The sequence below is a fragment of the Nocardia sp. NPDC004260 genome (assembly GCF_053603155.1).
Genome location: NZ_JBSGEZ010000002.1, coordinates 1 through 113826 on the forward strand (window position 1 = coordinate 1; position 113826 = coordinate 113826).

A 113826-nucleotide genomic window follows, 5' to 3' on the forward strand; every position below is an offset into this window, starting at 1 on the left:
CCCCGCGCCGCCCCTGGCGCGGGGATCGCGGCGTTTCCGGCGGCCGGAACTCGTCCTGGTCGGGCGTCTGACCAGGCATCCCCGCGCTCACGAAAGCCAGGTGCGTGTCGGAGAGGTCACGGCAGGACGTTAGTGTGAGTGGACATCGGAATGATCCGCTGGAAAGTTGAGGAGCGATAACGTGACTGTCCGTGTAGGCATCAACGGCTTCGGTCGTATCGGACGTAACTTCTTCCGGGCGGTGGAGGCGCAGAAGGCGCTCGGCACCACCGACATCGAGATTGTCGCGGTCAACGACCTCACCGACAACGCGACCCTCGCGACCCTGCTCAAGTACGACTCGATCCTGGGCCGTCTGCCCCAGGACGTCTCGCTCGACGGCGACGACACCATCGTGGTGGGCGACCAGCGGATCAAGGCGCTGGCCATCAAGGAGGGCCCCGCCGCGCTGCCCTGGGGTGACCTGGGCGTCGACGTGGTCGTCGAGTCCACCGGCATCTTCACCGATGCCACCAAGGCCAAGGGCCACCTGGCCGCTGGCGCCAAGAAGGTGATCATCTCCGCGCCGGCCAAGGGCGAGGACATCACCATCGTCATGGGTGTCAACGACGACAAGTACGACGGCAGCCAGAACATCATCTCCAACGCCTCGTGCACCACCAACTGCCTCGGCCCGCTGGCCAAGGTGCTCAACGACGAGTTCGGCATCGAGCACGGCCTGATGACCACCATCCACGCCTACACCCAGGACCAGAACCTGCAGGACGGCCCGCACAGCGACCTGCGCCGCGCCCGCGCCGCCGCGCTGAACATCGTGCCCACCGGCACCGGCGCCGCCAAGGCCATCGGCCTGGTGCTGCCCGAGCTGCAGGGCAAGCTGGACGGCTACGCGCTGCGCGTCCCGGTGCCGACGGGCTCGGTCACCGACCTGACCGCCACCCTGCGCAAGTCGGCCTCGATCGAGGAGATCAACGCCGCCTACAAGGCCGCCGCCGAGGGCCCGCTGAAGGGCATCCTGAAGTACAACACCGACCCGATCGTCTCCAGCGACATCGTCACCGACCCGGCCTCCTCGATCTACGACGCGCCGCTGACCAAGGTGATCGACAACCAGGTCAAGGTCGTGTCCTGGTACGACAACGAGTGGGGCTATTCCAACCGTCTCGCCGATCTCATCGGCCTCGTCGGCAAGTCGCTCTGACGCGCATGGCTGTCAAGACACTCGCGGATCTGCTCGATGAGGGTGTCGAGGGCAGGGGCGTACTGGTGCGCTCCGATCTGAACGTGCCCCTCGACGACCAGGGACAGATCACCGACCCGGGCCGCATCATCGCCTCGGCGCCGACCATCAAGGCGCTCGCCGAAGCGGGCGCCAAGGTCGTCGTGACCGCGCACCTCGGCAGGCCGAAGGGCGGACCGGACCCGAAGCTGTCGCTGGCGCCGGTGGCCGCCAGGCTCGCCGAGGAGCTGGGCCGCAACGTGCAGCTCGCCGGTGACGTGGTGGGCCAGGACGCGCTCGCGCGGTCCGAAGGCCTCACCGACGGCGACGTGCTGCTGCTGGAGAACATCCGCTTCGACCCGCGCGAGACCAGCAAGGACGACGCCGACCGGGCCGAGCTGGCCGCGGCGCTGGTCGAGTTGGTCGGCGACGACGGCGCGTTCGTCTCCGACGGGTTCGGTGTGGTCCATCGCAAGCAGGCGTCGGTGTACGACGTCGCGCAGTCACTGCCGCACTACGCGGGCAAGCTGGTCGCGGCCGAGGTCGAGGTACTGGCCAAGCTGACCGAGACCCCGGATCGGCCGTACGCGGTCGTGCTCGGCGGATCCAAGGTCTCCGACAAACTGGCAGTCATCGAAGCGCTCGCGCCGAAGGTCGACACGCTCGTGATCGGCGGCGGCATGTGCTTCACCTTCCTTGCCGCACAGGGTCTTTCGGTAGGCGCCTCGCTGTTGCAGGAAGAGATGGTCGACACCTGCAAGCGGCTGCTCGAGCAGTACGCCGACGTCATCCACCTGCCGCGCGACATCGTGGTGGCCGACAAGTTCGCCGCGGACGCGGAGTCGAAGGTGGTGCCCGCGCACGAGATCCCGGACGGCTGGCTGGGCCTGGACATCGGCCCGGATTCGGTGGACCGCTTCTCGGCGCTGCTGACCGAGGCGCGGACCGTGTTCTGGAACGGGCCGATGGGCGTGTTCGAGTTCGAGAAGTTCGCCGCGGGCACCCGCGGGGTGGCCGAGGCGATCGTGACGGCCACCGGCAAGGGCGCGTTCACCGTGGTCGGCGGCGGCGACTCGGCCGCGGCCGTGCGGGCGCTCGGCCTGCCGGAGGACGGCTTCTCGCACATCTCCACCGGCGGCGGCGCGTCGCTGGAGTACCTGGAGGGCAAAGAGCTGCCCGGTATCGCGGTGTTGGAGGGCTGAGCATGGCACGCAAACCGCTCATCGCGGGCAACTGGAAGATGAACCTCAATCACCTCGAGGCCATCGCCCTGGTGCAGAAGATCGCATTCGCCTTGCCGGAGAAGTACTTCGACAAGGTGGACGTGGCGGTGCTCCCGCCGTTCACCGCCCTCCGCAGCGTGCAGACGCTGGTCGAAGGGGACAAGCTCCTGCTCACCTACGGTGGCCAGGACGTCTCGGTGCACGAGTCGGGCGCCTACACCGGAGAGATCAGCGCGAGCATGCTCGCCAAGCTGGGGTGCGCCTTCGTCGTGGTCGGGCACTCCGAACGGCGGCAGTACCACAACGAGGACGACGCCACGGTGCTGGCCAAGGCCAAGCAGGCGCTGAAGCACGGGATCACCCCGATCGTGTGCATCGGCGAGGGCTTGAACGTCCGCGAGGCGGGCACGCACGTCGAGTACAACCTCGAGCAACTGCGCGGTTCGCTGAAAGGCCTGACGGCGGAAGGGATCTCGAAGATCGTCATCGCCTACGAGCCGGTGTGGGCGATCGGCACCGGTAAGGTCGCCACCCCCGCCGACGCGCAAGAGGTCTGCGGCGCGATCCGCGGGGAACTCGAGAAGCTCGCCTCGCCGGAGGTCGCTGCGGGCGTCCGCGTGCTCTACGGCGGGTCGGTGAACGCCAAGAACGTCGGAGAACTGGTCGCGCAGAACGACATCGACGGCGCACTGGTCGGCGGCGCTTCGCTCAAGGGGGACGAATTCGCCACCCTCTCCGCCATCGCCGCGGGCGGCCCGCTGCCCTGATACGGCGCTACACGCGACAGCCCGGTATCGCCGCTCCCGCGATACCGGGCTGCTGCGCGTTTCCCAACGGTGAACCACCGACGCGGTCCGGCCGTGCGATGATGACGCAGCTCGATTCGCCAGTCGGACAAGGACTTCCGTGATGCCAAGCAAGCTGTACGCCGCACTCCCGGTCGCGCTCGCCGCGCTGGTCGCCCTCGCTGGTTGCTCCGGGGATACCTCGCATGACGATCACGCCCACCACGACGCGGCGTCGGCCACCGCCACGGCGGTGCAGCCGCAGCAGCAGGACGCCGGGCACCGCAGGCTGAACCAGCTCGTGGGGGAATGGAAGGGCGAGAAATCCACCTACATCGCGGGCGGCACGGCGGAGAACCCGATCAGAAGCGAGATCGCCTCGCGGTGGGAATGGATCGCTGAGACCGGCGGCAACTTCCTGCGGGAGGAAGCCGAGGGAACCTTCGGCGACAAGCCGTACTATCGGCTCGGTCTGCTCGGATTCGCACCGACGGATAACCGCTACGAGTGGACGACCGTCGACAGCGTCACGCCGATGACAATGAGTTACAAGGGCGCGAAGAACAGTGGCGGCGATACCGATATCGTCATGGCCGGGGAATTCACCGACCCCGGTGTGCTCGGCCCGCAGTTCGTCGGCAAGACCATCCCTATGCGCACGGTGATCCGGCCGGAGTCGGCCGATCGGGTGGTGATGGAGATCTACTTCGCGCCGCCCGGCGAGGCGGAGCGGGTCGCCGATCGCGTTGTACTCACGCGGAAGAAGTAGCGGGTACGTTCACTGCGCGTGCAGGACCAGTCCCGCGCCGTTGTCGTTGCGCACGGTCAGCGTGTCGGCGTCCACCGTGGCGGTGGTCTTGCCGTCCAGGGCTTTCAGAACGGCCTGCTCGACCTCCATCACCTCCGGCGAGCACATCATCTTCGTGGTGGCGATCCGGAAGGTGATCCGGGTGCCGGACACCTCGGCGCTGCCGGTCATGCGGTTGCATCCGGCGTTGCCGGAGACGCCGTCGTCCTCGGCGATGACGAGCGTGGGCTGCGCCTCGTCGAGGGCGCGTGCGCGGACCTGGCTGTTGTCGGTGATGAACGCGGTGACCAGCCACTGCGTGCCCTTGACCGGTTTGTCCGGCCGGGCGATCTTCTTGTCGAGCAAAGTCACGGTGCGGTCGGGGCTGTGCAGCGTGAGCCGGGTGTCGTCGAGCCGCCAGCTGGGCTCGGAATTCAGCAGCCCGCTCAGCCACTCGTCGGCGCCTTGCCGATCGTCCTCGCAAGCCATGAGGGTGGTGGCCAGGCCGGACACATGGAGGACGTGGTCGTCGAAGGAGACCGCGCCGGTGAACTTGTTGCAGCCTGCGTCAGCGGCGATGCGGTTGTCGGTGAAGCCGAGCGTCAGCGGACCGCCCCCGGGGATCGGAGTGCCCTGGACATCGGTCGAGAGGAAGGTGCGGCCCGCCGGGGTCGGTTCGTCGGCGCCCCGCTTCGGTTCGCCACTCGAGCACCCGGTGATCGCCCAAAGGGCGAGCAGGACGACGGGTCCCAGCCGCGCCAAGTGTGCCACCATGCGGCGATGCTACCGATGATGCGCCGTCGCACCCGGATTTCGACGGTCGCGGCGTCGATGACTCGCCGCCACGCCTCGTACTAGTATCTGTGCCGTGCACCGATGCTTCCCCATCACCCCGCCGCCCGCCTCCTGAGCGAGGTGTAGGTATCCAGCGCGCCACCGATCGGTGAGCGCGCTCTTCTCGGCATCGCTGTGCACCTCGCTTCCGCGACCCATCCCTTTTGTCGCAGGAGCGCGATCTTTCATGTCCTCATCTGTGTCCTCGGCCGGCCGTTCCGGGCTGGCCTATCTCGTCGGAGCCGGAATCCTGTGGGGCACCGGCGGTTTACTCGGCACGCTGTTGCACCGGGCCACCGGCCTGTCGCCTGTCGCGGTCGCCACCTGCCGCCTCGCCGTCGGCGGGCTGCTGCTGGTGGTGCTGCTCGCGGGAACGCGGCGGCCGTGGCCGCGAGATCCCCTGGCGTGGCGGCGGATCGGTGCGGTGGCCGGACTCTCGGCGGTTTTCCAGGGCGCCTATTTCGGCGCCGTGACGGCGTCGTCGGTGAGCCTCGCCACATTGCTCACGATCGGCATGTCGCCGGTGGTCGTCGCTGTGCTCGAGCACAGCACCGGAAGGCGTGCGGTGGATCGGCGCAGGGCGGCGACCATCGGCATCGCCCTCTGCGGACTGGCTCTGCTGGTCGGCGTGCCGACCGGCCACGCGGGCGCGGGCGGGTTGCTGGCGGGTGCGGCGCTCGCCTCGACGGCCGCGGCGGCGTTCGCGACGGTCACCGTGATCAACGCGGCGCCGGTCCCGGGCCTCGACGCGATGACCACCACGGGCTTCGGATTCACCGGAGGCGCGCTGTTGCTGGCTCCGCTCGCGGCTGCCAGCGGTGTGGCGTTCGACCTGACGCCTCGCAGCGTCGCGCTGGTGCTCCTGCTGGGGCTGGCACCGACCGCAGTGGCCTACACCCTGTACTTCCGCGGGCTCGCGGCGGCCGGTCCCGGGACCGCCGCGGTGCTCGCCCTGCTCGAGCCGCTGACGGGGGCGGTGCTGGCGGCGGTCGTCCTTGGCGAACGCCTCACCACGTCGGGACTGGCGGGTGCCGCCTTGCTGATCGCCGCGGTGCTGCTCGCGGCGACCCAGGCGCGACCGGCGGCGCAGGCAGCGGATGCGGCGTCGGGGCGGTGTCTGTCCCACGACTAAGCTTCGGCGAGTGACGACCGCCGCGACGCTCCCGATTTCCACGTGGGCGCCGCTGCGTTCTCCGATCTACCGGGCGCTGTGGGTGGCGCAATTGGTGTCGAACCTGGGCACCTGGATGCAGACCGTCGGCGCGCAGTGGATCATGGTCGACCAGCCCAATGCGGCGGCGCTGGTGTCGTTCGTGCAGACCGCGATCACGCTTCCGGTGATGCTGCTGGCAATTCCGTCCGGCGTGATCGCCGACCTGATGGATCGGCGCAGGCTGCTGCTCGGCGCGCAATCCACGATGGCGGTGCTGGCCACGGTCCTCGCGGTCTCGACCGCGACCGGGCACACCACGCCGGCGGTGCTGCTCACCTTGCTGTTCCTGCTCGGTTGCGGTCAGGCGCTGACCGCACCGGCCTGGCAGGCGATCCAGCCGGAACTGGTCCCGCGCGAGCAGATCCCGGCGGCGTCGGCGCTGGGGAGCATGAACATCAATATCGGAAGGGCGGTGGGTCCGGCGCTGGCCGGTGTGCTGGTGTCGCTGTCCGGGCCGACGCTGGTGTTCGGGCTGAACGCGGTGTCGTTCGTCGGCATCGTCGCGGTGCTGACGGTGTGGCGCCGCCCCGCGACCGATCGGCGCCTGCCCACCGAGCGTCCGCTGGCGGCTTTGCAGGCGGGCACCCGGTTCATCCGCGCGGCACCCGCCATTCGCCGGGTGCTGTTGCGCTCGATCCTGTTCATCGCACCCGCCAGCGCCGTGTGGGCGCTGCTGCCGGTGATCGCGCGGGATCAACTCGGGCTGTCGTCGTCCGGGTACGGCCTCATGCTCGGCGCCCTCGGCATCGGCGCGGTGCTGGGCGCCGCGGCGCTGTCGCGTTTGCGCGCGTGGCTGACCCCCACGCAACGGTTGACCACCGCCGCGATCCTGTTCGGACTGGCGAGCGCGGGCACCGCGCTGCTACACGTCGTGCCGCTGGTACTGCTGCTGCTGGTGTTCGCGGGCCTGGCCTGGCTGCTGGCGATGTCCACTATGAACTCGACCATGCAGCTACTGCTGCCGTCCTGGGTGCGTGCCCGAGGGCTGTCGGTGTATCTGCTGGTCTTCATGGGTGGGCAGGCGATCGGCTCGCTGGTCTGGGGCGTGGTCGCAGGCGCGATCGGCTCGGTGCCCGCGCTGCTGTGGGCCGCCGGGCTGCTGGCGTTCTGCGCGGTGAGCACGGTGTGGCTGCCCATCCGCAACGATCCCGAGTTGCTCGATCTCACCCCCTCGGCGTTCTGGCCGGAACCCGAGCTGGTGGTCGAACCCGATCCCGACGACGGTCCGGTGCTGATCCTGCGCGGCTACGACGTCCCGGAGGGGTGCGTCGAGGAATTCCTCGCCGCCATGGCCTTCGTGGGGCGGTCCCGGCAGCGCACCGGAGCGATGGAATGGCGCCTGTATCGCGACGTCGGGGTGATCGACCGCTATGTCGAGGCGTTCGTCGTGCGGTCCTGGGCCGAGCACATGCACCAGCACCAGGTCCGGCTCACCGCTCAGGACCAGCTGCGGGAAGAGGCGGTCGCGAAGTTCCGCGCCGACGAAGGGGAGCAGGTCACCCATCTGGTCGCGGTCGACCCGCGCTAGCGCCCGCCGAGTGCCTGATTCGGTGCCGTCGCATCGACCGCATACACTGTCCGGCATGCGGATGTTCCTGGATATCCTCCTGATCATCACCAGCGTGCTGCTGGTGCTGCTGGTGCTGCTGCACCGCGCCAAGGGTGGAGGTCTGTCCAGCCTGTTCGGCGGCGGCGTGCAGTCGAGCCTGTCCGGGTCCACCGTCGTGGAGAAGAACCTCGACCGCGTCACCATCTTCACCGGCCTCATCTGGCTGATCGCCATCCTCGGCATCGGCCTGGAGATCAAGTTCGCCTGATCCCGGTGTTCACTGCCCCCGCTGTGAGCGCCGCCGCGCCGAGCACCACCGCGGCGATGACGAACGCGGCGGAATAGCTCGTCCCCAGCACAGGGACCACCACCACGGGGCCGAGGATCTGTCCCGCGCCGTAACCGGCCGTCAGCGGCGCCGCGGCGCTATCGGTCAACTCGGCACCGACCCGCATCGCGAGCATGACGATGCCGGCGAACGTCCCGCCGAACAGGGCCGCCGCCGTCACCGCGGCCCAGAGTGCGCCGGACACGGCCGGGAGCACCGCCGATACGCACTGAGCCCCCAACGCGACGGGCAACAGCACTGCCGGAGATCAGCGCCGGGCGGCCACGCCCCGCAGCACGGTCGAGACCGAGGCCGCCGGGCCGACGACGATCCACATCGCCGAGCCGGCCACCGGCCCGCGTTCCGCGCTCACCGCCGCCACCGCGAAGGTTCCGATCACGATGTACCCGAGGCCTTCGAGGAAGTAGGCGACGAGCAGGGCGCGTGTACGTGGCGCGCCAGGCCGGTCCCGCCACGCTCGGTGCAGCGCTTTCTCGGGGTCCTCTGATCGCGGTCAGTCGACGCGATGAATGCGCCCGTCCATGTCGGTGAATCCGTAGTACTCGGCGAGATCCGCTACGGGCCATGGCAACCCGGTGCGGGAGCGACGCCCCAGGTCGGTGGCGAGTGCGACGACGGCGCGGCCGGTGAAGCGCGGCGTCTGCGCGTCGCCGAGATCGAAGGTGCCCTCGCCGGGCAGCGTGACCAGCCGCCTGCCGTCGGTGCCGGCCGGAACCAATTGCAGCAGTTCGGTGTCCACGATGCCGGGCCAGAGCGAGACCACGGTGACCTCGGTACCGGCGAGGTTGTGCGCCATGTCGGCGGTGAGCCGGTCCACGGCGGATTTCGCGACGCCGTAGACCGCGTTGTGCATGTACCGGCGCGCGCCCGGCGACGAGATATTGACGATCAGCCCGCCCGACTCGATCAACAGCGGGGCGGCGAAAAAGCTCGCCACGTAATGCGATCGGACGCCCACGTCGAACGACTCGTCCCATGCCGCAGGCGGGACCTCCCAGAACGGCTTGCCCAGCCAGCGGGCCGCGGCGGGGGAGTTGTAGACGTTGTTCACCAGCACGTCCAGCCTGCCGTGCTCGGTGCGGATCAACTCGAACAGCCGCTCCACCGCGTCGTCGTCGCGGTGGTCGCATACGAACGGGATGCCGCTCCCGCCCGCGGCATCGATTTCCGCGGCCGTGGCGTGTACGGTGCCGGGTAGCCGTCCCTGCGCCGCCGAGCGGCCGGTGACGAACACCGTCGCGCCCGTGGCGCCCAGCTCCAGTGCGATGCCCTTGCCGATGCCGCGGCTGGCGCCGGTGACCACCGCGACCTTGCCTTCGAGCCTTTCGGGTATTCCGCTCACGAAACCGGAACATTACCGTGAAACGATAACGTGTTCTAGGCTTTGGAGGCCCGAGTGGAGCTGACGCATCGGTTCGTGACGACCGGCGGGGTCCGTATGCACGTCGCCGAGCAGGGAACAGGACAGCCGGTGGTCTTCTGTCACGGCTTCCCGCACACCTGGTACATCTGGCACCGCCAGCTGCCCGCGATCGCGGCGGCCGGGTACCGCGCCATCGCGCCGGATCTGCGCGGTTACGGACAGACCGATGTCCCGGCCGATCCGCAGGAGTACACCAATCGCGCGGTCTGCGGTGATCTGCTCGCTCTGCTCGACGACATCGGCGCCGAGCAGGCGGTGTTCGTCGGCCTGGATTTCGGCGCGGCGCTGGTGTGGGAACTGGCGTTACGCGCGCCGGAGCGGGTGCGCGGAGTCATCGTCCTGAACAACCCGTTCTCGCCACGCCCGCCGCGCGCTCCGTCGCAGCTGTGGGCCAAGGCGGCGGCCCGGCACTTCCTGCACCTGCACTACTTCCAGACTCCAGGCCCGGCGGACGAGGAACTCGGTGCGCGTCCCCGGGAGTTCCTCGCCCGCGTGTACTACGCGCTGAGCGCCGACTATCACTACCTGGACACCTGGCGTTTCCCGGCCGAGGGCACCGGTTATCTCGACGTGCTGCCGGAGGCGCCCGCGCTGCCGTGGCGTTGGCTCGGCGCCGACGAGCTGGACATGCTGGCGCGGGATTTCGAACACACTAGATTCACCGGCGGATTGAACTGGTATCGCAACTTGGATCGCAACTGGGAGCTCACCGCCGACTACGCGGACGCGAAAGTCACTGCGCCCGCCTATTTCCTGTACGGCGACCGGGATCCCGACATGGAAGGTTTCAGCGGCCGTGATCCGCTGGCGACCATGCGCAGGCACGTCGCCGACCTGCGCGCGGTGACCGAGATAGGCGGCGCGGGCCACCTCGTGCAGTTGGAGCGGACCGAACAGGTGAACGCGTTGCTCACCACTCATCTCGCCCATCTGGCCGCGCATCCGGCCGGGCTTCCGGCCTGAGCCGAAACGCGTTCGAACTCAGCGGCGTTCGGTGTCGGTGGGCGCCGCTAATGTTCGGTGAATGAGTTATAGCCTGAGCATCTACGTCGTCGAGCTGGACCGGATCAAGGGCGCCATCGGGTGCGGGGACGACAAGCTCCGGCGGATGATCGGCGGCCGGTTCAAAGCCCAGCTCACCCATGACGACGACTGGTTCGCCGAGGAGATCGCGGCCGGTGCGCCCACCCGCTACGAGGCGGTGCGCGCCGTCGTCGACGGCGGCCCGTTCGACCCGGCCTACGGTTTCCAGTACGGCTACGCCTACCAGACGATCTGCCAGTTCTACGGCCGGTTCGTGGACAACCGCTACTTCTCGGCGTTCCGTGGCCGCTGGCTGGACCACGTCGACGACGGCTTGGCCACGCTCGGCATCAAAGCGGTCAGCGTCCGCGCGTTCATGTACCACTCGCTGCCGCCGTCGCTGCCGCAGCCCGACGAGTTGCCCGGCTACGGCGAGTGGACGCCGGAGCAGTGCGCGGAAGCGCTCGTGCAGTGGGAGTCCACCACGCCACCGCAGCGCGAGGAGGTCGACCACGAGGTACTCGCCGCCATCGAGTCCTGCGTCGAGTGGATCCGGGAGGCGCAGGCCCGTCCCGGCTGGGGCATCGCCGGGTTCTTCTACTGAGCCGCGGGCCTAGCGGTATTCCCCGGCCAGTTTCGGATAGTCCGACCACCGCGGCAGCGGCTGGTAGTCCAGGTAGGCGGTGAGCCGGTCGAGCAGATACTGCCAGCGGGGACCGATCGCGCCCGCGTCGGCGGGACACACGTGGCGGCGGGTCAGTTCCACCGTGGTGACCACGCCGACCTGGGTCATCCGGACTTCGAGCAGGCAACCGTCGATGTGCACGACCAGTTCGTGCGGCGACTGACAGTGGTCGACGCGCACCGCGACCGGGCCGGGGACGGGACCGTCGAACAGCTCGATGGTCAGGTTGCCGTTGCCGCCGGAGACGGCGCCGAGCCAGCGGGCGAGCTGGCCCCGTTCGGTGGCCGCCGACCACACGTCCAGCACGGGCTTGTGGAACGACCGCAAGTAGTGCAGGAGCACCAGGTCGCCGTCGGCCGTGTGCTCGTGCTCCGGTCGTACCTCGCCGAGCATGGACATCGTGGTCATCGCGTGTCCTTTCCGCTGCTGGTCACCTTCGTCCTCACTGTATTTCCACTATTCCCCGGCCGAATCGAATTCCGGGGAATGCCGGGCCTCGGCGCGCCGTGTCCGCGTGCCGGTCGGCTCGCTCAGCAGGCGGAGGGCCGCGGCTTCGATCCGGTCCTCATCGAGTAGCACCGTCGCGGCGGCCGGACCCAGCGGCACGAAACTGTCCTCGCTGGTCACGCGGCCGAGGCGGCCGTTGAAACCGGCGTCGAGCAGCGCGGTGCACACGGCCTCCGACACGCCACCACTGCGGCGAGTCTCGTCCGCGACGAGGACCCGCCCAGTCGCGCGCGCATGGCGCAGCAGATCGTCCACCGGCAGGGGGGCGAGCCAGCGCAGGTCGAGCACGCGCGCGTCGATTCCGTGCCGGGCCAAGCGCCGAGCCGCGCGCAGGCTCATCGGCACGCCGTTGGCGAAACTCACCAGGGTCAGGTCGGGGCCTTCGCCGTAGACGCGCGCACGGCCGATTTCGGCGTGCTCGGCCGCAGACAGGTGTGCCAGCCAGCCGTCGTCGCCGGGACGGTGCAGGTCGCGGGTGTGATACAGCGCGATGGGCTCGAGATACAGGCACACTCTGCCGTCCACGCGGGCCGCCGCCACGCACGTGCGCAGCATCGCCGCGGCGTCGTCGGCCCGGGCCGGGGAGGCGAGTACGACTCCGGGGATGTCGCGTAGCGCGGCCACCGAGTTGTCGTTGTGGAAATGGCCGCCGAAACCCTTCTGATAGGCGTATCCGGCGATCCGCACCACCATCGGATTCCGGTAGCGGCCGTCGGAGAAGAACGACAGCGTGGCCGCTTCGCCGCGGATCTGATCGGCGGCGTTGTGCAGGTAGGCGAGGTACTGGATCTCCGGAATCGGCACGAACCCGGCCAGCGCCGAGCCCAGCGCGGTACCGAGGACGCTCTGCTCGTCCAGCAGGGTGTCGAACACCCGGCGCGCGCCGAAGGTCTTCTGCAAACCCTTCGTCACGCCGTACACGCCACCCTTGCGGCCGACGTCCTCGCCGAAGACGAGCACGTCGCGATCGCGTGCCAGGAGGCTTGCGAGGGTGTCGTTGATCGCCTGCGCCAAGGTCATCGGCTCGGTATGCGCGGCGCCATTGCGGCGCCGCGGCGCACCGCGGTCCGCGATCGTGTCCTCGGTCTCCCCGTGTTCGCGCTCGTTGGGTGAGAGGGGTTCGGTCCGCAGCGCGTCGGCGCGCACGAGCGCAGGGCGAGCGGGAGCGATCGGCGTGATCACGGCCGCCGCCGAGGCGAGTTTCGGTTCCGCCGAGGCGAGTTCGGCGGCCGTGGCGACCCGGTGGCCGATGTCGGCATAGCGGTCGAGCACGCCGGTGGGTGTGGCCACTCCGGACTCGATCAGCAGCCGTGCGGTGGCCACGACCGGATCGCGGGCGAGATCGGCGGCGATCTCGGCGGGGCGGCGATAGGCGGTTTCGACATCGGATCCCGCGTGACCGAGCAGTCGCACGGTCCGCAGCCGCAGGAACGCGGGCGCGCGGCGGTCCCGCACCCACCGCGCCGCCGTGTTCGCGGTGCTCAGCGCGTCGAGGGCGGCGCAGCCGTCCGCGGCGAAGTAGGCCAGGCCCTGGCGGCTGCCGTAGGCCTGCTCGATCCAATCCGGTGGCGTGGGAACGCTGATCCCGATGCCGTTGTCCTCGCAGACGAACAGGATGGGCATGGCGATTCCCTGACCGGCGGTGTGGATCGCGGCATTGATCGCCCCGGCCGCGGTGGAGTGGTTGGCCGACGCGTCACCGAAGCTGCACACCACCACCGAGTCGGCGGGCCAAGGACCGGCGACACCGAGCCGGGCCGCGCGATCGATCGCGAACGCCAGCCCAACGGCGCGCGGAAAGTGCGAGGCGATCGTCGAGGTCTGCGGGATGACGTTGGCGGCGGCGCTGCCGAACACCTTGTGCCTGCCACCGGAAATCGGGTCCGCCGCCGCGGCCACCACCCCGAGCAGAACGTCCCGGATCGGGTCGAGCCCAGGCACGCGCCGGGCCCGATGCACGAAGAACGCCCCCGATCGGTAGTGCAGCAGGGCGGGATCGGTGACCCGCAGGGCCGCCGCCACAGCGGCATTGCCCTCGTGACCGGACGATCCGATGCTGTAATAACCGCGCCGGGCGCTGCCGAGGCGGCGTGCCGCGAGATCGAGATGCCTGCTCGTCGCCTGCGCTTCGAACAGCTCGAGGCACGCCGCACCGGTGATCGCGCCGCCGGGTGCGATCGGCTGGTCCGCCGGGCGGCCGGGGCGGGCGGCCAGTGCGGCGACGGCGGTGCGGAACCGCTCGTCGAGATCCACTGTCTGCTCGGTCATCGACCGATCATCTCGTAAACTCCGCCGCTCGGCGGCGTTATCCGGCGGTGTTCTTCCGGAAAACTAGGGGTCGCGATGTGCGAATTTACGAGATGAAGGAGTTGGTAGCGAGCGCTCAGCGCAGCGCGGACGCGGCCTCCTGATCGAGCAGCCAGGTGGTGGACTCCATACCAGTCGCTCCCGCCGCGGGCACGTCCACCGGGTCCGCGCCGCTGATGGCCGCGGCGACCGCTTCGGCCTTCGAGGCGCCGCCGACCACCAACACGACATGCCTGCTGCGGCGGATCGCGGGCAGGGTCAATGTCACCCGAACCGGCGGCGGCTTGGGCGAATTCGTCACGGCGACGACGAGGTCGTGGGATTCGCGCACCGCGTCGGTATCCGGGAACAGCGAATTCACGTGGCCCTCGCCGCCCATGCCGAGCAGGTGCAGATCGAACGCGCCGTGTTCGGCGAGGTGGGCGTGCACCGTCGCGAAGTACTCGGCGGCGGCCTCCACCGGGTCGGGGTACTCGCCGTCGGAGGCGGCCACCGGATGCACCCGCGCCGGATCCACCGGTACATGGTCGAACAGCGCCTGCCTGGCTTGCAGGTCGTTGCGCTCGGGGTCGTTCGCGGGCACGAAACGCTCGTCGCCCCAGAACACCTCGACTCGGGACCAGTCGATGTCGCCGGGCGACTTGCGCACCTGTTCGAGCAGGGCGATACCGGTCCCGCCGCCGGTCACCACCACCGACGCGGAGCCGCGCTCGGCCTGGGCGGCGACGACGACGGAGACGAAGCGGGCCGCGGCGGCGGCCACCAGCGACTCGGTGTCGAGATGCACCTCGACGGTGTCGCTGGGGAACGGCGAATCGGTGTGCTCACCCATAGATCACCTTCTCGATTCCGGCCAGCGCCTCGGCGTAGATCTCGTCGGCGTCCAGCCTGCGTAGGTCTTCGGCGAGGCAGTCGCGAGTCTCCCTGCGCGCCAGGGCGATTCGCTGCACCGGTTCGCCGGTGCGGGTCAGCGTCGCGGTGCGGCCGGTCTGCGGTCGTTCGATCGCGATGGAGACGGTGGGACGATGCAGTTCCACCCTCAGCGGGCCGGTGCGCCGGTGCACCGGACAGCCCAGCCGGGCGGCCAGCCAGCCGGCCAGAATGTCCAAGGCGGGTTCGTCGCGCAGCCCGGACACCGTCACCGAATCCACCGACTCGAACGGCGGCTCGTCCATGGCCGCCGCCAGCAGGGCCCGCCAGTACGTGATCCGGCTCCAGGCCAGATCGGTGTCGCCGCTGGCATACGACTGCAGCCGCCTCTTGATCGCGGCCTGGGGATCGGCAGCGAACGTGGCGTCGGTGATGCGGCGGCCCGCCAGACGGCCCACCGAATCCTTCGACGGGAACTCCGGCGCACCGCGCGGCCACCAGGCCACCACCGGGGTATCCGGCAGCAGGAACGGGATGACGACGCTGCTCTCGTGGTTGACCAGTTCACCTTGCAGCCGCAGGACGATGACCTCGGCCGCCCCCGCGTCGCCGCCCACCCGGATCTGCGCGTCCAGCCGGGTGGCGGCCTCCCGGTCGCCGCGCGCGAGCACCACCACACGACAGGGGTGCTCGCGGCTGGCCTCGTTCGCCGCTTCGATCGCGTGCTCGGCCTCGGAGCTGTCCAACGTGCACACCACCAGCGTGAGCACGCGGCCCATGGTGATCACGCCGTAGCTCTCGCGCAGCTGCACGATGCGCTTGGTGACCTCGCTGGTCTTGGTGTCGGGCATGTCGACGATCACGGGCGCCGCCATTCCCGCCCGGTGCGGGCGATCATCTCGTCCGCGGACGACGGGCCCCAGGTGCCCGCCTCGTACGGCTCCGGCCAGCCGTCGGCCGCCCAGTGGTCGAGCACCGGATCCAGGATGCGCCAGGACAATTCGACCTCCGCGTTCACCGGGAACAGCGACGGCTCCCCGAGCAGCATGTCGAGGATCAGGCGTTCGTAGGCCTCCGGCGAGGATTCGGTGAACGCCTCGCCGTAGCTGAAGTCCATGTTGACGTCGCGCACCTCCATGCTGGAGCCCGGCACCTTCGAGCCGAACCGGGTGGTGATGCCCTCGTCCGGCTGCACCCGGATGACCAGCGCGTTCTGCCCGAGTTCCTCGGTCATGGTCTGATCGAACGGAAGGTGCGGCGCCCGCTTGAAGATCACCGCGATCTCGGTGACCCTGCGGCCGAGCCGCTTTCCGGTGCGCAGGAAGAACGGAACACCGGCCCAGCGGCGGGTGTCGATCTCCAGCCGGATCGCGGCATAGGTCTCGGTCTTCGAATTCGGGTCGAAACCTTCTTCTTGCAACAGCCCGACCACGTGCTCGCTGCCCTGCCAGCCTTCGGTGTACTGGCCGCGCGCGGTGGTCTCGTCCAGCGGTTCGATGAGCTTGGTCGCCGAGAGCACCTTGATCTTCTCGGTCTGCAATTGCTTGGGCTCGAAGCTGATCGGCTCCTCCATGGCGGTGAGGGCCAGCAGTTGCAGCAGGTGGTTCTGGATCACGTCTCGCGCGGCGCCGATGCCGTCGTAGTAGCCCGCGCGTCCGCCGAGGCCGATGTCCTCGGCCATGGTGATCTGCACGTGATCGACGAAGTTGGCGTTCCAAATCGGCTCGTACAGCTGGTTGGCGAAGCGCAGCGCGAGGAGGTTCTGCACCGTCTCCTTGCCCAGGTAGTGGTCGATGCGGAAGACCCGCTCCTCGGGGAACACGCCGTTGACCAGTGCGTTGAGTTCTTGCGCGCTCTTCAGATCGTGCCCGAACGGCTTCTCGATCACCACTCGCCGCCAGGGCTTGCGCGCCGCGTCCGGCCCGGTGGTCTGGGCCAGGCCGTGCGCGCACAGCTGGTCGAGCACGATCGGGAACATGTTGGGCGGGATGGACAGATAGAACGCGTGATTGCCGCCGGTGCCGCGCTCCTTGTCCAGCGTGGTCAAGGTGTCGGCGAGCCGGTCGAAGGCCGCGTCGTCGTCGAAGGTCCCCTGGACGAACCGGATGCCCTCCAGGAGCTGATCCCAGACCTCTTGACGGAAGGGGGTACGCGCGTGCGCCTTGACCGCTTCCAGCACCACCTGCGCGAAGTCCTCGTCCGCGTAGTCGCGGCGCGCGAAACCGACCAGGCCGAAGGCCGGGGGCAGCAGCCCCCGGTTCGCCAGGTCGTAGATCGCCGGCATCAGCTTCTTGCGAGACAGGTCACCGGTGACGCCGAAGATGACCATGCTGCACGGCCCGGCGATGCGCGGAAGCCGTTTGTCCCGTTTGTCCCGCAGCGGGTTCTGCCATTCGACCGCGTCCGGCCGATCCGCGGGTGCTGCCCCGGCCATCGATCAGCCGTTCCCGGTCGACGCCGACTTCAGCTCGTCGGCGGTGGCGGAAAGCAGCTCCTCCCAGGACTTCTCGAACTTGTCCACGCCCTCGCGCTCGAGCACCTCGAACACGTCGTCGAGGTCGACGCCGACGGCGGTGAGTCGATCGAAGACGTCCTTGGCCTCTGCCGCCTTGCCGCTGACCGTGTCGCCGGAGACCACGCCGTGGTCGGCGAACGCCTGGAGCGTCTTCTCCGGCAGCGTGTTCACCGTGTTGGGGGCGACCAGTTCGGTGACGTACATCGTGTCGGGGTACTCCGGGTTCTTCACGCCGGTCGACGCCCACAGCGGACGCTGCCGATTCGCGCCCGAGGAGGCCAGGTTCAGGAACGTGGAGGTGTGCTTGCCACCGTCGAACACATCCTGGTACTCGGCGTAGGCGAGGCGGGCATTGGCGATACCCGCCTTGCCGCGCAGCGCGAGCGCCTCCTCGGTGCCGAGCGCCTCCAGTCGCTTGTCGATCTCGGTGTCCACGCGGGAGACGAAGAACGAGGCGACGGAGTGGATCCTGGCGGGGTCGTGACCGGCGATCTTGGCCTTCTTCACGCCTTCCAGGTAGGCGCCCATCACCGCGCGGTAGCGCTGCACCGAGAAGATCAGCGTGACGTTCACGCTGATGCCCTCGCCGATCACGGCCGCGATGGCGGGCAGGCCCTCCTCGGTGGCCGGGATCTTGATGAACAGATTGGGCCGGTCGACGATCTTCCACAGTTCGACCGCCTGCGCGACGGTCCGGTCGGTGTCGAACGCCAGGCGGGGGTCTACCTCGATGGAGACCCGGCCGTCCACGCCACCGGTCGCCTCGAAGACCGGAGCGAACACGTCGCAGGCCGCGCGGACGTCATCGGTGGTGATGGTGCGGATCGCGGCGTCGGCGTCGGCACCTTGCGCGGCAAGCTCTTTCAGCTGGCCGTCGTAGGCGTGGCCCTGGCTGAGCGCAGCCTGGAAGATCGTCGGGTTGGTGGTGACCCCGACGACGGACCGGGTCTCGATCAGCTCGAGCAGGTTGCCGGACTGGATCCGGTCCCTGGACAGATCGTCGAGCCATATGGACACTCCCGCCGCCGAGAGGGCGGCGAGATTCTCGTTCTGAGCCATGAGCGCTTATCCCTTCACGTTCTCGAGCGTGCGCTGCGCGGCGGCAACGACGGCTTCCGGAGTGAAGCCGAATTCGCGGAACAGGGTCTTGTAGTCGGCGGAGGCGCCGAAGTGCTCGATCGACACGATCTCGCCCGCGTCACCGGCGAACCGGTGCCACGGCATCGCGATACCGGCTTCGACGACCACGCGCGCGGCGATCGCGGGCGGAAGCACTTCGTCCCGGTAAGCCTTGTCCTGCGCGTCGAACCACTCCACGCACGGCATCGACACCACGCGGGTGGCGATGCCCTGCTCCTCCAGCGTAATGCGGGCGGCGACCGCGAGCTGGAGCTCCGAACCGGTGGCGATCAGGATCACTTGCGGTGCGCCCGTGGACGCCTCGGCCAGGATGTAGCCGCCCTTCTTCACGCCTTCGTAGCTGGTGCCTTCGAGAATCGGCAGGTCCTGGCGGGTCAGCGCCAGCCCGGACGGGCCGTCCTGGTGCGGCGGCTCGGACACCGAGAAGTGCGAGCTGTGCTCGCTGCTGTCGCGCTCCAGGATGGTGCGCCAGGCGTAGGTGGTCTCGTTGGCGTCACCCGGACGGACCACGTTGAGGCCCGGGATGGCGCGCAGCGCGGCGAGGTGCTCGATCGGCTGGTGTGTGGGGCCGTCCTCACCGAGACCGATGGAGTCGTGGGTCCAGACGTAGATCGCGGGCACGCGCATCAGCGCGGCCAGGCGGACCGCCGGGCGCATGTAGTCGCTGAACACCAGGAAGGTGCCGCCGTACGGACGGGTCGGGCCGTGCAGGGCGATGCCGTTGAGGATCGCGCCCATCGCGTGCTCGCGCACACCGAAGTGCAGGGTGCGGCCGTACGGATCGGCCTTCCACATGCCGGTGGAGATCGACTCCGGCCCGAAGCTGCGCTGGTCGGGCATGGTGGTGTTGTTGGACTCGGCCAGGTCGGCCGAACCGCCCCACAGCTCCGGCAGCACCGGCGCCAGCGCGGCGAGCACCTTGCCGGACGCCTTGCGGGTGGCCATACCCTTCGGATCCGGTTCGTAGCTGGGCAGATTCGCGGTCCAGTTCTCCGGCAGGCGCCGCGCGAAGAGGCGGTCGAACAGCGCCTTGTTCTCCGGGTTGGCCGCGGCCCACGCGTCGAACGACTGCTGCCACTGCTCGTGCGCCTTCCGGCCGCGCTCGATGGCCTTGCGGGTGTGCTCGATGACGGCCGGGTCCACGTCGAAGCTCTTGTCCGGGTCGAAGCCGAGGATCTTCTTGGTGGCGGCCACCTCGTCGGCGCCCAGCGCCGCGCCGTGGGCGGTGCCGGTGTTCATCTTGCTGGGGGCGGGGTAGCCGATGATGGTGCGCAGCACGATGATCGAGGGCTTGCCGGTCTCGGCCTTGGCGGCTTCCAGCGCGGCCTCGATGGCGACGACGTCCTCGCCGCCCTCGACCACCTGCACGTGCCAGCCGTAGGCCTCGTAGCGCTTGGCGACGTCCTCGGTGAACGCGATGGTCGTGTCGTCCTCGATGGAGATCTTGTTGTCGTCGTAGATCACCACGAGGTTGCCCAGCTGCTGGGTGCCCGCGAGCGACGACGCCTCGGAGCTGACGCCCTCCTCGAGGTCACCGTCGGAGGCGATGACGTAGATGAAGTGGTCGAACGGGCTCGTGCCCGGCGCGGCGGCGGGATCGAACAGGCCGCGCTCACGACGCGCCGCCATCGCCATGCCGACCGACGAGGCCAGGCCCTGGCCGAGCGGGCCGGTGGTGATCTCGACGCCGTCGGTGTGCCGGAATTCGGGGTGGCCCGGGGTGAGCGAGCCCCACTTGCGCAGGTTCTCGAGGTCGTCGAGTTCCAGGCCGTAACCCGCCAGGTACAGCTGGATGTATTGGGTCAGGCTGGAGTGACCGGCCGACAGCACGAACCGGTCCCGGCCGACCCAGCTCGGATCGCGCGGGTCGATGCGCATGGTCCGCTGGTACAGCGTGTACGCCAGCGGCGCCAGGCTCATCGCGGTACCGGGGTGGCCGTTTCCGGCGTTCTGCACCGCCTCGGCGGCCAGGACCCGGATGGTGTCGACAGCCTTGGTGTCCAGATCCGTCCAGTCGTCCGGGTGGTTCGGCTGAGTGAGGGCGCGGATGTCGTCTGTGATCGACACGACCGAGGTTCTCCTGACATTGGTTCGTCGACGGCGGGTGGGTTTCTGTGGCGATGATCGCGCGGCAGCACGGCGTGCTAATCGGGTATACCCACTTACCCTAGTTGTGCCCGGTGACCGGCACACCATTAACCCTGCGTTGGTTTCGCGGCGCCCGTTGCGCTGCGCGTTCGCAGGTGGTTTCGCACAGGCCACGACTGCGACGGCGGCGTGTTGGCGGCCTTGCACCAGGGGTGCCGGAACGGGTGGGCCGGGTGACTTCGGCGCTCGCGTCGCGCGCATGCCGGACGCGAGACGGGCCGGGAACGCCCTCGTAGGGCGCGTGTTCGGTGGGATGGGAAGTATTGAGCAAGCGACTGCTTTGTGGCACGCGCCGGTGCGGTGGCGAAAGTTGCCGCACCACGCGGTGCGAGGCATGCGGTGGGTTCGCCGGGTTCGGTGGGGTCGATGAATTTTTTTCCGCGGCGCGGAATCCACGCCGCGCGTCCGCGCGAGTCGAGGACGTGGACAGGGGAGGGCAAGCGGCTCCGAACCGGGTGGGGCGGACGAGCCGAACAAGCCGTCGCCCCCGTCACATTCCGGTCCTCTAGCGCGGGGGCGACGGGAGGGGCGAGCGCGGCGGGGGTCTACCATCCTTTGTAGTAGTAGTCGCGCCGCACCGGTCGGAAGGGGCGACGGGGCGGACGGAAGTCCGGCGCGGGCGCACCCGTACCACCGGGACGAGTGCACTGCTGGTCGATGCCGGATGCGATGCACAGCGTGCGAGGAGAGACAGTGCGGATTGGGCAACAGCCGGGTGGCGATGGTGCGCACGGCTCCTCCGCGACGGCGCTGGCCGACCGGTTCACGGGTCCCGGCCTACCGTCCCGGCTGATTCGACGGGTACTGGCCTACATCGCGCTGACCAAGCCCAGGGTCATCGAGCTGTTGCTCGTCGCCACGATTCCGACCATGCTGCTGGCCGACCGCGGCACCGTCGACATCCGCCTGATCCTCGCGACCCTGTTCGGCGGCTGGATGGGCGCGGCGAGCGCGAACACGCTCAACTGCGTCGCGGACGCCGACATCGACAAGGTCATGAAGCGCACCGCCAAGCGGCCGCTGGCCAGGGACGCGGTGCCGACCCGCAACGCGTTCGTGTTCGGCGTCGTGCTCGGGGTCGGCTCGTTCGCCTGGCTGTGGTGGCAGGCCAACCTGCTCAGCGGCGTGCTCGTCGTCGCCACGATCCTGTTCTACGTCTTCGTCTACACGCTGGGCCTCAAGCGCCGCACCTCGCAGAACGTGGTGTGGGGCGGCGCGGCGGGCTGCATGCCCGCGCTGGTGGGCTGGTCGGCGGTGACCGGCGGCATCGGCTGGCCCGCCATCGCGCTGTTCGGCGTCATCTTCTTCTGGACGCCGCCGCACACTTGGGCGCTGGCCATGCGCTACAAGGAGGACTACCGCGCGGCGGGCGTGCCGATGCTGCCGGTGGTGGCCACCGAGAAGACCGTCACCAAGCAGATCGTCGTCTACACCTGGCTGACCGTGCTCACCACGCTCGCCCTGGTGCCCGCCACCGGCGTGATCTACGCAGCCGTGGCGCTGGTGGCCGGAGCGTGGTTCCTGCTGATGGCGCACCAGTTGTACGCGGGCGTGCGGCGCGGCGAGTCGGTGAAGCCGCTGCGGCTGTTCCTCCAGTCGAACAACTACCTGGCCGTGGTGTTCTGCGGCCTCGCGGTGGACTCGGTGCTCGGCTGGGACACCGTCGGCAGCTTCTTCAGCTGAGCGCGCCGACGTAGCCGTCCGGGCGGACGAACACCCGGGTGCCCTCGGCCGCGGCGTAGGCCGCGTGGGCATGCCCGTCGACATCCACCACGTGCGGCCCGTCCACCTGCTCACCGGGACGCACCACCGCGTACGCGTGCGGCCCGGCTTCCGCTTGGGCGCCGAATGACAGCATCGTCGCGTGGGGCCCGCGGAACAGATCGAACAACCGGACGGGCCGTCCGTGCTCGTCTTTCACCGGCGCGTCCGGCGCCCGGTCGCCGACGGCGAACCAGCCGCGCTCGGCCGGGTCTCGATAGCTGATGTCCAGTTGCTGGGTCTCCGCTCCGCGCTCCATCGCGTCCTCGTCGCCGTCGACCAGTTTGTCCAGCAGTTCGGAGCTGAGCCCGAGCACCTTGGCGGCCACCGTTCTGCGCTCGGCCTCGTAGCTGTCCAGGAGCGTGTCGTCCCCGGCGAGCGCGGCGGCCAGCTTCCAGCCGAGGTTGTAGGCGTCCTGGATGCCGGTGTTCATGCCTTGGCCGCCGGTGGGCGGATGCGCGTGCGCGGCGTCGCCGGCCAGGAACACCCGGCCGTCGCGGAAGCGCTGCGCGAGGCGGATGTTCGGACGCCATACGGTCACCCAGGTCAGGTCGGTGAGGGTGACGTCGTCGCGTCCGCAATAGCGGTCCACGTATTCCTGGAGCAGCTCGAGGCTCGGCTCCGCGTCGCCGGTCAACGGGGCGGCGAATTGGAACTGACGCCCACCGGGCAGCGGGGACAACGCGATGCCCCGCATGGGCTCGTCGGCGGCGGCGAACCAGTAGCCGAACTCATGGTCGAGCGCGTCGGCGCGCACGTCGCCGAGCAGCATGCGCAGCGACTCGTCGGTGCTGCCCTCGAACGGGATGCCGAGTGTCTTGCGCACGGTGCTCTTGCCGCCGTCCGCGCCGATCAGGTAGGCGGCGCGCACGGTCTCCGGCGTGCCGTCGTGTTCCAGCGTCACGATGACACCGTCGTCGTCCTGTGTGAAGCCGGTCAGCGCGGTGCCCAGCTCCACGTGCACCCCGAACTCGGCGAGCCGCTCGCGCAGGATGGCCTCGGTGCGGGACTGGCCGAGCACCCACAGGTTCGGGTAGGGGACGGCGGGCGTCGGCTCGACCGGTTCGCTCATTCGGCGTTCGGTGACGAACTCGCCGCCCAGATGTACGCGCATCACCGGTGTCGGCATTCCCGTCGCCAGCACCGCGTCCAATACCCCCAGGTCATCGAACACTTCCAGGGTGCGCGGCTGGATGCCGTCGCCGCGCGAGCCCGCGAAGAACGTGGCCGCCTTGTCGACGATCCGGACCGGGATGTCCCGGCGAGCGAGATCGAGGGCGAGGGTGAGGCCGGTGGGTCCGGCGCCCGCGACGAGAACGACCTGTGCCATGACGTACTCCTGATGAATTGATATTCACTGAATGCATATTCAGTGTCATGCTTGGTACGTTGCCTTGTCAAGGAGGTGAGGTGGGTGTCGCTGAGTCGCAAGGAGAAGTCGGCCGAAACCGAGCAGGTGTTGAAGGCCGCCGCGCTGCGGTTGTTCGCCGAGCGCGGCTACCTGAACACCAAGATCACCGACATCACGACGGCCGCGGGACGGGCGGCCGGGTCGTTCTACAACCACTTCGCGAGCAAGGAAGAATTGCTCCAGGCGCTGCTGAGCGATCTGGCCGCGGCGGGGGACGAGCGCGCGGAAGGACCCGATCACAACCCGGATTTCAGCGACCCGGAGGCGGTGCGTTACCACGTCGCCGGGAATTGGACCTTCGCGCGGGAGCACGGGCCCGTGCTGCGCGCGGTGAATCAGGCGGCCCTGGTCAACGAGAAATTCGCGCAGATGGTCGCACGGTTCGGCAGACAACAGCGCGCGGACATCGCCGACCATGTCGAAGGATTCGCCGACCGGGGCCTGCGGCTGCCGAGCACGCCCGACGCCAGCCTGGCGATGATGTTCATGCTCACCCAGAGCCTGCTGGCCGCGGTGGAGGAGGGGAGCGTCGAGCTGACCGACGAACAGGCCGTGGAGGGCCTGACCCGTTTCATCTATCGCGGTCTCACCGGCCGCGACTACTGAGCGGGCGGTGGACGGCCCCTCGGACCGCCCACCGCTCGTGGCTCACGGAAGAAGGACGATGGAACCGGTGGTCTTGCGGCCTTCCAGGTCGCGGTGTGCCCGCTCGGCGTCGGCGAGCGGGTAGGTCGCGCCGATCCGGATGTTCAGCGTGCCTCGCGCGATGGCGTCGAAGACGTCACCCGCGCGCCAAGTGAGTTCGGCGCGGTCCCGGATGTAGTGCGCCAACGTGGGACGGGTGACGAAGAGCGAACCGGCCCCGCCCAGCCGTTGCAGGTCGAACGGCGGCACCGGACCGCTCGCGCCCCCGAAGAGGGCGAGCGTGCCCCGCACGCGCAGCGCGGCCAGGCTCGACTCGAAGGTCGCCGCGCCGACGCCGTCGTAGGCCGCCGCCACGCCGACGCCGTCGGTGAGCTCGCGCACCCGATCTGCCAGTCCGTCGCCGTAACGCAGCACCTCATCGGCTCCCGCCGCGCGCGACAGCGTCTCCTTCTCGTCGGAGGACACCGTCGTGATCACCCGGACGCCGCGCGCGTTGAGGAGCTGGGTCAGGATCAGCCCGACACCGCCCGCGCCCGCGTGCACGAGCACCGCCTCCCCTGGCTCGGGCCGGTAGATGGACTCGATGAGATAGTGCGCCGTCATGCCCTGCAACAGCGCCGACGCGGCTACGGGCGGATCGACGCCGTCCGGTACCCGGATGGCGACGGCGGCGGGCACCGCGACCTTCGGGGCGTAGCTGCCCGGGGCGGCGGCCCAGGCCACCCGGTCGCCGACCGCGAACGCCGTGACATCCGAGCCGACCTCGGCGACGACGCCGGTGCCCTCCGCGCCGGGAATGTAGGGGACGTCCTGCGGATAGCGCCCGGTACGGATGTAGGTATCGATGAAGTTGACGCCGATCGCCTGGGTGTCGACCAGGAGCTGGTCCGGGCCGATCCGCGGATCGGGCACCTCCACGTACTTCAGGACCTCGGGACCACCGTGTTCGGAAACCTGAATGGCGTGCATGAGATCCAGTTCTACACCCGAGCGGCGGGCACGCTGCCTACCGGTCGGTAAACTGCGTCCCATGAGTTCTGAAACCGCCACGGCGCCGCAGAAGCTGTCGGGCGCCCTCGTCGAGTCCGTCAAGGGGTTCGTCGCCGATCACGGACCTACCGCCACGGCAGTGCTCCAGCGGATCGGTCGCGCTGGTGTGCGGGTCACGCTGGTCGGTTCCGACGGTGTACTCGGTGACCGCGTGGTCCCGGACCTGGAGACGGCCAAGGAACTGGTCGCCACGATCGACGGTCTCACCGAGGCCGACGAATGGGATCGAGAGCTCACCTCGATCGTCACCCCGCGCAAGGGCCACTGGGCCAAGATGGCGGGCTGGGTCGCCAAGCAGGCCCGTTTCCCCAAGGCGCGCAACGAGAAGTGATCGTTGCGTAGCCGAGTGACGCTGCCCGGCCGGATCGGCGCGGCGCTCATCGCCGCGTGCGCGCTTCTCGTCGCGGCAGCGATTCCGGCGGCCGCGCAGCCGCCGGATACTCCGAACGCGCTGCGCGCCTGCACGCCCGGCGACTATCCGCCGTACTCGATCAGGGACGCTGCCGGCGACCACCGCGGTGTGGACGTCGATCTCGCGCGGGGTTTCGCCGCGCTGCTCGGCCGTCCGGTCGAATTCGTGCCCGTGACCTGGGCGACGCTGAAGACGGACTTCGCCGAGCGGAACTGCGATATCGCGGTCGGTGGCATCTCCGACCTGCCGTCGCGGCGCGCGTTCGCGGACTTCTCGATCACCTACGGGACCGATGGCAAGGCCCCGATCACCCATCGCGCGAACGGCACGGCGTACTCGACCATCGCGGAGATCAACCGTCCCGGCGTCCGGGTGATCGCCAATCGCGGTGGCACGAACGAAGAATTCGCGCGCAAGAACTTCCCCGACGCGCAGCTCACCTTGTGGCCGGACAATCTGACGATCTTCGGCGAGGTCGAGCAGGGCCGCGCCGACGTGTTCGTCACCGATTCGGTCGAAGGCCGCTACCGCGTCCGTCAGCATCCGGACCTGCAAGTGCTGCATCCCGAAGCGCCGTTCGACTCGTTCGGGAAAGTGCTGCTGGTGCGCAAGAACGATCCGGTGCTGGCGGCCTTGCTGGATGCCTACTTGACCACCCAGCTCGCGACCGGCACGGTGGACCGGTTGTTCGACCAGTGGATCGGACCGGGCGCTACCGTCCGCTGAGTGACATACCACCATCGGCCCGGACGCCTGGAGTCTCATCAAGGTGATGACCGGCCCCGTGGTCACCGGGCTCGGTACACAGTGCCGACCGTCAGGCGGCTGCCACCTTCCGGAGTGCCCGGTGCGCTGAATGCGACACCGGCGTCGGGCGATGAGAAGTGCCCCGGGTCAACGTGTTCGGCCATGCGCGATGCTCGGCGAGGAAACGAGTCGGATGACGGCGAAATCAGGCGGCTGAGGCCGTGGTCAGTTCGGGGCGGAGCGCTCGGCTCCATCCCGGCGCGGATGCTCAAGGAGCGCCTTCCACGCTGCCTGCCAAGGGAACAGGGGGAGGCGTGCTTCTCCGGTGCCCCGCTCATGCGGCTCGCCTTCGCCGATCACCATGGTGATGCCCCATTCGGACAGTTTGCGGATCCCCTCCTGGATCGCCGGAAAGCTGATCTGCGCGCGGTTCGAGTACGGCACCCCCACGATCGGCAGCCCCTTGCCGAGCCCTTCGACCAGCAGGCCGAGCAGGAGCGTATCCGAGATCCCCGCAGCCCATTTCGCGATCGAATTGCCGGTGAGCGGTGCGGCGATGATGCCGTCGGCGGGCGGCAGCACGTCCGGCGTGCCCGGTTGCTTGTACTCGCTGCGCACGGGATAGCCGGTCTGCGCCCGGATCGCGTCGGCATCGATGAAACCGGTGCCGGACGGCGAGGCGATCACGCACACCTCCCATCCGTCCGCCTGTGCCAGGGTGATCAGCTTGCCGACATCGCGTGCGGCGGGCGATCCGGTCACGAGGGCGTACAGCACGGAATTTCCGTTGGCGTCCACGGGTTCATGGTGCCACGCCGCCTAGGTCGTCTCGACCCGCTGGCGCGTGGTTATCGTCGATGGACCGAGGTGGCGCGGCACGCGAATCCTCCCTGTGGGGTCGGTTCGATCTCGACATAGACCGATAGGCCCTCGGCGATCGTGGTGATGTTCAGATCACCGCAGACAGCCGACACGTGGAACCACACGAGCGTGTGGTTGGTGTCGTCGAGCTCGATCACGCCGGTGCCGTTGCGGGGCTTCCAACGCCATACGGTGCCGCTGTCCATCGTCGCCCCTCTCTCGTGTTATGCGGCCGAATGCGCTGCTTCGGCGCAGAGGGTTGTGCTGCAACGGATTTCGTCCGCCGGATGCGCTGGGTGCTCTCCCCGGTGGTGCGGAGTCGGCCGACGTGCGGATTCATGCCGGGACCGCGCCGATGCGTTTGGCGAGGCGGCCGAGGTCGCCGGTGGTGAGGTTGCGGTGGGCGGTGCGCATCATGTGACCGACGAGTTCGCGGACGTGGGTCATGCCCCGGACTTGTTGGGGCGCGATGTGTTCGGCGCGCAGTAGGGCGTGCAGGGAGTTGTGGTAGTCGCGGCGGAGGGCGTGGGCGCGGCCGATCTCGACGAAGTATTGGGCTCGGCGGCCTTCGGCGGGGATGGTGTGAGGGTTGAGAGTGGGGGCGAGTTCAAGCACTTGACCTGGTTCGCGTTGTTCCATTGCCGCCGACATGCGCCACAGGATCACGTTTGTCGCGTTGAAGGTCGGGTTGCGCAGCAGTGCGTTGTCCGCGTCGGCGTGCTCGAGTCGAGCGACCTGTTCGTCCGCTTCGTTCAAGTGGTCGGCAGGGTCGCCGCCGAGTGCCGCGGTGACGAGTGCGGCTTGCAGATGCAGCATGCCGTACGTTTCGATTTCCTCGACCGAACGCACGTCCGGTGCCAGCCGCTCGGCGGTGGTCTCGGCGTCCTGGAGTGCGGCGGGCAGAGTTCCGGGGCGCGCCAAGAGCGTCTGGCTTCGGGTGTAGGCGGCTGTCGCCGGACCCGATGTGCCACCGATGTTTTCGGTGGCGCGTTCGATTTCCTGCGCCGCTGTCCACGCCAGTGCGGGATAGCCGCGACGCGACGCCGACTGTGCCGTGAGATAGGCGGCCGCCGCCAGCGCGTCCCAGGAGCGGTCACGGTCGATGCCGGTGGCGTCCCGAGTATGGCGATAGCAGTCCGTCAGTAGAGGCGCGAGCAACGGCCCTAGCCTCGCGTAATCGCATGCGCGCCTCAGTTCGGCCGCGTACTTCGTCGCAGCCGTGAGTTCGTCCAGGCTTCGCGGCGGCCCGACCACCGTGGTGTTCCCGTGTGTCCACAGTGCGGTTTCGATGTCGGCTACCGCGGCGTGGAATCCTGCCGACGACGGGTCGAACCGGTCGTCCTGATCGCCGGTCAGATCACCGACCGCGACGCCGAGCGCCTGGGCAAGGGCGTGCAGGGTCCGCCGGGAATCGATCGGTCGCTCACCGTTCTCGTATTTGGCGATCGCACCACGGCTGACACCGACCCGGTCGGCCAACACCTGCTGCGAGATGCCACGGCGCGCGCGGATGGCACGCACCTGTCGGCCGATGTACCGGCCCTCGTCTTTCCCCAGATCCTCGCTCATCGGCTCTCCCTCGCCGGATGCTGACCGAAACCTCATGCTAGACGCGTCGCCACGTGTCCCGCACCGGGACAGCGCCGCTCCGGCGGCCCGCCAAGCTGGTGCGAGCACTCGCCCTCGGGACGGGCACGTCCGCGCGCGACAAGCTGGTCGCGCTCTCGCTGCGGGTGCTCACAACGTGATGAGCAGGGGAAGGCGAACGTGATGCGGGGAGAGGCAGTCGGTTTCGCGCGGCACGACATGTTCGTGAAGCGGCACGGTGACGCGATCGCGGTGCGGGCGACTGGTGACCGATACGAACTCGGCGCGATCGGCAAGCCGGTGGTGTTCGAACCCGGCCCGACGCTATTCCTACCGAATGCCCCGCGCCGCGTGCGTCCTGCGACCGATTCGCTACAGCGACGAGCGGTGATCCGGGGCTCCGGATCACCGCGCGACGTTTTCCACGGGGGAACCGTCCGTGGGTCCGCTCGCCTCGGCGCGATGGCGTGGCGGCTGCCGCGCGGACGTGACTCGCGCACTGTGGCCTCGCACCGCATCGAACCTCTCGGCGCGGCAGTGGGGGAGAGCGCGCGGTGAGCGAACCATGCTTTCCGGCGGCCGACACCCCGGCCAGCCGGTGCCGCTTCTACCGGCAATGCGGGCTCGCGGCGGCCGTGCAGCCGGAACTCGGTCGCATCATCGTGCCCGCGGGTCGGGTGGGCGCGATCACCATGCCCGCGCGGCTCGGACAGGAGGTGAAGGCGCTGATGCAGGTCCGGCGGTCCGCGCTCGGGCCGATCATCTCGCATCCGCGTTCGAAGCGCTGGACCTATCTGGTGCGGCCGGACCTGCCCGACGAGGTCGGCTTGTTCGCCGAGCTGTTCCGGCTGGACGTGTCGGTAGCGCGTTGCGGCGCGCAGATCGCGTTGCCGTCACCCGCAGACCGGTCACCGTGCTTCCGCGTCTGGGTCGAACCGCCGCGCGATACGTTCCGGCCGTCCGGCTCGGTCGTGGTCGCGGCGATTCGTGTTCGCGCTCGGCGGTGGTGGTGACCGGACCGGAGCAGCGGTCGCCGCGGCCGCACGAGCGGGATGTCCATCTCTCGATCCAATTCCACGACGTGCGCTTGAATTTCGCGGCCTGCGCGAGCGCCGCCGCGCTGTTCGTCCAGGAATGGCGCGCCCGCCACTACGAGGACGCGGTCACGGTGCTGCCGGGCGATCCGGCCGGTCTGCCCCGCCTCCCGAACGAGCGGTTGTTCCTCGACCCGTGAGCGGCGGTCGGCCAGGGAGTGGACGCGGCCGCAGGTCCCCGCTGGTCTCTTGCGCCGTGGTCGTCGCGGGTCCGGCACGCCGCGCTGACTCGGCGGTCTCGCCATCCCGGTGGTGCGGGTACCTCGGCGGCCGTTCACCCCGCTGGTCGCGGTCATGGCGGGCGCGCTCACGGCGGTGCCGCGTCCTGGGCCTGCCCGGCGTCCGCGTCATCGATCCGTCCTCGGGTGTCGGCGGCGACAGAACACGAGTCGGGCATCGACTCTTGGCACCAGGAGCGGTGGAATGGCGAATTGTCCGCAAAGTGACCTGTCCGCCGCATCTCGCGCAGATGCGGCACCGCCCTCTTCGGAGGGCGATACCCTTGAGCAGGGTAATTCGACGTCAAGGAGCTGATGTGGAACACCTACGAGGCAAGGCGCGACGTGTGTAGCCGCCGTATGGCTGACCGTGGCTGACTCCGAGCTACCGATGCGTGATCCCATCGATCTTGCCGATTCGGCGGAACGGACCCGTGCGACGCTCGCCGCCGCTGTGGCGCGATTCTCCGAGGCTTGGGCATCGGGACTCCCGCCCGATCTGTCCGCCTACCTGCCCTGCGAGCCGGCCGAGCGGCACACGGCGCTGATCGAATTGATCAAAGTCGACCTCGAGTTCCGCTGGCTCCGCTACCACTTCCCGAAGCGGCTGATCGACTACCGCGCGGAATTCCCCGAGCTGCGAAACGGTCCGTTCCCCGCGGACCTGGTGTACGAGGAATTCCACGCCATGCGCCGTAGCGGCCGCCGCGCCGACGCCGCCGATCTGGCCGGTACCGCTACCGCGCCGGCGGCCGACCCGGATCTCGACCGGATCACCAGCGACTACCGCAGCACGATGATCGCGCGGCCGAGCGCCCAAGTCGCGCTCGACGCCATCGACGTCGGCGATCGCGTCGACGATTTCGACCTCCTGATGCGTATCGGCGTCGGCGCCTTCGCCCAGGTGTACCTCGCGCGACAGCAGTCGATGCAGCGACTGGTCGCGGTCAAGATCTCGCACAACCACGGCAACGAGCCGCAGACGCTCGCCCAGCTCGACCACGAATACATCGTGCGCATCTTCGACCAGCGACTGATCGCCGACGGCGAGCTGAAACTGCTCTACATGCAGTATCTGCCCGGCGGAACGCTGCTCGACGTGCTGCGCTTGTCGCGCACGACGCCGCGGGAACGTCGTGGTGGACAACTGCTGCTCGACGCCATCGACAAGGTGCTCGCCGACAAAGGCGAGGTCCGGCCGACCGAATCGGCTGTCCGGACCAGAATCGCCGGACTGACTTGGCCGGAGACCGTGGTGTGGCTGGGGCGCCGGCTCGCGGACGCGCTGGAGCACGCGTCCGAACGTGGGGTGCTGCATCGCGACATCAAACCGGCGAACGTGCTGCTGAGCGCCGAGGGAATTCCGAAGCTGGCCGACTTCAATGTCAGCTTCAGCGAACGTGTCCGAGGCACCAGCCCCCTGGCGTACTTCGGCGGGTCGCTGGCATACATGTCGCCCGAGCAACTCGAAGCGTGCCACCCCGACCTGCCTGCGACCGCCGCGGAACTGGATACGAGAAGCGACATCTTCGCGCTGGCCGTCATGCTGTGGGAGTTGCTCACCGGGCGCCGCCCCTTCGCGGACGAGACGTCGGCGGGCGATTCGCAGACGTCGCTGGCCCGCATGATCGCACTGCGGCGCCGGCCCATCGGTCCAGCGTTCCTGTCGGAGCTGCCGCCGGACTGCCCGATGGCGCTGCGCCGCGTGCTGTTGAAGTGTCTGTCGCCCGACCGTGCGGACCGCTACTCCTCCGGCTCGGAATTGGCGCAACAGCTCGATCTGTGCCTGGAGCAGCGGGCCCGCGATCTCGTCTATCCACCCCCGGACAGCTGGCGCGCACGGCTCGCGCGCAGACCCACCCCCATCCTGTGGTTGTCCTCGCTGGTCGGTGTCGGCCTGGCGACGATCTACATGGCCGTGCACGTGCAGGACCTGATCAGGGAGCGCCTGACCGATACGACAAACTCGCAGCTCAACATGGGTGTGTACGTCTTCGTCCTCATCGCCTGCCCGCTGTCCATCGTGATCTACGCGTATATGTCGCGTGATCTGCTCGCAGTTCCGCGCGGCTTGCGCGAGGGCAGACGCTACGACGAGGCACTGCTCGCGCGAGTGCGGTCGCGAACACTGTTCTGGGGGGACATGTGCGCGCTGAACACCTTTCAAACCGGGATCACGGCGACGGTGACGGGGGTGTTCCTCTGCCTCTGGCTCACCGATCTTCCGGCGCGACTGGTGATCCACGCGGCGACGACCGTCTTCATGGCGGCTGTCATCTCCGTCGCCTACACGTTCTTCCTGTCGACGTTCTACATCGTCCGCTGTGTCTATCCGACCTATTTGCGTTACAGCCGCACGACGGCGCACGACTTCGGCGTCCTCCGCACCCTGCGCCGCAGAACCACGATCTATCTCGCGGTCACGGCGTCCGTGCCACTGGTCGGGGTGCTGGCCGGATTCAGCCTGCTCGAACCCGAGGAACTTCCGCTGGTGCGTGATTCGGTCCTCGGGCTGTGCGCGGTCGGCGGGCTCGCGTTCGTCGCCGTGTACTGGCTGTTCCGCACGCTGGACGCGGACCTGCGCGCGCTCCAGCGGGTGGTCCGGGCATCAGCGGCGGATGTGGACTGATCCGCGCGCACGCCCACGACCCGAGCGATTTGCCCGAGCGACCTCACAGGGCCGACTCGGGCCGATCGACGAACTCGCCACCGTGCACTCAGGTGTCGCGGGAATGATCGCCCCGGTGCTCGACTCCCCAGCGCACCAGCCAGGTCGCTATGGCGAGAAATAGCCCGCTGTCCTACCGCTCCCGGCAGATCACCACCGGGCTCGCTGCGTGATGCAGCAAGTTCTGGCTCGTCGATCCGAGGACGAGTCCGGTGAGGCGGTTGTGCCCACGACTGCCGGTCACCAGCAGTTGGGCTTTCTCGGCGTGTGCGAGCAGCGCCTGCGCGGGCGTGTTCTTCTCGACCACTTTGGTGACCGTGACGTCCGGGTATTTCTCGCACCATCCGGCCAAGCATTCGGACAGTAGCGCCTCCTCCTGCTGAGCCAGCACATCCCACGCGTCGGGCACCGGGGTCCACTGCAGCAGGTCCGGGTCGTTCCACGCGTGCAAGGCGGTCACTCCGACGCCGAGTGTGGACGCCAGCTCGAACGCCTCGCCGAGCGCCGCGGAACTACCTGGGCTCCCGTCGACGCCGACGAGCACGGGCCGCTCGTCCGGCTGTGGCCGGTCGAGCCTGCCTCGCCACACGGTCACCGGACAGTCCGCCTTGTTCGCGACCGTGAGCGCGGTCGATCCCAGCAACAGCGTGGAGAGCCGGTCCTGGTGTTTCGCCGCGACGACGACCATGCGCGCTTCCGCGCTGTGCTTGATCAACTCGCGCGCGGGCGAGCCGTCCTCGACGGTCCGGTGGATCTCGATGTCCGGCTGATCGGCGCGCACGGCGTCGAATGCCTCCTCGACCTTCTGCTTCGCCGCCGCTCGGAGTTCGGGTAGCAGATTGACCTCGGCCAGGGCGGAGGATGTCATGGGGTAATCGAGGGCGGGAACCACGCCCAGCAGCACCAGCGTGGCGCGCTGCCGATTCGCGACGGCTCCGGCCCAGCGCGCTGCACCCACAGCGGTCGGGCTGCCGTCGATTCCGACGACGATCGACTGACGGTCGGCTGGTGTGCTCATTTCGTCTCCGTTTGCGGTTGCGACAGGATCGACTTCCACATTCGCAGCGGGGACCCGGTTCGCACCGGGGGCGGTGGCCCCTGATGGTCGGGACTTAAGGCCCTCACCGGGCGAATTCCCGGCCGAGGCCGGAGCGGGCTACCGAGCGAACCGGGCGATCGCCCGCAGGACGGCGGCGCCCATGGCCGTGCTGCCGGTGTGACCGGAATCGTCGATAACCTGTAGTTCCGCCTCGGGCCACGCCTGGGCCAGCTGCCAGGCGGTGTACAGCGGGGCGCTCAGGTCGAGTCGGCCGTGGATCAGCACGCCGGGGATGCCCGTGAGCCGGTGCACGTCGCTCAGCAGCTGCCCGTCCTCCAGCCAGGCCGCGTTGGCGAAGTAATGCGTGCAGATTCGCACGAAGGCCATTCGCGCCGCGTCCGGCTTCGCGCTGTATTGCCCTGGGTTGCCCAGGTTCTCGTGCGCGATCACCGCGTCCTCCCACGCGCACCACCGCCGCGCCGCCGACTCGCGGGTCTGCGCGTCGGGGCTCTCGATCAGTCGGTGATAAGCGTCGACGAGGTCGCCGTGGCGGTCGGCGAGGGGAACGCCGGTGCGGAAGGTCTCCCACTGTGCGGGCAGGAGTTTCGCGACATCGCGGTACAGCCAGTCGATCTCCTCTTGCCGGGTCATGGTCACCCCGACCAGCACGATCTCGCTGACCCGCTCGGGGTAGCGCTGGGCGTAGGCGAGGATCAGCGTCGAGCCCCAGGAACCGCCGAAGAGCAACCACCGGTCGATCCCGAGGTGTTCGCGTAGACGTTCCATGTCCGCGATCAAGTGATGCGTGGTGTTGTGCGTGAGGTCGACCGACGGGTCGGAGGCATGCGGCAGACTCTCGCCGCAGCCACGTTGATCGAACAGGACGATTCGGTAGGCGGCCGGGTCGAAACTCTTCCGCGAGCCGCGCCGCCCGCCGCCGCCCGGCCCGCCGTGCACGACCAGCGCGGGTTTCCCGTCCGGGTTACCGCTGGTCTCCCAGTAGATCCGTTGGCCGTTCCCGACGTCCAAGAGTCCGTGCGCATACGGCTCGATATCGGGAAAGGGCTGCGGCGCATCGGGTCGCGCGTGTGGCGTGGACACGGTCGACCACACTACCGGCGAGAAACCAGGTGACCTGGTGTTCGGCGCGCCCGCTCGGGTCCTCATCGGACCGCGCTAGCTCACCGCCCGTACCGGGCCGGTTGCGGCCCGGTACGGCTCGTCCACAGCGGTCAACGGTCCTCGGTGAGAACAGGTTTGAGATCGAGGATCGGTGTGCCGTGCACAGCTTCGAGGTTGCGGACGTGGATGCGGGTTCCGGTGACAGCCAGGACGTGGACGCTGTGCAGACCGATCGGATTGGGCCGGTGCGGGGCGCGGGTGACGAAGACGCCGGTGGTCGCGCGATTGGCGTCACCACGCGGGTGGATGGTGAGGGTTTCGCGGTCGGCACGATCGAGCCAGGTCAATACCAGGATGTCCATGCCTGCGGTGAGTCCGTCGACGGCGCGGGCATATCGGTTATCGATGACCAGCCAGGCCGGCGGGGCTCCTTCATCGGGTTGGCGGGGAGCGGTGGCGGGGTCGGTCAGCACGGATTCGACGTGCCCGATCGGGCGCAGCGTGTAATCGGTCATGAATGTCCTTGCCGTTCTCGCATGGGGTTCGAGCCCGTTGCCCTCGGGCGTCGAATCACCCAAGAGCGACGGGCTCGGCCTCCAGAATATTGCCGAGTGAAAAGACACGGCTGTTTCCTCTGAATCAGGGACTGCCGGATCGCCGCGAGGTCGAACTCCAGCGTCGCCTTCGAAGCGACCGTGCCCGCCGCCGGGTTCCAGTGCACCCTCCAGTCCTTGCGGTTGATCGTGGTGGTGCCGGTGAAACCGACTCGGAGGGCGCCCGTCGGGTCGTTCTGCACGCTGGTCAGTTCGAAGTCGACGTGACCGGCTTGGTGACATCGCGGATGGTCAGGTCGCCGGTGACCTCGACTTCGCTCTCGCATCAAGAAATCTCGTCAGGGGCGACGGCGAACTCGTCGAACCCACGCTCGCAGTAGCGGTAGTGGCGCGTCGTCCAGCGTGTGGCCTGCCGAATCACACGGTTCGCGCAGTGTTCGTCAGGCCGCCTGTACCGCGGGGTCCGGCTTCGGGGCAGCGACCCGTTCCCGGGTGCGCAGCGAAGCCCACAGTGCGGCGGTGGCGGCGGTGCACGCCGCAGCCCCGCCCACGTGCACGACGACCAGCGCCGCGGGGACGTCGGTGAAGTACTGCACGATGCCGACCAGACCCTGGGCGCAGACCAGTCCCAGCAGCACGAAGAGGCGGGTGCGCACGGCGGGTGCGATGCCGACCGCGAACAGGCCGAACGCCAGGCCGATCAGCAAAGCGAGGTAGCCGACGAGCAGTTGCGAGTGCAGATGCACCAGGGTGACGATCTCGACCTGCAACCGCTCGACAGGACGTTCGATGCTCTTGTCGCCCGCGTGCGGGCCCGCGGCGGTCACCAGGGTGCCCGCGACCAAGACCGCGGCGAGCGCGACCCCGGCCAGTGCGGTGAGCCAGCGCAGCGGCGCGGGAGCCTGCACGGTGTCGATGCCGTCGTCGGGTTCGCCGATCTTCGCGTACAGCACCACCGCGAGCCACACCATTGCCATGGACGCGAGCAGGTGCGTCGACACGGTCCACCACAGCAGTCCGGTGCGCACCGTGATGCCGCCGATGACCGCCTGCACGACGGTGCCGCCGGGCATCAGCCACGCGTACACCAGCACCTCACGGCGGCGGCGCGCCCGGGTCACGGCCAGCACGATCGCCGCCGCGCACAGCGTGACCACGAAAGTGAGCAGCCGGTTGGAGAACTCGACCGCCTGGTGGAGGGCCGGGACCTCCGACACCGCGACCGGCGTGAAGCTGCCGGGGAAGCACTGCGGCCAGGTCGGGCAGCCCAGGCCGGACGCGGTGACCCGCACGACGGCGCCGGTCACCGAGATGCCCGCCTGGGAGAGGATGACCGCGAGCGCGATCAGGCGCTGCACCCGCGAGGAGGGCAGCGGCAGCTTGTCGACGAGTCGCAAGAACGCGCGATACAGCACGTCGAAAATGGTAGCCGGGCCGGATCCGGCGGTTTCATCCGGTCTACTACATTTCGTCGTTGAAGCTCAGTGGAAGCGGAACAGACGGGTGGCGGCGACGCCCGACGCCGCGCCCCACACCGCGAGCACGGCGATCCCGAACCAGTCGACGCTGGTGTCCATCGCGCTCTCCAGCGCTTCCGCCAACGCCCCCGAGGGCACCAGCCGGGCGAGCACGCTCACCACCGTGGGCAGGTCGTCGGAGGCGAACACGATACTGGCGACGCCGAGCATGACGAACCACAGGATGTTCGCCAGCGCGAGCACCACCTCGGCCTTGAGAGTGCCGCCCAGCAGCAGGCCCATCGCCGCGAACGTCGCGGTGCCGAGCGCGATCACCGCCGCGCCGAGCAGCAACCCGAGCGGTTCCGGCCGCCAGCCCAGCGCAAAGCCGATGAGGCCGAGCAGCACGGCTTGCAGCACGACCACGATGAGCACGGCCGCGCACTTGCCCGCGATGACGCCCCAGCGCGGCAGCGCCGTCGCGCCGAGCCGCTTGAGCGCGCCGTAGCGCCGGTCGAAGCCGACCGCGATGGCCTGACCGGTGAACGCGGTGGACATGACGGCCACCATCATCACCGCGGGCACGATCTTGTCCACCCGGTCCGCGCCGAGGTCGCCGAACGGCAACAGGCTCAGGCCGACCAGCAGGGTGATCGGGATGAACATGGTCAGCAGCAGTTGTTCGCCGTTGCGCAGCAACAGGATCAGTTCGAGCCTGGTCTGCGCGAGCAGCATCGCGGCGCGGGTGCTCGGGCGCGGGGCGGGAGCGAAAGTGCCCGGCGCGAAACGGTTGGCGGTCCGGTCGTGCTCGCTCATCCGCGCAGGTCCCGTCCGGTCAGTTCGAGGAAGACGTCCTCGAGGCGGCGCTGGTCGATCCGGATGTCGGTGGCCAGCACGTCCATCCGCGCGCACCACGCGGTGACGGTGGCGAGCACCTGCGGATTGATCTCGCCCTCCACCAGATAGGTGCCGGGCGTGGTCTCCCGGGGCGCGAAGCCTTCGGGCAGGGCGTTGGCCAGCAGTTCCAGGTTCAGTTTGGGCGGGGCGCAGAAGCGTAGCTGCCCGGCCGCGCCGTGCGCGGTGACCTCGGCCGGGGTGCCGGAGGCGACGATGCGGCCGTGGTCGATGATCACCAGCTGGTCGGCGAGTTGCTCGGCCTCGTCCATCATGTGCGTGGTCAGCACGACGGTCACCCCGTCGCGGCGCAGGGCATCGATCAGCTCCCAGACGATCAACCTGGCCTGAGCGTCCAGCCCCGCGGTGGGCTCGTCGAGGAACACGATTTCCGGCTTGCCCACCAGTGCGCAGGCGAGAGCGAGCCGTTGCTGTTGTCCGCCGGAGAGACGCCGGTAGGGGGTGCGGCGGTTGTCCTGGAGGCCGAGCGTGCGCAGCAGCCAGTCGGGGTCGAGCGGATCCGCGGAGTACGCGGCCACCAAGTCGAGCATCTCACCCGCCCGCGCACCGGGATACGCGCCGCCGCCCTGCAACATGACGCCGATGCGGGGGCGCAGCCGTTCGGAATCGGCGACGGGGTCCAGGCCGAGCACGCGCACCCTGCCCGCGTCCGGCGCGGCGAATCCCTCGCACATCTCCACCGTCGTGGTCTTGCCCGCGCCGTTCGGGCCGAGCAGCGCGAGCACCCGCGCCGGTTCCACCTCGAACGTCAGGCCGTCCACGGCCGTGATGTCGCCGTAACGCTTGACGACGCCGTCGACGCTGACGGCGGGTCCGGAGGGTGCGTTCACGATGTCACACCGTAGGAGGTGGGCACCTGTGACGGAGCCGACACCCCCGTCTGCCCGCGCCAGGGCAGCGAATTGCGCGTGATCACGATGAACAGCACTCCGACGATGACGGTGGCGATCGCGGCGCCCACGATCTGGAACACCTCGAGATCGGCGCCGCGCGGCATCAGGATCACGCTCACGATCGCCGAGAACGCCACCGCCGGAACGCGGAACACCGGCCGGGTCGCCCACGCGGCCATCGGGACGATCGCCCACAGCAGATACCAGGGCTGCACCACCGGGAAAAGCAGCACGATCGCGCCGAGCGCTACGCCGAGCGCGCCGACCGGATGCAGCCGCCCGGTGCCGGTGGCAACGAGCATGCGCACGGTGAAGAAGCCCGCGACCAGTGCCGCGATCGGGCGGGTGATGCTCAGCAGCGCGGTGGTGTGGTCGCCGAGCCCGAGCAGTACGCCGCCGAATCCGGTGATGATGCCCAGCACCGTGGGCAACGACATCCAGCTGCGCACCACGCTCGCGGTGTTCAGCGTGTAGATCCAACCGAATCCGAGCCCGCTCACCGAACTGATGAAAAGCGTTGTGCCGATGGCTATCGCGCCGAGCATGGCGGCCGCGATGGCCACCGTGCGCAGCGAGGCCCCCCACCTGCGAGCCAGCGCCATGCCGACGAAACCGAGCGCGATGATCGAGGTGAATTTGATCGACGACGACAGCGTGATGATGACCGCGCCGCCGATCAGCCACGCGTAGGCGCGGCCGTCGAACGGGTGGGTGTCCTCGATGGCGCGCAGGCAGAACTCCAGGCCCGCCAGCATCAGGCCGAGCATCAGCGCGTCGTTGTGCACGCCGCCGACCAGATGGAACAGCACCAGCGGGTTGGCCGCGCCGAGCCACAGCGCGCTGACCGGCGCGACGCCGCAGCGCACCGAGAGCCGGGGCAGCGCCCAGACGATCAGCGCGACGCCGCCGAGCGCGAGGATCCGGTGCACCCACACGCCCGCGATGATGTTGTCGCCGGTGAGTTCGGCGATGCCGCGGCCGATCCAGAGGAACAGCGGGCCGTAGGGCGCGGGGGTGTCACGCCAGATGGTCGGGACGTTATTGGTGAGAACGTTGTCGATCCCGAGCCCCGCGACGGGGCCTTCCTGGTAGGGGTCGATGCCGCGCGCGGCGATCTCGCTCTGCGCCAGATAGGAGTAGACGTCGTTGCTGAACAGCGGGGGAGCGACGCTGAGCGGGATCAGCCACAGCAGCAGCGTGCGATCGAGTTGCGAGCGGGTCAGCCGGTGCACGGGGGAGCCGCCGATGCCGCCCACCGCGAACCGGCCCAGCAGCAGCCAGGCCAGCACCACGACGACGGTGCCGGTCATGCACATGGCCAGCGATCCGGTGTGGGCGCGGGCGAAGATGCCGAGCACGCGGACGCCGGACGTGGGGTTCTGGTGCACCGGCTGTGCCCCGATGCCCAGCGCACTGATCGCCATCAGCACCGTTCCGGTCGCGCCCATCAGGCGGATCCGGTCGAGCTGCGCCAGCTCCTTGCGATCGAGACCGGGCACCTCCGACTCGTCGCGATGCAGCACCGCGATCGTGTGATCGGCCGCGGGCACGTCGAGTCCGAGTGCCCGGCGCCCGAACGCCAGTGTCCTGCGCCGCGCGCCGTCCAGTACCGCCACGCCACGAAGCCTAGTTCGAACGGCGAGCGCACACCGCGAACGGACCCCGGTCGTTCCGCCCGGGCCAGCCCCGCTCACGCGGCACAATCGACGCATGGTTTCGGAGTCCAGGCGGCGGATCGAGGTGGCCGCCTCCGGGCTGCTGGCGCGGCACGGGTATCACGGGTTCGGTCTGAAGGCGTTGAGCGAGGCGGCCGAACTGCCGTACGGCTCGATCTACCACCACTTTCCGGGTGGCAAGGAAGAGATCGCGGTCGCGGCGATCACCGGGACCGGCGTGCTGACAGGCCGGATGATCCGTCAGGCGCCGACCGACGTGTCCGCCACCTTGGCCACGCTGTTCGAATTCATGGTGGGCAAGCTCGCGGACTCGGAATGGACCGACGGGTGCCCGATCGGGACGCCCGCGCTGGACGGCGGCAGCGACGTGGCGGCGGTGCGCTCGGCCTGTGTGCGCGCCTTCGACACGATGGAGCAGGCGTTCGCCGGGCTGCTGGCCGAGCTCGGCCTCGGCGGGGAGGACGCGGCCGAGCTGGCCGCCACGGTGGTCGCCGCCTACGAGGGCGCCACCCTCCTGGCCCGGATCCGCCAGACGGACGCACCGCTGCGCACGGTCGCGAAGTCGATGGAGCGGCTGATCCGGGCCACCTTCGCGGCTGCGGGAATCGGTGGCGCGGTCGCGACGGCGGAAGGCTCGGACGAAATCGAAGCCGATACGGCATCGCCGTCCGGAAATCTTCCGGAAATGCGTGTCGAGCAGGGAGATTCGACGTGAAGCCGTTGACTAGAAAGAACGTTCTAGCGAAACTCGGACGATGAAGCGACTGATGCTGACCGGCCCCGGTGCGATGCGCTGGGAAGACCACCCCGAACCCGTCCTGAGCGGGCCCGATCAGGCGCTCGTGCGGCCGGTCGCGCTGGCCACCTGCGACATCGATCCGGCCGTCCTGCGCGGGGCTTTCCCGCTGCCGGGGCCGTATCCCTTCGGGCACGAGGGAGTCGCCGAAGTGGTCGAGGTGGGCCCGGAGGTCCGCGACGTCGCGGTGGGCGATCGCGTGGTGGTGCCGTTCCAGATCTCGTGCGGCGCCTGCCGGGCGTGCGCGCGTGGGCGGACCGGGAACTGCACCAGCCATCCGCGGCTGTCCAGTTTCGGCCTCGGCCCCATGGGCGGGCTGGACTGGGGCGGGCTGTGGGCCGACCTCGCGCTCGTGCCGCATGCCGACGCCATGCTGGTCCGCCTGCCGTCCGGCGTCGACCCGGTCGCGGTGGTCAGCGCGAGCGACAACATCCCCGACGCCTACCGTTCGGTCGGACCCCAGCTGGCCGACGATCCCGCCGCCGAAGTGCTGGTGATCGGCGGCCCCGCCGCGCCATCGATCGGCCTGTACGCCGCGGGGCTCGCCGTCGCCCTCGGCTCCGCCCGTGTGGTCTATCTCGACGACTTGGCCCAGCGGCTCGAGATCGCGAAATCGCTCGGAGCGGAGCCGATCGAAGGTCCGCGCGACGCCCGGGTCGGACGGTTCCCGATCGTGGTGGAGGCGGCCGGTGGGGCGAAGGCGCTGCGCGCGGCGATCGATGCGGCGGCGTACGACGGTTGGTGCACGAGCGTCAGCGTGCAGTCGCAGGATGTCGCCCTGCCGATTCTGGATATGTACACCCGCTGCTGCACCTTCCACACCGGTCGCGCCCACGTCCGCCCGGTCATTCCCGAGATGCTCGATCTCGTCGCCGCGGGTCGTTTCGATCCCTCGCTGGTCACCACGGTCACGGCCGAGTGGGACGAGGCGGTGGACGCGCTGCTGGAGACGCCGATGAAACTGGTCGCCGTGCGCTGAGCGCCTGTGACGAATCGCACTGTGGGCCCCGGCCGGACCGGCGCCGGGCCGCGGCGAGGGGATCGGAGGCGCGATGCTCGACGCTCGGAGTCGTGCGGACTCGGCTCGACCTGCTCCGATCGGCGTTTCCTCTGCGCAGGTCAGCCGGGGAGTCGGGCCGCGGCCGGGCTCCGCGCCGAGTGGACACCTGTCCGGAATGCCCGGGGGTGGTTTCCCGCCGCGTCGGAATCCCCGCAGGTCGACCGGGTTGCTGACTCAGGGCACCCTTATTAGATTTCGGGAACGAATTCCGCCACACTTATGTTGTGAAAACCGTGGGTTTGCGGAGAGACGACGAAGGAGCCGGTCGCAGGGCCGGCGCCGGGTCGACCGCTGCGCCCGCGGCGGTCGGCGGCGAAGGGCATACCCGAGCGGCCATCGTCCAGCTGCTGCTGGAGGAAGGACCGATCACCGCCACCGCCATCGGGAGCAAGCTCGGCCTGGCCCCGGCGGGCGTGCGCAGGCACTTGGACGCGCTGATCGATTCGGGTCAGGCGCGGGCCAGCCGATCGGCGCCCTGGCAGCAGAAAGGCCGGGGCCGCCCGGCCAAGCAGTACCAGCTCACCGCGGCCGGACGCGGCAAGCTCGGCCACGCCTACGACGATCTGGCCGGAGCCGCCATCCGGCAGCTCGGAGAGATCGGCGGCGAACAGGCCATCACCGAGTTCGCCCGCAAACGAGCACGCACTATCGTGGCCGGGATCGAACCGGTCGGTGAGCACACCACGGAACAGACCGCGGCCAAGGCCGAGGAGATCGCCGAGGCGTTCACCGACGCCGGGTTCGCGGCCACCACCCGCAAGGTGGGCACCGGCGTGCAGATCTGCCAGCACCACTGCCCCGTGGCGCACGTCGCCGAGGAGTTCCCGCAGCTGTGCGCGGCGGAACTCGAGGCGTTCCGCGAGCTGCTCGGCACCCACGTGCAGCGGCTGGCCACGATCGCCAATGGCGACTGCGCGTGCACCACGCACGTGCCGCTGCTCGTCCTGCCCGCCGAACGGACCGCAACTTCAGCACCAACCGCTGCACAGCCCGCAGCGGTACGAACGAACGACTCCGGAAGGAGTGCCGAATGACGACGACCACCGACCAGGTGCAACCGCTCACCCAGGAAGAGGCCATCGCTTCGCTGGGCAAATACGGTTACGGCTGGGCCGATTCGGATGTGGCCGGCGCCAGCGCGCAACGAGGTCTGTCCGACGCGGTTGTCCGCGACATCTCGGCGAAGAAGAACGAGCCGGAATGGATGCTCGAACAGCGGCTGAAGGCGCTACGCATCTTCGATCGCAAGCCCATGCCGATCTGGGGCTCCAACCTCGACGGCATCGACTTCGACAACATCAAGTACTTCGTGCGCTCCACCGAGAAGCAGGCCGCGTCCTGGGACGAGCTGCCCGAGGACATCAAGAACACCTACGACAAGCTGGGCATCCCCGAAGCGGAGAAGCAGCGGCTGGTCGCCGGTGTCGCCGCGCAGTACGAGTCCGAGGTCGTGTACCACCAGATCCGCGAGGACCTGGAGGCCCAGGGCGTGATCTTCCTGGACACCGACACCGGTCTCAAAGAGCACCCGGAGATCTTCCAGCAGTACTTCGGCTCGGTGATCCCCGCGGGCGACAACAAGTTCTCCGCGCTGAACACGGCCGTGTGGTCGGGCGGCTCGTTCATCTACGTGCCGCCGGGCGTGCACGTCGACATCCCGCTGCAGGCCTACTTCCGGATCAACACCGAGAACATGGGCCAGTTCGAGCGCACCCTGATCATCGTCGACGAAGGCGCCTACGTGCACTACGTCGAGGGCTGCACGGCGCCGATCTACAAGTCGGACTCGCTGCACTCCGCGGTGGTGGAGATCATCGTGAAGAAGGGCGGCCGCTGCCGCTATACCACCATCCAGAACTGGTCGAACAACGTCTACAACCTGGTCACCAAGCGGGCCAAGGCCGAGGCGGGCGCGACCATGGAGTGGATCGACGGCAACATCGGTTCCAAGGTCACCATGAAGTACCCGGCGGTCTGGATGACCGGCGAGTACGCCAAGGGCGAGGTGCTGTCGGTGGCGTTCGCTGGCGAGGGCCAGCACCAGGACACCGGTGCGAAGATGCTGCACCTCGCGCCGCACACCTCCTCGACCATCGTGTCGAAGTCGGTGGCGCGCGGCGGCGGCCGGGCCTCCTACCGCGGCCTGGTGCAGGTGAACAAGGGCGCCCACGGGTCGAAGTCGACGGTGAAGTGCGACGCGCTGCTGGTCGACACGATCAGCCGATCCGACACCTACCCCTACGTCGACATCCGCGAGGACGACGTGACCATGGGTCACGAGGCGACCGTCTCGAAGGTCTCCGAGGACCAGCTGTTCTACCTGATGAGCCGCGGCCTCACCGAGGACGAGGCGATGGCCATGGTGGTGCGCGGCTTCGTGGAGCCGATCGCCAAGGAACTGCCGATGGAATACGCGCTCGAGCTGAACCGCCTGATCGAGCTGCAGATGGAAGGAGCCGTCGGCTGATGGCCGTGGAGAACGTAGCCGAAGCCGCCGAGGCTCGTACCCCTGCGATCAACAAGGGCGAGGTCTTCACGTCGTTCGACGTGAACGCCTTCGAGGTGCCTTCCGCCAAGGACGAGGCGTGGCGGTTCACCCCGCTGCGCCGTCTGCGTGGACTGCAGGACGGCACCGCGGTCCGGGACGGCCGCACGAGTGTCGAGGTCGCGGCGGCCGAGGGCGTCACGGTGGAGACGGTCGAACGCTCCGACGCCCGCCTCGGCGAGGCCGGCGTGCCGTCCGACCGCGTTGCCGCGCAGGCGTACTCGGGCTTCGAGCAGGCCACCGTGGTATCGGTCGGCAAGGAGGTCGAGGTCGCCGAACCGGTGACCGTCACGATCACCGGGCCCGGCGAGGGCAAGACCGCCTACGGGCATCTGCAGATCCGGCTGGAGCACTTCGCCAAGGCCACCGTGGTCATCGACCAGCGCGGCAGCGGAATCTACGCGGAGAACGTGGAATTCATGCTCGGCGATTCCGCCAAGCTGACCGTGGTGGCCGTGCAGGACTGGGCCGACGACGCGGTGCACGCCACCGCCCACCACGCGAAGCTCGGCCGCGACGCCACGCTGCGGCACACCTCGGTCACCCTGGGCGGTGATCTGGTGCGGCTGACCGGCCACGTCCGCTACGACGGCCCCGGCGGCGACGCCGAACTGCTCGGCCTCTACTTCGCCGACGCGGGCCAGCACTTCGAGCAGCGTCTGCTCGTCGACCACGCCGTGCCGAACTGCAAGTCGAATGTGCTGTACAAGGGCGCGCTGCAAGGCGACCCGCACTCGCCCAAGGGCGACGCCCGCACCGTGTGGGTCGGCGACGTGCTCATCCGCGCCGCCGCCGAGGGCACCGACACCTTCGAGGTGAACCGCAACCTGGTGCTCACCGACGGCGCGCGGGCGGACTCGGTGCCGAACCTGGAGATCGAGACCGGCGAGATCGTCGGCGCCGGACACGCGTCCGCGACCGGCAGGTTCGACGACGAGCAGCTGTTCTACCTGCGCGCCCGCGGCATCCCGGAGGACGCCGCCCGCCGCCTGGTGGTGCGCGGTTTCTTCCACGAGATCATCCAGAAGATCGCGGTGCCCGAGGTCCGGGAGCGGCTGGAGGCGGCCATCGAGGCCGAACTCGCCGCCATCGGCGCCTGATCAACGACCCCATACCTGGCAAAGGAATTCGAATTCGATGACCACCCTGGAAATCAAGGACCTGCACGTCGAGGTCGCCAATCCCGACGAGTCCGGCGAGCCCATCAAGATCCTCAAGGGCGTGAACCTCACGGTGAAGTCCGGTGAGACGCACGCCATCATGGGCCCGAACGGCTCCGGCAAGTCGACGCTGTCCTACGCGATCGCCGGCCACCCGAAGTACACGGTGACCTCCGGCTCGATCACGCTCGACGGCGAGGACGTGCTGGCGATGTCGGTGGACGAGCGCGCCCGTGCGGGCCTGTTCCTCGCCATGCAGTACCCGGTCGAGGTTCCCGGCGTCTCGATGTCGAACTTCCTGCGCACCGCCGCGACCGCCGTGCGCGGCGAGGCCCCCAAGCTGCGGCACTGGGTCAAGGAGGTGAAGGAGTCGATGAGCGAACTGGAGATCGACGCCGCCTTCGCCGAGCGCAGCGTGAACGAGGGCTTCTCCGGCGGCGAGAAGAAGCGCCACGAGATCCTCCAGCTCGGCCTGCTCAAGCCGAAGATCGCGATCCTGGACGAGACCGACTCGGGTCTGGACGTCGACGCACTGCGCATCGTCTCCGAGGGCGTCAATCGCTACAAGGAGCGCGAGAACGGCGGCATCCTGCTGATCACGCACTACACCCGCATCCTGCGCTACATCCAGCCGGAGTTCGTGCACGTCTTCGTCGGCGGCCGCATCGTCGCCGAGGGCGGCGCCGAGCTCGCCGAGGAACTCGACGCCAACGGCTACGTTCGTTTCACTCAGACCGCTACCGCTGGAGCTTGATATGACCGCTACGGTCCGCACCCTCGACGTGGCCCGTATCCGGGCCGACTTCCCGATTCTGAACCGCACGGTCCGGGACGGGAAACCGTTGGTGTACCTGGACTCCGGCGCGACCGCGCAGCGGCCGATCGAGGTGCTCGAAGCAGAACGCGACTTCCTGATCACCAGCAACTCGGCGGTGCACCGCGGCGCGCACCAGCTGGCCGAGGAGGCGACCGACGCCTACGAGGGCGCGCGGGCCGACATCGCGCGGTTCGTCGGGGTGGACGCGGGCGAGATCGTGTTCACCAAGAACGCCACCGAGTCGCTGAACCTGGTGACCTACGCCTTCGCCGACGACCGGTTCCCGCACCACCTGGGCCCCGGCGACGAGATCGTGATCACCGAGCTGGAGCACCACGCGAATCTGGTGCCCTGGCAGGAGCTGGCCCGCCGCACCGGCGCCACGCTGAAGTGGTACGGCGTGACCGACGAAGGCCGGATCGACCTGGATTCGCTGGAACTGTCGCCCGCCACCAAGGTGGTCGCGTTCACCCACCAGTCCAACGTCACCGGCGCGGTCGCTCCGGTCGAGGAGCTGGTCCGCCGGGCGAAGGCGGTGGGCGCGCTGGTCGTGCTCGACGCCTGCCAGTCGGTGCCGCACATGCCGGTCGACTTCCGCGCGCTCGGTGTGGATTTCGCCGCGTTCTCCGGGCACAAGATGCTCGGCCCCTCCGGTGTCGGCGTGCTCTTCGCTCGCCGCTCGCTGCTGGAGGAGATGCCGCCGTTCATCACCGGCGGGTCCATGATCGAGACGGTCTTCATGGACCACAGCACCTACGCGCCGCCGCCGCAGCGCTTCGAGGCGGGCGTGCCGATGACCTCCCAGGTGGTCGGATTGGGCGCGGCCGTGCGGTATCTGGAAGAGATCGGCATGGACGCCGTCGCCGCGCACGAGCACACGCTGGTCGGCGCGGCGCTGGACGGGCTGGCCGGGATCGACGGCGTGCGGATCATCGGGCCTGCCGAGAACGTCGATCGTGGCGGCGCGGTGTCGTTCGTGGTGGACGGCATCCACGCCCACGACGTCGGACAGATCCTGGACGACGAGGGCGTGGCCATCCGGGTGGGCCATCACTGCGCGTGGCCGCTGCACCGGCGTTTCGGCGTCGCCGCGACCGCACGCGCCTCGTTCGCGGTCTACAACACGCTCGCCGAGGTGGACGCGCTGGTCGCCGCGGTGCGGAAGGCCCAGAGCTTCTTCGGGGTTGCATAAGTCATGCGCATGGAGCAGATGTACCAGGAAGTGATCCTGGATCACTACAAGCACCCGCACCATCGGGGGCTGCGCGAGCCGTTCGGGGCCGAGGTGCACCACGTGAACCCGACCTGCGGCGACGAGGTGACCTTGCGTGTGCAGCTCGACGACAACGGTGACGTCACCGACGTCTCCTACGACGGCCAGGGTTGCTCGATCAGCCAGGCGGCCACCTCGATCCTCACCGATCAGGTGATCGGGCTCCCGGTGCAACAGGCGCTGAAGGTGGTCGACTCCTACAGTGAGATGATCTCCAGCCGCGGCACCATCGAAGGCGACGAGGACGTGATCGGCGACGGCGTCGCCTTGGCAGGCGTCTCGAAATACCCAGCGCGGGTGAAGTGCGCGTTGCTCGGGTGGATGGCGTTCAAGGACGCCGTCCTCAGGATCGGCCCCGAGCAGCCCGCGCCCTCCGCGGAAGAGAACTGAACCGTCCGATGGAAAACGGGGAAGCGTCATGAGTGACACACCGGCCACCGAGCAGACCGAACAGGCCGCGCCGGCCGCCGATTTGCCCGAGCTGTCCGCCGAGGACATCAAACTGCTCGAGGACATCGAAGAGGCGATGCGTGACGTCGTCGACCCGGAACTCGGCATCAACGTCGTCGACCTCGGCCTGGTCTACGGATTGCGCGTCGAGGAGGACAGCACCGCGGTCCTGGACATGACGCTGACTTCGGCGGCCTGCCCGCTGACCGACGTCATCGAGGACCAGTCCCGCAACGCGCTGGTGCGCAGCGGACTGGTGGAGGACTTGAGGATCAACTGGGTCTGGATGCCGCCGTGGGGTCCGGACAAGATCACCGAGGACGGCCGCGAACAGTTGCGCGCCCTCGGCTTCACGGTGTAATTCGCCGCAACTGATGCAGCCGCCGGTAACGCCTGAACAAGGCGCCCGGCGGCTGAGTCGTATCCGCTGCCCGGGCGTTCCCGGCGGAGCGCTCGAGGACGATCATCGACGCGTTCCGACCGGAGCGCGCACGGCCGAATCGACCGGCGTTCCGCTTCCGGCGAAGATGGACGCTCGGAAAAAGGGGATCCTCGCGCGGGTCGGCGCACCCGCCGATGGTGGGAAGTGCCCATTTCGACAAAAGCGCACGGGCCGAATGAAGATTTGAGCTTCGAGTCGTTCGGAACGGGGAGGATCCTCACATGTCGGTGCCGCACAAGGCTGCCCTCGGGCTCGCGGCGGTCTCCGCCGCCACCTGCGCCGTGGTCGGCGCTCCCGCGGGTGCGGCGCATGCGGCGACCTACTATGGCGCGCTGGCGCTGTCGCCCAGCACCGGCGCGGTCACATCGGCGGTGGACTATGCGAGCGCGGCCGCCGCCGATGCCGCGGCACGCGCCCAATGCGGTGTCACCGATTGCCAGACGGTCGTGCAGTTCTGGAACGCCTGCGGGTCTGTCGTGCGCGGCGCCGACGGCAAGCACGGATGGGCGTGGGGACCCACCCGTGCTGAAGCCGAACGCCGGGCCATCGATGTCCTCGGTCCCAGCGCCCCGCCGTTCCCGAGTCTCGGCAGCGCGATTCCCCGGCCCGCGAGCGTGCGCTTGACGGCGTGCACCTCGACCGCCGGGTAGCTCAGCGGCGCAGGACTTTTCGCGCCAGCCAGTTGCCGAAGAACTGGATGCCCTGTACGCCCGCGATGATGATCAGCGTCGCGACGAGCGTGACCTGCCAGTCGAAGCGCTGATAGCCGTAGACGAGGGCGAAATCGCCGAGACCGCCGCCGCCGACAGTGCCCGCCATCGCGGACATGTCCACGATGGCGATCACCACGAAGGTGTAGCCCAGGATCAGCGGCCCCAGTGCCTCGGGGATCAGCAGCGTCAGGATGATGCGCAGCGGTCCCGCGCCCACCGCGCGCGCCGCCTCGATCACGCCGGGATCGACGGTCACCAGGTTCTGTTCCACGATGCGCGCGATGCCGAACGACGCCGCGACGATCATGACGAACGCCGCCGCCTCGGTGCCGATCGTGGTACCGACCACCTCCAGCGTCACCGGGCCGAGCGCGGCGAGCAGGATGATGAACGGGATCGGGCGCACGACGTTGACGAGTACGTTGAGCAGCAGGTTGATCGGCGCGTTGGCCAGCAAACCGCCCTTGCGGGTGGTGTAGAGCGCGGTGCCGAGCAGCAACCCGATGAAGCCGCCGACCACGAACGTGAGCGCCACCAGATAGAGCGTGGTGCCGATCGCTTCGTTCAGCACCGGCCGGAGTTTGTCCCAATCGGTATGCATGGCAACTCCTTTCAGGCCGACCGGCGCTCGAGTTCGGCGACCACCTTGTCGACGGCGTCGTCGGGGCCGTGCAGCGCCAGGGTGAGACTGCCGAAGGTCTTCTCCTGCAGGCTGCTCACCCCGCCGTAGACCACCTCGAACCTGACCTCGGCGTGCGCCGCGGCGGCCAGCGCCGCGCCGACGCCGCGCTCGTCGTCCACGTCGACGGTGATCAACCGGCCCCCATGGCGACCGGCGAGGCGGCGCAGTTCCTTCTCGGAGGGGCGGTTGTGCAGGACGGTCTCGACGAAGGAGCGGGTGGGGGCCGCCTGCGGCGTGGCGAACACCTCGAAGGTGTCGGCGAGTTCCACGATGCGTCCTTCGGCGAGCACCGCGACCCGGTCGGCCACCGCGCGGATCACGTCCATCTCGTGGGTGATGACCACGATGGTGACGCCCAGTTCGCGATTGATCTTGCGCAGCAACCGCAGCACCTCACCGGTCGTCTCCGGGTCCAGTGCCGAGGTGGACTCGTCGGCCAGCAGCAAGGACGGCGACGTGGCCAGCGCCCTGGCGATGCCCACCCGCTGCTTCTGGCCGCCCGACAGCTGATCGGGGTAACTGCGCGCCTTATCGGACAACCCGACGAACTCCAGCAGTTCGGCTACCCGCGCCTTGCGTTCGGCGCGTTTCCAGCCCGCCACCTTCAGCGGATATTCGACGTTTCCCGCGGCCGTGCGGGAACGGAAGAGATTGAATTGCTGGAACACCATTCCGATGTCGCGCCGCAGCCGCCGCACCTGGCGTTCCGGCACGCCGGTGATGGGTGTGCCGGAGATCTCGACCGTGCCGCTCGTCGGCTTCTCCAGCGCGTTGATCAGCCGCACCAGCGTGCTCTTGCCCGCGCCGGAATACCCGATCACGCCGAAGATCTCGCCTTGCTCGATGCGCAGGTCGATGTCGTCGAGCGCCACATTGCGCTGCGCGCCCTTGCCGAAAACCTTGGTGACCGAGCGGAACTCGACGGCGGGAACGGCCGCGTCGCTCACTTGCCGTCGCGGATGGTCTGCTGCACCCGCTGCAGGATCTGCTCGAGTTCCTGGCCGCTGCGCCGCACCTCGACGGCGGTGCCCTTGGTCACCTCGTCGTGCGCCTTCTGCACCTCCGGGTCGTGCCACAGCTCGGCGAGCTGCAGATATACCGGATTGTTCTTGTCCTCGGCGCGGGTGACCAGCGCGTTGATGTACGGCTCCGCGGCGGGGTTCTTCGGATCGTCCTTGTACAGCGCCGAATGCGGATCGATGCCGGAACGCTCCAGGAAGGTGTTGTTGATGATCGATCCGTCGACCGAGGCCAGCGACAGCGCGGTCTGCGCGGCGTCGACGGGGGTGACGCGCACTTTGGACGCGCCCTTGTCGATGTCGGCAGGGGTCGGCGCCTTGGTGTCGGACGACAGTTTCAGCAGCCCGGCGGCTTGCAGCACGAACAGTGCCCGTGCCTGATTGGTGGGGTCGTTCGGGATCGCGATCTCCGCGCCCTGCGGAATGTCGGCCGGCGACTTGTGCTTCTTCGAGTAGAGACCCAGCGGCACGATGTAGGTGGAACCGATCGGCGTCAGGGTGTCGTTGTTCGCGACGTTGTAGGCCCCCAGGAATTGCAGATGCTGGAAGAGATTGATGTCGATCTGTTTCTGCGACAGCGCGAGATTCGGTTGCTTGTAGTCGGAGAAGTTGGTGATCCGCAGCGTGATGCCCTTGTCCTTGGCGCGCTGCTCGAAGACGTCCCAGGAGTGATCCTTGTCGGTGGTGCCGATGCGCACTACCTTGTCCGAGGAAGCGTCGTCACCGCCGCAGCCGGTCAGGGTCAAGGCCGCGGTCGCTACCAGGACCGGGATCGCCAGTACCCGATGGAATTTCACTCGTGCTCCCGATTACTCGTCGCGATATGACCCGGTAATCCAAGCGACGGGGCGCGGCGGGCGACAACGGTTTCGATTGTGGTGAGCGAAACCCTCCGCACGAACTGAACGAGCGTCTAATTTGCTGATAATGCGCTCGCGTCTCCGGCTGTTGCTGATCCCGCTCGTGTCCGTGTTGGCCGTCGCCGCGGCAGGCTGCGGTGGTGAAGACCGATCCGACGCGGTCCGCATCGGGGTCAACGATCTGTCGCTGCCGCACTGGGAGGTCTACCGCAAGAAGGCGGCGGAGCAGGGCATCACGGTGGAGTTCACCAATTTCACCGACTACAACCAGCCGAATCCGGCCCTGGCGCAGGGGCTGAAACTCGCGCAGCTCTATCACGACCCCGACGTCGAGGCCGCGGTCCGCGCGGAAACCGGATACCACGGCATCTTCAAAACCAACAGCCCGGCCGATCTCCAGGCGACGCTCGCCGAACTGGAGGCTCGGTTCCGGAAGTAGGGAACCTGCCCCGCGCCCTCCCGGCCTGCCGAACCACGAATCGGTCCTGCCGATGGGCGGGTCGGCGGAGCCACGGGCGACCGGTAGCGCGGTTTCGGATGTGCCTGAGCGGGAATCGCGTCGGAGAGCTGACGCCAAGGAGGTCTCCGTGCCGGACGGGAACACTGCGAGCCCGCATCGGGTCGTGATCGTCGGGAGCGGGTTCGCGGGGTTCACCTGCGCCCAGAAGCTCTGCCGCATCGTGGCCAAGGCGAACCGCGACATCGAAATCGTGCTCGTCACGCCCAACGACTACATGCTCTATACGCCGCTGCTGCCGGACGTGGCCGGTGGCCTGATCGACCCTCGGTTCGTCGCCATCTCACTGGCGGATTCGCTGCCGCAGGTCCGGTTGGTGGTGGCGAACGCTCGGTCGGTGGATCTGCGGAACAAGACGCTCACGGTGGCGAGTGAGCATCATCCGCCGCGGCAGTTGTCGTGGGATCGGCTGGTGCTCACGCCCGGGTCGGTCACCCGCCTGTTCGACATACCCGGCCTGGCCGAGCACGCGCGCGGGCTCAAGACCGTCGCCGAGGCGCTGTACCTGCGCGAGCAGCTGCTGCGCCAGCTCGAACTCGCCGACGACGAGGAGGACCCCGAGGTGCGGCGGGCGCGCCGCACCGTGGTGGTCGTGGGGGCGTCCTACGCGGGCACCGAACTCGTCGCGCAGTTGCGCGCCCTCGCCGACGCCTACGCCGCGCGCCGCGGGTTCGACCCCGCCGAAGTGCGTTTCCTCCTGCTCGACACGGCGCCCAGGGTGATGCCCGAGGTCGGCGAGCGGCTCAGTGACAAGGTGCTGAAGGTACTGCGCAAACGCGGCATCGAGATCCGGCTGGAGACCTCGCTGACGAAACTCGACGAGAACTCGGTCGTGCTCACCGACGGCACGGTGGTGCCCACGCGCACGGTGGCCTGGGTGACGGGTGTAACCGGCGCACCGGTGCTCGGCACGCTCGGCTTGCCGCTGGAGAAGGGCCGCTTGGTCGTCGACGCGAAACTGAACGTGCCCGGCCACCTGGACGTCTTCGCGGGCGGCGACGCGGCGGCGGTGCCCGACCTCACCAAGCCGGGCCGGATCACTCCGCCCACCGCGCAGCACGCCACACGCCAGGGCAAGACGCTGGCCAGGAACGTCGCGGCGAGCCTGGGCATCGGCACGGCCGCCGACTACAAGCACCGCGACATGGGTCTGGTCGTCGACCTCGGGCCGCGCTTCGCGGTCGCCAACCCGATGGGCATCCGCCTGTCCGGCCTGCCCGCCAAGGCGGTGACCCGCGCTTACCACACGTTTGCCGTGCCGCGAGCGGTCAACCGCTGGGCGATCACGGTCTCCTACCTGACCATCGCGGTCACACCCCGCCCTCTCGCTCTCCTGGGGCTCGTCAGTCACGAGGAAGCCAGCTTCGGCGCCAGCGAGGGAATTTCCGCCAACTCGGGATGAGTGAGAGCCGTCTTCGTGACGGCGCGGAGGCGACCGGCCGCTTCCCCGCCGAACCCGTGCGGTGGGGCGGCGGCAGCGGAGATGATTCGGGGGTGGACGAGATGACCTATCGGCGATCGCGTGTCGGGCTGCACGCGGTCGCGGAGTTGCTGATCGCCGGGCCGCAGTATCGAGAATTCGGCACCATTCGGTTGGCAGTCGTGCACCGGGGTTTCGCAGGCGTGCGTTGGCCGGTTTCGGTGGTCGGGGAGGAACTGGTGTGGCCGGGAGGGCGGGTGCGGCTGAAGGGGACGTATCGGGAGGTTGCCGAGGCCGCGGGTTTCGAACCCGGGCCGCCGGAAGGGGTGTATGCGGACACCACCGGCGTGGATCCCGATGCGGCGATCGAAGTGGATTCCTCGGCGGTCGGGCTGATCGAGGACTGGTTCGCGCTGGGGGACAAGGCGTTGCGGTGCCTGGCGTCCGGCGTGACACCGGTGCTGTGGCCGGAGCATTTCGATCTGTCGAGCACAGTCGACGAGGTGAACTACGGGGTTTCGCCGGGAGACGACGCTCATCCGGGGCCCTACGCCTACATCGGGCCGTGGACTCCGCGAACCGGCGACTTCTGGAACGCGCCGTTCGGCGCGCTCCGGCCCCGCACCGCGGTGAACACCGTCGCGGCCCTGCTGGAGTTCTTCGAAGAGGGCAGGCAGCGCGCGGCACAAGACTGATTCGGCGGTCGTGGCGGCCCCGCCGGAGGAAGATCAGGCGCCCTTGCGAGCCGGAGCCTTTTTGGCCGCCTTCTTCGCAGGCGTCTTCTTCGCCGCGCTCTTGGACGCGCCGCTCTTGGACGCGCTGCTCTTGGCTGCCGTGCTCTTGGCGGCGCCGCTCTTGCCTCCGGCGCTCTTGGCCGCGGCCTTCTTCGCGGCCTTCTTCGGCTCGGCCCCGTCGCCGCCCGCCGTCCTGCGCCCGCTGGCCTCCAGGCTGCGCTGCAACGCGGCGACCAGATCGACCACCTCGGCGTCCATCCCGCTCGGCGCGAGCTCCGGCTGTTCGGGCACCTTGCCGGTTCCGCTGGCGATCGCCTCGTCGAGCAGGCGTTTGAGCTCGATCTGGTACTCGTCGGTGAACTGCTCCGGATCGAAGTCGTCGGACATGGCCTCGACGAGCGTCTCGGCCATCTTGATCTCCTGCGGTCTGGGCTCGGCGACACCGTCGAGGGATTCGAACTCCACGGAGCGGACCTCGTCGGGCCACAGCAGCGTCTGAATCACCAGGATGCCGTCGCGCACGCGCAGCGCGGCAAGCCGGGTCTTTTGCCGCAACGTGAAGTACACCAGGGCGGTGCGTTCGATCTGCTCCAGCGTCCGGGCCAGCAGGACGTAGGCCTTCGGCGTGCTGGAGTCCGGTTCCAGGTAGTAGCTCTTTTCGAAGAGGATCGGGTCGATCTGGTCCGACGGCACGAACTGCAGCACCGGTATCTCGTGCTTCTCCGCTACCGGCAACTTCGCGAAGTCCTCGTCGCTGAGCACCACCTTGTCGCCGTCCGGCGACTCGTAGGCCTTGTCGATCTCGGTGTACTGGACGGATTGGCCGCACACGCTGCAGACGCGGTCGTATTTGATCCGGCCTCCATCCTTGGCGTGCACCTGATGGAACCGGATGTCGTGGTCCTCGGTGGCGGTGTACACCTTCACCGGAACGTTCACCAGCCCGAATGCGATCGAGCCCTTCCAGATCGACCTCATACCCCCATCATGGCCGAAGCCCACCGGCCGCGCGAGGGAACCGGAACTCCGAGTGTCGCGGCCGCGACACGCCGACGCAGCTGTCCCGGGAGCGCGGCGAACAGTGCGCTCATCGCCGCGACCGTGCCGGCGAGGTCGGTGCGGCCGGACAGATACGCGCGTTGCGCGTCCGGGGGAAGCGCGAAGAACGTGTCGAAGAACAGCGGGAGATCGCCGGGCGGCAACGCCAGTAGCGCGCGTAGTCCGGCGCGGCGCAACCGGTGGACGACGCGCGCCGTGGCGGGCCACACGTCCCGGCCCGCGGCCACCGCGTCGGCAGCGGCCAGCGCGGCGCCGACGCTGTATCCGGTCGCCGGATGCAGGAAGCCGCCCGCGGCTCCGAACCTGCGTGATCCCGGACGGCCTCCTTGCACCGGAAAACGGACGTGCTCCACGGGTTCGTCACCGGTGAGCCGGACATCCCTGGCGCGGAGCCGCTCGCACAAGCGTGCCCGCAGTTGTGCGCCGGTCAAGGCCGGACGGCCGGCCAGACAGGTTTCCTCGAGCAGCACCCGCTCGTCGTCCAGCGGAACGGCGTAGAGGAACGAACGCGGCGCGTCCGGGGCGGCGCCGTTGTCCGGACGCCAGTCCATGAACAGCGGTTCGAGCCCGGCGCAGCGCCGGGCGTCCACGATGACGCCATAGGCGGTCTGCTCGGCCCGGGCGGGCGAGCGGGCGAGTCCGCGCGCGTCCACCACCCGGCCGCCGGTGATAGTCGCGCCGGACGCCAAGGTCACCCGGTCCGGGCCGACATCGATCGCGCGCTCGGAGATTACATTCGCGTCGGCCAGGTGCAGCGACCTTTGCAGTCGTGGGGTGTCCAGCACCACGTACGGGCGGTCCAATTGGTGAGCGCGCGTTCCCCACGCCATCGGCCGGGGCACCGTCGCCGCGACGACCTGAGGCGACAGCCAATCAGGCAGTTCGTCGGCCCACATTGCATAGGTGGCCGTCCAGCGGCGCTCCGGCGCGGGATCGACCACGGTGACCGTGAGTCCGCGCTCCACTGCGCGGTGTGCGAGGGCGCGTCCGGCGGGGCCGAGCCCGCAGACGACCACGTCCGGCTTCATGCCGGGCTCGTCCGGATCCGCGGAAGCGTGTTGCGATGCATGGGTTCGAGCCTCTCATCTGCTCACTGGAGCGTCGCGCAGCCACGGCGTCGAACACGTTCCGGCGCGGAGGTCCGGACCCGCGAAGTGAACGTTTCGCGAAAGCTGTCGCGGGTCCGGATCGCCCGCCCCGCGGGCGGAAGTGCGTCCGTCCTGGCTCGGTTGCCTTCCCATGCCGGAGCGTGCAGGCAGGTGGCGGGACCGGGTGCACCGACGGAATGTGTTCGGGCTCACCGCAGTTTGTCCCGCGTTGCTAGGATGCCGGGGCGCTGGCGTACGCATCCGGCTCCGGTGCCGAGTGTCAGGTGTCGGCGCACCGGCGTGCCGCGGATGGCACGCCGGGCAGGTTGCCGACCGGCGACCGCTGGAGTCCGAGCGCGAAAGCGGCACGACCGGAACGAGTTAGGGGTATACGGAGTGTTCGAACTGACCAGGCGGCGCAGCCGGTGGATCCTGGCCGTGTTCGTGGTGCTCGCACTGGCGATGGGCACGCTGAGCGCGACGCTGTTCGACAAAGTGCAGGGCGGCGGGTATATCGACCCCGACAGCGAATCGAGCCGGGCGACCGCGGTGCTGCGCGACACCTTCGGCGAGGCCACCCCGAATTTCGTGCTGCTGGTGCAGACTCGCCGGTCGGTGGACGACGACGCCGCGGCCACCGCGGCGACGAATCTGGTCACCGATCTGAAGTCGGAGTCCGGCGTCGCGGGCGTCACGTCGTATTGGACCGACAAATCGCCCGCGCTGCGCAGCACCGACGGGACCAAGGGCCTGATCGTGGCCAGCATCCTCGGTGAGGAGGCCGACGTCGACAAGCGGGTGGGCGATCTCGCCGACCGATTCGGCGGCACTCACGGCCCGCTCGAGGTGCGCGTCGGCGGCTACGCCATGCTGCTGCACGAGACGGTGCAGCAGAGCGAGAAAGACGTCGTGCTGGGCGAATCCATCGCATTCCCGGTCACGCTGATCGCCCTGCTGCTGGTGTTCGGCGGCCTGGTCGCCGCCAGCCTGCCGCTGGTGGTCGCGATGATCACGGTGATGATCACCATGGGCGCGCTGTGGCTGATCGCGAGCGTCACCGATCTGGCGGCCACCGCGACCAACGTCGCCACCCTGCTCGGCCTCGGCTTGGCGATCGACTACAGCCTGCTGATCATCAGCCGCTACCGCGACGAACTGGTCGCCGGTCAGCAGCCAGCCGCCGCGGTGGCCGCCACCATGCGCTCGGCGGGCCGGACCGTCGCGTTCTCGGCTGTCACCGTCGCCGTCGCGCTGTCGGGCCTGCTGTTCTTCCCGCTGCTGGCCGTGCGGTCGATGGGCTACGCGGGCCTGGCCGTGGCGGTGATCGCCGCGACGGTGTCGCTGACCGTGCTGCCCGCGATCCTGTTCCTGCTCGGCACCAAGATCGACAACGGCCAGCTGTGGTGGTTCCTGCGCGCGGCCCGTCCCGCACCCGGCGAGGGCGCCTGGCACCGCTTGGCGCGGTTCGTGATGATGCGGCCGGTGCCGATCGGCCTCGGGGTCACCGCCCTGCTGCTCGTGCTCGGCGCGCCGTTCCTCGGAGTGAATCTCGGCTTCCCCGACGAACGGTCGCTGCCGGAGTCGATGAACAACCGCCAGGTCACCGAGACCATCCAGCGCGACTTCGCCGCCACCGAGCAGAACGGGCTGTTCGTAGTGCTGCCCGAAAGCGCTTACAGCGCCGCAGGCTTGGACGCCTACGCTCGTGAACTGTCGGAGATCGAGGACGTCCGCCGGGTCGACACCGTCACCGGCAGTTACAGCCACGGCGGTCTGCTCGTCGCGCCGACCGCGGCCGCCGACCGCTTCCGCGCCGAGAACGCCGCCTATCTGACGGTGGTCCCGGACACCACCGATCCCACGGTGCTGGATCGGATCGCCGCCGACGTGCGCGCGACGCCCGCCGCCTCGCCGGTGCTGGTCGGCGGCGTGGCGGCGGCCAACACGGACGCGATCGGCTCGGTCGTCTCGGCGCTGCCGTACGCGCTGGCCTTCGTCGTGCTGATCATGGTGGTGGTCCTGTTCCTGCTCACCGGAAGCGTCGTGCTGCCGCTGCTGGCCGTCGTGCTCAGCTTCCTGAGCCTCACCGCGACCTTCGGCGCGCTGGTCTGGATCTTCCAGGACGGGCACCTGTCCGGGTTGCTCGGCTTCACCGTCACCGGCGACCTGCCGCCGACCGTCCCGGTGATGCTGTTCGGCGTCGCGTTCGGTCTCGCCATGGACTACCAGGTGTTCCTGTTGGCCCGCATCCGCGAGGAATACGTGCGCACCAGGTCCAACGCGCTGGCCGTCACGTCCGGACTCGAGCGGATCGGCCGGATCGTCACGGCCGCCGCCGTCCTGATCTCGCTGGTCTTCCTCGGCTTCCTCGCCTCGGACATCACCTTCATGAAGGCATTCGGCATCGGGCTTCCGCTCGCCGTGCTGGTGGACGCGACGCTGGTGCGCGGCTTCCTGTTGCCCGCGGCGATGGAGTTGCTCGGCCACTGGAACTGGTATGCGCCCGGCCCGCTGCGCCGACTGCACGAGCGGTTCGGAATCGAGGAGGCTCCTGCTGCTCCGGCGACCGCGGGGCGCGAGGACTGGCTGCAGCCCGTCCGGCTCTGATTTCAAGGCGATCGGGCGAACTCGATCGGGTAGGGCCGCTCCGGCGGCTCGCGTCGAACTGCACGCCGAGTGGGTTGACGGCCGCGATCACGCCGACTGCCACCCCATCGAGACGGCGGGCAAACTCACCGGTCTGTGGGCTGCGTCTACGCGGCAGAGCTGGTGTACCCCGCCGAGGGCGGCGCGGTGATGCTCACCCAGTTCGTGCTCGGCATGGCCGACTAGGGCTGGGCCGCCGCGGCGAAGGGCCGGTTCACCGACGCCGACCTCGCGCTGCGTCCGGCAGTTACCTGAAGGGCTATGCCACCGGCAAGTGGAAGGACGGCAGCGAGAAGGAATTCGTGGTGGTGACGCTGGCGACGGCCACCGGCGCGGTCGACGCCACGGCCGTCGAGAGTACCTGCGCTACCGGCACGCCGACACCATCGGCGCATTGGCGTTCCGCTAGCGCAGGCGGCTCCCGTTCGCGGTCAGATTCCGCCCGTGGAGAGCAGCCCGCCGTCCACCCGGACCGTCTCGCCGGTGATCCACGCCGCCTCGTCGGAGGCCAGGAATCCGATCAAGCGCGCCACGTCCTCCGGGCTGCCCAGCCGCTTCATCGGGTACACGCTCGCGGCGCGCTCCTCGTCGGTCGAGTACAGCGCGTCGGCGAACTTCGTCTTGATCACGCCCGGCGCGACCGCGTTCACCCGGATCTTCGGCCCCAGCTGCCAGGCGAGCTCACCGGTGAGATGGATCAGCGCGGACTTGGACGCGCCGTAGGCGGCGATCACGCCGGTCGAGCGGATGCCGGCGACGCTGGCCACGTTGACCACGGCGCCGCCGTGGTCGCGCATCCACGCCTTGTACGCCTCCTGGATGTAGCCGAGGGCCGCGACCACGTTCACGTCGAAGATCTTGCGCACGGCATCGAGGTCGGCGTCCATCAGGGAGCCGAAGACCGGGTTGATGCCGGTGTTGTTGATCAGGACGTCCAGCGAACCGAACTCCGTGACCGCGCGTTCGACCGCGGCGGACCGATCCTCGGCGACGCCCGAGTTGCCCGCCAGAGCGACGACCTGACCCTGGTGCCCCAGTTCGCGCAGCTCCGCGGCGGCTTCGTCCAGCGGATCCTTCTTCCGCGCGGTGATCAGCACGTTCGCGCCGCGGGCGAGCAACTCCGCCGCGACCGCCTTGCCGATGCCACGGCTGGCCCCCGTGACCAGAGCGCTCTTGCCCAATAGATCGGTACTCATGGCATCGCACGGTAGCGCAGGCCACCGCGGGGGCCGTTATCGCCGTCACATGCGGGGTGCTGGTATGCGGGCGCACCCTGCGCCCCGGGTAAAATCGGTGGTTCTTGTGCGCGTCGGGTCGCACAATCGAGCACGCGTCCAGCACCACGATCCGCGAGGAGAAGTTTGTGATCACCGCGACCGACCTGGAGGTCCGGGCCGGAGTCCGCACCCTGCTGTCCGCTCCCGGACCGGCGCTTCGGGTACAGGCGGGCGACCGGATCGGGTTGGTCGGGCGCAACGGCGCGGGGAAGACCACCACGCTGCGCATCTTGGCAGGCGAGGGGGAGCCGTACGCGGGCAAGATCCTGCGCTCCAGCGATATCGGTTATCTGCCGCAGGATCCGCGCGAAGGCAACCTCGACGTGCTGGCCCGCGACCGGGTGCTGTCCGCGCGCGGCTTGGACACGCTGATCCGGGAGATGGAGAAGCAACAGGCGCTGATGGCCGAGGTCGCCGACGACAAAGAGCGGGAGAAGGCGGTTCGCAAGTACGGTCGGCTCGAGGAACGCTTCTCGGCGCTGGGCGGTTACGTCGCCGAGAGCGAGGCGGCGCGCATCTGCCACAGCCTGGGTCTGCCCGATCGCGTGCTCGGTCAGCCGCTGCGCACCTTGTCCGGTGGACAGCGGCGCCGAATCGAATTGGCGCGCATCCTGTTCGCCGCCTCCGACGGCAGCGGCGGGCGGTCGGACACCATCTTGCTGCTGGACGAGCCGACCAACCATCTCGACGCCGACTCGATCACCTGGCTGCGTGGTTTCCTGCAGAACCACGACGGCGGCCTGATCGTCATCAGTCACGACGTGGACCTGCTCGCCGACGTGGTGAACAAGGTGTGGTTCCTGGACGCGGTGCGCGGCGAGGCCGACGTCTACAACATGGGCTGGAAGAAGTACCTGGACGCGCGCGCCACCGACGAGCAGCGCAGGCGGCGGGAACGCGCGAACGCCGAGAAGAAGGCGAGCGCGCTGCGCGCCCAGGCGGCCAAGCTCGGCGCCAAGGCCACGAAAGCGACTGCGGCACAGAACATGGCCAAGCGCGCCGATCGCCTGCTGGCCGAACTCGATGATGTGCGCGTCGCCGACAAGGTCGCCAGGATCAAGTTCCCCGAACCCGCCGCCTGCGGCAAGACGCCGCTGATGGCGGAGAACCTGACCAAGGTCTACGGCTCGCTGGAGATCTTCACCGGGGTCGACCTCGCGATCGACCGCGGTAGCCGGGTGGTGGTGCTGGGGCTCAACGGCGCGGGAAAGACGACGCTGCTGCGCCTGCTCGCCGGGGTCGAGCAGCCGACGGCGGGTGGTCTGGTGCCGGGACACGGTCTGAAGGTCGGTTACTTCGCCCAGGAGCACGACACCCTGGACGACAACGCCACCGTGTGGGAGAACATCCGCCACGCCGCGCCGGACGCGGGTGAGCAGGAGCTGCGCGGCCTGCTCGGCGCGTTCATGTTCTCCGGCCCACAGCTCGACCAGCCCGCGGGCACGCTCTCAGGCGGTGAGAAGACCCGTCTCGCGCTGGCCGGACTGGTCTCCTCGGCGGCGAACGTGTTGCTGCTGGACGAGCCGACGAACAATCTCGACCCCGTGTCGCGGGAGCAGGTGCTCGACGCCTTGCGCACCTATGCGGGCGCGGTCGTGCTGGTGACCCACGACCCGGGTGCGGCGGAGGCGTTGTCTCCGGAACGTGTGATCCTGCTCCCGGACGGGACAGAAGACCATTGGTCGGCCGAATATCTGGAACTTATTCAGCTTGCGTGAGATTCATCACAGGTACCCGTTGATCACGGCCTGCTGAGTGCTTAGCCTGGAAAGACGCTGCTCGGCGACTCGGAGGAAGCCATGAGCGACAGGCCACAGAGCAAGGCCACATTGGGTAAGGGCACACGCGTCACCGGCAAGTCACGCGATCGCCTACAGACCCAGCTGAAGAAACAGTACGAGGCCGGTGCGAGCATCCGGTCACTGGCGCGGTCCACCGGCCGCTCCTACGGTTTCATCCACAACGTCCTGGTGGAGTCGCATGTGCAACTCCGCAGCCGGGGTGGAGCCAATCGCCGCAAGAGCCCATAGCGCCACAACGGCGTGATGTGCCGCCGGACGGCTACGCGGCCGCCCCGGGCGGAGCCCCAACCGGATCGACGTCGACGCCCCCGAACTGGATGTCTACCTCGCCGAGCTGCACAGCGGCGTCGATGCCCAGGTCTTCGGGCGTATGTCGGCGATCGAGCGGAGCCGCAACGTAATTCGGCGGCGCTCGCCTGTTGGTCGACCGCGCCGGACGGCGCGGGACCTGTCCGGGTTTCGGCTGCTGTTGTGATCCGGTGGACCGCCGCTGTGCGGCGAATGCGGGGCAGCCGTTGCCGCACACTGTGGCGTTCCCGGTCTCGGTATCGTGCCGCGGACCTGTGACCGGGTTCAGTAGCCCTCCACCATGCCGTCACCGTCCACCAGCAGGTTGGCCAGGCTGCGAAAGATCGGCAGCCCGGTCTTGATCTCCAGGTAGGCGAACTGGCCCTGCGGGTTGACCTCCAGGAAGTAGTACTCGCCATCACGGCCGAGCCGAATGTCGAGCACGCCGAAGGACAATCCGAGCGCGCCCATCAGCGTGGCCAGTGACTTGCTCACCGAGGCGGGCAGGTGATCGTGCGCGAAATCGACCGACGTGTCCAAGCGGGAGTCGACCTTGCCGACGCCCGCTTGGGAGTCGATGCGCACGGTCCATTCGACCCCGTCCACCCACACCACGCGCAGATCGCAGGTCGCGTCGACGTAGTCCTGAAAGGTGGTCGGCGCCGAACGGATCGCGGCCAGCCTGCCGAAATCGTCCCTGGAGATGATCCTGGTCTCGGCGAACTCCGCCCGGCTGGTGCCGGTGCGCTTGTAAACGACCGGGCCGGGCCGGGATTCGACGAAACTGCGCGCCTCGTCCGGATCGTTGGTGATCAACGTTTCCGGTACCGCGAACCCGGCCCGCAGCGCCGTCTCCAGCTGGACGATCTTGCGTGCCGCGGTGCGGTCGGCGCCCGGGTCGTTGACCCAGTGAGCGGGGATGGACCAGAGCAGCCCTTGAATGAATCCGTCGCACTCCGCCTGGCGAAACTCGTTGTCCGAGGCGCGGACACCCGCGGGCACCCGCGCGGGATGCGGGCGCCGCCACCACACCGACCGCACGTCGTCGAGGCCGATCAGGTGCGACAGCGAGCGTGTGGTGCCGAGCCGGTCCAGCCGGAAGCTGCCGGACTCCTGGGGGAAATCGCGCAGGTCGAGGTGGATCGGGCCGAGCCCGTGGTGTTCTCGCAGCGTCGCCGCCATCGCGGTGGCGTGTAGATCATCGGATTCGGACACGATCAGGACCGAACCGCGCCGGCGTGCGGCCATCCGCCTGCCGCTCAGTCGAGGCTGTCGCAGTTGATGCCGTCGTCGCTGCCGTTCATCGACTTGGTCTGGCAGTAGGTGAACGTCGCACCGCCCGCACCCGGGCAGTCGACGAGTTGCAGCCGGTCTGCCCAGGTTTCGGTGAGCCGGCGCAACTGCTCGTCGCCGAGCGCCTCCGACGGTGACTCCGGGATGGTCATCGGCCGATCGACCAGGTCGATCCGCAGCCTGCGGGTGAAATCGGCGGTGGCGCCCGCGCGAATGTCCACCAGCACCGGGCGCCCGTCCTGATCGGCTTGCGGCGCCGCGGAATCGACCACGCGCAGGACATCGGACCGACTGAAGGTCCACGTTCCCTCGGCGACGCGCACGCTGATCTGCCGGTCCGATTCCGCGACCAGCAGACCCTGGAGCGGGGGAACGCGCTCACCCCTCGGCGTCGTCCCGGGAAGGTGGATTGCGTCGGTCATAGCCGTTTCTCCGATCTGCTCGCGATTTGCCACGACCCCCAAGCGTGTGAGCGATCATATCGCGATGGGCGGCGTTATCGGCTCGGATCGCGAGAATTCCCGGCCTGTGGCAAACCGAATTCCGATCCATAACGCCCGAGTACCGAAAGTTTTCCGGTAGCCTGGAAATGTTGAGATGGCAATCGAGAAGCTAATCTCACGTGCGGCGCGGATGATGCTCATAGCCCGATATTGGCGGCTGTGCATCTGTACTCTCGTCCTGCTCGGCGCAGGTGGCCCGCGACCACCGCTGCTGTGCGGCATCGTATTTCCTCCCGCGCCGCACCGTGCTCGACTCGCTCCGAATTGATTGCCCGCGAACGGATCCGGAGGGGCGCCGACTTCACTTCCGGTTCGCGTTGCGCTCCGCCCACCAAGCGGGGGCGTCGACGAAGTGGTTGTCGAACTCGTTCTGAGCGGCGGCGAGATCGGTCATCGGGGATTCGCCCGCGGCGATTCGTTCCAGCAGTCGGAAGTACTCGAAGCGCTGCACGCCGGGCGTGAGCGCGATGAGGATCCGTGCCGTGCTGTCCGGTGCGGCGCCGAAGGCGTGCCGCATGAATTTCGGGACCACGATCGAACCACCCGCGCCGACGGTGACGATGCGGTCACCGGCGAGCAGTTGCAGTTCGCCATCCGCGACATAGAACAGCTCGTCGGAAAGCGTGTGATAGTGCGGCGCCGCACCGTCCGCTCCACGGTCCATCTCGACCTCGAGTGTGCTCAGCCCCCCGCCCGCCTCCTCCGCGTCGATCAGCAGGCGCATGGTGACCGACGTGGTACGCAGGGTCTCCGCATCCTGCGGCTGACGGATCGCGACGTCCTTGCGTGGCGCGGGAATGGTCATCGGAGCCTCCGAATTAGTTCGGTGATTGATAATTCGCTACCGAACTATATCGTGCCGAATAAGATCCTGTCCATGACCGAGCGGAAAACGGACGCCGTGGACGCGATCGTGGCGCAGTGGCGGCGGGAACGACCCGACCTGGATCTGGAGGCGATGGCCGTGGCCGGACGTCTGGGCAGGCTGTTGCTGGTGGCGCAGCGTGAGATCGAGGCGGTGTTCGGCAAACACGGCCTCCAGCGCGGCGAATTCGACGTACTCGCCGCGCTCCGTCGTTCGGGCGCGCCGTTCGAACTCAACCCGTCGGTGCTGGCCGACACGCTGATGTTGTCCAGGGCGGGCATGACCGGACGGCTGGACCGGCTGGAGTCGGCGGGACTGGTGCGGCGCGTCGCGGACGCGCGGGACCGCAGGGCGGTGCGCGTCGGCCTCACCGAGGCAGGACGGGAACTGGTCGACACCGTGGTCACCGAGCACACCGCGAACGAGAAGCGGATGCTGTCCGTGCTCACCGCGGGGGAACGGCGGGAACTGGACCGACTCGCGCGAATTCTGCTCAGCAGCATGGAACCGGACACGTAGCCGCGGTAGCTCACGCACCCTTCGATCCGCCGAATCAGGGTCTACATGGGGCAACTCGTGCCGCGATGAGGTAGCTCGATACTCGTGCCGAGCGGGCGCTCCTGCTCTACGTTGAGATTCCGTACCGAAGGGGTCGGTGCGGTGGGCAAGGAGGCCTCGATGATCGACATCATCACTCTCCGCGGCACCGGGGAGCCGCGCAACTCCGACGGAACGCCCGCGGGCATGCTGCACGACGTCGTGAAACTACTCGACACCGGGAAGTTCAGCTGCTTCGAACCGGATTGGCCCGCTTCCGTCGGCCCCGTGCCGGAGGTCTGGGGTCCTTCGCTGGAGACGTCGGTACGGCTCGGCATCGCCGCCGGAGTGCGAGCGATCCAGGACTCGCCGAACGTCTGTGGCCTGCTGAGTTATTCGCTCGGCGGCATCTGCGCCAGCCGGATCCTGGAGGGCGTTCGGTCCGGGAAGTACAAGAACACCGACGGAACGCCGCTGGAGATCGCCTTCGTGGTGAACATCGCCAACCCGTTGCGCCGAGCCGGGCAGTCGGTCGGAAACCTCTGCCCGGCGAATACGTTCGGCCTGCACGGGCAGCGCGGCGCGTGGCCCGCGTCGATCGACGTGCGCGAGTACGCGAATCCCGGCGACATCATCACCGCGTCGCCCGCGGATTCGCCGTTGCGCGTCATCGACGTGGGTATCTCGCCGTTCTCGTTCGTGGAGGGCGCTCGGATCGGCGACGTCGCGCCGCAGATCTTCGCCGAACTGCTCGAAGTCCTGCTGCGCGACCCGATCGCGAACCTCGAGCGCTACACGACGGCCGTACGCGGCGTCATCGGCTATCTGACCCCGTGGCCCGACGGTCAGCACGTGCTCTATTCCGGACGGAACATGCCGGGGACGAACGTGCTGTGGACTACGCACGCCGCGGAGTACCTCAACGCGGCGTACTAGCCGCCCTCACTGCTTGCGCCGGACCGACGCCTCGACCAGATCCAATACGGCGGAAAGGTTCTCGTTGGTGTGGCCGGAGGCGATCCGGGCGATCAAACCGTCGAGGACGAGGTCGAGGTAGCCGAGCAGCACGTCGGTAGGCACGTCGTCGCGCAGCGCGCCCGCGGCCTTACGACGTTCCAGTCGGGCCAAGGTGGCGGCGGTGAGTTCGGCCGAACGCTGGGTCCAGCCCGCCCGGAATTCGGGATCGGTGCGCAGCCTGCGGGCGATCTCCAAACGCGTTCCGAGCCAGTTGAACTGCTCGGGGTGGGCGAGCATGTCGCGCATCACCTGCACGATGCCCTGGTTGGCCGCGACATCGGCCATGCGTTCGGCGTCTTCCTGGGCGAGGGCGAGGAACAGCGCGTCCTTGTCCCGGAAGTGGTGGAAAATCGCTCCTCTGGACAGCCCGATCTCTTCCTCGAGGCGGCGCACGGTGGCGCCGTCGTAGCCGTACTCGGCGAAGCAGCGGCGTGCTCCGTCGAGGATCTGGCTGCGCCGGGCGGCGAGGTGATCGTCACTGACCTTGGGCACGGAATCCTCCAGCGGGTAAACACGGACCCCCGCGTCGGCGGTAGACCGACGCGGGGGTTGTCCGACACGAGACTTCAGTGGCGCGAACACGCGCCAGCGAAGGTGGCGCGATCAGGCACGGATCATGTTGCGCAGCACGTACTGCAGGATCCCGCCGTTGCGGTAGTAGTCGGCCTCGCCGGGGGTGTCGATGCGGACCACCGCGTCGAAGGTGATCTTGTCACCGTTCTCCTTGGTGGCGGTGACCTTCAGGGTCTTCGGGGTGGCACCCTCGTTCAGCTGGGTGATGCCCTCGATGTCGAAGGTCTCGGTGCCGTCCAGCTTCAGCGACGCGGCCGACTCACCCGCCGGGAACTGCAGCGGGATGACGCCCATGCCGATGAGGTTGGAGCGGTGGATGCGCTCGAACGACTCGGTGATGACGGCCTTCACACCCAGCAGGCTGGTGCCCTTGGCGGCCCAGTCGCGCGAGGAGCCCGAACCGTACTCCTTGCCGCCGAGCACGACCAGCGGGATGCCCGCGGCCTGGTAGTTCTGCGAGGCGTCGTAGATGAACGCCTGCGGGCCGCCCTCCTGGGTGAAGTCTCGGGTGTAGCCACCCGAGACGTCGTCGAGGAGCTGGTTGCGCAGCCGGATGTTGGCGAAGGTGCCGCGGATCATCACCTCGTGGTTGCCGCGCCGCGAGCCGTAGGAGTTGTAGTCCTTGCGCTCGACGCCGTTGGCCTCCAGGTACTGCGCGGCCGGGGTGCCGGGCTTGATGTTGCCCGCAGGGGAGATGTGGTCGGTGGTGACCGAGTCGCCGAGCAGCGCGAGCACCCGGGCGCCCTTGATGTCGGTGACCGGCTCCGGGGTCTGCGGCATGCCTTCGAAGTACGGAGGCTTGCGCACGTAGGTCGACTCGGCGTCCCACTCGAAGGTCTTGCCCTCCGGGGTGGGCAGGCTGCGCCAGCGCTCGTCACCCCGGAACACGTCCTTGTAGTCCTCGAGGAACATGTCGCGGCTGATGACCCGGTCGATGGTGTCCTGGATCTCCTGCGGCGAGGGCCAGATGTCCTTCAGGAAGACGTCGTTGCCCTCGGTGTCCTTGCCGAGCGGGTCGTTCTCGAAGTCGAAGTCCATGGTTCCCGCGAGCGCGTAGGCGATGACCAGCGGCGGGGAGGCCAGGTAGTTCATCTTCACGTCGGGGGAGATGCGGCCTTCGAAGTTACGGTTGCCCGACAGCACCGCGGTGACGGTGAGGTCGTTGTCGTTGACCGCCTTGGAGATCTCCTCCGGCAGCGGGCCGGTGTTGCCGATGCAGGTGGCGCAACCGAACGCGACCAGGTTGAAGCCCAGCTTGTCCAGGTACGGCCACAGGCCCGCCTTCTCGTAGTAGCCGTTGACCACCTGCGAGCCCGGAGCCATGGAGGTCTTCACCCACGGCTTGCGGGCCAGGCCCTTCTCCACCGCGTTGCGGGCCAGCAGAGCCGCGCCGAGCATGACCGACGGGTTGGAGGTGTTGGTGCAGGAGGTGATCGAGGCGACCACGACAGCGCCGTGGTCGAGCACGAAGTCGCCGTACTCCTCGCTGCGCACCGTCACCGGCTTGGACGGACGGCCCTCGGCGCCGTCGGCGGCCGACACCAGCGACTCGGCACCGTTGGCGGCCGACCCCAGCGACTCGGCGCCGTCGTCGGCGAAGGACAGCACGGCCGGGTCGCTCGCCGGGAAGGACTCCTCGACGGCCTCGTCCAGCTTGCTGTGCGGGGTGTCGGCGGCGGGGCCGCTCTCCGCGTCGTTGGTGTAGTTGTGGATGTCCTTGCGGAACGCGATCTTGGACTCCGACAGCAGGATCCGGTCCTGCGGGCGCTTCGGGCCCGCGATGGACGGCACCACGGTGCTCAGATCCAGTTCGAGGTATTCGGAGTAGGCGGGCTCGGAGTCGGCATCGTGCCAGAGGCCCTGCTCCTTGGCGTACGCCTCGACCAGCGCGACCTGCTCGTCGGAGCGGCCGGTCAGGCGCAGGTAGTCGACGGTCACGTCGTCGATCGGGAAAATCGCGGCGGTGGAGCCGAATTCGGGGCTCATGTTGCCCAGGGTGGCGCGGTTGGCCAGCGGCACCTCGGCCACGCCCTTGCCGTAGAACTCGACGAACTTGCCGACCACGCCGTGCTTGCGCAGCATGTCGGTGACGGTCAGCACGACGTCGGTGGCGGTCACGCCCGGCTGGATCTCACCGGTCAGCTTGAAGCCGACCACGCGCGGGATCAGCATCGAGACGGGCTGGCCGAGCATGGCCGCCTCGGCCTCGATGCCGCCGACGCCCCAACCGAGGACGCCGAGGCCGTTGACCATGGTGGTGTGCGAGTCGGTGCCGACACAGGTGTCGGGGTAGGCCTGGCCGTTGCGGACCATGACGACGCGGGCCAGGTGCTCGATGTTGACCTGGTGCACGATGCCGGTGCTCGGCGGGACGACCTTGAAGTCGTCGAACGCGGTCTGGCCCCAGCGCAGGAACTGGTAGCGCTCGCCGTTGCGCTGGTATTCGATGTCGACGTTGCGCTCGAAGGCGTCGGCGCGGCCGAAGACGTCGATGATCACGGAGTGGTCGATGACCATCTCGGCGGGGGCGAGCGGGTTCACCTTGTCCGGGTCGCCGCCCAGGGTGGCCACGGCCTCGCGCATGGTGGCCAGGTCCACGATGCACGGCACGCCGGTGAAGTCCTGCATGATGACGCGGGCGGGCGTGAACTGGATCTCGGTGTTCGGCTGCGCCGTGGGATCCCAGCTCGCGATGGCGCGGATGTGATCGGCGGTGATGTTGGCACCGTCCTCGGTGCGGAGGAGATTCTCCGCGAGGACCTTCAGTGCGTACGGGAGTTTCTCGGTGCCGGGCACGGCGGAGAGGCGGAAGATCTCGTAGGAGTTGCTTCCCACCTCGAGGGTGCCCTTGGCGCCGAAAGTATCGATACTTGTCGTCACGTCAGCTCCACTCGTCTGTGCGGGTGGCCACCGGCGGGGCTGTGCCGGCGGCCGAGTCTTCGGAGGTGCTCCGGCGCCGCTCCGGCGCTGGTTCCTCGCGCCTACGACCTTAACAGTACGCTTGTCCTGTGAAACACCAGGGGGCGGTTCGGCGTGCCGCGCGCGCGAGATGCGACACTCCGTCGCGTACTGTGCTTTCGAGCCAGCAAGGGGGATCTTGCTCGCCCTGCAGTGTTGGATGCCCGTCGCTTCGGTTGCCGATGCGGCTCGACAGACCGGATGGAAGATGACCGCCCCGCACAACTCGGTTTTCACCCCTATGGCCGCCGAATTGCCGCCGAATGTCACCACCGACACCGTGCGCTCGCTCAACGCCGATCTGGCCGATGATCACGTCGCGACACTGACCGGTAAGGACAAGAAGGAACTGGCCGCCATCGCCGCGGAGGCGCGATCGCAAGGAATCCCGCTGAGCATCGTGGTCGTCCCCGGCAATCCAGGACACGATTCGAGCCTACGGGACTTGGCCACCGAGGTGGGTAAGACGCAGCACGGCACCGTGGTCGTTCTCAGCGACGACTGGGTGGGCACCTACAGCGACACCATCAGCCGGGTGCGGCTGGAGTGGGCCGAGGACGCCGCCAAGGGCACGCAGGGTAAGAGCGCGGAAGCCGCGAGCATCTTCACCGCCCGCTTGGAGACGCCGGAGTCGATGTCCTGGACCGCCATCACCTGCGCGCTGCTGGGTGGAACGGCGGCGGTCATCGCCGGACTGTACTGGGTCAAGGTCCGGCGGGCGGCGGCCGACGGTCCGGAGCGTGTGGCGAGCGACCGGCGGACGCCGGAGGGCGAGTAGTCCGACGCGCGCGCCATCTGAGGTCGTGGCGCCTTTCCGCGAAGCAGGCTGCGGCCGATTCGACATTCTCGTGGTATCACCACGCCGGTAACGGCGCGGTTGTCCATCGCCACTCGGCCCCAGGCGGGGTACGTCCGCGCGTCGCAGGCGTGCGTCGCTGACACCGCCTTCGCTCGATGCGAAGCCGAGCTGTGTCCGATCTAGGGCGGAATCGGGCCATCAGCATCCATATAGCTAATTTTCCGAACGGTTGGTCTGTCGTGCTCGAAGGAAGCATGGCGCGCAGTACAGCAAATTTCTAGCAATGAAGAAGATGTGGGCGGCAACGTGATCGATGCTGTTTTGTCGGTGACGTAAGTGTCGTACGGTTCGAATGGTCCCTGATGGGGAATAAGTGTTCCCAGAGGCCATCTGTCGACCACTGTGCATCTTGGTTCGCCTGATGCCCTCGAGGATTGCCGGAATCCGGTCCTTGGAGGTGTGATGCGCAACAACGGCGGGCTCACCAACCGGCGCCGACTATCGATTGCTGTTGGATTGCTGATTGCGATCGCTGTAGTGGTCACGACTGGACCTGTCGCTGCTGTACCACCTCCTCCGCCAAATCCCAGCGACGGCGAGATCGCCCAGGCGGGCGCGCAGGTGGACGCCGGTGTCGCCGAGGTCGGCACCCTGATCAACCAGGTCGCCGTGGTCGATCAGCAACTGGGGCAACTCGACGACGCCGTCGCGCAGCGCCGGGAGGATGTCAACCGAGCGCTGGTGGACCTGCAGACCGCGCGCGACGCCGCCGACGCGGCCGCCGTCGTGGTGGTCGACACCCAGCTCGACCTGGCCGATGCCGCCGCCAAGGTGGGCCAGGCGCGACGCAACTTCGATCAGTTCGCCACCCAGGCCTATACCAATCCGGGCTCCGGCTCGATGGTCACCTACCTCGCCGCGGCCACCCCCACGGTCGCACTGGACCGGGCCCAGCTCCTCGAGCTGGTCTCCAAGAATCGTCAGCAGGTGCTGGACGGCCTGCGGCGCGCGCAGATCGATCAAGGCAACAAGAACTCCACCGCGCGGCGGGCGAAATCGGACGCCGACACGGCCGCCGCCGTCGCCGCCGCGCGCAGGGCCGACGCCGAGGGCGCGGTCGCCGCGGCTAAGGCCGAACTCGACCGGCAGACCGCCCAGCGCGACGACCTGCTGCGGCGGCGCCAGGACGCGCAGGGCAGGCTGGATCAAGCGCGGCAGAACGTGGCCGGCCTGCAGGACCAGCGTGACGCGTACCTGGCCTGGGACGCCATGCGCAAGGTGGAGGAAGCGGCGGTGCGTGCCGCCGCGGCGGCGGCCGCCGCGCGCGCGGCCGCGGACCAGGCCGCCCGCGATCGCGCCGCCGAACTCGGCACCGGAAAACGCCCGCACACTCAGCTGGAGGACGCGCCGCCACCGCGGCGGAGCGCGCCACGACCGAAGTCGCCACCGGTCGAAGGCTCCGCGGCGATCGAGATCGTGGTCGATCGCGCCATGTCGCAGCTCGGCGTCACCTACGCCTGGGGTGGCGGCGACGAGGACGGCCCGACCCGCGGCATCCGGGACGGCGGCGTCGCCGACAGTTACGGAGACTTCGAGAAGGTCGGCTTCGACTGCTCGGGATTGATGGTCTACGCGTTCGCGGGCGTCGGGGTCTCGCTGCCGCACTACAGCGGCTACCAATACAACGCGGGCACCCGGGTGCCCGTCGGCGATCGCGAGCGCGGCGACATGCTGTTCTGGGGGCCGAACGGCAGCCAGCACGTGGCGCTGTATCTCGGCGACGGGAAGATGGTGGAGGCGCCGGAATCCGGCGACGTGGTGAAGGTGTCCCCGGTCCGCGAGGGCGGCATCATGCCGTTCGCGGTGCGCGTCGTCTCCTGATATCGGACATTCCGGGTGCCCCGCCCGGCCGGGGGACCGCGGAAATTCCCATTCTGTCGGGTCCGGTTGCGGCACAGGCGGTGATTACCTGGAATAGTTGTGGCAGCACGCACAGGACCAAGGCGAAAGCGGGGATGTTGGTGACTTCGACGGACGGTGTGAGCGGAGCGAACTCGGCGAAGGATGCGCCGGTTTCCACGCCCAGCACCCTCGAGCGTGACGTCCAGACCCTGGAGAAGGCGATCTACGAGGTCAAGCGGGTGATCGTGGGCCAGGATCGCCTGGTCGAACGACTGCTCGTGGGCGTGCTCGCACGTGGTCACGTTCTGCTCGAAGGTGTTCCCGGCATCGCGAAGACCCTCGCCGTGGAGACCTTCGCCAGGGTGGTCGGCGGCTCGTTCGCCCGCGTGCAGTTCACGCCCGACCTGGTGCCCACCGACCTCATCGGTACCCGCATCTACCGGCAGGGCCGCGAGGAGTTCGACACCGAACTCGGCCCGGTCGTCGCCAACTTCGTGCTCGCCGACGAGATCAACCGCGCGCCCGCCAAGGTGCAGTCGGCGCTGCTCGAGGTGATGGCCGAGCGGCACGTGTCGATCGGCGGCAAGACCTACCCGATGCCCGACCCGTTCCTGGTCATGGCGACGCAGAACCCGATCGAGAGCGAGGGCGTGTACCCGCTGCCCGAAGCGCAGCGCGACCGCTTCCTGTTCAAGGTCGTCGTCGACTACCCCTCCGTGGAGGAGGAGCGCGAGATCATCTACCGGATGGGCGTCACCCCGCCGGAGGCGAGCCGGATCCTGGAGCCGGAGGATCTGATCCGCCTGCAGAAGGTCGCGGCCAACACCTTCGTGCACCACGCCCTGGTCGACTACGTGGTCCGGGTGATCGCGGCGACCCGCAAACCGGCCGATTTCGGCATGCAGGACGTGGCCAGCTGGATCTCCTACGGCGCGTCGCCGCGCGCCAGCCTCGGCATCATCGCCGCGGCCCGCGCCGTCGCGCTCATCCGCGGCCGTGATTACGTGGTGCCGCAGGACGTCGTCGAAGTGATCCCGGACGTGTTGCGCCATCGCCTGGTGCTGTCCTACGACGCGCTCGCCGACGAGATCAGCCCGGAGGACGTTATCAAGCGCGTTCTGCAAACCGTCGGCCTGCCACAGGTCGCCCCGCAGGCCGTCGCGCCCGGCGTGCCCGCCGCGCCGCCGCACGGCACCCCGCAGCAGATTCCCCAGCCGCCGTCGCCGCAGCAGGCCGTGCCCCAGCCGCCCAACGGGCAGCAGTCGCAGCCCGCGGGCACCGTTCCGCCGAAGTGACCTCGGCATCGGATCGGATCGCGCCAGTGCCGACGTCGCCGTCCCACGCACCGCCGTCCTTCCACGCTGGGGAGTTGACCGACCCCAGGCTCACGGTCGCGCTCAAGACCCTCGAACTCACCGTGCGCCGCAGGCTCGACGGCGTGCTGCACGGCGATCACCTCGGTCTCATCCCCGGCCCCGGCTCCGAGCCGGGTGAGGCGCGCGCCTACCAACCGGGCGACGACGTGCGCCAGATGGATTGGTCGGTCACTGCCCGCACCACTCATCCGCACGTGCGGCAGATGATCGCCGACCGGGAGCTGGAGACCTGGATGGTGGTCGATCTGTCGGCCAGCCTCGACTTCGGCACCGCCGCCTGCCAGAAGCGTGATCTCGCCATCGCCGCCGCGGCCGCCATCACCCATCTGACCAGTGGCGGCGGCAACCGGATCGGTGCGGTCGTCGCCACCGGCGAACGGTTGACCCGCATCCCGGCGCGCGGCGGGCGCGTCCACGCCCAGTCGCTGCTGCGCGGCATCGCCACCACACCGCACGCGCGCGACGGCGTACGCGGCGACCTGCGCGGCGGCATCGAATCGCTGCGCCGTCCGCAGCGCAAACGCGGACTCGCGGTGATCATCAGCGATTTCCTGGGTGACATCGATTGGCAGCGCTCGCTGCGCGCGATCTCGGCCAGGCATGATCTGCTCGCGGTCGAGGTGCTCGACCCGCGCGACCTCTCGCTGCCGGACATGGGCGACGTCGTGCTGCACGACCCGGAGACCGGGCGCACCCGCGAGTTCAGCGTGACCCCCACGCTGCGCGCCGATTTCGCGGCTGCCGCGCAGCGCCACCGGCAGCAGGTCGAACAAGCCCTGCGCGGCTGTGGCGCTCCGGTGCTCACCTTGCGAACCGATCGGGACTGGATCGCCGACGTGGTCCGGTTCGTGTCCACCCGGCGCCACAGCTTCGGCGCCCCGACCGGGCGGGTGCCACGCCAGTGAGTATTTCGCATTTCACCGCACAGATCTGGCTGGGATTCCTCGTCGTCATCGCGCTGATCGCGCTCGGCTACGTCCTGGTGCAGCGCAACCGGCGCAAGCACATGTTGAAGTTCACCAACATGGCGCTGCTGGAGAAGGTCGCTCCGTCGCGGCCGAGCGCGTTCCGGCACGTGGCCGTCGCGCTCCTGCTCGTCGGCCTGGTGTTCCTCACCGTCGCCGCCGCCGGACCGACCGCGGTCAAGAAGGTGCCGCGCAACCGCGCGACCGTCATGCTGGTGATGGACGTGTCGCTGTCGATGGAGGCGACCGACGTCGCCCCGAGCCGCATCCAGGTCGCCAAGAAGGCGGGCAAGGAGTTCGTCGACGGACTGCCCGAGGGCGTGAACATCGGCTTCGTCACCTTCGCGGGCACCGCCTCGGTGATGGTCTCGCCCACGACGAACCACGAATCGGTCAAAGCTGCGATCGACAATGTGCGGCTGGCCGAGCGCACCGCTACCGGTGAAGGCATTCTGACCGCGCTGCAGGCGATCGAGACGCTCGCCACGGTGCTCGGTGGCGCCCAGGAGCCACCGCCGGCCCGGATCGTGCTGATGTCGGACGGTAAGCAGACCGTTCCGGATTTCAAGGACGTCGACAACCCCCGGCACGAGTACGTCGCCGCTCGGCTCGCCAAGAGCAAGAACGTCCCCATCTCGACCATTTCCTTCGGCACTCGCTGGGGCGTCGTCGAGATCCCCCGGGAGGACGGCAGCAAGGACCAGGTACGCGTCGAGGTGGACGACGACGCCATGCGCGAGATAGCGCGACTGTCCAGCGGGGAGTTCTACACCGCGTCGTCCCTGCAGGAGTTGACCAAGGTGTACGACACCTTGGAGCAACAGATCGGGTACGAGCTGACCAGAGGCGACGCCAGTCGTCCGTGGCTGCTGCTCGGACTGGTGGTCGTCGCGGCGGGAGTGGTGATCGGTCTGGTGTATCGCCAGCGTTTGCCTTAGCGCTACGAACAGCAAGGCGCGCAGGCGATTACACGGGCCGTAGCCGGGGAAGTGTGTTACCGTGCCCAGGACGGGCGGTAAGGGAGTGCCGCCCTCCATCTGGGGAGGAATCATGCGAATTTCCGCAATTTTCACGGCGATCGCGTCCGCCGCGCTGGCCTTGGTCGTGGCTCCGCTTCCGGAGGCATCCGCGGCGGGTTGTCCGGCCGGGAGTCTGTGTCAGTACTCCGGAGCGGGCTTTTCCGGTACGGCCAAGGTGGTCACGCTCAACACCAAGAACTTCCGGAACTACTGCGGACCGGCGGGAGATCCGAGCACCAGATCGGTGATCAACAACACGAACGTCGAGTTGCTGTTCAGCTCCGGTTCCAACTGTGGCGGCGGACAACCGTACCGCTACGTGGGGCCGGGTAAGCAGGTGGAGGATCTGGGGTTCGACGCGCTGTCCGTGACTTGGTGCCCCAGCTGCTGAGCAGTGCCTCTCGCGTCGCTCGCCGAAGGTGAGTGAAAGGCGGCGCATCGATCGAATGCCGACCGGCCGGTGGTGTCCTGCGCACCACCGGCCGGTCCGCGTGATCGGGCTTCGTTTCGCGCTGTCGTTGTGGCGTTTCACGAACGCGGCCGGGCTCCGATGGCGGTCGGACGAACGTGGCGGCCCGGTCGTTGCCTGCCGATTCGACCAGGTAGGTTGAACCCCATGTCGAACATCACATCCCGGTCGGTCCTGGTGACCGGCGGAAACCGCGGCATCGGACTCGCGGTCGCGCAGCGTCTGCTTGCCGACGGTCACAAGGTGGCCGTCACGCATCGTGGCTCGGGGGTGCCGGACGGCCTGTTCGGTGTGAAATGCGATGTGACCGACAGCGAGTCGGTGGACGGCGCCTTCGCCGAGGTGGAGGCGCACCAGGGTCCGGTCGAGGTGCTGGTGGCCAACGCGGGCATCACCGACGACACGCTGCTCATGCGGATGAACGAGGAGCAGTTCACCCGGGTGCTCGACGCCAATCTGACCGGTGCGTTCCGGTGCGCCAAGCGCGCGAACCGCGCCATGCTGCGCGCGCGCTGGGGCCGGATGATCTTCCTCGGCTCGGTGGTCGGCATGAGCGGCCAAGCCGGTCAGATCAACTACGCCTCCTCCAAGGCCGGTGTGATCGGTCTGGCCCGCTCGATCACCCGCGAGCTCGGCTCGCGCTCGATCACCGCGAATGTCGTCGCCCCGGGTTTCATCGAGACCGACATGACCGCCGACCTGCCCGAGGACATGCGCGACATGGCCAAGAAGTTCATCCCCTTGCAGCGGCTCGGCCAGCCGGAGGACATCGCGGCGGTGGTCAGCTTCCTGGCTTCCGAGGACTCCGCCTACGTCTCCGGCGCCGTCATCCCGGTGGACGGCGGCATGGGCATGGGCCACTGACCACACCGAACGCGTAGCGCGGCCGGTCCAGGCCGCCCGCAGCCAACCCAACATTCGATTTTCAGGAGAACCGAGAACTCATGGGCGGACTGCTCGAAGGCAAGACCATCCTGGTCACGGGCATCATCACCGACTCGTCGATCGCGTTCCACGCGGCGGCCGTCGCGCAGGAGCAGGGCGCGAAGGTGCTCATCACCGGCATCCCGGAGCGACTGCGGCTGATCGACCGGATCGCCAAGCGCCTGCCCCAGGAGGTCCCGCCGGCCATCGGGCTCGACGTGACCAGCGAAGAGGATCTCGCCGGCCTGGCCGACAAGCTGCGTGAACTGGCTCCGCAGGGGATCGACGGGGTGCTGCACTCGATCGCGTTCGCGCCACGCACCCTCATGGGGCCGGAGGCTCGGCCGTTCCTCGACGGCCCGGGCCCGGATGCCGCCAAGGCGTTCGAGATCTCGGCGTGGAGCTACGCGTCCCTGTCGCGCGCGGTGCTGCCGGTGATGAACGAGGGCGGCTCGATCGTCGGCATGGACTTCGATCCGCGCACCGCGATGCCGTTCTACAACTGGATGGGCGTGGCGAAGGCCGCGCTGGAGTCGGTGAACCGATACGTCGCACGCGAGGTGGGCGCGGCCAAGAAGATCCGGTCCAACCTCATCGCCGCCGGGCCGATCAAGACGCTGGCCGCCAAGGCGATCGCGGGCACCGCGACCGACGACGCCGCCAAGCTCAATCAGCTCAACGTCTACTGGGACGGCGCCTCGCCGATCGGCTGGGACGTCGACGACCCCACGGTGGTGGCGAAGTCGATTGTGGCGCTGCTGTCGGACTGGTTGCCGGGCACCACCGGTTCGATCATCTACGTCGACGGCGGAGCCAGCCACAACACCTGGTTCCCGGAGAACATGGCGATCAACTGAGCCGATCGGATGGGAGACACCGTGGTTCGAACCGCCGACGCGCTGCTGCTGCTGTCCTTCGGCGGTCCGGAGCGTCCCGAAGACGTGATGCCGTTCCTGGAGAACGTCACCCGGGGCAGGGGAGTGCCGCGTGAGCGCCTGGAAGCGGTCGCCGAGCACTATCTGCACTTCGGCGGTGTCTCGCCGATCAACGCGCTCAATCGCGACATCATCACGGCGGTCGAGGCCGAACTGGCCGCCGCGGGTATCGAGCTGCCGGTGTACTTCGGTAACCGGAACTGGCATCCCATGGTGGAGGACACCGTCGGGCGGATGGCCGCCGACGGTGTCGGCTCCGCACTGGTCTTCCCGACTTCGGCGTGGGGCGGCTACTCCGGATGCCTGCAGTACCACGAGGACATCGCCCGGGCGCGTGCGGGCTTGGGTGCGGGCGCGCCGGAACTGCTGAAGCTGCGTCAGTACTTCGATCACCCGCTGTTGATCGAGACGTTCGCCGATGCCATTCGCGCGGCGCGCGATCGGCTCCCGGCCGGGCAGCGCGCCGCGGCGCGGCTGGTGTTCACCGCGCATTCCATTCCGGTGTCGGCCGATGCCGCCGCGGGCCCGCCTGCCGACGGCGGTCGGCTCTACAGCCGTCAGGTCGCCGACGCGGCCCGATTGTGCGCCGCGGCAACCGGTTTCACCGATTACGACCTCGTCTGGCAGTCGCGTTCGGGTCCGCCGCAGGTGCCGTGGCTGGAACCGGACATCGTCGACCACCTGGACGATCTCGCGGCCAAGGGGGTCGAGGCCGTGGTCGTCTGTCCGGTGGGCTTCGTCTCCGACCATCTCGAAGTCATCTGGGATCTGGACAACGAGGCCGCGCAGAAAGCCGCCGAACTCGGTATGGGCTTCGCGCGGGCCGCGACGCCGGGAAGCGATCCGCGCTTCGCGAAGCTGGTCGTCGAACTGGTGTCCGAGCAGTTGCGCGGAGGCGAACCCCGGCGGCTCGGTGCGGTGCCCGGCTACGGCTGCACGCTCGACGGCGCGCCGTGCGCCGTCGGCTGCTGTGCGGTCACGCGCCGTCCCACTGCTGGGAATTGAGGAGGAGCGGTCGCGGATAGCATCGCGTGCGACCGATCGCCGAATCCGACTTTCTGGGGGGTACCTCTAGATGACCTATGCCGACATGCTGACCAACGCCGCCGTGCTCGATCCGCACGCCTGGTCCGATACGAAAGTATGGACCGTGGCGCTCGACGTCACCGAGGCCAGGCGCCGCGGTCGCAGCGGTGGCGGCGGCGGTTTCTCGATCGGCGGTCTGCTGCTGTGCATCGGGGTCGTCGCCGTGGTCATCGGGCTGGTGATCTGGCTGAGCAAGCGGAACAAGGCGAACCAGTCCCAGCAGCAGTATCCGCAACAGCAGTACCCCCAGCAGTATCTTCCGCAGCAGAACTACCAGGGACAAGCGCAGTATCCGGCGCCGCAATACCAGCAGCCCTATCCGCCGCAGGGGCAACAGCAGTATCAGCAGTATCCGCCGCAGCACCAGTATCCGCCGCAGCAGCCGCCGTACCCGCCGCAGCAGTGAAGCGCGCCGACCCAGGGCCTCAGAAGCCCGGGCCGGTCAGGCGGGTGTAGACAGTGGGGAAGCCGGGGCGGGCCGCGCCGACGCCCCAGGATGTGAGACCGGCGAGCCGCCCATCGATGAGAAGCGGTCCGCCGCTGTCGTACTGGGCGGTGTCCGCGGTGGGAGTGCCCGCACAGAGCATGGTGTACGGATCGAAGGCCGGGCCGTAGGCGGTGGTGCACTCACCATCGGTGGCCAGCGGGACGTTCGCCGCGCGCAATCGAGTGTTGGCTTCGTCGGTTTCGGAGGTCGCGCCCCAGCCCAGGATGGTCGCGGTGCCCGAAGCCGGTGCGGCGACCGCGATCGTCGGACCGGGCTGCGGTTCGTCCAGGATGAGGATCGCCACGTCGTTGTGATACGCGGTCGTCATGTCGAGAACGGTTGCCCGAAAACCCGGATCAATGCGAATGTCCTTGACGTGCACAGTTTTTCCGTCGTGCTCGCGGAGGTCGTCGCGGCCGAAGGTGACGGTGAGCGTTTGGGTCAGCGTCTGGGCCAGGGCCACGCAGTGCGCCGTCGTGATCACCTGGTCCGGCGCGACGAGCGCGCCGCCGCAGAACTGCCCGGAGGCGCGGGTGAGGAACAACGGCGTGCCGATGGCCGCCAGCCACGGATACTCCGCTGTCGTCGCGTCGGCGCCGCCCACGATCGCCGAGGCCGGGGCGTGCAGGGTGAGACCGCATAGAACAGTCGCGATGGTGGCGGCGGCCATGCGGCAACGACGGGAAAAACGCATCTCACACCGCCCCCGGCATGATGTCAGCGGCTTCCGCGCGCGGAGGCGTGCACGGCGACCAGGCGCGCGGCGCGGATCGCGTCCCACAGCGGCCGCAGGAGCGATTCCTGCGCACCGATCGCGCTGGCGGAGGTGGGCGCGGAAGCGGGCTCCCGCTGCGCCACCGTGAGGATGGCCGCGACATGATCGGCGGTGTCGAGAATGCGCCTGGCGCGCAATGAAATCGACTCGGGATAGTCGTGCCGCGAATAGTCGGCCAGTTCGGCTTCGATGAGCTCGCGGGGATCGGAGTCGGGTGCGCCCAGTGATGTGGTGTGCAGTTTCATCAGCGCGTCGGCGGCATCGCGAACCGCTTCGCGCATCGCGTATTCGGCTTCACCGAGGGACATGTCGGGGCCGGGCGCCGAGGGGATGGGCGCACTGTAGACGGTCCACTGCAGCGTGTCGTCCTCGGCCCAGCGCGGGATGAGGCCGGTGCCCTCGGTGCCGGGTACGCCCATCAGCATGCCCTCGCCGGCCTCGATCGCGTCGGCGGCGAACGCCGTGCCCGCGGGGACGCCGCGGATGTCTCCTGGGACCGGGAGAACCAGTCGCAGTTGCGCGCCGGGCTGCGCCATCGTCTCGCGAATCACCTTGAGCAGTGCCATGACTCCGCTCCCCGGCAAGTTGCCGTGGGCGGACCAGGGTAGGTCGGTGCGGCCGCCGGTGAGCGGATCACCCGCCGCGATGGTGTGCTTCGGCGCCCACGCGTGCAAGGCGGCCAAAACGTCGTCGGGCGCACTGCAGCCGGCCAGCCAGGAGCTCGCCCACACCGTCAGCGTCGCACTTGGAGAGCACATAATTATCGAGCATAAAGGGTGGGCGCTACCGGTGGGCATCCATAGGCAAGGGCATTGGTGAGCAGCGCGGAAACCGCGGGCGCCGCGCTGCCCGCGACGAGCGAGTCCGTGCGGATACCGTCCGGCATCGGAGTGGGGCGCCCATCCTCCGCCGTCGTCAGTCCGGCTCGGTGACGAAATCTATGAGTCGCTCGACCGCGCCGATGAGCGGCGTCTCCAGGTCGCGGAAGGAGGACACCGCCTCGTACACCTTCCGCCAGCCGTCCTGCGGGGAGCCCCAGCGCAGGCGTCGGCAGACGCCGGTCTTCCAATCCTCGTCGCGCGGCACCCGCGGCCACTCCGCGATGCCGAGGGTGGCCGGGCGCACGGCTTGCCAGACGTCGACGAACGGGTGCCCGGTCACCAGGACGTGTGGCCCGAGCCCGGTGGTCAGCTGGGTCTCCTTCGATCCGGTCACCAGGTGGTCGACCAGCACGCCGACCCGCCTGCCCGGGCCGGGCCGGAAGTCCGCCAGCCGAGCGGCCAGATTGTCCAAGCCTTCCAACTGCTCGACGACCACGCCCTCGACCCGCAGATCGTGGCCCCACACCCGCTCGACCAGCGCTGCGTCGTGCACGCCCTCCACCCAGATCCGGCTGCCGCGGGCGACGCGGGCGCGCAGGCCCTCCACCCTGGTGGAGCCGGAGGCCGAGCGGTTCGGCGTCCGCGGCGCGGCGGCCCGCGGCCGCACCAGCGTCACCGGCTCGCCGTCGATGAGGAACGCCGCCTCGCGCAGCGCGAACAGGCGCACCGTGCCGCGAGCGTCCTCCAGCTTCACGAACTCGCCGTCGTAGCTGCGATCGAATCCGACCACCGCGCCGCAGAATCCGGTGGCGGCATCCTCGACCACCAGGTCGCGTTCCGCGGTGACCGTCGGCACCGCCCTTTTCTTCGATCGAGGATGTCCGGAGAAGATGTCGCCATACCTGTCACGCCCGCTCACCTGCCTGAAGCTAGCACCGCCGCTATGGCTTTCGGCGGACCAGGGGCACCGCGCGTCCACGCGTGGAATTCATCGGGAGTACTCGTCGATGACGCGCCCGAGATCATGATCCGCGCACTACAGTGGTCGTGTGGCCGCAATTTTTTGGCTGGTCGCGGGCATTCTGCTCGCGGCGGCGGAGATGCTCACCGGCGACTTCACCTTGCTGATGCTCGGTGTCGCCGCGCTGGGCACCGCGGGTGTCAGCGCGGCGGCGGATACCTCCGTCGTGGCCGACGCCGTCGTCTTCGCGGTGATCTCGGCGGTGCTGCTGCTCGGTGTGCGCCCGATCATCCGGCGTCGCTTCGGAACTCCTCCGCCCACGCCGACGAACGTGGACGCCCTGCCGGGCAAGACCGCTCTGGTGCTCGAGCAGGTGGCGGCGCACTCCGGCCGGGTGAAACTGAACGGCGAGGTGTGGACCGCGCGGCCGATGGACACGACCGAAGTCTATGAACCGGGTACGACCGTTTATGTCATGAAGATCGACGGCGCGACCGCCGTCGTCTGGAAGGGGCCTTGATGGCTGTACTGATCGTTGCCGCCGTCCTCATCTTGCTGGTCGTGGTGGTGGTCTTCAAGTCGATCGCGCTGGTGCCGCAGGCCGAGGCCGCGGTGATCGAGCGGCTGGGGCGGTATTCGCGGACGGTTTCCGGCCAGCTCACGTTCCTCGTGCCGTTCGCCGACCGCGTCCGCGCCAAGGTGGATCTGCGGGAACGGGTGGTGTCGTTCCCGCCGCAGCCGGTGATCACGGAGGACAACCTCACCCTGCACATCGACACGGTGGTCTATTTTCAGGTGACCAGCCCGCAGGCGGCGGTGTACGAGATCAGCAACTACATCGCCGCTGTCGAGCAGTTGACCGTCACCACACTGCGCAACGTCGTCGGCGGCATGACGCTCGAACAGACACTCACCTCCCGCGACTCGATCAACGGCCAGCTGCGCGGTGTGCTGGACGAGGCGACCGGGCGCTGGGGACTGCGCGTCGCGCGGGTCGAGCTGAAGAGCATCGATCCGCCGCCGTCGATTCAGGAGTCGATGGAGAAGCAGATGAAGGCCGATCGCGAGAAGCGCGCGATGATCCTCACCGCGGAGGGGCAGCGCGAATCGCAGATCAAGACGGCCGAGGGCTCGAAGCAGGCGCAGATCCTGTCCGCCGAGGGCGCCAAACAGTCGGCGATCCTGTCGGCCGAAGGCGAACGGCAGAGCCGCATCCTGCGGGCACAAGGTGAGCGCGCCGCCTCCTACCTGCAGGCGCAAGGCCAGGCCAAGGCCATCGAAAAGGTCTTCGCCGCCATCAAATCCGGCAAGCCGACACCGGAATTGCTTGCCTACCAGTACATGCAGACGCTGCCCATGGTCGCGCGCGGTGACGCCAACAAGGTGTGGCTGGTGCCCAGCGATTTCGGCAAGGCGCTGGAGGGGTTCGCGAAGAGCTTCGGTACGCAGGGCGAGGACGGTGTGTTCCGGTACGAGCCGCCCGCCTCCGACGGCGCGGAAGCAAAGCCCGAGGACGACTCCGATGTCGCGGACTGGTTCGACACCGCGCCCGACCCGACCATCGAGCGCGCCGTGCGGGCCGCCGAGGCCACGGCGCGGACCCCGGTCGAGGGGCTGACCCCGACACCGCCCCCGCCGACGTTCGAACCTTCGCCGCACCAGCCGGTCATCCCTTCGCATGAGGCTTTCCCGGCTCAGCAGCAGCCGCCGCAGCAACCTCCGGCCCAGCGCCCGGACGACCCGCACGGCCGTCCTTGGCAGCCGCCGGAGAACTTCACGAAATAACATCGCGCCCGCGCCGCCCCGGACTCCGCCCGAGTTCGGGGCGGTCGCGTCGGCGCGGCCGAATCACTCAGCCGGGCAGCCCGGCGGCGCGGATCGCCGGGACGACGACGTCGGCGATGCCGCGCATGCCCTGCGGGTTGAGGTGGTAGGGCAGCAGCGTCTCGGTGGCGAGGACGGGCTCCATCCAGCGGACGCCGACGGGCGCGCACGCGTCGCGGCCCTCCGAGGCGGCGCTGGTGTCCACATAGATCGCGCCGTGCGCGGTGGCGACGCGGGACACCACGGAATTGAGATGATCGAAGGCGGCTTGGATGGGCGCGGCGTCGGACGGGCGGAGACCGACCAGCGCCGGGCAGCCGCCGTCGCGCACGTAGCGCGGCCAGCCGTCGACGACGATCAGCGCGCCCGGCGCCCGGGCCGAGATCTGTTGCAATGCGGCCGCGTAAGGCGCCGCGATCGCATCGATGTCGACGTCCCAGTCCGGACCGGCGCAGGTACCGGCCCCGGAGATGCCGTAGACGTGGCAGGCGACGATGTGTTCGGCCATCAACGCGTCGTTGGCGCCGATGTGCACGGTGACCAACCTGGTGGCGGGGCCGAGCGGATCGAATTGGGGCGGAATGCCCGGCTGCTGCGGGGCGGTGAGGTCCGCGATGAGGGCGGAGTTGCAGGTGCGGTCGTCGATCCGCAGGCCCAGGTCCCGGGCGACCAGTTGCGGTGTGTTCGCGGTCGAGCGAAGACATCGGAACGGGGCCGAGATGTCGAAATTCCGCACGCCCGTGGTGGCCGCCCCGGAATCGCCCACGGCGACGTATTCGGCCCCGCCGCCGGAGGGCTCGGCCGCAGCGGGGGAAGTGGCGCCCAGGGCGATCAGACAGACGGTGACCGCTGTGGCCCGCGCAAGATTCGTCATGTCGTTTCTGTCCGTCCATTCGTCGGCGCGCTCACGAAACATGTACGTCTCTCTGTGCCGAACGCTACTCGCCGGAGGCGCGCCCGCGGGCGGAATCGGGTGGCAGACTGCGAGGTATGACGACAGCTGGATGGGCCGACGTGGACAGGTACCTGGTGGAGACAGTCGTGGCGGATCCCGATTCCGACGCGGCGCTGGAGGCGAACAAGGCGGCCGGCCTGCCCGCGATCGACGTGTCACCGCCGCAGGGAAAGTTTCTCCATCTACTGGCCAGGACGGTCGGCGCGCGACGCGTGCTGGAGATCGGCACGCTCGGCGGATACAGCACGATCTGGCTGGCCCGCGCGGTCGGACCCAAGGGGCGGGTGGTCACGCTCGAGTTCGCCGCCCGGCACGCCGAGGTGGCGCGGGCGAACCTGGACCGTGCGGGCGTCGGCGACCGAGTGGAGATCCGGGTCGGCGCCGCGCTGGACAGCCTGCCCGTGCTCGCGGAGGAGGATCCGGAACCGTTCGACTTGGTCTTCATCGACGCCGACAAGGTGAACAACGCGAATTACGTGCTGTGGGCGCTGCGGCTGACCCGGCCGGGCTCGGTGATCATCGTCGACAACGTCGTGCGCGGCGGCAAGATCGCCGACGAGCGGTCCGAGGACCCGAACGCGCAGGCCAGCCGTGAACTCGTCGAATTGCTCACCGCCGAACCGAGCCTGGACGCGACCGTGGTGCAGACCGTCGGTGCGAAGGGCTGGGACGGCTTCGCCTATGCCGTGGTGAACGGCGACGACGTCGAGTGAACCAGCTCGGTCATGGCTCCAGCACCACTTTGCCGGTCGTCCCGCGCGTTTCCAGCGCGCGGTGCGCGGCGGCCGCGTCGGCGAGCGCGAAGCGCTGGACCCCGGGTCGCAGCCGTCCGGCGATCGCCTCGGCCATGGCGAGGTTCTCCAAGACGCGCAGATCGCCGCCCGCGCGCGCCAGCATCGGCGGACCGATCACCGTCTCGGAGGTGATACCCCGTTCGGCCAGTTCTGCGGCGGAGAGCCGGACCGGCCCTTCGTCGTTCGATGTGCCGGACCAGCCATAGACCAGATGTTGCCCGCCCGCTGCGAGCAGATCGATTCCGGCGCGGGCGACCGCGCCGCCCACCGAGTCGAACAGCACGTGCGCCCCGCGGTCGCCGATCCGAGCGCGGACCCGGTCCGGCCAATCCGGCAACAGATAGTCGACCGCCAGGTCGGCGCCGTTGCGTCGCACCTGATCGACCTTCGCGGAGCCACCGGCCAACCCGATCACCGTGGCTCCGGCATTCTTCGCGAATTGCACCAGCAGCGTGCCGATACCGCCCGCCGCGGCCGTCACCAGGACGACACTGCCGGGCTTCAACTCGGTGAACTGCAGGATGCCCATGGTCGTTCGCCCGGTGCCGATCATCGCCACCGCCTCCGCCGCATCGAGGTTCGCCGGAATCTCGTGCAGCCGAGCCGCGTCCGTCACGGCGAGTTCGGCGTAACCGCCGGGCACCGGGCCGAGATGGGCCACCACCCGCGCGCCCAGCAGGCCCGCATCCACATCGGCGCCCACACGGTCCACGGTGCCCGCGACTTCGCGTCCGGGGATGGTCGGCAACTGCGGCAGGGGAAACGGCCCGGGCTCGCCCTTGCGCAGGGCGGTATCGACCAGGTGCACACCGGCCGCCGCAACCGCGATGCGGACTTCACCGGGGCCCGGCACCGGATCGGGAACGATTTCGTAGCGCAAGTTCTCGGCCGGGCCGAAGGCGTGGAGGCGGATGGCGTGCACGGTGGCTCCTGTTCGTTCGCGTCGCCGGTCAGCCTCCAGCATCAAGTTAGGTTGAGGTCAACCGGTCGCGCCGAGCCGCCCTGGCCTCGAAGCCGTCGCAGAGCGCGTCGAGCCCGTCGTGGAGCAGTTCCTCCTGGGTCAGGTCACGTACACCGCTGCCGGCGAGATCGGCCAAGGCGGAGGGGACCGGTCCCTGTGCCGTGCCGTGCAGCAGCGTCCGCAGCCCGTTGTCGCCCGCGGGATCCATGCCTTTGCGCGCCATCAGCTCGGCGCTGATCTCGGGCAGCGTCGCGCCGGAGATGTAGTTCCAGACGGTGAAGGACATGCCGGTCGCCTCGCGGGTGGACACGCCGAGTTCCAGGAACCCGTCGACCAACCAGGCCAGGCAGGCCAAGCTCTGCGGCCCGAAGCTGTAGCGCGGAGTGGCGAAGGTGAGCAGCACCCACGGATGTTGCCGGTAGAGGGCCCAGTCGACCTCGGCGGCGATGCGGACCCGGTCGCGCCAGGTCCACCCCTGGCCCTCGGGGGAGGGGTACGGGTTGCGCCGGGCCACTTCGTCGGTCATCAGCGCGAGCAGTTCGTCTTTGTTGGCGACGTGGCGATATAGCGACATGGCTCCCACCCCGAGCCGGTCGGCGATGCGCCGCATGGACAGCGCGTCCAAGCCTTCGGTGTCGGCGAGCTCGATCGCGGTGTCGATGATGGCGGCGCGGTGCAGCATGCGTACACTGTACCCGGAGTCATGCGTACGACGTACGCGCCATGGAGAGGATGTTCGGTGATGACAGACGTGCAGCCGGTCCGGACCGAGCCGGCCACGACGGGCTCGCGGCGGGCCTGGCTGGGCTTGGCGGTTCTGCTGCTGCCGGTGCTGCTGGTTTCGATGGACATTTCGGTGCTGTTCCTCGCCCTGCCGACGCTGACACTCGATCTGGATCCGTCCGCGGACCAGCAACTGTGGATTCTGGACATCTACGGATTCCTGATCGCGGGCCTGCTGATCACCATGGGCAATCTCGGCGACCGGATCGGGCGGCGCAACATCTTGCTGACCGGCGCCGCGGTCTTCGGCATCGCGTCGGTGATCGCGGCGTTCGCGCCCAGCGCGGGCGTGCTGATCGCGGCGCGGGCGCTGATGGGCATCGGCGGCGCGACGTTGCTGCCGTCCAGCCTGGCGCTGATCTCGAGCCTGTTCCCGGACGCGCGGGAGCGAGCGGCCGCGATCGGCGTCTGGACGGCGTTCTTCGCGGGCGGCTCGGCTGTCGGGCCGGTCATCGGGGGCATGCTGCTGCACCAGTTCTGGTGGGGCTCGGTGTTCCTCATCAACATCCCGGTGCTGCTGGTGCTGCTCGCGTTCGGCCCGTTCGTGCTGCCGGAGCACCGGGCGGGAGTGCGGGGACCGCTGGATCTGCCGAGTGTCGTTCTGTCGATCGGCGGCATCCTGCCGGTGGTGTACGGGATCAAACACGCCGCCACCAAGGGCATCGATGTGCAAGCGATCGTGGTCGCGCTGGTCGGCGCGGTGATCCTGACCGTGTTCGTGCGCAGGCAGCGACAGCTGCGTGAGCCCCTGCTCGATCTGCGGCTGTTCGCCAGGCCCCAGTTCTCGGTGGCGATCGGCGCCAGCCTGACCGGCATGATGTCGCTGGCCGGCCTCAGTTATCTGACCAGCATCTATCTCCAGTCGGTGACCGGGCGCACGCCGCTGGCGGCGGCGCTGCTCGGCATCCCCATGGCGATCGCGGTCTTCGTCTGCTCGATGGGCGGCGCCCGGGTCGGGCATCGCTTCGGCGCCCGCGCGACCTTCGTGTTCGCCTTGCTCGCCTCCGCGGCGGGCAACCTGATGCTGCTCGGTGTCGGAGCGCACGACGGACTCGGGTGGTACCTGGCCGGTTCCACGATCGCCGGAATCGGCTACGGTCTGGCCTTCACGCTGGTGTCGGAGGTCTCGGTGTCCTCGGTGCCGCCGGAGCGGGCCGGGTCGGCGGTAGGTATCTCGGAAACCAGCTTCGAGCTCGGCAATGCGCTGGGTCTCGCGCTGCTCGGTTCGGTCGCGGCGCTCATCTTCCGGTCCGGGGGCGACTACGCGGCGACGCTCGGCGAGACCATCCAGCAGGCCGGCGGGAACGCGGCGCTGATCGAGGCGGCGCGCGGATCCTTCGTCGACGGCATGCACGTCGCGGTGGCCGTCGGCGCGACGGTGCTCACGGCGATGGCGCTGATCGCCCGCTTCGCCGCTCCGCGTTCGCGCTGAGTCGTGCGGCCGGGATCAGTGGCCGAAGACGGAAGTCACGATCTCGGCCGCCCAGCGGTTCATCGGCCGGACGATCCTGCCGTGCACCCAGCGGACCGGGCGCACCACCACAGCGAGCCAGACGACGGCGAAGGCGGCGAACCCCGGGCGCAGCACGTAGCGGTACAACGCGCGGCACGGCAGCACCACGAGCACACCCACGATGAGCGTGGCCACACGCCACCCGTAGCGCACGGTCACGCGCACCGCTTTCCAGAGCGGATGCAGCACCCAACGCCACAATCGCGACAGGGGCCAGACGATCAGCCACTTGACGGTCTGTTGGCAGACCCAGGCGATGGCATATGCGATCGGATACCCGACCCAGCGCAGCAACCAGGCCCCTGCGGGACGAATCACTTTGCGCCACAGGAAGACCTCCACCGCGCGCCGCAGTGGTCGCAGCAGGTATTCCAGCAGGAGCGACAGCAGCGGCGTGAGCACCAAGCCCCACAGCAGATGCTGCACCACCCAGTCCCACAGGAAATCCTTCACGACGATCCACGCGGGCCGCAGCACCCAGTGCCGGATCAGCTCGGCCGCCGGGACCAGCAGATGTCGCGCGATGTACCCGAGCGCTGCCGCCGCGGCGCGGCACAGAACCAGAACGCCCTCCCACAGCAGGCGGATCGGGACCAGCACCACGATCGCGATCGCGCGCGCGATCCACTGTGCGGCAGATACTCGCGTGTCCGGCGTCGACACCTCGTCCCCCCTCGGTAGATGCACCGGGCGTAGCCCTGGTGAAGAAGTTTGTGCGCCCGCAACATTCGAACACATGATCGCCGCCAGGTGCGTGAGTAGAAATGCTCGAGTCGCGCACCGGCGCGCCTCCCACGAGTCGAACACCGCTCGTGGGTGGTCACGCCCACGACGAGCCGGTGCGTCACCAGGGAGGAATTCATCGCCGCCGCTCGTGCCAGGGCACGCGGGCTCGCCGCACCGCGCGCGACGCTGGCCACCTGGTCCACCATCGCACTCGGCGGGCACTGCTGGCTCAGCTCGGCACACTGGACGATAACCCTCGGCGACGCGCCCACCCTCGACCGCTCCAGCGATTTCCTGGTCCGGCGCGCCGAGGGTTAGCTGAGCATCGCCGCCTACCTCACCCGCCACGACCTGCCGCGGCTCGTGCGGGACAGGTCCGGCGCGGACCGGAACCTCCGCGAAACGACCGGGACATCCATCCGACACGCCGGGACATAGGATCGACGGATGCGCGAATCCGCTGCGATCGGTCCGGCCGCGTCCGGTCTCACGACGGTGCTCGCGCTCGCCGACTCACGGCTGCCGATCGGCGGCCACGTGCATTCCGGCGGTGTGGAAGAAGCCGTCGCGTCCGGCCTGGTCCGCGACGTCGTGACGGTCGAGCTGTATCTGCGCCGCCGCATCCGGACCTCGGGGCTGGTGACCGCGTCGCTGGCCGCGGCGGTGTGCTCGGGCGAACTGGATCCGGCGCGGGCCGAAGCGGAAGCCGACGCGCGCACGCCCGCACCCGCGGCGCGGGCCGCGTCCCGTGCCCAGGGCCGTGGTCTATTGCGCCTGGCGAAACAGCTGTGGCCCGGGCACGATTGGTCGCCGCTCGCCACGACACCCCATCTGTCCACGGTCTTCGGAATGGTCGGCGCGGCCGCCGCGGTGCCGCCCCGGGAGATCGCCGGTGTGGTCGTCTACACGACCCTCACCGGCGCCGCCACCGCGGCCCAGCGTCTGCTGGCCCTGGACCCCGCCGCCATCGCCGCGTGCACGGTCCGGCTGGCCGACCTGTGCGATCGCGTCGCCGCCGAGGCGGTGACCGGTCTTGCCGCGATGTCGGACCCGCTGCAGGACGTGCTCGCCGAGCGGCATCGGCAGCGGGACATGCCCCTGTTCGCGAGTTGACGCCCCGAAAGAAGGAGACCGCGCCATGCCCCCGCATCTGATCGACGGCGAGCCGCACGACCATGGGCACGAGCGGCCCAAACGGGCCCGCACGCCCGGGGAGGCGCTGCGCATCGGTATCGGCGGCCCGGTCGGTTCGGGCAAGACCGCACTGGTGGCCGCGCTGTGCAGGCAGCTGCGCGACGAGCTGTCGCTGGCGGTCCTGACCAACGACATCTACACCACCGAGGACGCCGACTTCCTGCGCAGGCACGCGGTCCTGCCGGACGAACGGATCACCGCCGTGCAGACCGGCGGCTGCCCGCACACCGCCATTCGTGACGACATCACCGCCAATCTCGACGCGATCGATGATCTGGTCGCCGCCAATCCGCCGCTGGACCTGATCCTGGTGGAATCGGGCGGCGACAACCTGACCGCGACCTTCTCCTCCGGCCTGATCGACGTGCAGATCTTCGTGGTGGACGTGGCGGGTGGCGACAAAGTGCCGCGCAAAGGTGGTCCCGGCGTGACGTACTCGGATCTGCTCGTGGTCAACAAGACCGATCTGGCGCCGTTGGTCGGCGCGGACCTCGGTGTGATGGAGCGTGATGCGGCGCGGGTGCGTGCGGACCGGCCGACAGTGCTCGTCTCGCTCACCGAGGATCCCGCGGCGACGCCGGTGCTGGCCTGGGTACGCGAGCAATTACGCGTGGTCGCCGAGCAGGACCGGGCGGGCGCCGGCGAATCCGCCGCCGCGCACTGAGTGCCGCCGGTGCGCACGCAGTTACGCATCGTCGCTCGCCCGGGGACGCTTCCGGAGATTCATGCGAGCGGCGGGTTGTCGGCCCGCCGCACGGGACCGCGTGCGGTCCACCTGATCGGCACCGCTGCCACTCCGCTGGGCGGCGACGAACTCGACATCGTGATCAAGGTCGCGCCGGGTGCCGAACTGGTGGTCCGCTCGGTCGCGGCGACACTGGCACTGCCGGGCGTGGCGACGCCGCGATCGTGCGGACGCTGGCACCTCGAGGTCGGTAGTGGGGGAGTATTGGATTTCGATCCCGAGCCGATGATCGTCGCGGGCGGTGCGCGGCACCACACGGTCACCACGATCCGGCTGGATTCCGGCGCCCGGCTGCGAATGCGTGAACGCGTCCAGGTCGGCCGCGCGGGCGAGGACGGCGGCGTATGGCGCGGTGACCTTATCGCCGATGTCGACGACACGCCTCTGCTGCGCCACCGGCTGGCGCTGGGCGCGGACACAGCGGCCGACGACGCGCTGTCCGCGCCTCGCGCCCTGGAGAGCGAACTCGTCTACCCGGACGAGTGTGCCGCGGCGACAAAGGATTTGACGCAGACGCGGCTGCCGCTGGCAGCGGGTGGCAGTTTGTTCACCCGCACCGGGGCGCTGTTGAGCGTCTCCGGAATGGAGCGTGCCGAGCCGCGGCGCTGATCAATCGTGTCGTTCGATACAGGTGTAATCCGGCCGAGAGCTGGAGATAGAAAGGGTGGGAGCCCGACAGCGTCGTCGGGTTCCCACCCTTTCCGGCTCGCTCCTCGGAAGCCCCATCCGATCAGCCGTTGGCAGTCTCCGGGGCCGTGTCTCCGGCCTCCGGAGCTGTGTCGGTGGCTTCCGAAGCCGGGGCGGTGTTCTCCGGGGCCGGATCGACCGCCTCCGGCGCGCCCTGCGCCCGGGGAGGTGCGCTCAGCGCGTGCACCGCGCCGAGTCCCGCGCCGATCCCCGCGCCGATGGCAGCCAACGGGGCGGCCATCAGGGCCGCGCCGTAAGCGGCCCCGATCGGGCCCGCGGCGAGACCGATCGGCGCGAACGGCAGGCCGATGGCCAGGGCGAGACCTCCGCCGACGGCCGCTCCGAACAGCGCGAACGGACTCGCGAACGCGGCGCCCGCCGCGGCGCCGATGGCGGCGGCGCCCACGGTCTGGCCCGCCACCCGATCGGACCTCGTGCGTTCCATCCCGATCGAGTCGAGGTACGTCGCGATATTCGCCTCGGCCATCGCGGCGCCGTCGTTGAGCTGGATCGCCTGCTCCCGGTACAGCCAATCCGGCGCGTCGACCTGCACGTCTCCGAAGCGCAGCTTGTGCGGCGGCGGCGCGATCGGCGGCACCGGGGCGACGGGAACGGGGCCGTGCAGCCCTTCGAGCGGGGCCAGATACTTCGGATTCGGCAACGGACGCGCCCACTGCAACGAACTCAGCGTGTCGTCCGGAATCCGCACACCTTCGTACGGGCGCACGTTCGGCGCCTCGGCCGCGGGCCACTGGGCCGGCTGATCGGTGGGATCCGTCCGGGTCACCGGAACGGGGCGATCGGGCGCCGCGTCGGCGGTGCCGGTTCCCACCAGCGCGAGAACGAGAGGAACCGTTCCCACGGCGAAGAGAGGACCCAACTTCGCCCGGTGCGGTTTGGGTGCTCGGTGCTTGCCTGTGCGCATAGATCACCTTTCATCCGAAGGAGACGTCGACGCCCCACATTCGGATCTGCCGGTGACCTGGATTGGTCGAACACGCTATTACGGCGGGATCAGCCGGCTTTCGCGTCGGTATGCGCCTTGTCCACCGCGACCCGGCTGTTGGTGGAAGCGCCGAGAGCGGCGGCCAGCTGTTCGGCTTCCTCGTCGTCGGCGTTGCTGATCGCCTCCAGAGCCAACCGTGCGAACACCCACTGCTCGGTGGCCGCCATCTGTCCGCGGCTGCGGCCGAGGAAGGTGACGAACCACTGGATGACGGTGATGATCCGGCTGCGGTAGCCGACCAGGTAGTACAGGTGCAGCGCCAGCCAGGCCAGCCACGCGATGAAGCCGCCGAACTCCAGCTTGCCCACCTGGCACACGGCGCTGAACCGCGAGATCGTGGCCATGCTGCCCTTGTTGAAGTACTTGAACGGCTTGCGCTCCTGCGGCGTCTGGCCTTTCAGCCCCGCGGTGATCTGCCGGGCGGCGTAGGTCGCGCCCTGGATGGCGCCCTGCGCCTGCCCCGGCACGTTCGGCACCGACATCAGATCGCCGACCACGAACACGTTCGGGTGGCCCTTGACGGTGAGGTCCGGCTCGACCACGACCCGGCCCGCGCGGTCGACCTCGGTGCCGTCGGACTGGTCGGCGATCAGCTTGCCCAGCGGGCTGGCCTGCACGCCCGCCGACCACACCTTGCACGCCGACTCGATGCGGCGGATCGTGCCGTCGGCGTCCTTCACCGTGACGCCGAAGGCGTCGACATCGATCACCATGGCGTTGAGCTGGATCTCCACGCCCATCTTCTCCAGGCGCCGCTCGGCCTTGCTGCCCAGCTTCGGGCCCATCGGGCCGAGCACCGCGCCCGCGCCCTCGATCAGCACCACCCGCGCGTCGCGCGGATCGATGTTGTGGAAGGTGCCCTCCAGCGTGCGGTCGGACAGCTCGGCGATCTGTCCGGCCAGCTCGACGCCGGTCGGGCCCGCGCCGACGATGACGAAGGTCAGCAGGCGGTCGCGCTCCTCCTGGGTGGTCGCGAGCTCGGCCTGCTCGAAGGCGCCGAGGATCCGGCCACGTAGCTCGAGCGCGTCATCGATCGTCTTCATGCCCGGCGCGTAGGTGGCGAACCGGTCGTTGCCGAAGTAGGACTGCTGCGCGCCGGTCGCGACGATCAGGCTGTCGAAGGGTGTGACGGTGTCCTTGTCGAGCAGGCGCGAGGTGACCGTCTTGGCGGTCAGGTCGATGTCGGTGACCTCGCCGAGCAGCACCTGCGCGTTCTTCTGCTTGCGCAGCACCAGCCGCGTGGCGGGCGCGATCTCGCCGACCGAAAGGATGCCGGTGGCGACCTGGTAGAGCAGCGGCTGGAACAGGTGGGTCGAGGTCTTCGAGATCAGCGTGATGTCTACGTCGGCGCGCCTGAGGTGCTTGGTGCCGAACAGGCCGCCGAAGCCCGAGCCGATCACCACCACCCGGTGTCGGCCGTTCTCGACAGTCTGAGTGCTCATCGTCCTGCTCCTCGATGGACCTGGGGGTCGTCCCCGGCGGGGGTTCCTGACAGCTAAACCGTAGCCGTCGAGTCGGGCACCGTCACGACGAGATGTCCGTTCTTGGCGTGTTGCGGTGCGATATCTCACTGCCGCCGGGCCGGGGCGGGGAGGATCGTCGCGACCGAACCGGCCGAGCGGGCGAGGTCGAGAGCCTACGATGGTAATTGTCGCTCAGGGAGGATTGCCATGGTCGCCGGTGACCGTGCGATCGGCCGGAAGCCCAGCGTGCGGGCCGATTCGGAGAACATCGCGCTGATCGAGGTACCGCACGGCCATCTGATCGACCGGGCGCTGGGATTGTTGCCGGAACGGCGCCAAGTGCTGGCCACCCCGCCGCGGGGGAGCGGCACCGTCGCGGTGCGCGGCGATGCCGGGCTGCCCTACCTGGGCCGGGCATTGCACTACATGCGCTGGGGCCCGGCCGAGATGATGGAGCGTTACCGCAGGTACGGACCCGTCTCGCTGAACACATCGCTCGGTGTCGACCGGGTGCTGGTCGCGGGACCGGACGCACTCGACGAAGTACTCGGGCACCGGCGCCGTGACTTCGGTCAGGGCTGGGACTACTTCATCGGACCGTTCTTCCGGCGCGGCTTGCTGCTGCTCGAATTCGACGAGCACAAATTCCACCGCAAGATCATGCAGCAGGCGTTCACCAGGGACCGGCTGGAAGCGCACTTGGCGGCGCTGACGCCGGTGGCGCGGGAGTACATCGCACGCTGGGTGCCAGGAGGGCGCGACGCCGAACGCACGGTGCGGCTGTATCCGGCGATCAAGGAGTTGACCCTCGAGATCGCCGGCGAGACGTTCATGGCGGTCGATGTCGGCCCGCGGCGCGGCCAGCTCATCGACGCGTTCGTCGACTGCACGCACGCGGGGCTGGCGATCATCCGTCATTCGGTGCCGGGCGGCAACTGGCGGGCCGGGCTGCGCGGCAGGAGAGTGCTCGAGGACTATTTCACCGCGATGCTGCCGGAGAAGCGCCGCGTCGAGACGGCGGACTTCTTCTCCGGGTTGTGCCACGCGCGCAGCGAGGACGGCGGCGTCTTCGGTGACGCCGACGTGGTGAACCACATGATCTTCCTGATCATGGCGGCGCACGACACCACGACGACGACCGCCACCGCCGTCGCGTACTACCTGGGCAAGCACCCGGAGTGGCAACAGCGGGTGCGCGCCGAGGTGCTCGACATGGACGCGCGCCTCGGCGACGGGGCGCCCGCCATCGCGGACCTGGAGGCGCTGCACGATCTGGATCTGGTGGTCCGGGAAAGCCTGCGGCTGATGCCGCCGGTTCCTGGACTGTCGCGCCGCGCCGTGCGCGACACCGAGATCGCCGGCCACTACATTCCGGCCGGCGCCCCGGTGGACCTCGCCTACCAGGTGAATCACTTGCTGCCCGAACTGTGGACCCACCCCGAACGCTTCGATCCGGAGCGATTCGGCGAACAGCGGCGCGAGGACAAGTCGCACCGCCTCGCGTGGATGCCGTTCGGAGCGGGCGCGCACAAGTGCATCGGGATGCACTTCGGCACGTTCGAGGTGAAGACGGTGACCGCCGCCCTGGTGCGTGCATACGAGTGGCGGATCCCCGAGAAATACCGCATGCCCTGGGGATTCACCACGATTCCCTTCCCCAGGGACGGTGCGCCGATGACGTTGCGCAGGCGCGCGGCCGCCTGAGCGGCCGGGCGGTCAGCGGCCCGCGAGCAGGATCTCCGCGAGCTTGGTGTCGGTCTCGGCGCCTTCGGTGTAGCCGCCCGCGTCACCCAGCGAGCTCATGATGGCCAGGGTGTAGCGCTCGCCCGGTCCCGCGAAGCCGACCGAGTTGACCACCCAGCCGCCCTGTTCGGCCGACCAGCCGTTCTTCAGTCCGGGACGCATACTCGCGCCCGCGCCCCACACGCCCCAGTGCTGGTTGGAGTCCACCGCGCGCATCCGATCGACGAGGTAGTTGCGGTCGTCGGGGTGCATGTGGTTGAGGACGTTGTCCATCAGGCGGTCGAGGTCGGCGGCGGTGCACTTCTGGAACGACCAGTCCGGGAACAGCGCGGTGTTGGTCGGCTGGGGAACCAGCGAGCTCATCCCGTTGGCGCGGAAGGCGTTGTTGAACGCCATCCGGTCGACGCCCGCGTACTTGGTCCAGAGCAGGTCGGCGGCGCCGTCGTTCGAGGTCGCGAGCATGCCCTCCATCAGGCCGCGGTCCTCGGGGGTCAGGTTGATGGCGCCGACCCGCGCCCGGTTGAGCAGGTCCGCGGCGATCGCGAGCTTGATCGTGGAGGCGGTCCAGACCGCGTTCTCGGCGTTGGCGTTGGCGTAGACCCCGCCGGACACCCGGTCGCGCAAGACGTAACCGGTGACACCGGGACGGGTGTTGAGGTAGGCGTCGGCCTTCGCGATGCGGCTGCTCAGATCGCAGTCGAAGCCGGGCAGGCAGCCCTGCGTGTGCGCGAGCGGCACCGCGCCCGCGATCGGGAGCGCGGCGGGCAGGCTCGCAGTGATGATCGCCGCTGCGGCGAGGACACAGGCGGAAGCGGCCACGCGGGGAACGGTTCGGGTGGCGGGGGACGGATAACGCACGAGGGATGACGATCGCACATCGCGGGTCCGGACGCACGTCTTGAGCTCGGATCCAGGGTGTGCTAACACCCGTTCCGGGTGCTTGCGCCGCAGTGGATTTCGATCGTCACCGCAGGCCGGGCACGTCAGCGGAAGGCGGCGCGCAGTTCCTCGACGGTGCGTCCGTTGAGCCGGTAGCAGTGCTCGAAGGCCTCGGTGTGCCGGTCCCTCGGCCAGGAATGCAGGACTACGGTGCGACCGTAGTGGCGCGAGTTGATCAGGTCCCAGCGGTCACCGATCCGGCGGACCGTGAATCCGCCTTTCGGGAGCAGGGGAATCACCATCGCATCCATAGAACGCGAACCAGCCTTTCGGTGCAGCTCTCTCGTTCCGCCCCGGTGCAAGCTCTCCTCCCCGGTGCAGCACTGTCGCACATCCCCGCCGCGGCGCCCGTGTGACACGTCGGAGTAATCCGTTCTGGTGTGGTCTATTTCACTGACCTCCGGATGGGGCGGTGCGGTTGCACGTCGGTCGCTGGGCGTATAAACGTGCACGAAGTCCGAGGCCGGGCAGCCGGACACCACCGATCGAGAGGGCGCAGATGCCGCTGCACATCCACCGTGCCGAGCGCGCCGACGTCCTCGCCCGTGCGCTCGCCGGGGTGCTGGCGTCGCCCCAGGAAGACCCGTTCGCGCCCGAGGTGGTCGCGGTGCCCGCGAAAGGCGTGGAGCGCTGGCTGACGCAGACGCTCTCGGGGGTGCTCGGCGCGGGGGGAGCGGCCGACGGCGTGTGCGCCAACATCGCCTTCCCCTCGCCTGCCGCGCTGGTCGCGGAGGCGCTGGCCGCGGCGAGCGGGGTGGCGCAGGCGGAGGATCCGTGGGCGCAGGAGCGGGCGGTGTGGACGCTGCTGCGGGTGATCGACGCCTCGCTGTCCGAGCCCTGGTGCGCGGTGCCCGCCAGGCATCTCGGCGCAGGAGACACCACGGGCGGCGAGCACCGCGCCGGACGGCGTTACGCGACCGCGGCACAGGTCGCCGCGCTGTTCGACAGTTACGCCGCTCAGCGTCCCGCCCTGATCACCGAGTGGGCGGCGGGCCTGGACACCGATGGTGCGGGCGCTCCGATACCCGACGACCTGCTCTGGCAGCCGATGCTGTGGCGCGGGCTGCGCGCCGAGATCGGGGCGCCGAGCCCGGCCGAGCGGCTCGACGCCGCCTGTGCCCGGCTGCGCGCGCGGCCGGATCTGGTCGCGCTGCCGCCGCGGTTGTCGCTGTTCGGCGTGACCCGGTTGGCCGGCGACCAGTTGGCCGTGCTGTCGGCGCTGGCCGCCGGTCGCGACGTGCACCTGTGGCTCGTGCATCCGAGTCCGGTCCTCTGGTCGACCCTGAGCGAGTTGCCCCCTGCCCGCACGCGCGCCGAGGACCGCAGTGCCACGGCGGTCACCCATCCGCTGCTGGCGGGACTGGCGCGCGACGTCCGGGAGTTGCAGCAGCGGTTGGCCGCGTCCGCCGTCACAGGAACCGACACCTATCATCCGGTCAGTGAACTCGATGACGTTGCGGCACAGCGTGATTCGTCCATGACATTGCTGCGTGCGCTGCAACGAGGTATCCGGGACGACCGTTGGCCCCCGGTGGCGGGGCAGGTCGGCGCCGACGGCACCGTGCAGGTGCACGCGTGTCACGGCCCCGCACGGCAGGTGGAGGTCCTGCGGGAAAGCCTGCTCGGGCTGTTCGCGGCCGACGAGACGCTGGAGCCGCGCGACGTGCTGATCATGTGCCCGGAGGTGGAGGCGTACGCGCCGCTGGTGCGCGCGGCATTCGGGCAGCGCGCGCCGGGATCGCCGGAGACGCAGAGCGACTCGGAGCATCCGGCGCACCGCTTGCGGGTGCGCCTGGCCGACCGGGGACGCGGGGTGACCAATCCGCTGCTCGCGGTCATCGCAGTGCTGCTCGAGCTGGCCGACGGCCGGGTGACGGTGACCCAGGTGCTCGATCTCGCCGCCGCCGAACCGGTAAGGCGTCGTTGCGGATTCGATGACGACGACATCGAACGATTGCGCGAGTGGGCGGCCGAGTCCGGGGCGAGGTGGGGCATCGGGCAGCGTCAGCGCCAAGCGTTCGGGCTCGCCGATTTCGCGCAGAACACGCTGAACAGCGCGGTGGACCGGATCCTGCTGGGGGTCACCGCGGGCGAGACCTCCGACGATTGGCTGGATCTCGCGCTGCCCTTGGACGACGTGGACAGCAACGACGTCGATCTGGCCGGACGCTTCGCGGAGTTCGTCGACCGGCTCGCGGTGTGCCTGCGCGACCTGCGCGGCCCCCGTCCCGCGCACGAATGGGCGGCGGCGCTCGGCCGCGCGCTGGATCTGCTGACCGACGTGCCGGACGCGCAGGCCTGGGTGCGTACCGAGGCCAGGCAGGAACTCGCCGCCGCCACCGACCACGCGGGCGAGGTGTCGTTGCGGCTGGCCGACGTCGGTGTGCTGCTGCGTTCGCGGCTGGCGGCGCGCCCGACGCGGGCCAACTTCCGCACCGGCGAACTGACCGTCTGCACGATGGTGCCGATGCGGTCGGTGCCGCACCGGGTGGTGGTGCTGCTCGGCCTGGACGACGAGATGTTCCCGCGCGCGAGCGCCGCGGACGGAGACGACGTGCTGGCCCGTGAACCCCTGCTGGGCGAACGCGATCCGCGCAGCGAGGACCGGCAACTGCTGCTGGACGCCGTGCTCGCGGCGCGGGACACGCTGCTGGTGTTCCACACCGGCGCCGACCCGGTCAGCGGGGCGCACCGGCCGCCCGCCGTTCCGGTGGCCGAGTTGCTGGACGCGCTGCGGGCCCACGTCGGCGCCGCGGCGATGCGCTCGGTGGTGACGCGGCATCCGCTGCAATCCTTCGATCGCAGGAACTTCCGGGCCGAGCAGCCGTTCAGTTTCGACACGGTGGCCCTGGCCGGCGCGCACGCGGCCGATGGACCCGCGCTGCCGCGGCCCGGATTCTTGACCGCGCCGCTGCCCGCCGCGCGAACGGCGGATGTCGCGCTGGCCGATCTCATCTCGTTCGTGGAGCACCCGGTGCGCGCTTTCCTGTGGCAGCGGCTCGGTCTGCGGGTTCCTGAGCACGACGAGGACATCGCCGACCGGCTGCCCATCGAGCTGGACGGCTTGGCCAAGTGGGAGCTGGGCGAACGCCTGCTCGCGGCCCGCCTGACCGGCGCGGATCCGGCCGGGCTGCGGGCGGCGGAGTGGCGGCGCGGCACGCTGCCGCCGTTCGGATTCGGCGCCGCCGTGCTCGACGAGGTGGAGCACACCGTCGACCGGTTGGTGCGCGCCGCGCAGGCGGACTACGCGGGCCCGGCGCGCGCGGTGGACATCGCGATCGACCTGGGCAACGGGCGGCGGCTCACCGGCACCGTGCCCGAGGTGCGCGGCGACACCCTGGTCCGCACCACCTTCTCCCGGCTGGCCCCCAAACACCGGATCGGAGCGTGGGTTTCGCTGCTGGCGCTGACCGTCACCGAGGACCGTTCCTGGCGGGCGGTGAGCACCGGCCGCGGCCAATTCGGCCGTCCGACCTGGCGGTGCGAGCTCACCGCACCCGACGCGCCCGCGGCGGGGGAGATCCTGCGGAGGCTCGTCGCGCTGCGCGACGAGGGCCTGACCGAACCGCTGCCCGTCGCGCCCGCCGCCACCGCGGTATACGCCGAACGTCGTTTCCGCGGCGCGAGCACCGCCGACGCGATCGCGGCGGCGGAGCGCGAATTCAACGGCGGCCCCAACGGTCCAGGGCCCTTCGGCGATCACACCGACCGACACCTGCGCTACGTCTGGGGCCCGGCGCCCCGGCTCGAGGACCTCATGGCCGCGCCCGCCGCGGCGGGCGAACCCGGCGAGAGCACCCGCTTCGGCGCGCTGGCCCGCCGGATGTGGGCCCCGTTGCTGGCCGCGGAAAGCCAGGGCCAGCCGTGACCGATCGCGAACCGACGCGGCACATGACACCGGAATACGCCGACGCGGCGCGTGTCGGTCGCCGGTGGGCGGCCGGGGGCGCGGCAGAATGTCAGCTCGGACAGTCGTTTCGGGTCCCGGTGGCGTGGCCGGTCACCGGGGCGAGCGCGCCGTCCGCCGAGTGTGTGACCACCGGCCGCGCAAGAGGGAGGCGCACATGACCGTGCAGGAGACCTCCTTCCCGGCAAACGCTTTCGATGCGGCCGCGTTCGAACCGTACGGACCGCTGCCCACCGGCACGACCGTGCTGGAGGCCAGCGCGGGCACCGGCAAGACCCACGCCATCGTCGGTCTCGCCGTGCGCTATGTCGCCGAGGCGGGTGTCGACGTGTCCCAGCTGCTGCTGGTGACCTTCAGCCGCGCGGCGACCCAGGAGCTGCGGGAACGCACCCGCGACCGATTCGTCGCCGTCGCCGCGGGATTGACCGATCCGAACGCGGCCAGGGCGCACGCCGACGAACTGGTCCGGCACCTCGCGCAGGCCGGGGAAGACGAGGTGCGGTCGCGGCGGCGACGGTTGCTGACCGCCCTGTCGGATTTCGACGCGGGCACCATCGCCACCACGCACAGCTTCTGCCAGCGCATGCTCGACGAGCTCGGCCTCGCGGGTGAACACGACCCGGGCACCAGGCTGGTGGAGACCGTCGACGATCTCGTCGGCACCGTCGTCGACGATCTGTATCTCCAACGCTACGCGCGCGGGGAAGCGCCGTTCTCGGTGAAGGAGGCCCGCACGCTCGCGCTGGCCGCCGTGCGAGACCGGCACGCGGCGCTCGAGCCCGACGGCGAGGCCGGCGAGCGGGTGGCATTCGCGCGCGCCGTACGCGCGGAGACCGAGCGCCGCAAGCGGCTGGCCGGGCTGCGCGACTTCGACGACCTGCTGGTACTGCTGCACGACGTGCTCGCCGACCCGGAGCACGGCCCGCGCGCGTGCCGTCGCATCCGGGCGCGCTACCGCGTCGCCCTGGTCGACGAATTCCAGGACACCGACCCGCTGCAATGGGACATCCTGCGCAGGTCGTTCCACGGGCATGCCACGTTGGTGCTGGTCGGTGATCCCAAACAGGCGATCTACGCCTTCCGCGGCGCGGAGGTGCTCAGCTACCTGGACGCGGTGGCACACGCCGACGTCCGCAAAGAACTCACCACGAACTGGCGCAGCGACGCCGGACTGCTCGCCGCGCTGGATCACCTGCACGGCGCGGCGGCTCTGGGGCACGAGGAGATCCGCGTCTATCCGGTCGCCCCGACCAGACCATGGTCCCGGTTGTCCGGACCTTCGGAACTCACCACGCCGCTGCGGGTCCGGTGCCTACCGCGCACCGGCGCGGGACCGCTGAACAAATCCGGCTTCCCGGCCGTCGGGCGCATGCGGGCCAAGGTCGCCGACGATCTCGCCGCCGATATCGTGCGCTTGCTCGAATCCGGTGTGCAGCTGGATGGGAAAGCGGAGACGGTACTGTCCGAAGCCGATTCGATCGAGGCGGTCGACACGGCGCGCAGGCCGATCGGGCCGGGCGACATCGCGGTACTGGTGCGGACCCGCTCGCAGATCGATGTGGTGCGTGCGGCGCTGGACCGCGTCGGCGTCGCCTCCGTGCTCGCGGGCGGTATCAGCGTCTTCGCGACCGACAGCGCCACCGACTGGCTGTGGGTGCTGCGGGCGCTGGAACAGCCGCATCGCGGCGACCGGGTGCGGCTGGCCGCGTGCACACCGCTGTTCGGTGTGACCGCGGCCGAGATCGACAGCGAGGGAGCCGATCTGGTCGGCCGGGTGAGCGCTCAGCTGCGTGAGGCGGCGCGGCTGTTCACCCGCGCGGGATTCGCGGCCGTGTTCGAGAAGATCGCCGCCGAAACCCGCCTGGCGCCGCGGCTGCTCGCCGTGGAGAACGGGGAGCGGCAGCTGACCGACCTGCGGCACCTCGCGCAATTGCTCGACCAAGTCGCGCTCACCGAGGGACTGGGGCTGACCGCGCTGACCCGGTGGCTGGCCGACCGCGTGCGCGATCCCGCCTCCGGCGCCGTCGCCGACCGCAGCCGCAGGCTCGACCGGGACGCCGCCCCCGTCCAGATCGCCACCGTGCACGCGAGCAAGGGACTCGAATTCCCGGTGGTGTACCTGCCGTTCGCCTGGGACAGCGCGAAGAACCCCTACCCGGCGACGTTGCTGTTCCACGCCGACGACGGTGCGCGCGTGCTGGATGTCGGCGGCGCGGACGCTCCCGGATTCGCCGAACGCAAGGCGCGCAGTGAAGCCGAGGAGGCGGGCGAGGAACTCCGGCTGCTGTACGTCGCGCTCACCCGCGCCATGTGCCAGATCGTCGCGTGGTGGGCGCCCGCGATCACCACGGCGGCGTCGCCGTTGCACCGCATGGTCTTCGGCCGCGCCGATCGTGGCGCCGCCGTCGCCGCCCGAGCCGCGGTTCCCGCAGACACCGTTGCCGCGCAAACGCTTACGACGTGGGCGCAGGACGCGGGCGCGGCGATCTCGGTGACGGCGGTGGCCGGAACCGACGGCGTCGCGATCCGGCGGGCGCGCACCGGGCCCGTGCCCGGCGCACTGGCCGCGGCCCGCTTCGACCGGGCGCTGGACCAGCAGTGGCGGCGCACCTCGTACTCGGCGCTGACCGCCTCCGCGCACGGCCCGGCGGCGCCCGAATCCGACAGCGAACCGGAGGGCGCGCCGGGGCCGGGCGACGAGCCCGCGGGCGCCTCCCTGATCGGCGCGGCGGAGCCGGAACCGTCGGGCGCGGCGTCGCTGATGAACGCGCTGCCCTACGGCGCGGAGTTCGGCACCTTGGTGCACGGCGTCCTGGAGCGGATCGACACCGGTCGTCCGGATCTGGCGGCCGAGGTGCGCGATCGGTGCCGCGAGGCGGTGGGCGAGCTGATGGCCGAAGTGGATACCGAAGTGCTGGCGACGGCGCTGCTGGCGGTGCTGCGTACTCCGCTCGAGGGCGGCTGCCTGGCCGGCATCGCCCCTGGCGACCGTCTCAGCGAACTCGAGTTCGAATTGCCACTGGCGGGCGGGGACCGCGTCGGCGCCACCGCGGCGACGCTGCGGCGCGTCGCCGAGTTGCTGCGTGAGCACCTTTCGGCCGACGACGACTTGTTCCCCTACGCCGAGCAGCTTGTGGCGCTCGAGGACATACCGCTGCGCGGTTACCTGACCGGCAGCATCGACGCCGTGCTCCGTATCGCGGGCGACGCGCACCCGCGATTCGTCGTCGTCGACTACAAGACCAACCGGCTCGGCACGGGTGATCTCACCGTCGCGCACTACACCCGCGACCGCATGGCCGCTGAGATGCTGCGTTCCCACTATCCGCTGCAAGCGCTGCTGTACTCGGTCGCGTTGCATCGATATCTGCGCTGGCGGTTGCCCGGCTACGACCCGGCCCGGCATCTCGGCGGAGTCCGATACCTGTTCGTGCGCGGCATGATCGGACCGGAGACGCCGGCGGGCTGCGGCGTCTTCGACTGGCACCCGCCCGCCGATCTGGTCGTGGCGCTGTCGGCGCTGCTGGCAGGGGAGGCGGGGCGGTGACCTCGATCCAGGTGGCGCAGCGCGGCACCGGGCTGCTGCGCACGTTCAACGAGGCCGGTGTGCTCTCGGCCGCCGACGTGCACGTGGCGCTGCGGTTGGGCCGGCTGGGCCGGGAATCGTCGGAGCCGGTGCTGTTCGCCGCGGCGCTGGCCGTGCGGGCAGTGCGCTCCGGCTCGGTGTGCCTGGAACTGCACCGGATGCGGGAGATCGGCGTGGACGCCGACGAGAACTGGGACGCGGGCATCGATCCGGCGACGCTGCCGTGGCCGGACATCCCGGCCGTGGTCGCCGCGCTGCGGGTGAGTCCGCTGGTGCGCGGTGGAGCGGCGGGTCCGTTGCGGCCGCTGCGACTCGTCGAATCCCAGGGGCCGGGCGATGCCGGTCCGCTGCTCTATCTCGATCGGTACTACCGGCAGGAGCAGACGATCCGGCAGGTGCTCACCGAGCGCTCCGCACACCATCCGGTGGTCGCTCCCGGCGTCGTGCGCCGGGAACTGGACCGGTTGTTCGACGCGTCGGCAGGCACGGCGCCGGATCGCCAGCGCCTGGCCGCCGCGCTCGCCGCGACGCACTGGACCACTGTGGTCGCGGGCGGGCCCGGCACCGGCAAGACCCACACCATCGCGCGGATCATCGCCTTGCTGTCCGCGCACCGCGAGACCGAGCCGAAGTTGCCCGCGCTGCGCATCGCGCTGGCCGCTCCCACCGGGAAAGCGGCGGCTCGCCTCCAGGAAGCCGTTCGCGAGCAAGCGATTTCGCTCGGATTGCCCGAACTCACCGCCGCCACCTTGCACCGGCTGCTCGGCTGGCAGCGCGGCCGCAGTACCCGGTTCAAGTACCACGAATTCAACCGGCTGCCCTACGACGTGATCGTGGTCGACGAGACCTCGATGGTCTCCTTGACCATGATGAGCAGGCTGCTGGCCGCGCTGCGCCCGGACACCCGCCTGGTCCTGGTGGGCGACCCCGACCAGCTCGCCTCCGTCGACGCGGGCGCGGTGCTCGCCGACCTGGTAGCCGGACCCGTGGCGGCCACCCCGAATCCCGTGCTCGACGAGATCCTCGGTCCGGAGGCGACCGGCGAGCACGCCGAGGCCCTGACCGCGCTGGAGCGCACCCGCCTGCGCGGCGGCATCGTCCGGCTGACCCGGGGCCGCAGGTTCGGCGGACGCATCGCCGACCTGGCCGTCGCGGTGCGGGCGGGGGACGCGGACGCCGCGCTCGAGCTGTTGCGCGCGGGCGGCGACGAATTGTCGCTCAGCGCGCCCGACGAGCTGACCGCGGTCCGCGCCGACGTGGTGCGGGCCGCGACGACGGTCACCGCCGCCGCCCTGGACGGCGACGCGACGGGCGCGCTGCACGCGCTGGAAACGCATCGCCTGCTGTGCGCGCACCGGCAGGGGCCGTTCGGCGTGGAGCGCTGGGACCGGATGGGCGCGGAGTGGGCCGCCGCCGCGGGGGCGGGCCCCGATTCGCAGCAGGCGCCGTGGTATCCCGGACAACCGCTGCTGGTCACCGCGAACGATCACGAGGCGCGGATCTACAACGGCGACACCGGCGTCGTCGTGCGGATGCCCGACGGCTCGCTGCGCGCGGCGCTGCAACGCGGCAGCGAGCCGTACCTGGTTCATCCCACGCAGTTCCCCGCGGTCGTCACCGTCTTCGCCATGACCATCCACCGCAGCCAGGGCAGCCAGTACGACACCGTCTCCGTCGTCCTGCCCGAGCCCGAATCCACCTTGCTGACCAGGGAATTGCTGTACACCGCGATCACCAGAGCACGCCGCCACGTCCGGATCATCGGCACCGAGGAGTCCATCCGCGCGGGCATCGCGCGGCGGGTGCTGCGGGCCAGCGGGCTGTCGCGCCGGGAAGGGCCCCGATGACGGGATCTCACATTCGCGGCGCCCGCGGCGTCTACCTGGTGTGAGCCTGCCCCCGTTCGAGGAAATAGTGGCCGAATACGGCCCGATGGTGTTGCGCGTCTGCCGGGCGGTGCTCGGCCCGTCCGACGCGGCCGACGCCTGGTCGGAAACGTTTCTCTCCGCGTTGCGGGCGTTTCCCGGCCTTTCCCCGGACACGAACATCGAGGCATGGCTGGTCACCATCGCGCATCGCCGCGCGCTCGACGTCGGCCGGGCGCTGACGCGCGCTCCCGTCCCAGCCGAGACGTTGCCGGAGCGTCCCGCCACCGCCCCCGGACCCGCCGACTACGACCCCGACCTGTGGGCCGCCCTGCGCGCACTGCCGACCAAGCAGCGCCAAGCGGTCGCCTACCACTATCTGGCCGGGCTTCCCCACGCGGAGATCGCCGAATTGCTCGGCAATTCTCCGGACGCCGCCCGCCGCGCCGCCGCGGACGGCCTGAAGACCCTGCGCAAGCTCTACCCGAAGGACGAATCATGATGGTCACCCTCGATCACGGTGACGGGTTGTCGGGCGCGCTGACCCCGGACGCCGACCTGCTCGCCACGCTGCACGCGCGACTGACCTCCGAGGCCGACGCCGCGGGCCTGCTCGATGTCGCCTACCGCCTGCTGGAGACCCCGGTGGGGACGTTGCTGCTGGCCGCGACGCCCGCCGGACTGGTCCGCGTCGCCTACCCGACCGAAGACCACGACGCGGTACTCGCCACACTGGCCGCGCGGATCAGTCCCCGGATCCTCGCCGCGCCCGCCCGCTTGGACGTGGCGGCCCGGCAGATCGAGGAATACTTCGCCGGCCACCGGACGCATTTCGACCTGCCGCTGGATCTGCGGCTGGCCGCCGGGTTCCGCCGCCAGGTGATCGAGCACCTGCCCGCCATCGGCTACGGGCAGCGCGCGAGTTACGGCGCGGTGGCGGCGGCCGTCGGGAACCCACGCGCGGTGCGCGCCGTCGGCTCCGCCTGCGCGCGCAACCCGCTGCCGGTGGTGATCCCGTGCCACCGGGTGGTACGCGGGGACGGATCCATCGGACAGTACGTCGGCGGCGTCACCGCCAAGCACGCGCTGTTGGATCTGGAGGCGGCGGCATGACCGAGCCGAGCACCGGAACCGTTGGGAACGGTCGCTGCGCGGAGCATCGTGCCGGGCCCGCTCCCGTCCCGGGGCGGGCCGAAGCCGCCGCCCTGGCGGATCGCGTCGACGCCCAGCCGTGGCGGACGCTGCTCGCGGAAGTCGACGCGCACGGCTGCGCGGCGACCGGGCCGATCCTCACTCCGCGGGAGTGCGCCGAATTCACCGCCATGTGGGACGACCTCACCCGTTTCCGATCCACCGTCGACATGGCGCGCTATCGATTCGGCGAAGGCACTTACCGCTATTTCGCGCATCCGGTGCCCGATCCGATCATGGAACTGCGGGCGGCCTTCTACCGAAAACTGTTGCCGCTGGCACGTTCCTGGGCCGATCGCCTCGGCGACGCGGCTCCGTGGCCGGAGGAGTTCGGTGATTGGCTCGACATCTGTCACGCCGCGGGGCAGACCAAGCCGACTCCGATCCTGCTGCGCTACCAAGCCGGTGACTGGAACGCCCTGCATCGCGACCTCTACGGCGAGTTGGTCTTCCCGCTTCAGGTCGTCATCGGGCTGGACCGGCCGGGGATCGACCACACCGGCGGGGAATTCCTGCTCGTGGAGCAACGCCCGCGCGCCCACTCCAAAGCGACTGTGTCCGTGCTGGAGCAAGGCCACGCGTTGGTCTTCACCACCCGCGATCGGCCGACGCCCGCCAGCCGCGGCTGGTCCCGCGCCCCGATCCGCCACGGGGTCAGCCGCGTGCGCGGCGGCCTGCGGCACACCCTCGGTCTCGTCCTGCACGACGCGCAATAAGGCCACCGTGTGCACGCTGCTCGACGGCGTCGGACGACCGTATCGCAGCGCAGTCCCCGGGCGATTCGGCGGCCACCGCCGCCGCCGGATCTACGGTCGTCTCGACTGCCCTTCGGCGCTGCGTGCGCTCGCGAAGGGCGCCTACCGCGCGCATCGCGTCTTCTTCGCGACCGAAGCCGACGCGATCTCCGCTGGTTACCGCCCCTGTGCGGTCTGCTTGCCCGAGCATTACGCCGCGTGGAAGTCGTCGCGCTGATCGCGGGTTGCGCCGGCCGCCGCCGAAGCACGGACGCTCCTACGCCTGTTCCGGTGCGCCGGTACGCGCGGGCTCGTCGCGGACCCACGCGTCGGTCTGGGTGAGCCAGAACAGATAGGCCAGGACGGGTAGCACGGTGACCGCGGCGGCGGCGACGACGGCGAGCAGTCCCACCAGGGTCGCTCGTGCACCGGCGGCATCCGCGATGAGCATCTGATCGACGAGGATCCATGGCGTCTGCGCGACGGGGCGGTCGGTTGCGGGGGTGAGGAGACCGCGTTTGCGTAAGAGGCAGGAGCTGGGACTTGCACGGATATCACAGGAGTGATAGAAGAAATCTACGACCTGCCGCGACCGCATCGATCCAGCCGCCGATGCCGATTGCGGCTACGGCCGGGACGATAGCCACAATCCTTGGCGGCCCGTGCAACCGGATCGGTGCAACACCGCTTCGTCAGCCCAGCAGCGCCAGCTTTTCGCCCTCGGCGATCTGCTGGGCGGTGGCATATGCGAGGTGCAGGAAATCGGCGCCTGCCAAGGCGGCCGCGGCGTCGGTCAGCACGCGCGTCATCCGCGGCGCGAAAACGTGTCCGATGGTCAAACCGGTGATCGCCCATACGTCGAAACAGAACGGGCAGCTGAGCAACTCACCGATGCTGTGCTGGACACCGTGGGTCGCCTTCGGCTCCTCGGCCACCTCTCCGGGCCCACCGTCAGCTGCGACCGGTCGCGTGAACGCCGCGCGTACCGGAGCCGTCACCGCGGCCTTCCTCCCCAAGCGGGACAGCTTGTGCGTGGCGAACGCGGTGACCACCAGATCACGAATGGTCATATCGCGCGGAAGCTTGCGACCTGTCGCGTTCCCGAGCAGTGCGACCACCGCCACTACAGTCGCGTAGGCAACCATCGTGGCGACATAGCCACCCACGGGGCGAGAGTTGTCGGTCACCGCCGGAATTCCGCGGGCATATCGTGAACGATCAGAATCGCGCGTCGCATCACAGCCTCCTCTTGGCACCCTGATGAATCTCTTCCGGCCTACCCTGGCCGCGGCCCGGCAAACCGCCGGGGGGAGTCGGGGGAGGGGTCTGCGGTCCCTCCCCCGATCAGGAGAAGAGTGACGTGACTACGAGAGGTCGTTCCTGCGGCGAGCTGTCATCCCTGCGTGCCACATTGTGTGGCGGTGCGCGTGGAGCAGATGCTCACTGGTGCTCGCAAGCGCCTGGTACAGGGAGGGAGCGGCGACCGCCTCGCCGCGGAACCGGTTTCTCAGTGGGATACGGGCATCACCTCCTTCTTCCGATTTCCATTTCACTGTGCGGTGACGGTTGCGCGGAGGACCGCGTTCGGTGGCAGGCCCCGCTTCGGGGTGCCACCCGTGCGTCCCGAGCATGTCCCCGCCGGGACAAGGGCTCGGAGCGCGCCGCGGTCCCGGCGCCGGGATGGACGGGTGCGCCCGCCCGCGCAATCGGGCCCGTGCCTCGCACAGGATCGCGTCGACCTCGGCGAACAACCGTTCGAGGTCGGGGTCGAGCAGCCAGGCGTCGCACTCCTCGAGTGACCGCGGACGTACAGCCGAATCGGACATGACGGCGTCTCCCGTCCCGGGGTCAGGCGTCGATCGCCTTGTGCCCGTTGCCGCGGCCGACCTCGATCTTGCGCGGCTCGGGCCTGTCCGCCAGCGGGATCCGCAGACGGAGCACGCCATCGGCGTAGTCGGCGCGGACCTGGTCGAGGTCGAGGTCGTCGCCCAGGAACAGTTGGCGGCTGAACTCGCCGCGAGGCCGCTCGGTGGCCAGCATCTCGCGATCGGCATCGAGTTCCGGCCTGCGCGCCCGAACGGTCACGACGTCGCGCTCGACGTTCAGGTCGAGGGAGTCGGGATCGATGCCCGGTGCGTCGATCTCGACGACGAACTGGTCGCCCTCACGCCAGGCGTCCATGGGCAGGACCGCGGGGCCGGCCGCTGTGCCGAACACCTGCTGCGTCCAACGTTCCAGATCGCGGAACGGATCAGTGCGCATCAGCATGGTCGTCACCTCCAACTCACTCTATTCTGCATAGAACGAATCAGATAACTTGTGCCGTGAGGCATAGATTTCTTATAGCACTTATCTGAGTGCCGCGCAAGTACCCAGCCGAGAAACGCGCGGCCCCTCGCCATCACCAGGTCCGAGTCGATGTACCGCCCTGGTTCGGGTCAGCTCGCGGCTCTTTCCGGGAAGTGGAGTACGAGACCCGCGTCCCAGGCGCGGTCGATGATGTCGGCGATATCGATGTCGCGTATGCCGCCGAACGCGGGGCCGTCGAACAGTTCGTCGATGTAGCGCAGGATGTGCTCGGCCACCGTGGATTCGACCCGGCCGATGCCTCCGGCGAGTCGGGATGTGAGGTCGCGAGCGCGCATCCTGATGGTGAGGTCTTCGGCGTGGACCTCGTCGGTCCGGAGGAACAGTCCGCAGGGTTCGCGGGGAATCAACGCGAGCCGGATCAGTACGCGGGCCGCGCCGATGTATCGCAGCGTTCGACCGGGCAGGCGGACGCGCAGGCGCAGCAGGATCGGCACCGCGATCGTCATATCCCAGGGTCCGCAGTCGCATCGCACGGCGTGTACGGGTCCGGCTTCGGCGATCGCGGTGGCGCGCACGAGTCCGTTCAAAGCTACCGGCACCGGCCCGATCTCGATGCGCTCACCCACGATCCGCGCGACGACGTCGGCGATTCGTTCCGGAGTTGCCGCGGCACGTAACACCCTGTCGGCGAAGTCCCTGCGCGACAAAACGTTTGCCGGAATGCTGCCGGGTGCCGTGTCGTGATGTTCGGCCATGTCGCTACCTCCGTCGTGCGCGGTCACCGGAAGACGGGTGGATACACCGCAGGTACGTGGCATCTACCCCGCCAGCGCGATCTCAATCGAGGGGCCGCCGCACCGGCTACGACGGCTGACCAGCCGGTGTCCGATCGTTTGGATATGCGCGAAGGGGGTACGGCCCGAACACATTCGCTCGCTCCGTCGACACACAGGTAGGCAAGTGGCCTGGGCGGATCACATCGGCGCGAGACGGGCCGCTACCACCGGGGAATACCGGCCGAAGTATCGAAGGGCGTGATCACGACCATGGACAACCATGTACCGACTGTCGGTGTCGAAGAGGAATTCCTGCTGACCGACCCCGAAACCGGCGCCCCTACACCGGCCAACATCCGAGTTGCCGAAGCGGCGAGGAAGGCGGACATCGATCTGCAGTTGGAGCTGACCAGCTGTCAGGTGGAAACCAGTAGCGGGGTGCATTCCGATATAGGCGACCTGCTCACGGAATTGCGCACGCTGCGTAGGACCGTCGCGGAATGCGCGGCCGCCAATGACGCTCG

Annotated in this window: 111 protein-coding genes and 1 pseudogene (1 of these 112 only partly in view); 63 read left to right on the top strand and 49 right to left on the bottom strand. The window is 69.2% G+C overall.

What is annotated here, in order from left to right:
* The first annotated feature begins 181 nt into the window (after positions 1-181).
* From gap to ACWEO7_RS01580, 4 genes are all read left to right on the top strand, one after another.
* A complete protein-coding gene (gap, locus tag ACWEO7_RS01565) occupies positions 182-1201 on the top strand; it encodes a type I glyceraldehyde-3-phosphate dehydrogenase (protein WP_040867484.1) in 1020 nt (339 codons plus the stop codon).
* A gap of 5 nt (positions 1202-1206) precedes the next feature.
* The gene (locus ACWEO7_RS01570; RefSeq protein WP_452420032.1) at positions 1207-2421 is read left to right on the top strand and encodes a phosphoglycerate kinase; all 1215 of its coding nucleotides are present in this window, start codon (positions 1207-1209) and stop codon (positions 2419-2421) included.
* 2 nt (positions 2422-2423) lie between these two features.
* A complete protein-coding gene (gene tpiA, locus ACWEO7_RS01575) occupies positions 2424-3209 on the top strand; it encodes a triose-phosphate isomerase (protein WP_452420033.1) in 786 nt (261 codons plus the stop codon).
* A 142-nt stretch (positions 3210-3351) separates the two neighbouring features.
* Entirely contained in the window at positions 3352-3996 is a 645-nt protein-coding gene (locus ACWEO7_RS01580; RefSeq protein ID WP_450014981.1) for a DUF1579 family protein, read from the top strand.
* 9 nt (positions 3997-4005) lie between these two features.
* Here ACWEO7_RS01580 and ACWEO7_RS01585 read toward each other — a convergent pair whose 3' ends face one another.
* On the bottom strand, positions 4006-4788 hold the full coding sequence (locus tag ACWEO7_RS01585; protein ID WP_452420034.1) for an META domain-containing protein: 783 nt from the start codon (positions 4786-4788) through the stop codon (positions 4006-4008).
* A 247-nt stretch (positions 4789-5035) separates the two neighbouring features.
* Between ACWEO7_RS01585 and ACWEO7_RS01590 the strand changes: the two genes are divergently transcribed.
* Genes ACWEO7_RS01590 through secG form a run of 3 tightly spaced genes read left to right on the top strand, consistent with a single transcriptional unit; the run spans position 5036 to position 7878 of the window.
* Complete coding sequence (locus ACWEO7_RS01590) at positions 5036-5980, top strand: EamA family transporter (RefSeq protein WP_452420035.1); 945 nt, start codon at positions 5036-5038, stop codon at positions 5978-5980.
* 10 nt (positions 5981-5990) lie between these two features.
* Positions 5991-7589: an MFS transporter gene (locus ACWEO7_RS01595; RefSeq protein WP_452420036.1), complete on the top strand. Its 1599-nt coding sequence runs from the start codon at positions 5991-5993 to the stop codon at positions 7587-7589.
* Between the two features lie 55 nt (positions 7590-7644).
* Positions 7645-7878 (top strand): preprotein translocase subunit SecG, encoded by a 234-nt coding sequence (gene secG, locus ACWEO7_RS01600; protein WP_014351691.1) that lies wholly within the window; start codon positions 7645-7647, stop codon positions 7876-7878.
* Here secG and ACWEO7_RS01605 read toward each other — a convergent pair.
* Positions 7865-8425 (bottom strand): annotated as a pseudogene (locus ACWEO7_RS01605) (YbfB/YjiJ family MFS transporter). The gene secG and the pseudogene ACWEO7_RS01605 sit on opposite strands and share 14 nt — an antisense overlap.
* A 27-nt stretch (positions 8426-8452) precedes the next feature.
* Positions 8453-9301 (bottom strand): SDR family NAD(P)-dependent oxidoreductase, encoded by an 849-nt coding sequence (locus ACWEO7_RS01610; protein ID WP_452420037.1) that lies wholly within the window; start codon positions 9299-9301, stop codon positions 8453-8455.
* Positions 9302-9397: 96 nt separating this feature from the next.
* On the opposite strand from ACWEO7_RS01610, the gene ACWEO7_RS01615 reads away from it, so the two are divergent.
* Together ACWEO7_RS01615 and ACWEO7_RS01620 are read left to right on the top strand one after the other, a co-directional pair.
* The gene (locus tag ACWEO7_RS01615; protein ID WP_452420246.1) at positions 9398-10345 is read left to right on the top strand and encodes an alpha/beta fold hydrolase; all 948 of its coding nucleotides are present in this window, start codon (positions 9398-9400) and stop codon (positions 10343-10345) included.
* Between the two features lie 61 nt (positions 10346-10406).
* Positions 10407-11009: a DUF7691 family protein gene (locus ACWEO7_RS01620; protein ID WP_452420038.1), complete on the top strand. Its 603-nt coding sequence runs from the start codon at positions 10407-10409 to the stop codon at positions 11007-11009.
* A 9-nt stretch (positions 11010-11018) separates the two neighbouring features.
* Here the strand turns inward: ACWEO7_RS01620 and ACWEO7_RS01625 are convergent, their stop codons facing one another.
* The 7 genes from ACWEO7_RS01625 to tkt form a co-directional block, all read right to left on the bottom strand.
* Positions 11019-11498, bottom strand: a complete 480-nt coding sequence (locus tag ACWEO7_RS01625) for a hypothetical protein (RefSeq protein ID WP_452420039.1) — start codon at positions 11496-11498, stop codon at positions 11019-11021.
* A 48-nt stretch (positions 11499-11546) separates the two neighbouring features.
* Complete coding sequence (locus tag ACWEO7_RS01630; RefSeq protein WP_452420040.1) at positions 11547-13865, bottom strand: transketolase C-terminal domain-containing protein; 2319 nt, start codon at positions 13863-13865, stop codon at positions 11547-11549.
* Positions 13866-13980: 115 nt separating this feature from the next.
* Entirely contained in the window at positions 13981-14736 is a 756-nt protein-coding gene (gene pgl / locus ACWEO7_RS01635; protein ID WP_452420041.1) for a 6-phosphogluconolactonase, read from the bottom strand.
* Complete coding sequence (gene opcA / locus ACWEO7_RS01640) at positions 14729-15637, bottom strand: glucose-6-phosphate dehydrogenase assembly protein OpcA (RefSeq protein WP_452420248.1); 909 nt, start codon at positions 15635-15637, stop codon at positions 14729-14731. Before opcA ends, pgl begins: the two co-directional genes overlap by 8 nt.
* Positions 15634-17208, bottom strand: coding sequence for a glucose-6-phosphate dehydrogenase (gene zwf, locus ACWEO7_RS01645; protein WP_452420042.1), 1575 nt, complete (start codon positions 17206-17208; stop codon positions 15634-15636). The genes opcA and zwf overlap by 4 nt, the downstream gene beginning before the upstream one ends.
* Before the next feature lie 3 nt (positions 17209-17211).
* Entirely contained in the window at positions 17212-18348 is a 1137-nt protein-coding gene (gene tal / locus ACWEO7_RS01650; RefSeq protein WP_452420043.1) for a transaldolase, read from the bottom strand.
* 6 nt (positions 18349-18354) lie between these two features.
* Positions 18355-20496 carry a transketolase gene (gene tkt / locus ACWEO7_RS01655; RefSeq protein ID WP_452420044.1) on the bottom strand — a complete coding sequence of 714 codons (2142 nt, stop codon included), beginning with the start codon at positions 20494-20496 and terminating at the stop codon, positions 18355-18357.
* Positions 20497-21270: 774 nt separating this feature from the next.
* Between tkt and ACWEO7_RS01660 the strand changes: the two genes are divergently transcribed.
* The gene (locus ACWEO7_RS01660; RefSeq protein ID WP_452420045.1) at positions 21271-22260 is read left to right on the top strand and encodes a heme o synthase; all 990 of its coding nucleotides are present in this window, start codon (positions 21271-21273) and stop codon (positions 22258-22260) included.
* On the opposite strand, the gene ACWEO7_RS01665 is transcribed toward ACWEO7_RS01660, so the two are convergent.
* A complete protein-coding gene (locus ACWEO7_RS01665) occupies positions 22253-23668 on the bottom strand; it encodes an FAD-dependent monooxygenase (RefSeq protein ID WP_452420046.1) in 1416 nt (471 codons plus the stop codon). The two genes, ACWEO7_RS01660 and ACWEO7_RS01665, sit on opposite strands and share 8 nt — an antisense overlap.
* A gap of 84 nt (positions 23669-23752) precedes the next feature.
* On the opposite strand from ACWEO7_RS01665, the gene ACWEO7_RS01670 reads away from it, so the two are divergent.
* A complete protein-coding gene (locus tag ACWEO7_RS01670) occupies positions 23753-24355 on the top strand; it encodes a TetR/AcrR family transcriptional regulator (protein WP_452420047.1) in 603 nt (200 codons plus the stop codon).
* Positions 24356-24397: 42 nt separating this feature from the next.
* Here the strand turns inward: ACWEO7_RS01670 and ACWEO7_RS01675 are convergent, their stop codons facing one another.
* Entirely contained in the window at positions 24398-25363 is a 966-nt protein-coding gene (locus tag ACWEO7_RS01675) for a quinone oxidoreductase family protein (RefSeq protein WP_452420250.1), read from the bottom strand.
* A gap of 61 nt (positions 25364-25424) precedes the next feature.
* On the opposite strand from ACWEO7_RS01675, the gene ACWEO7_RS01680 reads away from it, so the two are divergent.
* Positions 25425-25775 (top strand): hypothetical protein, encoded by a 351-nt coding sequence (locus ACWEO7_RS01680; protein ID WP_452420048.1) that lies wholly within the window; start codon positions 25425-25427, stop codon positions 25773-25775.
* A 3-nt stretch (positions 25776-25778) separates the two neighbouring features.
* Positions 25779-26582, top strand: coding sequence for a transporter substrate-binding domain-containing protein (locus ACWEO7_RS01685; RefSeq protein WP_452420049.1), 804 nt, complete (start codon positions 25779-25781; stop codon positions 26580-26582).
* A 246-nt stretch (positions 26583-26828) separates the two neighbouring features.
* On the opposite strand, the gene ACWEO7_RS01690 is transcribed toward ACWEO7_RS01685, so the two are convergent.
* The 3 genes from ACWEO7_RS01690 to ACWEO7_RS01700 all read right to left on the bottom strand — a co-directional run bounded on the left by ACWEO7_RS01690 (position 26829) and on the right by ACWEO7_RS01700 (position 29033).
* Positions 26829-27401, bottom strand: coding sequence for a flavoprotein (locus ACWEO7_RS01690; protein ID WP_452420050.1), 573 nt, complete (start codon positions 27399-27401; stop codon positions 26829-26831).
* A gap of 50 nt (positions 27402-27451) precedes the next feature.
* Entirely contained in the window at positions 27452-27670 is a 219-nt protein-coding gene (locus ACWEO7_RS01695) for a hypothetical protein (RefSeq protein WP_452420051.1), read from the bottom strand.
* A 130-nt stretch (positions 27671-27800) separates the two neighbouring features.
* On the bottom strand, positions 27801-29033 hold the full coding sequence (locus ACWEO7_RS01700) for a helix-turn-helix domain-containing protein (RefSeq protein ID WP_452420052.1): 1233 nt from the start codon (positions 29031-29033) through the stop codon (positions 27801-27803).
* A 53-nt stretch (positions 29034-29086) separates the two neighbouring features.
* Here ACWEO7_RS01700 and ACWEO7_RS01705 point away from each other — a divergent pair, with 53 nt between their 5' ends.
* The 5 genes from ACWEO7_RS01705 (at position 29087) to ACWEO7_RS01725 (ending at position 32992) form a co-directional block, all read left to right on the top strand.
* The gene (locus ACWEO7_RS01705) at positions 29087-29212 is read left to right on the top strand and encodes a hypothetical protein (protein ID WP_450014957.1); all 126 of its coding nucleotides are present in this window, start codon (positions 29087-29089) and stop codon (positions 29210-29212) included.
* 22 nt (positions 29213-29234) lie between these two features.
* The gene (locus ACWEO7_RS01710; RefSeq protein WP_452420053.1) at positions 29235-29609 is read left to right on the top strand and encodes a hypothetical protein; all 375 of its coding nucleotides are present in this window, start codon (positions 29235-29237) and stop codon (positions 29607-29609) included.
* Positions 29606-30064 (top strand): DNA-directed RNA polymerase subunit beta, encoded by a 459-nt coding sequence (locus ACWEO7_RS01715; RefSeq protein WP_450014955.1) that lies wholly within the window; start codon positions 29606-29608, stop codon positions 30062-30064. The genes ACWEO7_RS01710 and ACWEO7_RS01715 overlap by 4 nt, the downstream gene beginning before the upstream one ends.
* Positions 30061-30285: a hypothetical protein gene (locus tag ACWEO7_RS01720; RefSeq protein ID WP_450014954.1), complete on the top strand. Its 225-nt coding sequence runs from the start codon at positions 30061-30063 to the stop codon at positions 30283-30285. The genes ACWEO7_RS01715 and ACWEO7_RS01720 overlap by 4 nt, the downstream gene beginning before the upstream one ends.
* A 469-nt stretch (positions 30286-30754) precedes the next feature.
* Positions 30755-32992: a serine/threonine-protein kinase gene (locus ACWEO7_RS01725; RefSeq protein ID WP_452420054.1), complete on the top strand. Its 2238-nt coding sequence runs from the start codon at positions 30755-30757 to the stop codon at positions 32990-32992.
* Positions 32993-33164: 172 nt separating this feature from the next.
* Here the strand turns inward: ACWEO7_RS01725 and ACWEO7_RS01730 are convergent, their stop codons facing one another.
* From ACWEO7_RS01730 to mptB, 8 genes are all read right to left on the bottom strand, one after another.
* On the bottom strand, positions 33165-34049 hold the full coding sequence (locus ACWEO7_RS01730; RefSeq protein WP_452420055.1) for a universal stress protein: 885 nt from the start codon (positions 34047-34049) through the stop codon (positions 33165-33167).
* Between the two features lie 138 nt (positions 34050-34187).
* Entirely contained in the window at positions 34188-35171 is a 984-nt protein-coding gene (pip, locus tag ACWEO7_RS01735; RefSeq protein ID WP_452420056.1) for a prolyl aminopeptidase, read from the bottom strand.
* Between the two features lie 131 nt (positions 35172-35302).
* Positions 35303-35707 (bottom strand): tRNA (N6-threonylcarbamoyladenosine(37)-N6)-methyltransferase TrmO, encoded by a 405-nt coding sequence (gene tsaA / locus ACWEO7_RS01740; protein ID WP_452420057.1) that lies wholly within the window; start codon positions 35705-35707, stop codon positions 35303-35305.
* Positions 35704-36072 (bottom strand): YceI family protein, encoded by a 369-nt coding sequence (locus tag ACWEO7_RS01745; protein WP_452420058.1) that lies wholly within the window; start codon positions 36070-36072, stop codon positions 35704-35706. Before ACWEO7_RS01745 ends, tsaA begins: the two co-directional genes overlap by 4 nt.
* 114 nt (positions 36073-36186) lie before the next feature.
* Positions 36187-37161 carry a COX15/CtaA family protein gene (locus ACWEO7_RS01750; protein WP_452420059.1) on the bottom strand — a complete coding sequence of 325 codons (975 nt, stop codon included), beginning with the start codon at positions 37159-37161 and terminating at the stop codon, positions 36187-36189.
* Positions 37162-37227: 66 nt separating this feature from the next.
* On the bottom strand, positions 37228-38019 hold the full coding sequence (locus ACWEO7_RS01755) for an ABC transporter permease (protein ID WP_452420060.1): 792 nt from the start codon (positions 38017-38019) through the stop codon (positions 37228-37230).
* Positions 38016-38948: an ABC transporter ATP-binding protein gene (locus ACWEO7_RS01760; protein WP_452420061.1), complete on the bottom strand. Its 933-nt coding sequence runs from the start codon at positions 38946-38948 to the stop codon at positions 38016-38018. The genes ACWEO7_RS01755 and ACWEO7_RS01760 overlap by 4 nt, the downstream gene beginning before the upstream one ends.
* Positions 38945-40627: a polyprenol phosphomannose-dependent alpha 1,6 mannosyltransferase MptB gene (mptB, locus tag ACWEO7_RS01765; RefSeq protein WP_450014946.1), complete on the bottom strand. Its 1683-nt coding sequence runs from the start codon at positions 40625-40627 to the stop codon at positions 38945-38947. Before mptB ends, ACWEO7_RS01760 begins: the two co-directional genes overlap by 4 nt.
* A 94-nt stretch (positions 40628-40721) precedes the next feature.
* Between mptB and ACWEO7_RS01770 the strand changes: the two genes are divergently transcribed.
* From ACWEO7_RS01770 to ACWEO7_RS01815, 10 genes are all read left to right on the top strand, one after another.
* On the top strand, positions 40722-41402 hold the full coding sequence (locus ACWEO7_RS01770; RefSeq protein WP_452420062.1) for a TetR/AcrR family transcriptional regulator: 681 nt from the start codon (positions 40722-40724) through the stop codon (positions 41400-41402).
* A gap of 40 nt (positions 41403-41442) precedes the next feature.
* Entirely contained in the window at positions 41443-42462 is a 1020-nt protein-coding gene (locus ACWEO7_RS01775; protein WP_452420063.1) for an alcohol dehydrogenase catalytic domain-containing protein, read from the top strand.
* Positions 42463-42767: 305 nt separating this feature from the next.
* A complete protein-coding gene (locus tag ACWEO7_RS01780) occupies positions 42768-43577 on the top strand; it encodes a helix-turn-helix transcriptional regulator (protein ID WP_452420064.1) in 810 nt (269 codons plus the stop codon).
* Positions 43574-45010 carry a Fe-S cluster assembly protein SufB gene (gene sufB, locus ACWEO7_RS01785; RefSeq protein ID WP_452420065.1) on the top strand — a complete coding sequence of 479 codons (1437 nt, stop codon included), beginning with the start codon at positions 43574-43576 and terminating at the stop codon, positions 45008-45010. Before ACWEO7_RS01780 ends, sufB begins: the two co-directional genes overlap by 4 nt.
* On the top strand, positions 45010-46188 hold the full coding sequence (sufD, locus tag ACWEO7_RS01790; protein ID WP_452420066.1) for a Fe-S cluster assembly protein SufD: 1179 nt from the start codon (positions 45010-45012) through the stop codon (positions 46186-46188). The genes sufB and sufD overlap by 1 nt, the downstream gene beginning before the upstream one ends.
* Positions 46189-46225: 37 nt before the next feature.
* Positions 46226-47002, top strand: a complete 777-nt coding sequence (sufC, locus tag ACWEO7_RS01795) for a Fe-S cluster assembly ATPase SufC (protein WP_355070834.1) — start codon at positions 46226-46228, stop codon at positions 47000-47002.
* Position 47003: 1 nt separating this feature from the next.
* A complete protein-coding gene (locus ACWEO7_RS01800) occupies positions 47004-48257 on the top strand; it encodes a cysteine desulfurase (protein ID WP_452420067.1) in 1254 nt (417 codons plus the stop codon).
* 3 nt (positions 48258-48260) lie between these two features.
* Positions 48261-48728, top strand: coding sequence for a Fe-S cluster assembly sulfur transfer protein SufU (gene sufU, locus ACWEO7_RS01805; RefSeq protein WP_452420068.1), 468 nt, complete (start codon positions 48261-48263; stop codon positions 48726-48728).
* An 82-nt stretch (positions 48729-48810) separates the two neighbouring features.
* On the top strand, positions 48811-49149 hold the full coding sequence (locus tag ACWEO7_RS01810; protein WP_452420252.1) for a metal-sulfur cluster assembly factor: 339 nt from the start codon (positions 48811-48813) through the stop codon (positions 49147-49149).
* A 302-nt stretch (positions 49150-49451) separates the two neighbouring features.
* On the top strand, positions 49452-49880 hold the full coding sequence (locus tag ACWEO7_RS01815; RefSeq protein WP_355070838.1) for a DUF4189 domain-containing protein: 429 nt from the start codon (positions 49452-49454) through the stop codon (positions 49878-49880).
* A gap of 1 nt (position 49881) precedes the next feature.
* Here the strand turns inward: ACWEO7_RS01815 and ACWEO7_RS01820 are convergent, their stop codons facing one another.
* From ACWEO7_RS01820 to ACWEO7_RS01830, 3 genes are read right to left on the bottom strand one after another with little or no spacing between them, the layout of a single operon-like run.
* Entirely contained in the window at positions 49882-50544 is a 663-nt protein-coding gene (locus ACWEO7_RS01820; RefSeq protein WP_195042705.1) for a methionine ABC transporter permease, read from the bottom strand.
* Between the two features lie 11 nt (positions 50545-50555).
* The gene (locus ACWEO7_RS01825; RefSeq protein ID WP_452420069.1) at positions 50556-51572 is read right to left on the bottom strand and encodes a methionine ABC transporter ATP-binding protein; all 1017 of its coding nucleotides are present in this window, start codon (positions 51570-51572) and stop codon (positions 50556-50558) included.
* Positions 51569-52441 carry a MetQ/NlpA family ABC transporter substrate-binding protein gene (locus ACWEO7_RS01830; RefSeq protein WP_379251860.1) on the bottom strand — a complete coding sequence of 291 codons (873 nt, stop codon included), beginning with the start codon at positions 52439-52441 and terminating at the stop codon, positions 51569-51571. Before ACWEO7_RS01830 ends, ACWEO7_RS01825 begins: the two co-directional genes overlap by 4 nt.
* Before the next feature lie 130 nt (positions 52442-52571).
* Between ACWEO7_RS01830 and ACWEO7_RS01835 the strand changes: the two genes are divergently transcribed.
* The 3 genes from ACWEO7_RS01835 to ACWEO7_RS01845 all read left to right on the top strand — a co-directional run bounded on the left by ACWEO7_RS01835 (position 52572) and on the right by ACWEO7_RS01845 (position 55136).
* Positions 52572-52943, top strand: coding sequence for a MetQ/NlpA family ABC transporter substrate-binding protein (locus ACWEO7_RS01835; protein WP_452420070.1), 372 nt, complete (start codon positions 52572-52574; stop codon positions 52941-52943).
* Positions 52944-53091: 148 nt separating this feature from the next.
* Positions 53092-54423, top strand: a complete 1332-nt coding sequence (locus tag ACWEO7_RS01840; protein ID WP_452420071.1) for an NAD(P)/FAD-dependent oxidoreductase — start codon at positions 53092-53094, stop codon at positions 54421-54423.
* A complete protein-coding gene (locus tag ACWEO7_RS01845) occupies positions 54420-55136 on the top strand; it encodes a hypothetical protein (protein ID WP_452420072.1) in 717 nt (238 codons plus the stop codon). Before ACWEO7_RS01840 ends, ACWEO7_RS01845 begins: the two co-directional genes overlap by 4 nt.
* A gap of 33 nt (positions 55137-55169) precedes the next feature.
* Here ACWEO7_RS01845 and ku read toward each other — a convergent pair whose 3' ends face one another.
* Both ku and ACWEO7_RS01855 read right to left on the bottom strand, forming a co-directional pair.
* Positions 55170-56153 (bottom strand): non-homologous end joining protein Ku, encoded by a 984-nt coding sequence (ku, locus tag ACWEO7_RS01850; RefSeq protein ID WP_452420073.1) that lies wholly within the window; start codon positions 56151-56153, stop codon positions 55170-55172.
* Positions 56150-57262, bottom strand: a complete 1113-nt coding sequence (locus ACWEO7_RS01855) for a lycopene cyclase family protein (protein ID WP_452420074.1) — start codon at positions 57260-57262, stop codon at positions 56150-56152. The genes ku and ACWEO7_RS01855 overlap by 4 nt, the downstream gene beginning before the upstream one ends.
* A gap of 456 nt (positions 57263-57718) precedes the next feature.
* Here ACWEO7_RS01855 and ACWEO7_RS01860 point away from each other — a divergent pair, with 456 nt between their 5' ends.
* On the top strand, positions 57719-59929 hold the full coding sequence (locus tag ACWEO7_RS01860; protein WP_452420075.1) for an MMPL family transporter: 2211 nt from the start codon (positions 57719-57721) through the stop codon (positions 59927-59929).
* 470 nt (positions 59930-60399) lie between these two features.
* On the opposite strand, the gene ACWEO7_RS01865 is transcribed toward ACWEO7_RS01860, so the two are convergent.
* Entirely contained in the window at positions 60400-61164 is a 765-nt protein-coding gene (locus tag ACWEO7_RS01865) for an SDR family oxidoreductase (protein WP_452420076.1), read from the bottom strand.
* Positions 61165-61331: 167 nt separating this feature from the next.
* Here ACWEO7_RS01865 and ACWEO7_RS01870 point away from each other — a divergent pair, with 167 nt between their 5' ends.
* Together ACWEO7_RS01870 and ACWEO7_RS01875 are read left to right on the top strand one after the other, a co-directional pair.
* Positions 61332-62963 carry an ABC-F family ATP-binding cassette domain-containing protein gene (locus tag ACWEO7_RS01870; RefSeq protein ID WP_356961853.1) on the top strand — a complete coding sequence of 544 codons (1632 nt, stop codon included), beginning with the start codon at positions 61332-61334 and terminating at the stop codon, positions 62961-62963.
* 81 nt (positions 62964-63044) lie between these two features.
* Positions 63045-63275 (top strand): helix-turn-helix domain-containing protein, encoded by a 231-nt coding sequence (locus ACWEO7_RS01875; RefSeq protein ID WP_355070859.1) that lies wholly within the window; start codon positions 63045-63047, stop codon positions 63273-63275.
* 345 nt (positions 63276-63620) lie between these two features.
* Here ACWEO7_RS01875 and ACWEO7_RS01880 read toward each other — a convergent pair whose 3' ends face one another.
* The 3 genes from ACWEO7_RS01880 to ACWEO7_RS01890 all read right to left on the bottom strand — a co-directional run bounded on the left by ACWEO7_RS01880 (position 63621) and on the right by ACWEO7_RS01890 (position 65936).
* On the bottom strand, positions 63621-64550 hold the full coding sequence (locus tag ACWEO7_RS01880) for a hypothetical protein (RefSeq protein ID WP_356961855.1): 930 nt from the start codon (positions 64548-64550) through the stop codon (positions 63621-63623).
* 44 nt (positions 64551-64594) lie between these two features.
* The gene (locus ACWEO7_RS01885; RefSeq protein ID WP_452420077.1) at positions 64595-65050 is read right to left on the bottom strand and encodes a hypothetical protein; all 456 of its coding nucleotides are present in this window, start codon (positions 65048-65050) and stop codon (positions 64595-64597) included.
* 382 nt (positions 65051-65432) lie between these two features.
* Positions 65433-65936 (bottom strand): cupin domain-containing protein, encoded by a 504-nt coding sequence (locus ACWEO7_RS01890; RefSeq protein ID WP_452420078.1) that lies wholly within the window; start codon positions 65934-65936, stop codon positions 65433-65435.
* A 72-nt stretch (positions 65937-66008) separates the two neighbouring features.
* Between ACWEO7_RS01890 and ACWEO7_RS01895 the strand changes: the two genes are divergently transcribed.
* Together ACWEO7_RS01895 and ACWEO7_RS01900 are read left to right on the top strand one after the other, a co-directional pair.
* Positions 66009-66515, top strand: a complete 507-nt coding sequence (locus ACWEO7_RS01895) for a MarR family winged helix-turn-helix transcriptional regulator (protein ID WP_452420079.1) — start codon at positions 66009-66011, stop codon at positions 66513-66515.
* Between the two features lie 159 nt (positions 66516-66674).
* On the top strand, positions 66675-67469 hold the full coding sequence (locus ACWEO7_RS01900; RefSeq protein WP_452420080.1) for a hypothetical protein: 795 nt from the start codon (positions 66675-66677) through the stop codon (positions 67467-67469).
* A gap of 6 nt (positions 67470-67475) precedes the next feature.
* On the opposite strand, the gene ACWEO7_RS01905 is transcribed toward ACWEO7_RS01900, so the two are convergent.
* Both ACWEO7_RS01905 and ACWEO7_RS01910 read right to left on the bottom strand, forming a co-directional pair.
* A complete protein-coding gene (locus tag ACWEO7_RS01905) occupies positions 67476-68042 on the bottom strand; it encodes a TetR/AcrR family transcriptional regulator (RefSeq protein WP_039798681.1) in 567 nt (188 codons plus the stop codon).
* A gap of 111 nt (positions 68043-68153) precedes the next feature.
* The gene (locus tag ACWEO7_RS01910; RefSeq protein ID WP_452420081.1) at positions 68154-71003 is read right to left on the bottom strand and encodes an aconitate hydratase; all 2850 of its coding nucleotides are present in this window, start codon (positions 71001-71003) and stop codon (positions 68154-68156) included.
* A gap of 286 nt (positions 71004-71289) precedes the next feature.
* Here ACWEO7_RS01910 and ACWEO7_RS01915 point away from each other — a divergent pair, with 286 nt between their 5' ends.
* From ACWEO7_RS01915 to ACWEO7_RS01960, 10 genes are all read left to right on the top strand, one after another.
* Complete coding sequence (locus tag ACWEO7_RS01915; protein ID WP_452420082.1) at positions 71290-71859, top strand: Rv1476 family membrane protein; 570 nt, start codon at positions 71290-71292, stop codon at positions 71857-71859.
* A gap of 483 nt (positions 71860-72342) precedes the next feature.
* Complete coding sequence (locus ACWEO7_RS01920) at positions 72343-73761, top strand: NlpC/P60 family protein (protein ID WP_452420083.1); 1419 nt, start codon at positions 72343-72345, stop codon at positions 73759-73761.
* A gap of 134 nt (positions 73762-73895) precedes the next feature.
* Positions 73896-75077 (top strand): AAA family ATPase, encoded by a 1182-nt coding sequence (locus ACWEO7_RS01925; RefSeq protein ID WP_452420084.1) that lies wholly within the window; start codon positions 73896-73898, stop codon positions 75075-75077.
* A 26-nt stretch (positions 75078-75103) separates the two neighbouring features.
* Positions 75104-76063: a DUF58 domain-containing protein gene (locus tag ACWEO7_RS01930; protein WP_450014922.1), complete on the top strand. Its 960-nt coding sequence runs from the start codon at positions 75104-75106 to the stop codon at positions 76061-76063.
* Entirely contained in the window at positions 76060-77061 is a 1002-nt protein-coding gene (locus ACWEO7_RS01935; RefSeq protein ID WP_355070881.1) for a VWA domain-containing protein, read from the top strand. The genes ACWEO7_RS01930 and ACWEO7_RS01935 overlap by 4 nt, the downstream gene beginning before the upstream one ends.
* 112 nt (positions 77062-77173) lie before the next feature.
* Positions 77174-77533, top strand: a complete 360-nt coding sequence (locus tag ACWEO7_RS01940; protein ID WP_452420085.1) for a peptidase inhibitor family I36 protein — start codon at positions 77174-77176, stop codon at positions 77531-77533.
* Between the two features lie 225 nt (positions 77534-77758).
* Positions 77759-78475 carry a 3-oxoacyl-ACP reductase FabG1 gene (fabG1, locus tag ACWEO7_RS01945; protein WP_355070885.1) on the top strand — a complete coding sequence of 239 codons (717 nt, stop codon included), beginning with the start codon at positions 77759-77761 and terminating at the stop codon, positions 78473-78475.
* An 80-nt stretch (positions 78476-78555) separates the two neighbouring features.
* Positions 78556-79392 carry an NADH-dependent enoyl-ACP reductase InhA gene (gene inhA, locus ACWEO7_RS01950; protein WP_355070887.1) on the top strand — a complete coding sequence of 279 codons (837 nt, stop codon included), beginning with the start codon at positions 78556-78558 and terminating at the stop codon, positions 79390-79392.
* Positions 79393-79413: 21 nt separating this feature from the next.
* Entirely contained in the window at positions 79414-80475 is a 1062-nt protein-coding gene (locus ACWEO7_RS01955) for a ferrochelatase (RefSeq protein ID WP_452420086.1), read from the top strand.
* Positions 80476-80545: 70 nt separating this feature from the next.
* Positions 80546-80962, top strand: coding sequence for a hypothetical protein (locus ACWEO7_RS01960; protein ID WP_452420087.1), 417 nt, complete (start codon positions 80546-80548; stop codon positions 80960-80962).
* Positions 80963-80981: 19 nt separating this feature from the next.
* Here the strand turns inward: ACWEO7_RS01960 and ACWEO7_RS01965 are convergent, their stop codons facing one another.
* From ACWEO7_RS01965 to ACWEO7_RS01975, 3 genes are all read right to left on the bottom strand, one after another.
* Positions 80982-81713: a S1 family peptidase gene (locus ACWEO7_RS01965; RefSeq protein ID WP_452420088.1), complete on the bottom strand. Its 732-nt coding sequence runs from the start codon at positions 81711-81713 to the stop codon at positions 80982-80984.
* Positions 81714-81760: 47 nt separating this feature from the next.
* Entirely contained in the window at positions 81761-82576 is an 816-nt protein-coding gene (locus ACWEO7_RS01970; RefSeq protein WP_452420089.1) for a hypothetical protein, read from the bottom strand.
* A gap of 157 nt (positions 82577-82733) precedes the next feature.
* Positions 82734-83558, bottom strand: a complete 825-nt coding sequence (locus ACWEO7_RS01975) for a DUF3097 domain-containing protein (protein WP_452420090.1) — start codon at positions 83556-83558, stop codon at positions 82734-82736.
* Between the two features lie 130 nt (positions 83559-83688).
* On the opposite strand from ACWEO7_RS01975, the gene ACWEO7_RS01980 reads away from it, so the two are divergent.
* Together ACWEO7_RS01980 and ACWEO7_RS01985 are read left to right on the top strand one after the other, a co-directional pair.
* Positions 83689-84120 carry an NfeD family protein gene (locus ACWEO7_RS01980; protein ID WP_452420091.1) on the top strand — a complete coding sequence of 144 codons (432 nt, stop codon included), beginning with the start codon at positions 83689-83691 and terminating at the stop codon, positions 84118-84120.
* Positions 84120-85385 (top strand): SPFH domain-containing protein, encoded by a 1266-nt coding sequence (locus tag ACWEO7_RS01985; RefSeq protein WP_452420092.1) that lies wholly within the window; start codon positions 84120-84122, stop codon positions 85383-85385. The genes ACWEO7_RS01980 and ACWEO7_RS01985 overlap by 1 nt, the downstream gene beginning before the upstream one ends.
* 67 nt (positions 85386-85452) lie before the next feature.
* On the opposite strand, the gene ACWEO7_RS01990 is transcribed toward ACWEO7_RS01985, so the two are convergent.
* Entirely contained in the window at positions 85453-86298 is an 846-nt protein-coding gene (locus tag ACWEO7_RS01990; protein ID WP_452420093.1) for an SGNH/GDSL hydrolase family protein, read from the bottom strand.
* Positions 86299-86414: 116 nt separating this feature from the next.
* Here ACWEO7_RS01990 and ACWEO7_RS01995 point away from each other — a divergent pair, with 116 nt between their 5' ends.
* Entirely contained in the window at positions 86415-87092 is a 678-nt protein-coding gene (locus ACWEO7_RS01995; RefSeq protein WP_452420094.1) for an O-methyltransferase, read from the top strand.
* Positions 87093-87102: 10 nt separating this feature from the next.
* Here the strand turns inward: ACWEO7_RS01995 and ACWEO7_RS02000 are convergent, their stop codons facing one another.
* Both ACWEO7_RS02000 and ACWEO7_RS02005 read right to left on the bottom strand, forming a co-directional pair.
* Complete coding sequence (locus ACWEO7_RS02000) at positions 87103-88137, bottom strand: zinc-binding dehydrogenase (RefSeq protein ID WP_452420095.1); 1035 nt, start codon at positions 88135-88137, stop codon at positions 87103-87105.
* Positions 88138-88141: 4 nt separating this feature from the next.
* Positions 88142-88816: a TetR/AcrR family transcriptional regulator gene (locus tag ACWEO7_RS02005; protein ID WP_452420096.1), complete on the bottom strand. Its 675-nt coding sequence runs from the start codon at positions 88814-88816 to the stop codon at positions 88142-88144.
* A gap of 60 nt (positions 88817-88876) precedes the next feature.
* On the opposite strand from ACWEO7_RS02005, the gene ACWEO7_RS02010 reads away from it, so the two are divergent.
* Complete coding sequence (locus ACWEO7_RS02010; protein WP_452420097.1) at positions 88877-90349, top strand: MFS transporter; 1473 nt, start codon at positions 88877-88879, stop codon at positions 90347-90349.
* Positions 90350-90364: 15 nt separating this feature from the next.
* On the opposite strand, the gene ACWEO7_RS02015 is transcribed toward ACWEO7_RS02010, so the two are convergent.
* Positions 90365-91093, bottom strand: a complete 729-nt coding sequence (locus ACWEO7_RS02015) for a hypothetical protein (protein WP_452420098.1) — start codon at positions 91091-91093, stop codon at positions 90365-90367.
* 153 nt (positions 91094-91246) lie between these two features.
* Between ACWEO7_RS02015 and ACWEO7_RS02020 the strand changes: the two genes are divergently transcribed.
* The 4 genes from ACWEO7_RS02020 (at position 91247) to ACWEO7_RS02035 (ending at position 93704) form a co-directional block, all read left to right on the top strand.
* Positions 91247-91474: a hypothetical protein gene (locus ACWEO7_RS02020; protein WP_452420099.1), complete on the top strand. Its 228-nt coding sequence runs from the start codon at positions 91247-91249 to the stop codon at positions 91472-91474.
* Between the two features lie 129 nt (positions 91475-91603).
* Entirely contained in the window at positions 91604-92269 is a 666-nt protein-coding gene (locus ACWEO7_RS02025) for an urease accessory protein UreF (protein ID WP_452420100.1), read from the top strand.
* A 25-nt stretch (positions 92270-92294) separates the two neighbouring features.
* Positions 92295-93014 (top strand): urease accessory protein UreG, encoded by a 720-nt coding sequence (gene ureG, locus ACWEO7_RS02030; RefSeq protein WP_452420101.1) that lies wholly within the window; start codon positions 92295-92297, stop codon positions 93012-93014.
* 9 nt (positions 93015-93023) lie between these two features.
* Positions 93024-93704: an urease accessory protein UreD gene (locus tag ACWEO7_RS02035; RefSeq protein WP_452420102.1), complete on the top strand. Its 681-nt coding sequence runs from the start codon at positions 93024-93026 to the stop codon at positions 93702-93704.
* Positions 93705-93825: 121 nt separating this feature from the next.
* On the opposite strand, the gene ACWEO7_RS02040 is transcribed toward ACWEO7_RS02035, so the two are convergent.
* On the bottom strand, positions 93826-94644 hold the full coding sequence (locus ACWEO7_RS02040) for a hypothetical protein (protein WP_452420103.1): 819 nt from the start codon (positions 94642-94644) through the stop codon (positions 93826-93828).
* A gap of 152 nt (positions 94645-94796) precedes the next feature.
* Positions 94797-96230: an NAD(P)/FAD-dependent oxidoreductase gene (locus ACWEO7_RS02045; protein ID WP_452420104.1), complete on the bottom strand. Its 1434-nt coding sequence runs from the start codon at positions 96228-96230 to the stop codon at positions 94797-94799.
* Between the two features lie 228 nt (positions 96231-96458).
* Here ACWEO7_RS02045 and ACWEO7_RS02050 point away from each other — a divergent pair, with 228 nt between their 5' ends.
* Positions 96459-97955 (top strand): cytochrome P450, encoded by a 1497-nt coding sequence (locus tag ACWEO7_RS02050; protein WP_452420105.1) that lies wholly within the window; start codon positions 96459-96461, stop codon positions 97953-97955.
* 12 nt (positions 97956-97967) lie between these two features.
* Here ACWEO7_RS02050 and ACWEO7_RS02055 read toward each other — a convergent pair whose 3' ends face one another.
* Together ACWEO7_RS02055 and ACWEO7_RS02060 are read right to left on the bottom strand one after the other, a co-directional pair.
* Complete coding sequence (locus ACWEO7_RS02055; protein WP_452420106.1) at positions 97968-98813, bottom strand: tat pathway signal sequence; 846 nt, start codon at positions 98811-98813, stop codon at positions 97968-97970.
* Positions 98814-98977: 164 nt separating this feature from the next.
* Complete coding sequence (locus ACWEO7_RS02060) at positions 98978-99175, bottom strand: hypothetical protein (RefSeq protein WP_355070929.1); 198 nt, start codon at positions 99173-99175, stop codon at positions 98978-98980.
* A gap of 257 nt (positions 99176-99432) precedes the next feature.
* On the opposite strand from ACWEO7_RS02060, the gene recC reads away from it, so the two are divergent.
* The 7 genes from recC (at position 99433) to ACWEO7_RS02095 (ending at position 110454) form a co-directional block, all read left to right on the top strand.
* The gene (gene recC, locus ACWEO7_RS02065; RefSeq protein WP_452420107.1) at positions 99433-102801 is read left to right on the top strand and encodes an exodeoxyribonuclease V subunit gamma; all 3369 of its coding nucleotides are present in this window, start codon (positions 99433-99435) and stop codon (positions 102799-102801) included.
* Between the two features lie 196 nt (positions 102802-102997).
* On the top strand, positions 102998-106387 hold the full coding sequence (locus tag ACWEO7_RS02070; RefSeq protein ID WP_452420108.1) for a UvrD-helicase domain-containing protein: 3390 nt from the start codon (positions 102998-103000) through the stop codon (positions 106385-106387).
* Positions 106384-108273: an exodeoxyribonuclease V subunit alpha gene (recD, locus tag ACWEO7_RS02075; RefSeq protein ID WP_452420109.1), complete on the top strand. Its 1890-nt coding sequence runs from the start codon at positions 106384-106386 to the stop codon at positions 108271-108273. Before ACWEO7_RS02070 ends, recD begins: the two co-directional genes overlap by 4 nt.
* A 46-nt stretch (positions 108274-108319) precedes the next feature.
* Positions 108320-108793 (top strand): RNA polymerase sigma factor, encoded by a 474-nt coding sequence (locus ACWEO7_RS02080; RefSeq protein ID WP_452420254.1) that lies wholly within the window; start codon positions 108320-108322, stop codon positions 108791-108793.
* On the top strand, positions 108793-109404 hold the full coding sequence (locus tag ACWEO7_RS02085) for a methylated-DNA--[protein]-cysteine S-methyltransferase (RefSeq protein ID WP_452420256.1): 612 nt from the start codon (positions 108793-108795) through the stop codon (positions 109402-109404). The genes ACWEO7_RS02080 and ACWEO7_RS02085 overlap by 1 nt, the downstream gene beginning before the upstream one ends.
* Complete coding sequence (locus tag ACWEO7_RS02090; protein ID WP_452420110.1) at positions 109401-110198, top strand: 2OG-Fe(II) oxygenase; 798 nt, start codon at positions 109401-109403, stop codon at positions 110196-110198. Before ACWEO7_RS02085 ends, ACWEO7_RS02090 begins: the two co-directional genes overlap by 4 nt.
* 7 nt (positions 110199-110205) lie before the next feature.
* Entirely contained in the window at positions 110206-110454 is a 249-nt protein-coding gene (locus ACWEO7_RS02095; RefSeq protein ID WP_452420111.1) for an Ada metal-binding domain-containing protein, read from the top strand.
* A gap of 39 nt (positions 110455-110493) precedes the next feature.
* On the opposite strand, the gene ACWEO7_RS02100 is transcribed toward ACWEO7_RS02095, so the two are convergent.
* From ACWEO7_RS02100 to ACWEO7_RS02115, 4 genes are all read right to left on the bottom strand, one after another.
* On the bottom strand, positions 110494-110814 hold the full coding sequence (locus ACWEO7_RS02100; protein WP_452420112.1) for a hypothetical protein: 321 nt from the start codon (positions 110812-110814) through the stop codon (positions 110494-110496).
* Between the two features lie 94 nt (positions 110815-110908).
* Positions 110909-111403 carry a DUF1360 domain-containing protein gene (locus ACWEO7_RS02105; RefSeq protein WP_452420113.1) on the bottom strand — a complete coding sequence of 165 codons (495 nt, stop codon included), beginning with the start codon at positions 111401-111403 and terminating at the stop codon, positions 110909-110911.
* Positions 111404-112064: 661 nt separating this feature from the next.
* A complete protein-coding gene (locus tag ACWEO7_RS02110) occupies positions 112065-112484 on the bottom strand; it encodes an Hsp20/alpha crystallin family protein (protein ID WP_452420114.1) in 420 nt (139 codons plus the stop codon).
* 170 nt (positions 112485-112654) lie between these two features.
* Entirely contained in the window at positions 112655-113281 is a 627-nt protein-coding gene (locus tag ACWEO7_RS02115; RefSeq protein ID WP_452420115.1) for a hypothetical protein, read from the bottom strand.
* Positions 113282-113572: 291 nt separating this feature from the next.
* Here ACWEO7_RS02115 and ACWEO7_RS02120 point away from each other — a divergent pair, with 291 nt between their 5' ends.
* Positions 113573-113826 carry the 5' portion of a glutamate--cysteine ligase 2 gene (locus ACWEO7_RS02120; RefSeq protein WP_452420258.1) on the top strand. The gene runs 850 nt beyond the window's last position, so only the first 254 of its 1104 coding nucleotides appear in the window; it begins with the start codon at positions 113573-113575; the stop codon falls past the right edge of the window.

Excerpts from the sequence above, each read along its gene's own strand:
- ACWEO7_RS01570 (WP_452420032.1), top strand. The coding sequence starts at position 1,207 with ATGGCTGTCAAGACACTCGCGGATCTGCTCGATGAGGGTGTCGAGGGC.
- tpiA (WP_452420033.1), top strand. The coding sequence starts at position 2,424 with ATGGCACGCAAACCGCTCATCGCGGGCAACTGGAAGATGAACCTCAAT.
- ACWEO7_RS01580 (WP_450014981.1), top strand. The coding sequence starts at position 3,352 with ATGCCAAGCAAGCTGTACGCCGCACTCCCGGTCGCGCTCGCCGCGCTG.
- ACWEO7_RS01585 (WP_452420034.1), bottom strand. The coding sequence starts at position 4,788 with ATGGTGGCACACTTGGCGCGGCTGGGACCCGTCGTCCTGCTCGCCCTT.
- ACWEO7_RS01590 (WP_452420035.1), top strand. The coding sequence starts at position 5,036 with ATGTCCTCATCTGTGTCCTCGGCCGGCCGTTCCGGGCTGGCCTATCTC.
- secG (WP_014351691.1), top strand. The coding sequence starts at position 7,645 with ATGCGGATGTTCCTGGATATCCTCCTGATCATCACCAGCGTGCTGCTG.
- ACWEO7_RS01615 (WP_452420246.1), top strand. The coding sequence starts at position 9,398 with ATGCACGTCGCCGAGCAGGGAACAGGACAGCCGGTGGTCTTCTGTCAC.
- ACWEO7_RS01620 (WP_452420038.1), top strand. The coding sequence starts at position 10,407 with ATGAGTTATAGCCTGAGCATCTACGTCGTCGAGCTGGACCGGATCAAG.
- ACWEO7_RS01625 (WP_452420039.1), bottom strand. The coding sequence starts at position 11,498 with ATGACCACGATGTCCATGCTCGGCGAGGTACGACCGGAGCACGAGCAC.
- ACWEO7_RS01630 (WP_452420040.1), bottom strand. The coding sequence starts at position 13,865 with ATGACCGAGCAGACAGTGGATCTCGACGAGCGGTTCCGCACCGCCGTC.
- pgl (WP_452420041.1), bottom strand. The coding sequence starts at position 14,736 with ATGGGTGAGCACACCGATTCGCCGTTCCCCAGCGACACCGTCGAGGTG.
- zwf (WP_452420042.1), bottom strand. The coding sequence starts at position 17,208 with ATGGCCGGGGCAGCACCCGCGGATCGGCCGGACGCGGTCGAATGGCAG.
- tal (WP_452420043.1), bottom strand. The coding sequence starts at position 18,348 with ATGGCTCAGAACGAGAATCTCGCCGCCCTCTCGGCGGCGGGAGTGTCC.
- ACWEO7_RS01665 (WP_452420046.1), bottom strand. The coding sequence starts at position 23,668 with ATGGCACAGGTCGTTCTCGTCGCGGGCGCCGGACCCACCGGCCTCACC.
- ACWEO7_RS01675 (WP_452420250.1), bottom strand. The coding sequence starts at position 25,363 with ATGCACGCCATTCAGGTTTCCGAACACGGTGGTCCCGAGGTCCTGAAG.
- ACWEO7_RS01680 (WP_452420048.1), top strand. The coding sequence starts at position 25,425 with ATGAGTTCTGAAACCGCCACGGCGCCGCAGAAGCTGTCGGGCGCCCTC.
- ACWEO7_RS01695 (WP_452420051.1), bottom strand. The coding sequence starts at position 27,670 with ATGGACAGCGGCACCGTATGGCGTTGGAAGCCCCGCAACGGCACCGGC.
- ACWEO7_RS01700 (WP_452420052.1), bottom strand. The coding sequence starts at position 29,033 with ATGAGCGAGGATCTGGGGAAAGACGAGGGCCGGTACATCGGCCGACAG.
- ACWEO7_RS01710 (WP_452420053.1), top strand. The coding sequence starts at position 29,235 with ATGCGGGGAGAGGCAGTCGGTTTCGCGCGGCACGACATGTTCGTGAAG.
- ACWEO7_RS01725 (WP_452420054.1), top strand. The coding sequence starts at position 30,755 with ATGCGTGATCCCATCGATCTTGCCGATTCGGCGGAACGGACCCGTGCG.
- ACWEO7_RS01730 (WP_452420055.1), bottom strand. The coding sequence starts at position 34,049 with ATGAGCACACCAGCCGACCGTCAGTCGATCGTCGTCGGAATCGACGGC.
- tsaA (WP_452420057.1), bottom strand. The coding sequence starts at position 35,707 with ATGACCGATTACACGCTGCGCCCGATCGGGCACGTCGAATCCGTGCTG.
- ACWEO7_RS01745 (WP_452420058.1), bottom strand. The coding sequence starts at position 36,072 with ATGCGAGAGCGAAGTCGAGGTCACCGGCGACCTGACCATCCGCGATGT.
- ACWEO7_RS01755 (WP_452420060.1), bottom strand. The coding sequence starts at position 38,019 with ATGAGCGAGCACGACCGGACCGCCAACCGTTTCGCGCCGGGCACTTTC.
- ACWEO7_RS01770 (WP_452420062.1), top strand. The coding sequence starts at position 40,722 with ATGGTTTCGGAGTCCAGGCGGCGGATCGAGGTGGCCGCCTCCGGGCTG.
- ACWEO7_RS01775 (WP_452420063.1), top strand. The coding sequence starts at position 41,443 with ATGAAGCGACTGATGCTGACCGGCCCCGGTGCGATGCGCTGGGAAGAC.
- sufB (WP_452420065.1), top strand. The coding sequence starts at position 43,574 with ATGACGACGACCACCGACCAGGTGCAACCGCTCACCCAGGAAGAGGCC.
- sufD (WP_452420066.1), top strand. The coding sequence starts at position 45,010 with ATGGCCGTGGAGAACGTAGCCGAAGCCGCCGAGGCTCGTACCCCTGCG.
- sufC (WP_355070834.1), top strand. The coding sequence starts at position 46,226 with ATGACCACCCTGGAAATCAAGGACCTGCACGTCGAGGTCGCCAATCCC.
- ACWEO7_RS01800 (WP_452420067.1), top strand. The coding sequence starts at position 47,004 with ATGACCGCTACGGTCCGCACCCTCGACGTGGCCCGTATCCGGGCCGAC.
- sufU (WP_452420068.1), top strand. The coding sequence starts at position 48,261 with ATGCGCATGGAGCAGATGTACCAGGAAGTGATCCTGGATCACTACAAG.
- ACWEO7_RS01815 (WP_355070838.1), top strand. The coding sequence starts at position 49,452 with ATGTCGGTGCCGCACAAGGCTGCCCTCGGGCTCGCGGCGGTCTCCGCC.
- ACWEO7_RS01820 (WP_195042705.1), bottom strand. The coding sequence starts at position 50,544 with ATGCATACCGATTGGGACAAACTCCGGCCGGTGCTGAACGAAGCGATC.
- ACWEO7_RS01835 (WP_452420070.1), top strand. The coding sequence starts at position 52,572 with ATGCGCTCGCGTCTCCGGCTGTTGCTGATCCCGCTCGTGTCCGTGTTG.
- ACWEO7_RS01845 (WP_452420072.1), top strand. The coding sequence starts at position 54,420 with ATGAGTGAGAGCCGTCTTCGTGACGGCGCGGAGGCGACCGGCCGCTTC.
- ku (WP_452420073.1), bottom strand. The coding sequence starts at position 56,153 with ATGAGGTCGATCTGGAAGGGCTCGATCGCATTCGGGCTGGTGAACGTT.
- ACWEO7_RS01855 (WP_452420074.1), bottom strand. The coding sequence starts at position 57,262 with ATGAAGCCGGACGTGGTCGTCTGCGGGCTCGGCCCCGCCGGACGCGCC.
- ACWEO7_RS01865 (WP_452420076.1), bottom strand. The coding sequence starts at position 61,164 with ATGAGTACCGATCTATTGGGCAAGAGCGCTCTGGTCACGGGGGCCAGC.
- ACWEO7_RS01875 (WP_355070859.1), top strand. The coding sequence starts at position 63,045 with ATGAGCGACAGGCCACAGAGCAAGGCCACATTGGGTAAGGGCACACGC.
- ACWEO7_RS01885 (WP_452420077.1), bottom strand. The coding sequence starts at position 65,050 with ATGACCGACGCAATCCACCTTCCCGGGACGACGCCGAGGGGTGAGCGC.
- ACWEO7_RS01890 (WP_452420078.1), bottom strand. The coding sequence starts at position 65,936 with ATGACCATTCCCGCGCCACGCAAGGACGTCGCGATCCGTCAGCCGCAG.
- ACWEO7_RS01895 (WP_452420079.1), top strand. The coding sequence starts at position 66,009 with ATGACCGAGCGGAAAACGGACGCCGTGGACGCGATCGTGGCGCAGTGG.
- ACWEO7_RS01900 (WP_452420080.1), top strand. The coding sequence starts at position 66,675 with ATGATCGACATCATCACTCTCCGCGGCACCGGGGAGCCGCGCAACTCC.
- ACWEO7_RS01915 (WP_452420082.1), top strand. The coding sequence starts at position 71,290 with ATGACCGCCCCGCACAACTCGGTTTTCACCCCTATGGCCGCCGAATTG.
- ACWEO7_RS01920 (WP_452420083.1), top strand. The coding sequence starts at position 72,343 with ATGCGCAACAACGGCGGGCTCACCAACCGGCGCCGACTATCGATTGCT.
- ACWEO7_RS01925 (WP_452420084.1), top strand. The coding sequence starts at position 73,896 with ATGTTGGTGACTTCGACGGACGGTGTGAGCGGAGCGAACTCGGCGAAG.
- ACWEO7_RS01940 (WP_452420085.1), top strand. The coding sequence starts at position 77,174 with ATGCGAATTTCCGCAATTTTCACGGCGATCGCGTCCGCCGCGCTGGCC.
- fabG1 (WP_355070885.1), top strand. The coding sequence starts at position 77,759 with ATGTCGAACATCACATCCCGGTCGGTCCTGGTGACCGGCGGAAACCGC.
- inhA (WP_355070887.1), top strand. The coding sequence starts at position 78,556 with ATGGGCGGACTGCTCGAAGGCAAGACCATCCTGGTCACGGGCATCATC.
- ACWEO7_RS01960 (WP_452420087.1), top strand. The coding sequence starts at position 80,546 with ATGACCTATGCCGACATGCTGACCAACGCCGCCGTGCTCGATCCGCAC.
- ACWEO7_RS01965 (WP_452420088.1), bottom strand. The coding sequence starts at position 81,713 with ATGGCCGCCGCCACCATCGCGACTGTTCTATGCGGTCTCACCCTGCAC.
- ACWEO7_RS01970 (WP_452420089.1), bottom strand. The coding sequence starts at position 82,576 with ATGTGCTCTCCAAGTGCGACGCTGACGGTGTGGGCGAGCTCCTGGCTG.
- ACWEO7_RS01985 (WP_452420092.1), top strand. The coding sequence starts at position 84,120 with ATGGCTGTACTGATCGTTGCCGCCGTCCTCATCTTGCTGGTCGTGGTG.
- ACWEO7_RS01990 (WP_452420093.1), bottom strand. The coding sequence starts at position 86,298 with ATGACGAATCTTGCGCGGGCCACAGCGGTCACCGTCTGTCTGATCGCC.
- ACWEO7_RS01995 (WP_452420094.1), top strand. The coding sequence starts at position 86,415 with ATGACGACAGCTGGATGGGCCGACGTGGACAGGTACCTGGTGGAGACA.
- ACWEO7_RS02000 (WP_452420095.1), bottom strand. The coding sequence starts at position 88,137 with ATGCTGGAGGCTGACCGGCGACGCGAACGAACAGGAGCCACCGTGCAC.
- ACWEO7_RS02005 (WP_452420096.1), bottom strand. The coding sequence starts at position 88,816 with ATGCTGCACCGCGCCGCCATCATCGACACCGCGATCGAGCTCGCCGAC.
- ACWEO7_RS02010 (WP_452420097.1), top strand. The coding sequence starts at position 88,877 with ATGACAGACGTGCAGCCGGTCCGGACCGAGCCGGCCACGACGGGCTCG.
- ACWEO7_RS02025 (WP_452420100.1), top strand. The coding sequence starts at position 91,604 with ATGCGCGAATCCGCTGCGATCGGTCCGGCCGCGTCCGGTCTCACGACG.
- ureG (WP_452420101.1), top strand. The coding sequence starts at position 92,295 with ATGCCCCCGCATCTGATCGACGGCGAGCCGCACGACCATGGGCACGAG.
- ACWEO7_RS02045 (WP_452420104.1), bottom strand. The coding sequence starts at position 96,230 with ATGAGCACTCAGACTGTCGAGAACGGCCGACACCGGGTGGTGGTGATC.
- ACWEO7_RS02050 (WP_452420105.1), top strand. The coding sequence starts at position 96,459 with ATGGTCGCCGGTGACCGTGCGATCGGCCGGAAGCCCAGCGTGCGGGCC.
- ACWEO7_RS02060 (WP_355070929.1), bottom strand. The coding sequence starts at position 99,175 with ATGGTGATTCCCCTGCTCCCGAAAGGCGGATTCACGGTCCGCCGGATC.
- recC (WP_452420107.1), top strand. The coding sequence starts at position 99,433 with ATGCCGCTGCACATCCACCGTGCCGAGCGCGCCGACGTCCTCGCCCGT.
- ACWEO7_RS02070 (WP_452420108.1), top strand. The coding sequence starts at position 102,998 with ATGACCGTGCAGGAGACCTCCTTCCCGGCAAACGCTTTCGATGCGGCC.
- ACWEO7_RS02085 (WP_452420256.1), top strand. The coding sequence starts at position 108,793 with ATGGTCACCCTCGATCACGGTGACGGGTTGTCGGGCGCGCTGACCCCG.
- ACWEO7_RS02090 (WP_452420110.1), top strand. The coding sequence starts at position 109,401 with ATGACCGAGCCGAGCACCGGAACCGTTGGGAACGGTCGCTGCGCGGAG.
- ACWEO7_RS02100 (WP_452420112.1), bottom strand. The coding sequence starts at position 110,814 with ATGCGGTCGCGGCAGGTCGTAGATTTCTTCTATCACTCCTGTGATATC.
- ACWEO7_RS02110 (WP_452420114.1), bottom strand. The coding sequence starts at position 112,484 with ATGCTGATGCGCACTGATCCGTTCCGCGATCTGGAACGTTGGACGCAG.
- ACWEO7_RS02115 (WP_452420115.1), bottom strand. The coding sequence starts at position 113,281 with ATGGCCGAACATCACGACACGGCACCCGGCAGCATTCCGGCAAACGTT.